This window comes from Niallia taxi (assembly GCF_032818155.1).
GTDB lineage: Bacteria > Bacillota > Bacilli > Bacillales > Cytobacillaceae > Niallia > Niallia taxi_A.
Window position 1 is genome coordinate 1,573,427 of the sequence record NZ_CP102589.1, and the last position, 115,343, is coordinate 1,688,769.

117 protein-coding genes and 2 other annotated features (2 of these 119 running past the window's edge) are annotated in these 115,343 nt (G+C 39.1%); of the genes, 106 read left to right on the forward strand and 11 right to left on the reverse strand.

What is annotated here, in order from left to right:
* From NQZ71_RS07660 to yajC, 9 genes are all read left to right on the forward strand, one after another.
* Window positions 1-328 carry the 3' end of an aminoglycoside phosphotransferase family protein gene (locus tag NQZ71_RS07660; RefSeq protein WP_260053773.1) on the forward strand. Its footprint begins 644 nt before the window's first position, so only the last 328 of its 972 coding nucleotides appear in the window; the start codon falls outside the window, past its left edge; its stop codon occupies window positions 326-328.
* A 111-nt stretch (window positions 329-439) separates the two neighbouring features.
* The gene (locus NQZ71_RS07665) at window positions 440-1,072 is read left to right on the forward strand and encodes a YhcN/YlaJ family sporulation lipoprotein (RefSeq protein ID WP_144456362.1); all 633 of its coding nucleotides are present in this window, start codon (window positions 440-442) and stop codon (window positions 1,070-1,072) included.
* 420 nt (window positions 1,073-1,492) lie between these two features.
* On the forward strand, window positions 1,493-2,401 hold the full coding sequence (locus tag NQZ71_RS07670; protein WP_317011612.1) for an NAD-dependent epimerase/dehydratase family protein: 909 nt from the start codon (window positions 1,493-1,495) through the stop codon (window positions 2,399-2,401).
* Between the two features lie 105 nt (window positions 2,402-2,506).
* Complete coding sequence (locus NQZ71_RS07675; protein ID WP_144456358.1) at window positions 2,507-3,013, forward strand: intercompartmental signaling factor BofC; 507 nt, start codon at window positions 2,507-2,509, stop codon at window positions 3,011-3,013.
* A 221-nt stretch (window positions 3,014-3,234) separates the two neighbouring features.
* Window positions 3,235-3,846 (forward strand): Holliday junction branch migration protein RuvA, encoded by a 612-nt coding sequence (ruvA, locus tag NQZ71_RS07680; protein WP_144456356.1) that lies wholly within the window; start codon window positions 3,235-3,237, stop codon window positions 3,844-3,846.
* A gap of 33 nt (window positions 3,847-3,879) precedes the next feature.
* Window positions 3,880-4,878, forward strand: coding sequence for a Holliday junction branch migration DNA helicase RuvB (ruvB, locus tag NQZ71_RS07685; RefSeq protein ID WP_144456642.1), 999 nt, complete (start codon window positions 3,880-3,882; stop codon window positions 4,876-4,878).
* A gap of 82 nt (window positions 4,879-4,960) precedes the next feature.
* Complete coding sequence (gene queA, locus NQZ71_RS07690) at window positions 4,961-5,989, forward strand: tRNA preQ1(34) S-adenosylmethionine ribosyltransferase-isomerase QueA (protein WP_317011613.1); 1,029 nt, start codon at window positions 4,961-4,963, stop codon at window positions 5,987-5,989.
* Window positions 5,990-6,036: 47 nt separating this feature from the next.
* A complete protein-coding gene (tgt, locus tag NQZ71_RS07695; RefSeq protein WP_144456352.1) occupies window positions 6,037-7,176 on the forward strand; it encodes a tRNA guanosine(34) transglycosylase Tgt in 1,140 nt (379 codons plus the stop codon).
* Between the two features lie 29 nt (window positions 7,177-7,205).
* Entirely contained in the window at window positions 7,206-7,493 is a 288-nt protein-coding gene (gene yajC, locus NQZ71_RS07700) for a preprotein translocase subunit YajC (protein WP_144456350.1), read from the forward strand.
* A 50-nt stretch (window positions 7,494-7,543) separates the two neighbouring features.
* On the opposite strand, the gene NQZ71_RS07705 is transcribed toward yajC, so the two are convergent.
* Entirely contained in the window at window positions 7,544-7,921 is a 378-nt protein-coding gene (locus NQZ71_RS07705) for a TIGR04086 family membrane protein (RefSeq protein ID WP_144456348.1), read from the reverse strand.
* Between the two features lie 187 nt (window positions 7,922-8,108).
* On the opposite strand from NQZ71_RS07705, the gene NQZ71_RS07710 reads away from it, so the two are divergent.
* The gene (locus NQZ71_RS07710) at window positions 8,109-8,753 is read left to right on the forward strand and encodes a DUF421 domain-containing protein (RefSeq protein ID WP_144456346.1); all 645 of its coding nucleotides are present in this window, start codon (window positions 8,109-8,111) and stop codon (window positions 8,751-8,753) included.
* 20 nt (window positions 8,754-8,773) lie between these two features.
* Here NQZ71_RS07710 and spoVB read toward each other — a convergent pair whose 3' ends face one another.
* Window positions 8,774-10,324 (reverse strand): stage V sporulation protein B, encoded by a 1,551-nt coding sequence (gene spoVB, locus NQZ71_RS07715; RefSeq protein WP_144456344.1) that lies wholly within the window; start codon window positions 10,322-10,324, stop codon window positions 8,774-8,776.
* Between the two features lie 207 nt (window positions 10,325-10,531).
* Between spoVB and NQZ71_RS07720 the strand changes: the two genes are divergently transcribed.
* The 7 genes from NQZ71_RS07720 to dtd all read left to right on the forward strand — a co-directional run bounded on the left by NQZ71_RS07720 (window position 10,532) and on the right by dtd (window position 19,750).
* Window positions 10,532-10,831, forward strand: a complete 300-nt coding sequence (locus NQZ71_RS07720; protein WP_127737326.1) for a post-transcriptional regulator — start codon at window positions 10,532-10,534, stop codon at window positions 10,829-10,831.
* Between the two features lie 260 nt (window positions 10,832-11,091).
* Window positions 11,092-13,344, forward strand: a complete 2,253-nt coding sequence (gene secDF / locus NQZ71_RS07725; RefSeq protein ID WP_260053775.1) for a protein translocase subunit SecDF — start codon at window positions 11,092-11,094, stop codon at window positions 13,342-13,344.
* Window positions 13,345-13,472: 128 nt separating this feature from the next.
* On the forward strand, window positions 13,473-13,796 hold the full coding sequence (locus NQZ71_RS07730; RefSeq protein WP_144456340.1) for a LapA family protein: 324 nt from the start codon (window positions 13,473-13,475) through the stop codon (window positions 13,794-13,796).
* Between the two features lie 139 nt (window positions 13,797-13,935).
* Window positions 13,936-16,299 (forward strand): single-stranded-DNA-specific exonuclease RecJ, encoded by a 2,364-nt coding sequence (recJ, locus tag NQZ71_RS07735; RefSeq protein WP_144456640.1) that lies wholly within the window; start codon window positions 13,936-13,938, stop codon window positions 16,297-16,299.
* Window positions 16,290-16,802, forward strand: coding sequence for an adenine phosphoribosyltransferase (locus NQZ71_RS07740; protein ID WP_127737330.1), 513 nt, complete (start codon window positions 16,290-16,292; stop codon window positions 16,800-16,802). The genes recJ and NQZ71_RS07740 overlap by 10 nt, the downstream gene beginning before the upstream one ends.
* Window positions 16,803-17,102: 300 nt before the next feature.
* Complete coding sequence (locus NQZ71_RS07745; RefSeq protein ID WP_144456338.1) at window positions 17,103-19,298, forward strand: RelA/SpoT family protein; 2,196 nt, start codon at window positions 17,103-17,105, stop codon at window positions 19,296-19,298.
* A gap of 11 nt (window positions 19,299-19,309) precedes the next feature.
* Window positions 19,310-19,750: a D-aminoacyl-tRNA deacylase gene (gene dtd / locus NQZ71_RS07750; RefSeq protein WP_317011614.1), complete on the forward strand. Its 441-nt coding sequence runs from the start codon at window positions 19,310-19,312 to the stop codon at window positions 19,748-19,750.
* Between the two features lie 33 nt (window positions 19,751-19,783).
* Here dtd and NQZ71_RS07755 read toward each other — a convergent pair whose 3' ends face one another.
* Window positions 19,784-21,319 carry an N-acetylmuramoyl-L-alanine amidase family protein gene (locus NQZ71_RS07755; protein ID WP_317011615.1) on the reverse strand — a complete coding sequence of 512 codons (1,536 nt, stop codon included), beginning with the start codon at window positions 21,317-21,319 and terminating at the stop codon, window positions 19,784-19,786.
* Window positions 21,320-21,517: 198 nt separating this feature from the next.
* Between NQZ71_RS07755 and NQZ71_RS07760 the strand changes: the two genes are divergently transcribed.
* The 32 genes from NQZ71_RS07760 (at window position 21,518) to NQZ71_RS07915 (ending at window position 55,609) form a co-directional block, all read left to right on the forward strand.
* Window positions 21,518-21,694 carry a hypothetical protein gene (locus tag NQZ71_RS07760; protein ID WP_185765795.1) on the forward strand — a complete coding sequence of 59 codons (177 nt, stop codon included), beginning with the start codon at window positions 21,518-21,520 and terminating at the stop codon, window positions 21,692-21,694.
* 76 nt (window positions 21,695-21,770) lie between these two features.
* Window positions 21,771-22,023, forward strand: a binding site (T-box leader).
* A 100-nt stretch (window positions 22,024-22,123) separates the two neighbouring features.
* Window positions 22,124-23,398, forward strand: a complete 1,275-nt coding sequence (gene hisS / locus NQZ71_RS07765; protein ID WP_260053778.1) for a histidine--tRNA ligase — start codon at window positions 22,124-22,126, stop codon at window positions 23,396-23,398.
* A 30-nt stretch (window positions 23,399-23,428) separates the two neighbouring features.
* Entirely contained in the window at window positions 23,429-25,207 is a 1,779-nt protein-coding gene (gene aspS, locus NQZ71_RS07770) for an aspartate--tRNA ligase (RefSeq protein ID WP_144456330.1), read from the forward strand.
* A gap of 519 nt (window positions 25,208-25,726) precedes the next feature.
* A complete protein-coding gene (locus tag NQZ71_RS07775; RefSeq protein WP_317011617.1) occupies window positions 25,727-26,488 on the forward strand; it encodes a tRNA threonylcarbamoyladenosine dehydratase in 762 nt (253 codons plus the stop codon).
* A 145-nt stretch (window positions 26,489-26,633) separates the two neighbouring features.
* Window positions 26,634-27,398, forward strand: coding sequence for a hypothetical protein (locus NQZ71_RS07780; RefSeq protein ID WP_317011618.1), 765 nt, complete (start codon window positions 26,634-26,636; stop codon window positions 27,396-27,398).
* Between the two features lie 5 nt (window positions 27,399-27,403).
* Window positions 27,404-27,784 (forward strand): GntR family transcriptional regulator, encoded by a 381-nt coding sequence (locus NQZ71_RS07785; protein WP_144452551.1) that lies wholly within the window; start codon window positions 27,404-27,406, stop codon window positions 27,782-27,784.
* Window positions 27,781-28,476 (forward strand): ABC transporter ATP-binding protein, encoded by a 696-nt coding sequence (locus tag NQZ71_RS07790; RefSeq protein WP_317011620.1) that lies wholly within the window; start codon window positions 27,781-27,783, stop codon window positions 28,474-28,476. Before NQZ71_RS07785 ends, NQZ71_RS07790 begins: the two co-directional genes overlap by 4 nt.
* Before the next feature lie 14 nt (window positions 28,477-28,490).
* Window positions 28,491-29,408 carry an ABC transporter ATP-binding protein gene (locus NQZ71_RS07795; protein ID WP_317011621.1) on the forward strand — a complete coding sequence of 306 codons (918 nt, stop codon included), beginning with the start codon at window positions 28,491-28,493 and terminating at the stop codon, window positions 29,406-29,408.
* Window positions 29,408-30,361 (forward strand): ABC transporter permease, encoded by a 954-nt coding sequence (locus NQZ71_RS07800; RefSeq protein WP_317011622.1) that lies wholly within the window; start codon window positions 29,408-29,410, stop codon window positions 30,359-30,361. The genes NQZ71_RS07795 and NQZ71_RS07800 overlap by 1 nt, the downstream gene beginning before the upstream one ends.
* 122 nt (window positions 30,362-30,483) lie before the next feature.
* Window positions 30,484-31,779, forward strand: a complete 1,296-nt coding sequence (locus NQZ71_RS07805) for a replication-associated recombination protein A (RefSeq protein WP_260053780.1) — start codon at window positions 30,484-30,486, stop codon at window positions 31,777-31,779.
* A 16-nt stretch (window positions 31,780-31,795) separates the two neighbouring features.
* Entirely contained in the window at window positions 31,796-32,914 is a 1,119-nt protein-coding gene (gene menC / locus NQZ71_RS07810) for an o-succinylbenzoate synthase (RefSeq protein WP_317011623.1), read from the forward strand.
* Window positions 32,915-33,027: 113 nt separating this feature from the next.
* Window positions 33,028-34,170 carry a M20 peptidase aminoacylase family protein gene (locus NQZ71_RS07815; RefSeq protein WP_317011624.1) on the forward strand — a complete coding sequence of 381 codons (1,143 nt, stop codon included), beginning with the start codon at window positions 33,028-33,030 and terminating at the stop codon, window positions 34,168-34,170.
* A 258-nt stretch (window positions 34,171-34,428) separates the two neighbouring features.
* On the forward strand, window positions 34,429-35,115 hold the full coding sequence (locus tag NQZ71_RS07820; RefSeq protein WP_144452557.1) for a YczE/YyaS/YitT family protein: 687 nt from the start codon (window positions 34,429-34,431) through the stop codon (window positions 35,113-35,115).
* Window positions 35,112-35,531 carry a cysteine metabolism transcriptional regulator CymR gene (gene cymR, locus NQZ71_RS07825; protein WP_127737346.1) on the forward strand — a complete coding sequence of 140 codons (420 nt, stop codon included), beginning with the start codon at window positions 35,112-35,114 and terminating at the stop codon, window positions 35,529-35,531. The genes NQZ71_RS07820 and cymR overlap by 4 nt, the downstream gene beginning before the upstream one ends.
* 97 nt (window positions 35,532-35,628) lie before the next feature.
* Window positions 35,629-36,774 carry a cysteine desulfurase family protein gene (locus tag NQZ71_RS07830; RefSeq protein WP_144453355.1) on the forward strand — a complete coding sequence of 382 codons (1,146 nt, stop codon included), beginning with the start codon at window positions 35,629-35,631 and terminating at the stop codon, window positions 36,772-36,774.
* 63 nt (window positions 36,775-36,837) lie between these two features.
* On the forward strand, window positions 36,838-37,953 hold the full coding sequence (gene mnmA, locus NQZ71_RS07835; RefSeq protein WP_144452558.1) for a tRNA 2-thiouridine(34) synthase MnmA: 1,116 nt from the start codon (window positions 36,838-36,840) through the stop codon (window positions 37,951-37,953).
* 157 nt (window positions 37,954-38,110) lie between these two features.
* Window positions 38,111-38,758 (forward strand): tetratricopeptide repeat protein, encoded by a 648-nt coding sequence (locus tag NQZ71_RS07840; RefSeq protein WP_144452559.1) that lies wholly within the window; start codon window positions 38,111-38,113, stop codon window positions 38,756-38,758.
* Between the two features lie 37 nt (window positions 38,759-38,795).
* Window positions 38,796-41,213: an SF1B family DNA helicase RecD2 gene (gene recD2, locus NQZ71_RS07845; RefSeq protein ID WP_317011625.1), complete on the forward strand. Its 2,418-nt coding sequence runs from the start codon at window positions 38,796-38,798 to the stop codon at window positions 41,211-41,213.
* A gap of 231 nt (window positions 41,214-41,444) precedes the next feature.
* On the forward strand, window positions 41,445-41,633 hold the full coding sequence (locus tag NQZ71_RS07850; protein ID WP_127737350.1) for a hypothetical protein: 189 nt from the start codon (window positions 41,445-41,447) through the stop codon (window positions 41,631-41,633).
* A 98-nt stretch (window positions 41,634-41,731) separates the two neighbouring features.
* Window positions 41,732-42,811, forward strand: coding sequence for an AI-2E family transporter (locus tag NQZ71_RS07855; protein WP_144452561.1), 1,080 nt, complete (start codon window positions 41,732-41,734; stop codon window positions 42,809-42,811).
* A 360-nt stretch (window positions 42,812-43,171) separates the two neighbouring features.
* The gene (alaS, locus tag NQZ71_RS07860; RefSeq protein ID WP_317011626.1) at window positions 43,172-45,805 is read left to right on the forward strand and encodes an alanine--tRNA ligase; all 2,634 of its coding nucleotides are present in this window, start codon (window positions 43,172-43,174) and stop codon (window positions 45,803-45,805) included.
* A gap of 70 nt (window positions 45,806-45,875) precedes the next feature.
* Complete coding sequence (locus NQZ71_RS07865) at window positions 45,876-46,142, forward strand: IreB family regulatory phosphoprotein (RefSeq protein ID WP_127737353.1); 267 nt, start codon at window positions 45,876-45,878, stop codon at window positions 46,140-46,142.
* 5 nt (window positions 46,143-46,147) lie between these two features.
* On the forward strand, window positions 46,148-46,564 hold the full coding sequence (gene ruvX / locus NQZ71_RS07870; protein ID WP_127737354.1) for a Holliday junction resolvase RuvX: 417 nt from the start codon (window positions 46,148-46,150) through the stop codon (window positions 46,562-46,564).
* A gap of 13 nt (window positions 46,565-46,577) precedes the next feature.
* Window positions 46,578-46,871 carry a DUF1292 domain-containing protein gene (locus tag NQZ71_RS07875; RefSeq protein ID WP_127737355.1) on the forward strand — a complete coding sequence of 98 codons (294 nt, stop codon included), beginning with the start codon at window positions 46,578-46,580 and terminating at the stop codon, window positions 46,869-46,871.
* A 510-nt stretch (window positions 46,872-47,381) separates the two neighbouring features.
* Window positions 47,382-48,482 (forward strand): endolytic transglycosylase MltG, encoded by a 1,101-nt coding sequence (gene mltG, locus NQZ71_RS07880; RefSeq protein ID WP_317011734.1) that lies wholly within the window; start codon window positions 47,382-47,384, stop codon window positions 48,480-48,482.
* Window positions 48,483-48,718: 236 nt separating this feature from the next.
* Window positions 48,719-49,363, forward strand: a complete 645-nt coding sequence (locus tag NQZ71_RS07885; RefSeq protein WP_375545197.1) for an O-methyltransferase — start codon at window positions 48,719-48,721, stop codon at window positions 49,361-49,363.
* A 3-nt stretch (window positions 49,364-49,366) separates the two neighbouring features.
* Window positions 49,367-50,296: a peptidase U32 family protein gene (locus tag NQZ71_RS07890; RefSeq protein ID WP_317011627.1), complete on the forward strand. Its 930-nt coding sequence runs from the start codon at window positions 49,367-49,369 to the stop codon at window positions 50,294-50,296.
* Window positions 50,297-50,317: 21 nt separating this feature from the next.
* Entirely contained in the window at window positions 50,318-51,586 is a 1,269-nt protein-coding gene (locus NQZ71_RS07895) for a peptidase U32 family protein (RefSeq protein WP_144452565.1), read from the forward strand.
* A gap of 3 nt (window positions 51,587-51,589) precedes the next feature.
* Window positions 51,590-52,225: a uridine kinase gene (udk, locus tag NQZ71_RS07900; RefSeq protein ID WP_144452566.1), complete on the forward strand. Its 636-nt coding sequence runs from the start codon at window positions 51,590-51,592 to the stop codon at window positions 52,223-52,225.
* 302 nt (window positions 52,226-52,527) lie between these two features.
* Window positions 52,528-53,004, forward strand: a complete 477-nt coding sequence (gene greA, locus NQZ71_RS07905) for a transcription elongation factor GreA (protein WP_127737360.1) — start codon at window positions 52,528-52,530, stop codon at window positions 53,002-53,004.
* Between the two features lie 64 nt (window positions 53,005-53,068).
* Window positions 53,069-54,838, forward strand: a complete 1,770-nt coding sequence (locus tag NQZ71_RS07910; RefSeq protein ID WP_144452567.1) for a peptidoglycan D,D-transpeptidase FtsI family protein — start codon at window positions 53,069-53,071, stop codon at window positions 54,836-54,838.
* Between the two features lie 129 nt (window positions 54,839-54,967).
* Window positions 54,968-55,609: a YrrS family protein gene (locus tag NQZ71_RS07915; protein ID WP_144452568.1), complete on the forward strand. Its 642-nt coding sequence runs from the start codon at window positions 54,968-54,970 to the stop codon at window positions 55,607-55,609.
* A 48-nt stretch (window positions 55,610-55,657) separates the two neighbouring features.
* Here the strand turns inward: NQZ71_RS07915 and NQZ71_RS07920 are convergent, their stop codons facing one another.
* Window positions 55,658-55,864 carry a DUF2536 family protein gene (locus NQZ71_RS07920; protein ID WP_127737363.1) on the reverse strand — a complete coding sequence of 69 codons (207 nt, stop codon included), beginning with the start codon at window positions 55,862-55,864 and terminating at the stop codon, window positions 55,658-55,660.
* Between the two features lie 183 nt (window positions 55,865-56,047).
* Between NQZ71_RS07920 and NQZ71_RS07925 the strand changes: the two genes are divergently transcribed.
* The 7 genes from NQZ71_RS07925 (at window position 56,048) to NQZ71_RS07955 (ending at window position 60,967) form a co-directional block, all read left to right on the forward strand.
* The gene (locus NQZ71_RS07925; RefSeq protein ID WP_317011629.1) at window positions 56,048-56,686 is read left to right on the forward strand and encodes a class I SAM-dependent DNA methyltransferase; all 639 of its coding nucleotides are present in this window, start codon (window positions 56,048-56,050) and stop codon (window positions 56,684-56,686) included.
* A 16-nt stretch (window positions 56,687-56,702) separates the two neighbouring features.
* Entirely contained in the window at window positions 56,703-57,398 is a 696-nt protein-coding gene (gene mtnN, locus NQZ71_RS07930) for a 5'-methylthioadenosine/S-adenosylhomocysteine nucleosidase (RefSeq protein ID WP_317011630.1), read from the forward strand.
* A gap of 156 nt (window positions 57,399-57,554) precedes the next feature.
* The gene (locus NQZ71_RS07935) at window positions 57,555-58,478 is read left to right on the forward strand and encodes a PLP-dependent cysteine synthase family protein (RefSeq protein ID WP_144453359.1); all 924 of its coding nucleotides are present in this window, start codon (window positions 57,555-57,557) and stop codon (window positions 58,476-58,478) included.
* Window positions 58,479-59,612, forward strand: a complete 1,134-nt coding sequence (locus NQZ71_RS07940) for a bifunctional cystathionine gamma-lyase/homocysteine desulfhydrase (protein WP_317011631.1) — start codon at window positions 58,479-58,481, stop codon at window positions 59,610-59,612.
* A gap of 321 nt (window positions 59,613-59,933) precedes the next feature.
* Entirely contained in the window at window positions 59,934-60,179 is a 246-nt protein-coding gene (locus tag NQZ71_RS07945; RefSeq protein ID WP_127737367.1) for a YrhC family protein, read from the forward strand.
* Window positions 60,180-60,637: 458 nt separating this feature from the next.
* A complete protein-coding gene (locus tag NQZ71_RS07950) occupies window positions 60,638-60,790 on the forward strand; it encodes a YrzI family small protein (RefSeq protein WP_317011632.1) in 153 nt (50 codons plus the stop codon).
* A 36-nt stretch (window positions 60,791-60,826) separates the two neighbouring features.
* Window positions 60,827-60,967, forward strand: coding sequence for a YrzI family small protein (locus tag NQZ71_RS07955; protein WP_144452573.1), 141 nt, complete (start codon window positions 60,827-60,829; stop codon window positions 60,965-60,967).
* 242 nt (window positions 60,968-61,209) lie between these two features.
* Here the strand turns inward: NQZ71_RS07955 and NQZ71_RS07960 are convergent, their stop codons facing one another.
* Window positions 61,210-63,147: a fructose-1,6-bisphosphatase gene (locus tag NQZ71_RS07960; protein ID WP_317011633.1), complete on the reverse strand. Its 1,938-nt coding sequence runs from the start codon at window positions 63,145-63,147 to the stop codon at window positions 61,210-61,212.
* Between the two features lie 296 nt (window positions 63,148-63,443).
* Here NQZ71_RS07960 and sigK point away from each other — a divergent pair, with 296 nt between their 5' ends.
* Entirely contained in the window at window positions 63,444-64,166 is a 723-nt protein-coding gene (gene sigK / locus NQZ71_RS07965; RefSeq protein ID WP_127737370.1) for an RNA polymerase sporulation sigma factor SigK, read from the forward strand.
* A 58-nt stretch (window positions 64,167-64,224) separates the two neighbouring features.
* Here the strand turns inward: sigK and NQZ71_RS07970 are convergent, their stop codons facing one another.
* Entirely contained in the window at window positions 64,225-64,536 is a 312-nt protein-coding gene (locus NQZ71_RS07970; protein ID WP_144452575.1) for a hypothetical protein, read from the reverse strand.
* Between the two features lie 277 nt (window positions 64,537-64,813).
* Here NQZ71_RS07970 and NQZ71_RS07975 point away from each other — a divergent pair, with 277 nt between their 5' ends.
* From NQZ71_RS07975 to NQZ71_RS07990, 4 genes are all read left to right on the forward strand, one after another.
* On the forward strand, window positions 64,814-65,272 hold the full coding sequence (locus NQZ71_RS07975; protein ID WP_317011634.1) for a hypothetical protein: 459 nt from the start codon (window positions 64,814-64,816) through the stop codon (window positions 65,270-65,272).
* Between the two features lie 75 nt (window positions 65,273-65,347).
* Window positions 65,348-66,124 (forward strand): N-acetylmuramoyl-L-alanine amidase, encoded by a 777-nt coding sequence (locus NQZ71_RS07980; protein WP_317011635.1) that lies wholly within the window; start codon window positions 65,348-65,350, stop codon window positions 66,122-66,124.
* Between the two features lie 169 nt (window positions 66,125-66,293).
* Window positions 66,294-66,482 (forward strand): sporulation protein YjcZ, encoded by a 189-nt coding sequence (locus tag NQZ71_RS07985; RefSeq protein ID WP_260053789.1) that lies wholly within the window; start codon window positions 66,294-66,296, stop codon window positions 66,480-66,482.
* A gap of 157 nt (window positions 66,483-66,639) precedes the next feature.
* Window positions 66,640-68,433, forward strand: coding sequence for a M3 family oligoendopeptidase (locus NQZ71_RS07990; RefSeq protein WP_317011636.1), 1,794 nt, complete (start codon window positions 66,640-66,642; stop codon window positions 68,431-68,433).
* Between the two features lie 39 nt (window positions 68,434-68,472).
* Here the strand turns inward: NQZ71_RS07990 and pssA are convergent, their stop codons facing one another.
* The gene (gene pssA, locus NQZ71_RS07995; protein WP_144452580.1) at window positions 68,473-69,012 is read right to left on the reverse strand and encodes a CDP-diacylglycerol--serine O-phosphatidyltransferase; all 540 of its coding nucleotides are present in this window, start codon (window positions 69,010-69,012) and stop codon (window positions 68,473-68,475) included.
* Window positions 69,013-69,135: 123 nt separating this feature from the next.
* On the opposite strand from pssA, the gene NQZ71_RS08000 reads away from it, so the two are divergent.
* Window positions 69,136-69,921 carry a phosphatidylserine decarboxylase gene (locus tag NQZ71_RS08000; RefSeq protein ID WP_317011637.1) on the forward strand — a complete coding sequence of 262 codons (786 nt, stop codon included), beginning with the start codon at window positions 69,136-69,138 and terminating at the stop codon, window positions 69,919-69,921.
* A gap of 40 nt (window positions 69,922-69,961) precedes the next feature.
* On the opposite strand, the gene NQZ71_RS08005 is transcribed toward NQZ71_RS08000, so the two are convergent.
* Window positions 69,962-70,102, reverse strand: coding sequence for a sporulation histidine kinase inhibitor Sda (locus NQZ71_RS08005; RefSeq protein WP_127737378.1), 141 nt, complete (start codon window positions 70,100-70,102; stop codon window positions 69,962-69,964).
* A gap of 423 nt (window positions 70,103-70,525) precedes the next feature.
* On the opposite strand from NQZ71_RS08005, the gene NQZ71_RS08010 reads away from it, so the two are divergent.
* From NQZ71_RS08010 to NQZ71_RS08045, 8 genes are read left to right on the forward strand one after another with little or no spacing between them, the layout of a single operon-like run.
* On the forward strand, window positions 70,526-71,041 hold the full coding sequence (locus NQZ71_RS08010) for a YqeG family HAD IIIA-type phosphatase (RefSeq protein WP_144452582.1): 516 nt from the start codon (window positions 70,526-70,528) through the stop codon (window positions 71,039-71,041).
* 3 nt (window positions 71,042-71,044) lie between these two features.
* A complete protein-coding gene (gene yqeH / locus NQZ71_RS08015; protein ID WP_144452583.1) occupies window positions 71,045-72,148 on the forward strand; it encodes a ribosome biogenesis GTPase YqeH in 1,104 nt (367 codons plus the stop codon).
* Window positions 72,149-72,176: 28 nt separating this feature from the next.
* A complete protein-coding gene (gene aroE / locus NQZ71_RS08020) occupies window positions 72,177-73,007 on the forward strand; it encodes a shikimate dehydrogenase (protein WP_144452584.1) in 831 nt (276 codons plus the stop codon).
* The gene (yhbY, locus tag NQZ71_RS08025) at window positions 73,008-73,301 is read left to right on the forward strand and encodes a ribosome assembly RNA-binding protein YhbY (RefSeq protein ID WP_127737382.1); all 294 of its coding nucleotides are present in this window, start codon (window positions 73,008-73,010) and stop codon (window positions 73,299-73,301) included.
* A gap of 27 nt (window positions 73,302-73,328) precedes the next feature.
* A complete protein-coding gene (locus tag NQZ71_RS08030) occupies window positions 73,329-73,901 on the forward strand; it encodes a nicotinate-nucleotide adenylyltransferase (RefSeq protein WP_317011638.1) in 573 nt (190 codons plus the stop codon).
* Window positions 73,891-74,460 (forward strand): bis(5'-nucleosyl)-tetraphosphatase (symmetrical) YqeK, encoded by a 570-nt coding sequence (yqeK, locus tag NQZ71_RS08035; RefSeq protein WP_317011639.1) that lies wholly within the window; start codon window positions 73,891-73,893, stop codon window positions 74,458-74,460. Before NQZ71_RS08030 ends, yqeK begins: the two co-directional genes overlap by 11 nt.
* Window positions 74,461-74,817 (forward strand): ribosome silencing factor, encoded by a 357-nt coding sequence (gene rsfS, locus NQZ71_RS08040; RefSeq protein ID WP_144452587.1) that lies wholly within the window; start codon window positions 74,461-74,463, stop codon window positions 74,815-74,817.
* On the forward strand, window positions 74,814-75,557 hold the full coding sequence (locus tag NQZ71_RS08045; RefSeq protein ID WP_144452588.1) for a class I SAM-dependent DNA methyltransferase: 744 nt from the start codon (window positions 74,814-74,816) through the stop codon (window positions 75,555-75,557). The genes rsfS and NQZ71_RS08045 overlap by 4 nt, the downstream gene beginning before the upstream one ends.
* 131 nt (window positions 75,558-75,688) lie before the next feature.
* Here NQZ71_RS08045 and comER read toward each other — a convergent pair whose 3' ends face one another.
* Window positions 75,689-76,522, reverse strand: a complete 834-nt coding sequence (gene comER, locus NQZ71_RS08050; protein ID WP_260053793.1) for a late competence protein ComER — start codon at window positions 76,520-76,522, stop codon at window positions 75,689-75,691.
* Between the two features lie 88 nt (window positions 76,523-76,610).
* Here comER and NQZ71_RS08055 point away from each other — a divergent pair, with 88 nt between their 5' ends.
* The 4 genes from NQZ71_RS08055 (at window position 76,611) to holA (ending at window position 81,701) form a co-directional block, all read left to right on the forward strand.
* Window positions 76,611-77,207, forward strand: coding sequence for a helix-hairpin-helix domain-containing protein (locus NQZ71_RS08055; protein WP_260053794.1), 597 nt, complete (start codon window positions 76,611-76,613; stop codon window positions 77,205-77,207).
* 85 nt (window positions 77,208-77,292) lie between these two features.
* Complete coding sequence (locus NQZ71_RS08060; RefSeq protein WP_144452591.1) at window positions 77,293-77,880, forward strand: ComE operon protein 2; 588 nt, start codon at window positions 77,293-77,295, stop codon at window positions 77,878-77,880.
* Between the two features lie 24 nt (window positions 77,881-77,904).
* Window positions 77,905-80,238, forward strand: coding sequence for a DNA internalization-related competence protein ComEC/Rec2 (locus NQZ71_RS08065; protein ID WP_317011640.1), 2,334 nt, complete (start codon window positions 77,905-77,907; stop codon window positions 80,236-80,238).
* A 431-nt stretch (window positions 80,239-80,669) separates the two neighbouring features.
* Window positions 80,670-81,701: a DNA polymerase III subunit delta gene (holA, locus tag NQZ71_RS08070; protein ID WP_144452593.1), complete on the forward strand. Its 1,032-nt coding sequence runs from the start codon at window positions 80,670-80,672 to the stop codon at window positions 81,699-81,701.
* A gap of 83 nt (window positions 81,702-81,784) precedes the next feature.
* On the opposite strand, the gene rpsT is transcribed toward holA, so the two are convergent.
* Window positions 81,785-82,051, reverse strand: a complete 267-nt coding sequence (gene rpsT / locus NQZ71_RS08075; protein WP_127737393.1) for a 30S ribosomal protein S20 — start codon at window positions 82,049-82,051, stop codon at window positions 81,785-81,787.
* A gap of 262 nt (window positions 82,052-82,313) precedes the next feature.
* Here rpsT and gpr point away from each other — a divergent pair, with 262 nt between their 5' ends.
* The 13 genes from gpr to deoC all read left to right on the forward strand — a co-directional run bounded on the left by gpr (window position 82,314) and on the right by deoC (window position 97,427).
* Complete coding sequence (gpr, locus tag NQZ71_RS08080; protein ID WP_144452594.1) at window positions 82,314-83,435, forward strand: GPR endopeptidase; 1,122 nt, start codon at window positions 82,314-82,316, stop codon at window positions 83,433-83,435.
* Window positions 83,436-83,539: 104 nt separating this feature from the next.
* Complete coding sequence (gene spoIIP, locus NQZ71_RS08085; RefSeq protein WP_317011642.1) at window positions 83,540-84,721, forward strand: stage II sporulation protein P; 1,182 nt, start codon at window positions 83,540-83,542, stop codon at window positions 84,719-84,721.
* Between the two features lie 31 nt (window positions 84,722-84,752).
* Entirely contained in the window at window positions 84,753-85,115 is a 363-nt protein-coding gene (locus NQZ71_RS08090) for a DUF3679 domain-containing protein (protein WP_127737396.1), read from the forward strand.
* A 131-nt stretch (window positions 85,116-85,246) separates the two neighbouring features.
* On the forward strand, window positions 85,247-87,085 hold the full coding sequence (gene lepA, locus NQZ71_RS08095) for a translation elongation factor 4 (RefSeq protein WP_144452596.1): 1,839 nt from the start codon (window positions 85,247-85,249) through the stop codon (window positions 87,083-87,085).
* Between the two features lie 88 nt (window positions 87,086-87,173).
* Window positions 87,174-88,310: a radical SAM family heme chaperone HemW gene (hemW, locus tag NQZ71_RS08100; RefSeq protein WP_260053798.1), complete on the forward strand. Its 1,137-nt coding sequence runs from the start codon at window positions 87,174-87,176 to the stop codon at window positions 88,308-88,310.
* Window positions 88,311-88,454: 144 nt separating this feature from the next.
* Window positions 88,455-89,483, forward strand: coding sequence for a heat-inducible transcriptional repressor HrcA (gene hrcA, locus NQZ71_RS08105; protein ID WP_144452598.1), 1,029 nt, complete (start codon window positions 88,455-88,457; stop codon window positions 89,481-89,483).
* A gap of 179 nt (window positions 89,484-89,662) precedes the next feature.
* A complete protein-coding gene (gene grpE, locus NQZ71_RS08110) occupies window positions 89,663-90,271 on the forward strand; it encodes a nucleotide exchange factor GrpE (RefSeq protein WP_317011644.1) in 609 nt (202 codons plus the stop codon).
* 35 nt (window positions 90,272-90,306) lie between these two features.
* On the forward strand, window positions 90,307-92,136 hold the full coding sequence (gene dnaK, locus NQZ71_RS08115; protein ID WP_144452600.1) for a molecular chaperone DnaK: 1,830 nt from the start codon (window positions 90,307-90,309) through the stop codon (window positions 92,134-92,136).
* A gap of 197 nt (window positions 92,137-92,333) precedes the next feature.
* A complete protein-coding gene (gene dnaJ, locus NQZ71_RS08120) occupies window positions 92,334-93,461 on the forward strand; it encodes a molecular chaperone DnaJ (RefSeq protein WP_275006407.1) in 1,128 nt (375 codons plus the stop codon).
* Between the two features lie 23 nt (window positions 93,462-93,484).
* A complete protein-coding gene (gene prmA / locus NQZ71_RS08125) occupies window positions 93,485-94,426 on the forward strand; it encodes a 50S ribosomal protein L11 methyltransferase (RefSeq protein WP_144452602.1) in 942 nt (313 codons plus the stop codon).
* A gap of 110 nt (window positions 94,427-94,536) precedes the next feature.
* A complete protein-coding gene (locus NQZ71_RS08130; RefSeq protein WP_317011646.1) occupies window positions 94,537-95,283 on the forward strand; it encodes a 16S rRNA (uracil(1498)-N(3))-methyltransferase in 747 nt (248 codons plus the stop codon).
* 10 nt (window positions 95,284-95,293) lie between these two features.
* Complete coding sequence (mtaB, locus tag NQZ71_RS08135) at window positions 95,294-96,646, forward strand: tRNA (N(6)-L-threonylcarbamoyladenosine(37)-C(2))-methylthiotransferase MtaB (protein ID WP_317011647.1); 1,353 nt, start codon at window positions 95,294-95,296, stop codon at window positions 96,644-96,646.
* Between the two features lie 109 nt (window positions 96,647-96,755).
* Window positions 96,756-97,427, forward strand: coding sequence for a deoxyribose-phosphate aldolase (deoC, locus tag NQZ71_RS08140; RefSeq protein WP_127737406.1), 672 nt, complete (start codon window positions 96,756-96,758; stop codon window positions 97,425-97,427).
* A gap of 41 nt (window positions 97,428-97,468) precedes the next feature.
* On the opposite strand, the gene NQZ71_RS08145 is transcribed toward deoC, so the two are convergent.
* Window positions 97,469-98,386: a Na/Pi symporter gene (locus tag NQZ71_RS08145; protein ID WP_127737407.1), complete on the reverse strand. Its 918-nt coding sequence runs from the start codon at window positions 98,384-98,386 to the stop codon at window positions 97,469-97,471.
* 284 nt (window positions 98,387-98,670) lie between these two features.
* On the opposite strand from NQZ71_RS08145, the gene rpsU reads away from it, so the two are divergent.
* The 19 genes from rpsU to NQZ71_RS08240 form a co-directional block, all read left to right on the forward strand.
* Entirely contained in the window at window positions 98,671-98,844 is a 174-nt protein-coding gene (gene rpsU / locus NQZ71_RS08150) for a 30S ribosomal protein S21 (RefSeq protein ID WP_003152957.1), read from the forward strand.
* 15 nt (window positions 98,845-98,859) lie between these two features.
* Complete coding sequence (locus NQZ71_RS08155; RefSeq protein ID WP_127737408.1) at window positions 98,860-99,303, forward strand: GatB/YqeY domain-containing protein; 444 nt, start codon at window positions 98,860-98,862, stop codon at window positions 99,301-99,303.
* Window positions 99,304-99,456: 153 nt separating this feature from the next.
* Entirely contained in the window at window positions 99,457-100,797 is a 1,341-nt protein-coding gene (locus NQZ71_RS08160) for an NfeD family protein (protein WP_317011649.1), read from the forward strand.
* Window positions 100,797-101,801, forward strand: coding sequence for a flotillin-like protein FloA (gene floA / locus NQZ71_RS08165; protein ID WP_144452606.1), 1,005 nt, complete (start codon window positions 100,797-100,799; stop codon window positions 101,799-101,801). The genes NQZ71_RS08160 and floA overlap by 1 nt, the downstream gene beginning before the upstream one ends.
* 24 nt (window positions 101,802-101,825) lie before the next feature.
* Window positions 101,826-102,272, forward strand: coding sequence for a hypothetical protein (locus NQZ71_RS08170; RefSeq protein WP_144452607.1), 447 nt, complete (start codon window positions 101,826-101,828; stop codon window positions 102,270-102,272).
* Window positions 102,273-102,369: 97 nt separating this feature from the next.
* Window positions 102,370-102,654 (forward strand): sporulation protein YqfC, encoded by a 285-nt coding sequence (yqfC, locus tag NQZ71_RS08175; protein WP_127737412.1) that lies wholly within the window; start codon window positions 102,370-102,372, stop codon window positions 102,652-102,654.
* Between the two features lie 14 nt (window positions 102,655-102,668).
* Window positions 102,669-103,862, forward strand: a complete 1,194-nt coding sequence (yqfD, locus tag NQZ71_RS08180; RefSeq protein WP_275005964.1) for a sporulation protein YqfD — start codon at window positions 102,669-102,671, stop codon at window positions 103,860-103,862.
* Window positions 103,859-104,824, forward strand: a complete 966-nt coding sequence (locus NQZ71_RS08185) for a PhoH family protein (protein ID WP_127737414.1) — start codon at window positions 103,859-103,861, stop codon at window positions 104,822-104,824. The genes yqfD and NQZ71_RS08185 overlap by 4 nt, the downstream gene beginning before the upstream one ends.
* A 284-nt stretch (window positions 104,825-105,108) precedes the next feature.
* Entirely contained in the window at window positions 105,109-107,259 is a 2,151-nt protein-coding gene (locus NQZ71_RS08190; RefSeq protein ID WP_275005961.1) for an HD family phosphohydrolase, read from the forward strand.
* Window positions 107,260-107,272: 13 nt separating this feature from the next.
* Window positions 107,273-107,743: an rRNA maturation RNase YbeY gene (gene ybeY / locus NQZ71_RS08195; protein WP_144452609.1), complete on the forward strand. Its 471-nt coding sequence runs from the start codon at window positions 107,273-107,275 to the stop codon at window positions 107,741-107,743.
* Window positions 107,721-108,116 carry a diacylglycerol kinase family protein gene (locus tag NQZ71_RS08200; RefSeq protein ID WP_144452610.1) on the forward strand — a complete coding sequence of 132 codons (396 nt, stop codon included), beginning with the start codon at window positions 107,721-107,723 and terminating at the stop codon, window positions 108,114-108,116. Before ybeY ends, NQZ71_RS08200 begins: the two co-directional genes overlap by 23 nt.
* Before the next feature lie 187 nt (window positions 108,117-108,303).
* Window positions 108,304-108,777: a cytidine deaminase gene (locus tag NQZ71_RS08205; protein ID WP_144453363.1), complete on the forward strand. Its 474-nt coding sequence runs from the start codon at window positions 108,304-108,306 to the stop codon at window positions 108,775-108,777.
* Window positions 108,764-109,684: a GTPase Era gene (era, locus tag NQZ71_RS08210; protein WP_127737417.1), complete on the forward strand. Its 921-nt coding sequence runs from the start codon at window positions 108,764-108,766 to the stop codon at window positions 109,682-109,684. Before NQZ71_RS08205 ends, era begins: the two co-directional genes overlap by 14 nt.
* 142 nt (window positions 109,685-109,826) lie before the next feature.
* Complete coding sequence (locus tag NQZ71_RS08215) at window positions 109,827-109,970, forward strand: YqzL family protein (RefSeq protein WP_144452611.1); 144 nt, start codon at window positions 109,827-109,829, stop codon at window positions 109,968-109,970.
* A gap of 31 nt (window positions 109,971-110,001) precedes the next feature.
* Window positions 110,002-110,796, forward strand: a complete 795-nt coding sequence (gene recO, locus NQZ71_RS08220; RefSeq protein WP_275006774.1) for a DNA repair protein RecO — start codon at window positions 110,002-110,004, stop codon at window positions 110,794-110,796.
* A gap of 38 nt (window positions 110,797-110,834) precedes the next feature.
* Window positions 110,835-111,013, forward strand: a binding site (T-box leader).
* Window positions 111,014-111,132: 119 nt separating this feature from the next.
* Complete coding sequence (gene glyQ / locus NQZ71_RS08225) at window positions 111,133-112,011, forward strand: glycine--tRNA ligase subunit alpha (RefSeq protein WP_317011651.1); 879 nt, start codon at window positions 111,133-111,135, stop codon at window positions 112,009-112,011.
* Between the two features lie 5 nt (window positions 112,012-112,016).
* Window positions 112,017-114,083 (forward strand): glycine--tRNA ligase subunit beta, encoded by a 2,067-nt coding sequence (glyS, locus tag NQZ71_RS08230; protein WP_317011652.1) that lies wholly within the window; start codon window positions 112,017-112,019, stop codon window positions 114,081-114,083.
* 101 nt (window positions 114,084-114,184) lie between these two features.
* A complete protein-coding gene (locus NQZ71_RS08235) occupies window positions 114,185-114,799 on the forward strand; it encodes a transcriptional regulator CcpN (RefSeq protein ID WP_144452613.1) in 615 nt (204 codons plus the stop codon).
* 21 nt (window positions 114,800-114,820) lie between these two features.
* Window positions 114,821-115,343, forward strand: the 5' portion of a protein-coding gene (locus tag NQZ71_RS08240) for a pyruvate, water dikinase regulatory protein (protein WP_127737422.1). The gene runs 305 nt beyond the window's last position; the window shows 523 of its 828 coding nt (coding positions 1-523); the start codon lies at window positions 114,821-114,823; the stop codon falls past the right edge of the window.

The window sequence follows — 115,343 nt, forward strand, 5'->3', positions numbered from 1 at the left end:
TGGACATTTATATTTAATTGATTTTGACCTTATTAGTATTGGCCCAAGAAGTATGGATTATTTACAATTTGCCAATCGGATTTTACCGGTTATTGGTTGGTCCCATTCTCAGCTTCAAAAAATGAATTTGCTACAGCCATTCCTACACGAAAGATCTTTTTTAATTGGATTAGCCTTTCCAACAGATATACTGCGTGAATGGAATCGGCTTATTAGGCAGAATAAGATGGAAAATGACTTAGCTAGAGAGCATGTTGTGGAGCTAACAGAGCAACAATTTTCTAAAAGGAGAAAATTTGTCAATAAAATGATGAAATTAACCGATTAGAGATTGTTAACATGTATGCCTATACTTTCTTAGCATGAAAGGCTTCCCTTTTGAAAAAAATAATGTAGAGCATATTTGCTCAAAACGAAAGATAAAGGGGAGTTTGCATTGATGAAGTGGAATAAGGCAGCAGCTCCATTAACGCTAACTTTCATGCTGTTGGCAGGCTGCGGCAATACAGATCAAGACCTGGACAATGACGGTAAAGAAGAATCTATGCCACTCGGTTATTATTCAAATGAGCGCCATGAACAAGAAAGTACAGGAAATGCAAGGGTATTAGGAAATCAAGATAATGATGGACCGCTAACAGAGGCGCTCGACCATACATTCGGAAGTGAAGGCAAACAAAACCGTGCTAATACAAGCAATAATCTAAATGCCCGTACTGAAAATATCGGAAATCGAGTAGATGTTTATGATACAGAGCTGGCAGATAAGATTAATAAGGCCGTTTTAAAAGTAAATAACGTAAAAGATGTGCGTACATTAGTATATGAAGACAATGTGTTAGTTGCATTGGAAGTGGATAACAGAGCAACAAGCAAAAACACAAGATCTGCTGTACGGAAGGAAATAGATAGCTATATAAATGGGAAAGAAGCATCTATTGTAACAGATAAAGGGATTTTCCTTAATATAGACAGTATTAATAAAGGAATCCGAAAACGTCTTCCAGAAAAAACAATTGATATAAATAAGCGGGACATTATCAATAAGGCTAACAGGTCCAATAATTTATAAAAAAAATATTCAATCAAAGTATCGAAGTATAAGCAAGACCCAAATTATTATGCAGAATTTTAGTCGGAAATTCGCGTAATAGTTTGGGTTCTTTTTTTGTTGATTTTGGATCTATTTATGATTACAAACCTTAGTGGAAATGGAAATAGGCATGAGCAAAAGGAAATGAACTTTGATAGACAAAATAAACAAATTTATCTGATTAAAATGGATTGTTTTATCCATGTATAATGATAGTTAACTCTTTGGAATGTTCTTAATTAAAAACAAAACAACCGATATAAACATTATCTAACGATAATTTGTTCGATATAATGAAAAAAATACAAAGATTTTCCTTTCCATAATGATGATATTGCTTTATAATGAAGTAAATATTCGTTATAAAGAACGTGTGAAGCATACATAGTGGAGGGGAAAATGGTGAAGGTACTTGTGACTGGGGGAGCCAGTAATAGCATGGCAGTTAAGGTAATGGAAAAGCTTACAGCGAGTGGAATGAAGGTAGTGCTGGCAGATAATCGTGAATGGGATTTGGATACAAATCTAAATGGAATGGCTAGCTATTATAAAACGGATCTAGACAAGAGAGAGCTAACTTCCATTTTCAAAAAGGAAAACATAGATATTGTATTGCATCTGAAACATGAGCTTATTACTTCTAATGCTATGAAAGATTCATTTGATCAGTCAGAAGTAAATATTGCAACAACGATAAATGTGCTCGAGGCTTGTGTAGAAGCTAAAGTGAAAAAGGTGATTTTTCCAAGTGCCATTTCTGTTTACGGGAATCAAACCGAAGAGGCTGTTGAAGACAACTTTTTAGCTCCAGCTCTTTTCGAAGGCTTATCGAAAAAGATGGAAGAGAAGTATGTTATGCACTATCATAAGCTATATTCTTTACCTTTTACCATTTTGAGATTTGCAGATATATATGGCATTCAAACAAAAGGTTTCATTGCAGACAATTTGGAAAAGGCGATAGATGGACAGGCTCCTGTTATTTATGGTGATGGAAAACAGCTTCGAAACTTTGTTTATATTGATGATGCCGTGGATGCTATTTTTGCTTCCTTGACAAAGGGGGATAATGAAATAATTAATATTGCCACACAAAGTATGTACAGTTTACAAAAAGCAGCAGAAATGATTGGGGAAGCAGCTGGAAATCTGCATCCGATTTTTGAGAATTCACAAGACGAACTTGCTTCCTCTTGTTCAGTATCTGTTGCAAAGGCAAAGGAAATATTGGGTTGGAAAGCAGATATATCATTGCGTGAGGGGCTTGAAAAGGCAATGCAGCAATTTAGATTAAAAAAGCATTCTTAATAGTTAGTTTTTCTATTTTGGAATTTTATGAGCATGATTTTAGAGATTCTGGTGAGACTAATAGGGAATTTAAGTTTTTCTAGTAAGCTGAAGAGGTGATTCATAATGAAAACCAGATTCCTTTTATTGTTCTCTATTCTTCTTATCATTCTATTATCTGCGTTTCCGGCTTGGGAGAATGTAGCTAATGCACAATCTCCGAAGAAGTTCGCTGTTTTGCTGCAAAGAGTATATTTAGATGGAGAAGTAAGTGAAGAGTGTATAGAGGAAACGATATGGTCGATGGAAGATTTCTGGTCCAAATATGAGAACTGGCAACTGGTGAATATGGATAGTCACCAATTTGTCTTTAAGCAGGAAATGGATGATATTTCACCATTACTTAAAGCAAATGGCTATTTCGGAGTCTCAGATGAAGGCGTTCTAGGTGTTTACAACGGTAAACCGAATAAGTCGAACATTATCCAATCCTTTTTCCAAATAGACTTAGAGAAGCTGGAATCCACGCAGCAAAAAAGTTTGCAAAACGGTATTCCAATCAAAAATAAGAATCGTTATGTCGAAGTTCTCGAGACATTTAAAAGTCTTGATACCAATAATCTAGCGAACTGATACCTCTAGTCACTTTTTTAGGCAATTGAAAAGAAAAGCGAATTTTCGATTGCCTAAGCAAAAATATTCTTATTAAAAAACCATTTGTAGCAGTAAATGGTTTTTTATTATGTTTATTTATTTCTTTCTTTCTTAATTTTTAGAAAATATCTTATATGGTAGTTTTTCTTTAATATATGCTAAAATAGTCTTTATAGCTTTTATAAGGGAGCGAACAGGATTTGTACGAATATATTAAAGGGAAAATTGAATATATCGGACCTGAATACATAGTGGTCGAAAATAATGATATCGGTTATCAGATAAAAACACCGAATCCTTTCTCTTTTTCGTCTATGGCAAAGCAGAATATTATTGTTTATACGTATCATTATGTAAGAGAAGATATGATAAGCTTATACGGTTTCCGCTCACAGGATGAAAAGACATTATTTACAAAGCTGCTTAATGTATCGGGAATAGGGCCGAAGGGAGCACTTGCTATTTTGGCTTCAGGTGAGCCGAATCAAGTGATTTCTGCAATAGAAAATGAGGATGAAGCATTTTTAGTGAAGTTCCCTGGCGTCGGCAAAAAGACAGCAAGGCAAATGATTCTCGACTTGAAAGGAAAACTGTCAGACATTATGCCAGATTTCTTTCCTGATTTATTCAATGTGGATGAAGTGGAGCAGAAAAAAGCTGGTGCCACACAATTGGATGAAGCACTTCTAGCATTAACTGCACTCGGTTACTCGGATAGAGAGGTTAAAAAGGTCGTTCCACAGCTGAAGAAGGAACAGCTTACGACAGACGAGTATATTAAGCTTGCGTTAAAGCTGCTTCTCAAAATTTAACTAGGTATCTTTTAAGGAGAGGAGTGGATTATGTTGGATGACCGCATCGTATCTGGAGAAGCCGACTCATTGGAAGTTTCCTTCGAGCAGAGTTTGCGCCCCCTTCGATTAAAAGAGTATATCGGCCAGGATAAAGTGAAAGATAATCTGGAAGTGTTCATAGAAGCGGCAAAATTTAGGGAAGAAGCCCTTGACCATGTCCTGTTGTATGGACCTCCAGGATTAGGTAAAACAACCTTGGCGACGATTATTGCAAATGAAATGGGCGTAAATATCAGGACGACTGCCGGGCCGGCAATTGAAAGGCCAGGTGATTTGGCCGCCATCCTCACTGCATTGGAGCCTGGAGATGTTCTTTTCATTGATGAGATTCACAGACTTCCCCGTTCCATTGAGGAAGTACTTTATCCTGCAATGGAAGACTATTGCTTAGATATTGTTATTGGCAAAGGCCCAAGTGCTAGGTCTGTCCGTCTTGACTTGCCGCCATTTACATTAGTTGGAGCGACAACAAGAGCAGGATCTGTGTCTGCACCACTTAGAGATCGATTCGGAGTCTTGAGCAGGCTGGAGTATTATAATGAGAATCAGTTAACAAGTATTGTGGTCCGCACAGCCCAAGTTTTAAACGTCGATATTGAGGACGGCGCAGCTTTGGAAATTGCCAGAAGATCAAGAGGGACACCAAGGATTGCAAACCGTTTGCTGAGAAGGGTAAGGGATTTTGCCCAGGTTAAAGGGAATGGTAGCATCACGGATAAACTTGCACATGATTCTTTGGAACTTTTGCAAGTTGACCGTTTAGGTTTAGACCATATTGACCATAAATTATTAATAGGCATGATTCATAAATTTAGAGGCGGGCCTGTTGGATTAGAGACAATTGCTGCAACAATTGGTGAGGAGGCTCATACGATTGAAGATGTTTATGAGCCATATTTACTGCAGATTGGATTTTTGCAGAGAACACCGCGTGGAAGGATTGTCACTGATTTAGGCTACGAGCATTTAAATATAGAAAAAGAGATTTAAGAATGCATAGGAGGGCAAATTGCCCTGTTATGCTTCCAACTAGAGTATATGAGTTCTTAAAAGAGAGATAAGGTGAATTAAAGTGAAAGTAGATTTATTTGATTTTCATCTGCCTGAAGAGTTGATTGCCCAAGTTCCTTTAAAGGACAGAACAAGCAGCAGGCTTATGGTAGTGGATAAGGAAACAGGCAGCTTGGAGCACCGTACATTCAAGGATATTATTGAATACATAAATCCAAGCGACTGCCTTGTTCTCAATGATACGAGAGTTCTTCCTGCAAGATTGCATGGTGAAAAAGAAGATACTGGTGCACATATTGAGGTGCTCCTGCTTAAGCAGCAGGAAGGCGAGCAATGGGAAACATTAGTAAAGCCTGCAAAGCGTGTGAAGAAGGGAACAATTATTTCCTTTGGAGCTGGTAAACTGAAGGCAGTTTGTAAAGAAGAGCTAGAGCATGGGGGAAGAATTCTGGAATTTTTGTATGACGGAATCTTTTATGAAATCCTCGATGAGCTTGGTGAAATGCCTCTGCCGCCATACATAAAGGAAACATTGGATGATCAAGACAGATATCAAACTGTTTATGCAAAGGAAAGAGGCTCTGCCGCTGCTCCGACTGCTGGTCTTCATTTTACAGAGGAGCTGCTTGAGGAATTAAAAGCAAAAGGTGTTCATATTGCCTTTATCACATTACATGTTGGCCTTGGCACTTTCCGCCCAGTAAATGTGGAGGATATTGATAAGCATGAGATGCATGCTGAATTTTATCAGCTTACTGCTGGCACTGCCAAGTTATTGAATAAGGTAAGAGAAGAAGGCGGCCGTATTTTGTCTGTCGGCACTACATCGACTCGCACATTAGAGACAATTGCAAGTGCGAATGACGGCAAGTTTGTGGAAAGTAACGGCTGGACCAGTATATTTATTTATCCTGGTTATGAATTCAAAGGGATTGATGGAATGATAACGAATTTCCATTTGCCGAAATCAACACTTATTATGCTTGTAAGTGCCCTTTCAAGCAGAGAGAACATTCTTCATGCCTATGAAACTGCTGTGAAAGAACGTTACCGTTTCTTTAGCTTTGGAGATGCTATGTTCATCAGATAATACCTTTTAGAAGGCGATTGCATTTTTTAAATAAAGGAGATTTTACATTGACTGCAATACGTTATGAATTAATTAAGACATGTAAACAAACAGGAGCAAGGCTGGGTATCGTACATACTCCACATGGTTCCTTTGAAACACCTGCGTTCATGCCTGTTGGAACATTAGCGACAGTAAAAACGATGGCTCCAGAGGATTTAAAAACAATGGGTGCCAATATCATTTTGAGCAACACGTATCATTTATGGCTTCGTCCAGGACATGAAATTGTGAAAGAAGCAGGCGGCCTGCATAAGTTCATGAACTGGGATAAGGCTATTTTAACAGATTCAGGCGGCTTCCAAGTCTTCTCATTAAGCGATTTCCGCAAAATTGAAGAAGAGGGTGTCCATTTTAGAAATCACTTGAATGGGGATAAACTGTTCCTTTCTCCTGAGAAAGCAATGGAAATTCAAAATGCACTTGGTTCAGACATCATGATGGCATTTGATGAATGTCCGCCGTATCCTGCAGAATATGACTATATGAAAGCATCTGTTGAGCGTACGTCCAGATGGGCTGAGCGTTGTCTGAAAGCACATGGCAGACCAGAGGATCAAGGTTTGTTTGGTATTATTCAAGGTGGAGAGTACGAAGAGCTTCGTAAGCAAAGTGCAAGAGATCTTGTTTCATTGGATTTCCCAGGCTACGCAGTCGGTGGTCTTTCTGTTGGAGAACCGAAGGATGTTATGAACAGAGTGCTTGAGTTTACAACACCATTAATGCCTGATAATAAGCCTCGTTATTTAATGGGAGTAGGTTCACCGGATTCCTTAATAGATGGTGCTATTAGAGGGATTGATATGTTTGACTGTGTGCTTCCAACACGTATTGCCCGCAATGGTACATGCATGACGAGCGAAGGCAGACTTGTTGTGAAAAACGCGAAATATGCAAGAGATTTCGGACCGCTTGATCCGGAGTGTGATTGCTATACATGTAAAAACTACAGCCGTGCATACATCCGTCATTTAATTAAATGTGATGAAACGTTCGGAATTAGACTTACATCTTACCATAATCTCTATTTTCTGTTAAACTTAATGGAGAACGTCAGACAAGCGATTCGCGAAGATCGATTGGGGGACTTCAAAGAAGAGTTTTTCGAGCGCTACGGTTTTAATAAGCCAAATGCTAAAAACTTTTAAATAGAGGATTTTGAAAGGAGGGGAAATTTATGCAAAACATTATGGGGTTATTACCATTTATTTTAATGTTTGTTCTGTTTTACTTTTTGCTTATCCGTCCGCAGCAAAAGCGTCAAAAAGCGGTTAGGCAAATGCAGAGTGATCTAAAAAAAGGGGACAAGATTGTCACGATTGGCGGACTTCACGCTACTGTCGATGCAATCGACGAAGGCACTATCGTTCTTAAGTCGCCAGACGGCAGCCGTCTGACTTTCGACCGCAATGCTGTTCGTGAAGTTGTTGAATCTTCTTCCAGCACTATTCTGGATAAAGCATAATTAAAATAAGCTGGCAGCAAAATTTGCTGCCAGCTTTTTTGTTTGCAAAATTAAGATTTTGATAAGTTAACTCCTAAAATACCGCCCATCATGGCAATCAGAGTATAGCATACGTGATAAATGAATTGCTCGAAAGTGAATAGCTGATCCAATCCTAAAAAGCTGAACAAGAACACAATTAAGAAGTAAATCAGACCAGTTAATCCACCAAGAAACCAGCCCTTCTGCTTACCTTTTCCACCAGAGATGAACCCTCCTGCAAACAGTGCGATAAAGGAAACAGCGGTAATTATGTACTGCAAGGATCCTTCCTGGAGGGAGGTGAATCTTAGCAACATGGAAAAGACGATACTGCTTGTAATAAATAGGGTAAAGATCGCAATCAGGCCGTATAATACGGCACTGCCGACGTTTTTGCTCTCTTCGATCTTAAACCTCTCCTTTCAACCATTTTCTTTAGTAGATTCATGAATAGTTTCATACTAGTACAAGCATATTCACCAACCTGCCTAATTAGAATCAAGAATTTGTGAATATCCGAATAAAAACGTTTTTGCTGAGGAAACTAAAATAGTTGTATTATCGTAAAAAAATGCTGTTTGGGAGGGAAGATTAATGGAGGAATATATCATCATTTTGCTGAGGACCTTATTGCTTTACGCTATCATTGTCCTCGTTTTTCGGGTGATGGGCAAACGGGAGATTGGGGAATTAAGCATTCTTGATCTTGTCGTATATATAATGATTGCAGAAATTGCCGTTGCAGCGATTGAAGATATTAAAACAGAGCTTGTTCCGACCATTTTGCCGATATTTATCCTGCTGCTAATTCAAATAGGTCTGGCAGCCCTGTCCCTAAAAAGTAAAAGCGTCCGTGATTTAATTGATGGAAAGCCTACCATCATTATTAACAAAGGAAAAATCGACGAAAAGGCCATGAAAAGCCAGCGATACAATATGGATGATTTACTGCTGCAGCTTCGAGAAAAGGATGTGCGCAATGTTGCCGATGTTGAATTTGCGATATTAGAAACATCAGGAAAACTGTCTGTGTTTGAAAAGGAACCAAGTAAATCAGGAATTACAATTCCGTTAATTATTGATGGCATCATCCAGAAGACAAGCCTTGAGGAAGTGGAAAAATCGGAAGCATGGTTGAGACAGGAGTTAAGAAAACAAGGGCATACGAAGGTTGAGAGCATCTCCTTTTGCAGCTTTCAAGATGGTAAGTTTTATATTGATTATATAGACGGAAAATGAGGTAGAGCATCACTCTAACCTCATTTTCCTGTTAATATTGGCCCTATCCAGGGAATTCGTCTAATATCTTCTTTTTTGAGGAGCTTAAATACAAAAAGCAAAATCAAATACAACAGGCTGATAATGATCGTATCAGTGGATACCATTAATACTAGGCTGTCTGTCCATGCCCATTTTGCTAAAACAGTTCCCGTGTAGCCGACAACAAATATGACGGCAATCATTTTGACATAGTCCTTAACATAGATAGAAAAGCCGATTGATTTGGCGATTGTTGCGAAATGTAGCATTGTTACAAGCACAAACCCAACAATTAAAGCAATTGCCACACCATAAATTCCAAACTCTGGTCTGCTCGCAAGGAGCAGGATTACTCCTGTTTTTACAGCTGCACCAATAAAGCTGTTAATCATAGCAGCTCTTGCTAAATTTAATGCTTGCAGGGCTGCTTGAAGAGGGCCTTGGTAGTAATTTAAGATAAAAAAAGGTGCCATTAACAATATGAAGGTTGTACCTTTCGTGCTGCCATACATTACTGTCATTAACGGTTCAGCTAATACATAAATCACAATGACAGCTAGTCCCCCTGTCATAAAAGTAAATCTTAATGCCTGTTGCAGTAAATAGTCGATTTTATGCTTCTGTCCGCTCGCGTTTGCTTCACTTATAGCAGGTACTAGTGAGGTGGAAAGGGATTGTGTAAAAAAAGAAGGAAGCATAAGCAATGGCAAGGCAAATCCTGTTAATACCCCATACTGCTTTGTTGCATTAACTGCAGTCAGACCGGCTAAAGCCAGACTTTGCGCTACAACGATAGGCTCTAGAAACCATGCCACACTTCCAATCATCCTGCTGCCTGTTGTCGGCAAGGCAATTTGCATAAGCTCTTGAAAGGTGTTTTTTCCCTTCACCATATACTGCAAAAACTTGTTCCGTAGAGAAAAGCCTTTTTTCCATTTGAAGGAAGTTAGCAAATAGAGCAGGGAAGCCAATTCTCCAATAACACCTGCAAGCATCGCTCCTGCTGCTGCATATTCAATTCCCATCGGCAAAAATGCCTTTGTAAGGACTGCAATAAGAGTAATGCGGATGACTTGTTCAATCACCTGCGAAACAGCTGCAGGCTTCATTGTTTGCTTACCTTGAAAATAGCCCCTTAATACAGATGAGACAGCAATGATAGGAATAATTGGGGCAATTGCCATCATCGGTATTAATGTTCTGCTGTCATTAAATAATGTTTCTGCCAAAAATGGAGCAAGCAAATATAAAAGCGGTGTAAAAACCAATGCTAGTCCAAGTGTTGTCGACAAAGCCACGACAAGAATTGATTTGACTTTGCGATGGTTTCCTTCCGCATATGCTTCTGCTACATTTTTTGAAATGGCTACAGGCAGTCCAAGCTGTGTGATGGTCACGACTAAAATTAATGTGGGATATACCATCATATAAAGCCCGACTCCATCCTCCCCGATAAACCGGGCAATGACGATGCGATTGATGAAACCTAATACTCTTGTGATGAGCCCTGCTGCTAGCAGTATAATGGTGCCTTGTAAAAACTTAGACATTCTATTTCCCTGCCTTCTCAAATAACGAATAATGCTATACAATTAACTATATGCATCCATGTGGACAAAGCATGACAAGTATATAAATGAATTTCAGAAAAGAGCAGGCTTATAAATAAGGGGGAACGCTGCCATTAAGTTAATGGTATAAAAGGTGTTTATGATACGAGATAAAGGACCATCATGTTAAAGGAGCTGTTATAAAAGATGCCATCAGAGCATTTATATGATCATTTTCGCCATCAAGTAAAGCCAGCGCTAAAGAGCAAGCTGGAGGAGTTCCATCTGTTAGGCTATGACACGATAGATGAGGGTGAATTATGGTTCTTCTTAACAAAGAAGAAGTGGAAGAAGCCGTCAAGCGATTACAGAATTGCAGAGATTGTTCAGGATGTGATGAATGTTAAGGTCGTAGACTTTATGAATTTTGCGACATTGGAAGCTTATAAGGCAGATGACTATTTTGCAACGCTAACAGAAGAGGAAAAAAAGGAGCTGCTTAAGTAGATTCTTTCCTGCTAATTGTGAAGTTTTTGTGAAGACAAAGGATAATTTTTAGTACAAATTGACAGCAATCATAAACTGTTTCATAATGTTTTATTATAGAAGAAGAATATCTCACTATCTCTATCTATTTGTATGCAAAAAGGAATTTTAGAATATTGTTTGCCGTCCTGCTAGAGCTGTAAGGATGGCTTAAGCTTGTCAAGGGTGTGTCTTTAATGCTTTAACATACACCTTTAAGAACCAAGGAGGAAAAATACATAATGGTAAAGCGGAGCAGAATAGTTGCCTTCCTATTAATTGTAGTTGTTTTTGCAGGGTTAATGGGAGGAACAACAAATAATATTTTAAAGGATATTAAACTTGGTCTCGATCTCCAAGGGGGGTTTGAGGTTCTTTATGAAGTGACACCAATTGACAAAAGCCAGAAAATCAATGAGGACATTCTCAACAGTACGGCTAAAGCACTCGATAAAAGGATTAACGTTCTTGGTGTAAGTGAACCAATTATCCAAATCGAAGGGAAGGACCGCGTCCGCGTCCAGCTTGCAGGTGTAACGGACCAAAATAAGGCAAGGGAGCTTTTGTCAACAGAAGCAAACCTGTCATTCCGGGATATTAATGATAAAGAGCTGATGGACGGTTCTGATTTAGTCGAAGGCGGAGCTGACCAGGCTTTTGATCAAAACGGCAAGCCAAGTGTTACTCTTAAGCTTAAAAGTGCAGAAAAGTTTAAAGATGTAACAACAGAAGTGCTTGGAAATCCGCTCGTCATTTGGCTTGATTATGAAGATGGCGATTCCTATGCGGATGAAGCTGCAAAAGCTGATCCAAAATTCTTATCGAACCCGATGGTTAGCAATGTATTAAATACAGATACAGTCTCGATTACAGGAAACTTCACAGTCCAGGAAGCTAAAACATTAGCTGACTTGCTGAACGCAGGTGCACTTCCAGTTAAATTGACGGAAGTATATTCTACAAGTGTTGGAGCACAGTTTGGTGATGAAGCACTGAAAGATACAGTATTTGCAGGTATTGTCGGTGTTGGACTTGTCTTCTTGTTCATGCTGTTCTACTATCGTTTGCCAGGTTTAATTGCGATTATTACTCTTTCTGTTTTTGTGTATTTGAACCTGCTCGTTCTTGACTTGATGAACGGGGTGCTGACACTGCCTGGAATCGCTGCGATTATACTCGGCGTAGGTATGGCGGTAGATGCCAACATCATCACATATGAACGGATTAAGGATGAGCTTAAAGTTGGAAAAACCCTGAAATCGGCATACCAAGCAGGTAACAAAAACTCGATTTCAACTATTATTGACGCCAACCTTACAACCATTCTTGCATCTATCATTTTATTTGCATATGGTACAAGCTCTGTCAGAGGATTTGCGACATTGTTGATTGTGAGCATCCTTGTGAGCTTTATCACGGCTGTTTATGGAACAAGATTGTTGCTTGGACTTATCGTTAACAGCAAAGCGTTCAATAAAAAGCTGTCATGGTTTGGTGTAAATAAAAAGGATATTAAGCATATTGGCGAAAACTATGACACACTTACATTGCCGACAAAGTTTGATCGTATTGACTTTGTAAAATACAAAAACATTTTCTTTACTGTTTCAAGTGTGCTCGTGGTTGCTGGTATCATTGTAATTGCTGTATTCAGACTTAATCTTGGTATCGACTTCTCAGCAGGTTCAAGGATTGAAATTTCCTCAGATAAGGCATTAACGACAGCAGAGGTGCAAGCTGATTTGGATGCACTAAATATACAGGCTGAGGATATTACCCTTTCAGGAGATAACAATGAAAAAGCGGCAATTCGCATAAAAGGTGATGATTTGAGCCAAAAGAAAGTGGCTGAATTAAAAACGGCTATGCATGATAAATACGGTACCGATCCGAATATCAGCACTGTTTCGCCTACAGTCGGAAAAGAATTAGCCAAAAATGCTTTCTATGCCATCATTTTGGCATCATTAGGTATCATCCTTTATGTAACGATACGTTTTGAAATATATATGGCATTGGCTTCCATCATTGCATTGCTTCATGATGCGTTCTTTATTATTGTAATCTTCAGCTTCACACGTCTTGAAGTGGACATTACCTTTATCGCTGCAGTGCTGACAATTGTCGGTTATTCTATCAATGACACGATTGTTACGTTTGACCGTATCCGAGAAAACCTTGTGAAGAAGAAAAGAATCAAAACAGCACAGGAAATCAAGGATATTATTAACACAAGTATTCGCCAAACGTTCACACGCTCACTCAATACGGTTCTTACAGTTGTTATCTGTGTGATTGCCCTGTTGATTTTCGGAAGCGAGTCTATCAGAAACTTCTCATTAGCATTATTGATTGGTTTAATTGGCGGAGCATATTCTTCTATCTTCATTGCCTCTCAATTATGGTATGTATGGAAGAAGAAAGAGCTTAAGAAAAAAGGCGTTCTGATTACAGTGAAAGAAAAACGAAAAAACTCAGATGAGCCACAAGTATAATGAATAAACAGGACCTTTTTAAGGGGTCCTGTTTTTTTGTGGTTATTGCTCTTTTAAAAAAACATGTTTTGAAGAATTGTTATTAAGGGAAAGTTATCTAGAAGAACTATATTTTTTGGAGGGTATTTATGAAAATACAGTGGAATTTATTATTTGGAATTATTTTTGCCGTTATTGTGGCAGTATTTGCCGTTATTAATGTCGATTCCGTTACGGTCAACTATTTATTCGGAACAGGACAATGGCCGCTTATCCTTGTTATCCTGATTTCTGTTTTGCTGGGCGGCTTAATGATCGGCTCTGCCGGCTTAATTAAAATTTATTCACTGCAAAGAAAGTGGAAGGCTGCTGTTAAGGAAAAAGAAGCCTTGCAATTACGAGTGCAGGAGCTTGAATCATTTGAGTCTGGCAGCACAGAAATTGTTGATCCAATTTCTATAAAATCCAAATAATCATTATGTCAAAAAGCTTATGCCTTTTATGCGTAAGCTTTTTTCTGTGTCATTTAGTAATGGGAGCGCCTCCTTCTTCCACTATCAAACATTGAAAGGAACACCTCTAACTTGTATAATGATAGATTGAGGTGATATGATGCTGCATTCAAAAACTAGATGGATTGTAGAAGACAAAGATAAGAAAGATGCTGCAATACTTGCAGACCAGTTGAAAATCACACCTCTTGTAGCAAGTTTACTAGTAAACAGAGGATATGATAACCGCGAAAAAGCGGAGAATTTTTTATACAGCATAGACAATTTTCATGACCCATTCCTAATGAAGGGGATGGATATAGCAGTCAAACGAATAAAGGAAGCAATAGAAAAAAGGGAACCAATCCTCATCTTTGGTGATTACGATGCGGATGGTGTAACAAGCACTACGGTCATGATGAAAACGTTGCAGGATATGGGAGCAGATGTGCAATTTTATATCCCCAACCGTTTCACAGAAGGCTATGGTCCTAATGAAGGGGCATTCCGGTATGCCTCAAGTATTGGTATTAAGCTGATTATAACAGTGGATACTGGCATAGCAGCAGTAAAGGAAGCAGATGTTGCTAAAGAGCTAGGAATTGATTATATCGTAACAGATCACCATGAACCAGGTCCTGTGCTGCCTGATGCAATGGCCATTATTCATCCAAGACTTGAAGGAAGTGACTATCCGTTTCATGAGCTTGCAGGTGTTGGTGTTGCTTTAAAGGTTGCTCATGCACTGTACGGAGAGCTTCCTGAACAGCTTCTGCAATTTGCTGCTATTGGAACGATTGCCGATCTTGTTTCTCTGACAGGGGAAAACAGAGCTATTGCAAAGCTTGGAATTAAAAAGTTGAAGCAAACAACTAATACTGGCTTGAAGGCACTACTGAAGCAGATGAATACAGAAGCAAGTGGGATAGATGAAGAAACAATCGGCTTTATGATTGCGCCGCGCATTAATGCAGTCGGCAGATTAGACAGTGCAGATCCTGCAGTTGAGCTGCTGTTAACAGATGACCCTGACATTGCTGCATCTCTTGCTGAAGAGATGGAAGCGACAAATAAGGAAAGACAAGCAATTGTTAACCAAATTACCGAAGAAGCGATGGAACAGGTAGAATCCTTATATCCGCTCAAAGATAACAGGGTGCTTATCGTTGGGAAAGAGGGCTGGAATCCTGGCGTAGTTGGTATTGTTGCTTCAAGACTTGTAGAGAAGTACTACAGGCCGACAATCGTGCTTGGTTTTGACCAGGAAAAAGGAATTGCAAAAGGATCTGCACGCAGTATTGCCGGTTTTGATTTGTATCAGAATCTGTCAACGTGCAGGGAGCTTCTGCCTCACTTCGGAGGACATCCAATGGCTGCGGGTATGACATTAGCGAGTGAGGATGTGGAGGAGCTCAGAGAACGTCTCAATAGTCTTGCATTTGAACAGCTTAAGCCGGAAGATTTAATTCCACTCACAGCGGTTGATATGAAAATTGACTTAAAGGAGGCCCATTTAAGTGCAATTGAAGAAATGCAGCTGCTTGCGCCATTTGGGGTTGATAATGCCAAGCCGCGTATTTTGATTGAGCATGTTGAAATTGGCACAATAAGAAAAATAGGGGCAAACCAAAATCATCTTAAGCTGCAATTTGTCAAGGAAGAAAGCAACCTGGATGGCATTGGCTTTGGAATCGGTGAACTATATGACCATATATCACCAAGTGCAAAGCTTTCTGTATTAGGACAGCTTTCCATTAACGAATGGAATAATATTAAAAAACCGCAAATATTCATCCAGGATATTGCTGTAAATCATTGGCAGCTTTTTGATTATCGGGGAATTCGTAATATGGAGAAGCTTGAAGCGGCCATTCCGGCAGATAGTGCGACATGGATTTTCTTTAATAAAGAGTCTGTAACAGAGGAATTGGTAAAGCTAATCAAGGATTATAAAATAATCGAAAATCTTGATGACGCAGCATCCTTTCAAACAGATAATCGCATACTAGTATTGGCAGACTTTCCGAGCAATAAAGAGATTGTACAGCAATTATTATCAAGCTCTGCTCCAGAGCGGATTTATGCAAGCTTTTATAAGCAGGATAGCGACTTTTTCAGCACAATGCCGACAAGGGATCATTTCAAATGGTTTTATTCCTTTCTTGCCAAACAAAATGGTTTTGACCTTAAAAGATATGGTGGAGAGCTGGCAAAACGGCAAGGTTGGAGTAAAGAAACAATTGTTTTTATGTCAAAGGTGTTTTTTGAGCTGAATTTTGTTACAATGAAGGATGGGTTTATTTCGCTGAATAAGAATAGCAATAGAAGGGATTTAACAGAGTCTCCTTCTTTTCAACAGAAACAAGCACAATTTTCGCTCGAAAATGAATTAATATACTCGTCTTATGAGCAATTAAAGAATTGGTTTGATCTTATTCTTCAGAAATCCGTTAAGAATGAGGAGGAAGTGCAAGAATGGATTTAAAACAGTACGTAACAATTGTGGAAGATTGGCCAAAACCAGGCATTCGTTTCAAAGATATCACTACACTTATGGATAATGGTGAAGCATATAGATACGCAACAAACCAGATTGTAGAGTATGCGAAAGAAAAGGAAATCGATATTGTTGTCGGACCAGAAGCACGCGGCTTTATTATCGGCTGTCCTGTCGCTTATTCTTTAGGTGTGGGCTTTGCACCAGTTCGTAAGGAAGGAAAGCTGCCAAGAGAAACAATCAAGGTTTCTTACGGTCTAGAATACGGCAAGGATGTTTTGACAATCCATAAGGATGCAATTAAACCAGGTCAAAGAGTGCTTATTACAGATGATTTGCTAGCAACAGGCGGAACAATTGATGCTACAATTAAGCTTGTAGAAGAACTTGGCGGTGTTGTAGCGGGAATTGCCTTCTTGATTGAATTGTCTTACCTTGAAGGACGCAAGAACCTTGACGGCTACGATATTTTAACTTTAATGGAATATTGATTAATGATAAAGAGCGCTGAAAATGCGCTCTTTTTTTGTTTCTGTTTGTGTTGGGAAAAGAGTACATAGCATGATTCGACTGCTTTCGACAAAATTTCTCTCTTTTTGCAAAAAAATTACATGGATTCTCTTTACATTCTTGCGCTTTTTTTTAATAATAGAAATAATCATTCTAAAATTGTTTTAATTCTATATATAAATTGCATGATGCAATATAAGGAAAAACATATAGCGGGATAGATAAATAGTCGGAATTATGATAAATTCTAAGAATACACTCGGAATATGAAAGGTGATTACATGGCGAATGATCAAGTGTTAACCGCCGAACAAGTCATCGATAAGACAAGAGGATATTTAAACGAAGAGCATACGGAGTTCATACAAAAAGCCTATGAATTTGCCCAAAACGCTCATCGTGAACAATATAGAAAATCTGGTGAGCCATATATCATCCACCCTATTCAAGTGGCTGGAATTCTTGCTGATTTGCAAATGGATCCGGCTACAGTAGCTGCAGGTTTTCTCCATGATGTTGTTGAAGATACGGATATCACATTAGATGATATTAGTGATAGCTTTAGCAATGAAGTGGCCATGCTCGTTGACGGCGTTACAAAACTAGGGAAGATCAAATACAAATCCCACGAAGAACAGCAAGCAGAAAATCATCGCAAAATGTTTGTAGCAATGGCGCAGGATATTAGGGTAATCCTAATCAAGCTTGCGGACAGGCTTCATAACATGCGCACATTAAAGCATCTACCTGCTGAAAAGCAGCGCCGCATTTCAAATGAAACGCTTGAAATTTTCGCACCTTTAGCCCACAGACTAGGGATATCTACAATTAAATGGGAGCTGGAAGATACAGCTCTGCGATACATGAATCCACAGCAATATTATCGAATTGTTAACTTAATGAAAAAGAAGCGCGCAGAGCGTGAACAATATTTGGAAGAAGTTGTTTCCGAAATACGCGAAGGCACTGGTGAAGTGAAGATCCAGTCAGATATCTCGGGCAGACCAAAGCATATTTACAGCATCTATCGAAAAATGGTGCTGCAGAATAAGCAATTTAATGAGATATATGATTTGCTGGCAGTACGTATTGTCGTTAACAGCATTAAGGACTGTTACGCAGTACTTGGAATCATTCATACACGCTGGAAGCCTATGCCAGGCCGTTTCAAAGACTATATAGCTATGCCTAAGGCGAATATGTACCAATCCTTGCATACAACTGTTATCGGTCCGAAAGGGGACCCGCTTGAAGTTCAAATACGCACAACAGAGATGCACCGCATTGCAGAGTTCGGGATTGCGGCTCACTGGGCGTATAAAGAAGGAAAAACAGTCGATGAAGGCTCCTCCTTTGAAGAAAAGCTGTCATGGTTCAGGGAAATTCTTGATTTCCAAGAAGACAGTATTAATGCAGAGGAATTTATGGAAAGTCTGAAAATCGATTTGTTCTCTGACATGGTATTTGTGTTCACACCTAAAGGCGATGTATTTGAACTGCCTTCAGGCTCTGTTCCAATTGATTTCGCATACCGGATTCACTCCGAAATCGGCAATAAAACAATTGGTGCAAAGGTTAATGGAAAGATGGTTACGCTTGATTACAAGTTGAAGACTGGCGATATAGTCGAAATCCATACGAGCAAGCATTCCTATGGACCTAGCCAAGACTGGATTAAAATCGCTCAGACATCACAAGCAAAAAATAAAATCAGACAGTTCTTCAAAAAGCAGCGTAAAGAAGAAAATGTGGAAAAGGGCAAGGAGCTTGTCGAGAAAGAAATCCGCAATATGGAATTCGATCTGAAGGAAATCCTTACACCTGAAAATATTAAAACAGTGCTTGAAAAGTTCAATTTTGTTGGTGAAGAGGATATGTATGCCGCTGTTGGCTACAACGGTATTACCGCACTTCAAGTAGCGAACCGCCTAACGGAAAAATGGCGCAGGAAACGGGATGCAGAGCAATCGGCAACTATTTCGAACGCTGTTGCTGAGCTTAAATCATTCCCAAGCACGAAAAAACGTGCTTCAGGTGTTCGTGTTACTGGAATTGACAACCTGTTAATTAGGCTGTCTCGTTGCTGTAATCCTGTCCCAGGTGATGAAATCGTCGGATTTATCACAAAAGGGCGAGGTGTTTCTGTTCACCGCTCTGACTGTACGAATATTGATACAGAGGATGCTAAGGCGAGATTAATTCCTGTTGAGTGGGAAACAGCTTTAAATGACCGTAAGGAATATAATGTGGAAATTGAGATAAGCGGATATGACAGAAGAGGACTTCTAAATGAAGTGCTTCAAGCTGTCAATGAATCGCAAACAAATATCTCTGCTGTATCAGGCAAGTCGGACCGCAATAAGATGGCTACCATCACGATGTCAATTCTAATTCTTAACGTGAACCACCTGCATAAAGTGGTGGAAAGAATTAAACAAATACCTGATGTCTATTCTGTCCGAAGAATTATGAACTAAGGAGAAAAACCGTGCGTATTGTTTTGCAAAGAGTGAAAGAAGCAAAAGTGGAAGTGGAAGGGAAAACGGTAGGACAAATCGAGAAGGGCTATATGCTGCTAGTCGGTATCACTCATGATGACACACAGGAGGATGCTGCCAAGCTTGCAGATAAGATTGCCCATCTGCGCATTTTTGAGGATGCAGACGGAAAAATGAATCATAGTATTCAAGATGTCGAAGGCTCCATCCTGTCCGTTTCCCAGTTTACCCTGTATGGAGATACCCGGAAAGGGAGACGGCCAAACTTTATGAATGCTGCCAAACCGGATTATGCAAAAGATTTATACGATCAATTTAATGTATTGCTCAGTCAGAAGGGATTGCACGTCGAAACAGGCGTTTTTGGGGCAATGATGGATGTTTCCTTGATTAATGATGGTCCTGTAACCCTTATCCTTGAGAATCAATAAAAAAACCCGTTCCAATGAGGAACGGATTTTTTTTTATTGGAAATAGTTTTCAAGACCTTCATAAATGGCTGCAGAAACAGTTTCCTGATATTTTTGGGAGGATACAAGCTGCTCCTCTTGTTTGTTGCTTAAATAGCCAAGCTCAAGAAGTGTTGCTGGTTGATTATTTTCCCTTAAAACAAAGTAATTGTTTTGCCTTACACCACGGTCTTTTAATTCTGATGATTCGATAATACTTTCATGCAGCACATTAGCAAGTTCCTTTTGGGAAGAGCTGTAATAATAGCTGGTCATCCCTCTGACACTGCTGTCTTTAATGCTATCATAATGGATGCTGATGAATGCATCTGCTCTGTTAAGATTGCTGATATTAACTCTGTCCTGAAGTGTAATGAAAATATCGTTTTGTCTTGTGATAATCACATTACTACCAGCAGCCCGTAACTTGTCTGCAAGAAGATTGGCAGTGCGGATTGTCAATGTTTTTTCCAGTGTGCCAATAGTGCCGATTGTTCCGCTGTCTTTACCGCCATGACCTGGATCAATGACAATTGTTTTCCCTTTTAAGTCACCAGTTTCATCACTATCACTTTTTTGTTTGGTGGTGGATGCTTGTCCACTGCCGGATTCCTGCACAATCCAGTTTGCTACATAGCCTGTGTCGCCGCTATCTAGCTCGATCTTATACCAATCTCCTACCTCTTCTGTTGCCTGATAAGATTCCCCTTTTGCTGCAACAAACAGCACAGAGGCATTAACAGATGCATCACTGCGAATGTTTGTCCCATCGTGAAGAATGGTGACAGACGTATCAATTGTTTGTTTCGAGGTCGAGGTGCTTTCAACCTTGCTTTCATCCTGAAGCAAACTTTTATAAACCCAGCCAGTATTTCCTGAAAATTGGATTTTAACCCAATCTCCATCCTCTGCAACTATATGTATGACAGTACCTTCTGCCAGTTTGCCAATGACTTCTCCATTCAAAGAAGCAGTGTCCCGAACATTAATATTGTTCTCACTAACAACAGCTGTTGTGTCATCTTGTGAGTCCTCAGCTGGGGCTTGAGTTGTTGCTGAGGATATATATTCACTGTTTACCCAGCCTGTTCCTGATTGTGACTGTATTTTTGTCCAATTCCCTTCATTTGAAAGGATTGTAACAGTCATATTCTTACTAAGTGTCGTAATAACCTGATAGTCAGTGCCTGGTCCCTTACGAAGCCTAATTCCACCCTCTGTTATCGTTCCGCTACTACCTTCACTCACATTGGATACAGCATGCTCGTCCATATCATTAGAACCATCAGATTTAGTGACTAAATAAGCTGCCACCCAACCCACTTGCCCATTTCCCATATCAATCTTTAACCAATCTCCATTGTCTGTTACGACCTTGTAGTTTGTGCCTATTTCCATTTTTCCTTTAATCGCGTCTTCAAGACTTGGGCCTTCTCTTATATTAAGGACTGTCGCCGATTGAACGGTTTGACTGCTTTCTGCATGAGCTTCTAATGCAGGCAGGAGCATAAGCAGCATAATGGGAATAATCCACTGTCGTTTTTTTATCATCTGGAAGCTTATTCCTCCTTTCCAATTGAAAGAGCTATTTCATTTGCATTTTAATACATTTCTCTGTAAGGAGACAATCTCCTTTGATAACTTTTCTCTTTTTCTTTTCAATTTTAGACAATAAATATAACATATAATGAAAATTTTTTTTACTCATGGGGATAATAATAGAAATTACGAAGAAAAAGGGTGAAAACGATGAGATTTGGTGAAAAAAGCATAAAAACACATGATGTTAACTCGAAATTACTCGGTATTGATTTTCATGATTTTATTGAAAAGGAAGCATATTCTACTGCTGTTGAGCTTGCTTCTGAATTTGGCTTATCTGTGGGAGATGCAAAAAAACTGAAGAAGCAGGTTGGCAGATATTAAGAAAATGCACAGTAATTGACTATTGACAATCAATTGAACTCTTATTATTATTAATTAAATAATAAGGGATAAATTAAAAAAGCCAATGAGGGAGAAAAGTAGTTAGGATTCACATGGAAAGAGAGGAAATGCCACAGGCTGGGAGCATTTCTGCATGATGACTTAATGAATGAACACTCCGTAGGTTTTCTTCTGAACATGTTTTTAATAGACATTATTAGGTATGAAACGTTAGCAGGCGTTAACTGCAAAGTGGAAGATGCATTTCTTTATTGCAATGTATTTCTTCAATTAGGGTGGCACCACGGGATACAAATCTCGTCCCTTGTATATGTTTTGATATACAAGGGGCGGGATTTTTTTGTTTGTTTTTTTCCAAGAGTGTGCCCCGATAATCCTATACATAGGCTATAACAGGAGGGTAAAACCATGCAAATAAATATTCCAAGAGGTACGCAAGATATTTTGCCAGGCACAGTAGAAAAATGGCAATATATCGAAAATCGTATTAAAGATCTATGCGATCGATTTCAGTATAACGAAATAAGAACACCAATCTTTGAACATACTGAGCTGTTTTTGCGCAGTGTTGGAGATACAACAGATATCGTGACAAAGGAAATGTATACATTTGAGGACAGAGGCGAAAGAAGCCTGACTTTAAGACCAGAAGGAACAGCTTCTGTAGTCCGCTCATTTGTAGAAAATAAAATGTTTGGTTTGCCATCACAGCCAGTTAAGCTTTTCTATTTAGGGCAAATGTTCCGTTATGAACGCCCACAGGCAGGCAGATTCCGCCAATTCGTTCAGTTTGGAGTAGAAGCAATCGGAAGTAAAGATCCAGCGATCGATGCGGAAGTAATGGCACTAGCCTATTCCGTTTATGAATCACTTGGGCTTTCAAAATTGAAGCTTGTTGTTAACAGCCTTGGAGACAAGGAAAGCAGGCTTGCACACAGAGAAGCGCTGATGGGCCACTTTAGCCCAAGCATCGGTGAATTCTGTAAGGATTGCCAAAGCCGTCTTGAAAAGAACCCGATGAGAATCCTTGATTGTAAAAAGGACCATGATCATCCGTTAATGAAGTCGGCTCCATCCATTCTTGAATATTTAAATGAGGATTCCAAGCAATACTTTGATAAAGTACAAGCTTATTTAACTGCATTGAATATTCCTTATGAAGTGGATTCTAATCTTGTCAGAGGACTGGATTACTATAACCACACTGCGTTTGAAATAATGAGTGAAGCAGAAGGATTTGGAGCGATTACGACATTATGCGGAGGCGGTCGCTACAATGGGCTAACAGAAGAGCTAGGCGGTCCGGAAGCACCTGGTATCGGCTTTGCGATGAGCTTAGAAAGATTACTTGCAGCATTACAGGCAGAAGGAATTGAATTGCCAATCGAAAAGAAAATTGATTGCTATCTTGTTGCATTAGGCGAGGAAGCGAAGGATTATACAGTCGGGCTTCTAAATGAATTGCGCAAAGCTGGATTTTCTGCAGAAAGAGATTACTTGGACAGAAAAGTAAAAGGGCAATTTAAAGCAGCAGATCGCTTACAAGCTAAGTTTGTCGCAATATTAGGGGAAGATGAGCTGAAAGAAAACAAAATCAATGTGAAGAGCCAGGAAACTGGTGAACAAAAACAAGTAAATCTTGATCATTTAGCGGCGGCTTTAAAGGATTTTCAGAGCTATTAATAGATAAGGGAAACTTAAAGGAGGATAAATATGTTTGGTAGAACGTATTATTGTGGTGAAGTACCAGAAAAGGCTATTGGCGAAAAAGTTAATTTAAAGGGCTGGGTTCAAAAAAGACGTGATTTAGGTGGATTGATTTTCATTGATTTACGTGACCGTACGGGCGTCGTGCAAATTGTGTTTAACCCTGAAATAAATAAAGAAGCGCTTGAGGTTGCAGAAAAAGTAAGAAACGAGTTTGTTTTAGATATTAAAGGAACTGTTGTTGCAAGGCAGGAAGGAACTATTAATGAAAACCTGTCAACAGGAAAAGTTGAAATCGTAGTTGATGAGATTTCGATCCTTAATGAAGCAAAAACACCGCCATTCACTATTTCTGACAAAACAGATGTAGCAGAGGAAGTTCGCTTAAAGTATCGCTACTTGGATTTCAGAAGACCAGTTATGTTTGAAACATTAAAAATGCGTCATCAAGTAACAAAAATCATGAGAGACTTTTTAGATAGCGAAGGATTCTTGGACATTGAAACACCAATTCTGACGAAGAGTACTCCAGAGGGAGCAAGAGATTATCTTGTGCCAAGCCGTGTGCATCCAAATGAATTCTACGCATTACCGCAATCGCCGCAGCTCTTCAAGCAGCTGTTGATGGTTGGCGGAGTTGAACGCTACTATCAAATTGCTCGCTGCTTCCGTGATGAGGATTTACGTGCAGATCGTCAGCCTGAATTCACACAGCTGGACATTGAAACTAGCTTTGTAAGTCAGGAAGACATCATGAATATGATGGAAAATATGATGGTAACAATTATGCGTGAAGTAAAAGGAATCGATGTTCCTGCACCATTCCCAAGAATGCCTTACGATGAAGCAATGGCAAGATACGGTTCTGATAAGCCTGACACAAGATTTGACATGGAGCTAACAGACCTTTCTGAAATCGTGAAAGACTCCAGCTTTAAAGTTTTTGCAGCAGCTGTTGAATCAGGCGGCCAAGTGAAAGCAATCAATGTAAAACAAGCGAGTGATAAATACTCTCGTAAGGACATCGATGCTTTAACAGAATTCGTGAAGGTTTATGGTGCAAAAGGATTAGCTTGGTTGAAGGCAGAGGAAGACGGTTTGAAAGGACCTATCTCTAAATTTATTTCTGAGGAAGAGCAAAAAGCATTTGAAGCAGCACTTTCCATTGAAAGTGGAGATTTATTGCTGTTTGTAGCAGATAAGGCAAATGTTGTCGCAGATTCATTAGGTGCACTTCGTCAAAAATTGGCGAAAGAACTGAACCTGATTGACCCAGACAAGTTCAATTTCCTATGGGTGACAGATTGGCCGTTGTTCGAATATGATGAAGAAGAAAATCGCTTCTATGCGGCACACCATCCATTTACAATGCCAAAAAGAGAGGATATCGAACTGCTTGATTCTAATCCTAAGGCTGTCAAAGCACAAGCATATGATATCGTATTGAATGGTTATGAGCTTGGTGGTGGATCACTTCGTATTTTCGAAAAGGATATTCAAGAAAAAATGTTCAGTATGCTAGGCTTCTCAAAAGAAGAGGCTTATGAGCAATTTGGTTTCTTGTTAGAAGCATTTGAATACGGGACACCACCACATGGCGGAATCGCAATTGGCTTAGACAGACTTATCATGCTGCTGTCTGGCAGAACGAATCTTCGTGACACAATCGCATTCCCGAAAACAGCAAGCGCAAGCTGCTTACTTACAGATGCACCTGGCGAAGTTTCTCAAAGCCAGCTTGATGATTTGCATCTTGCCCTTAAAACACCGAAACAAAACGACTGATAGAAAGAGGCTGGGGCATAAGTATGTGAACCAGCGTAAAGACCGAACTACTTAATCAACTATTGGTTAAATAGTTCGGTTTTTTGTTTTTAGTTTAAAATATAAAAAATTAGAAATGTTAGTGGAATGGAGCGGAGGTCACTCGACTACTAAGGGAAATAGAGGAAAGGATGAGACCCCGCAGGCGAAGACGAGGAGGCTCCATACCTCCCCGCGGAAAGCGCGAGGACGAGCGCGCAATGAAACGAACTAATTTTATAGTTAAAAGCTTCAAATTTAGATGTAATTTTATTATTCGTGTTTAGAAATGTTATTTTTTGTTTTGTCCCAGCCTTTTTCCTTTGTGCTTAAAAAAGGCAAGGGCTAGAACCTGTCTACATTTTATGTTATAGTACAAAAGGGTTTAAGAGTAGATAATACTAGAATTAAGAGTAGATAATACTAGAAATCATAAATGGATATAAAGGAATGGCCAATTCCTGTTTGACGGTAAATCTAATAATGGAGTTGAAGAAATAGATGTTGCACCAATTTTCAAGAAATGAATTAGCAATTGGTACTGAGGGATTAGAAAAGTTAAAAAACAGCACGGTTGCAGTACTAGGCATAGGGGGAGTAGGCTCCTTTTCTGCGGAGGCTTTAGCTCGTTCTGGTGTCGGCAAATTGATTTTGATTGATAAGGATGATGTTGATATCACGAATGTCAATCGCCAAGTAATCGCACTATTATCAACTGTAGGACGCCCGAAAGTAGATATAATGAAGGAACGTATTGCTGATATTAATCCAGAGTGCGAAGTGATTGCATTGAAAATGTTTTATACGGAAGAAACGTATGAAGAAATTTTTGCATACGGTTTAGACTATGTTGTTGATGCGTCTGATACGATTTCTTATAAAATTCATTTGATGAAGGAATGCTTAACAAGAAATATTCCCATCATTTCCAGCATGGGTGCAGCAAATAAAATGGACCCAACTCGTTTCCAGATTGCTGACATCAGCAAGACGCATACTGATCCAATTGCTAAAGTAGTTCGTCTTCGATTGCGAAAAGAAGGCATACGTAAAGGAATTAAAGTGGTTTTCTCTGATGAGAGCCCGATTGTTATTAGGGAGGATGTTCGTAAAGTGGTCGGCAAAGATAATGCACCAATTCGCAAGGCAAAAATGCCTCCATCTTCGAATGCATTTGTTCCTTCTGTTGCTGGCTTGGTTATGGCAAGTCATGTTGTAAAAGAATTGTTAGGCGATATTAAAATAGTGCGTGTTAACGACTAATAAGTGAAAAGCCCAGGCTGGGAGCAGCCTGGGCTTTTGTATTTTTAATCAGCTGGTTTAAATTGACAAATTACCTATTGATTATGGAAATGTATTAGTGTACTATTTTGATAGTACACTAATACATTTTTTCAGGGAGAGATATATGAACGCTTTTAAGGGCTTATTGAGAAAGGATATAAAGATTTCCATCGGCTATTTTTACACGATTTTAATTTTTATGGTCATAGCTTTTGCTGCAGGTTGGATATTTTCCAACTATTACGATACCCGCATGCTTGTTGGAGTGATTTCGTTTGCTTTAATCATTGCACATGTTATTTATTTACCTGGATCACTGTTGACATCTCTTAATATGGAAGGGAAAACACAATTATGGCTTCATAATCCGCAAAGCAGTGCGAAATTATTGCTGTCAAAGCTGACAGCCTGTTCCTTGCTGTCTATGTGCTCGACTATCCTTATCACGATTATTACGATTATCAGTATTAGTTCATTAGCAGAGTTCAACGAGATGTTTTCTACTGGTGATATTGTCATGATTGCTGTTGCAATTTGGGTGATATCGTTTTATATCAGCATTTGGGTCATATTTTATTGGACTGTTTATCACAGTATCGCAAGAATTCAAGCTTTAAAAAAACTCCGCTGGCTTGTTCTTATTGTAATCTGGTATTTATGGAAAATGTTAACTGGGTTAGTCGGGAAAATTAGTTTTGTTCAAGCTTTAAAAGAAAAATGGATGTTGAATATTGGAAACGTATTTCATATGGAAACAGGGGCAAATTCCTTCCAAGCAAGCTTTGAAATGATGGATATATCCGTATTTGTTCTAGCTGGCTATTGTTTGACAGCTATTCTGCTCTTCTGGCTTTCTTCTTGGGCTTTAGACAAGAAAGTGGAGGTGTAAGGTGAATGTCTGATGACTTTAAAGCATCAAGGCCAATATATATGCAAATTGTTGATAAAATCATGCAGCAAATTGCAAGACAGGAGTTGAAAGAGGGGCAAAAGCTTCCTTCTGTTAGAGAAATGGCCATTGAGTCAGGAGTAAATCCAAATACAATCCAAAGAACCTACAGTGAGTTGGAGAGGATGCATATTGTGGAAACGAAAAGAGGACAGGGGACATTCATCACTGATAAGAGGGAAGTGCTGGAGGAAGTGAAGAAAAAACTGCAGTTTGATATCGTCGATCGGTTTATTGCGAATATGAAAGAGCTTGGCATGTCTGAGGAAGAACTGATAACAGAACTGACCCAGCATTTGAACAAAAGAAAGGAGGAAAAGTCTTGATTTCATTTCAGAAAGTCACAAAAAAATACGGGAAAGAAACAGCCTTACAAGACATTGATTTCACCTTCGAACAAGGCAAGATATACGGACTGGTCGGAGCTAATGGGAGTGGGAAATCAACTACCTTGAAAATGATCGCAGGACTTGTCCAGCCAACCTCAGGAAGTGTAAGTGTCAACGGCAAAAAAGCGAATCGGAGAATCGCAGCTGATGTTTCTTATTTAACCGAATTAGATATGTTTTACGAAGGTTTTACTGTATTAGACATGCTTCATTTCTCCGCCTCGCAATTTCATGATTTAAATATGGAAACAGCTTATGAACTTATAAGCTACATGGCACTCGATAAAGATAAAAAGATCAAAGAGCTGTCTAAGGGAAACAGAGGAAGATTAAAGCTTGTTATCAGCTTAAGCAGGAAGGTGCCTGTGTTATTGCTTGATGAACCATTTTCTGGATTAGACCCGATGGTTAGAGAGTCAATTGTAAAGGGCTTGCTTCACTATATTGATTTTGACAGACAAACTGTCATCATTGCCACACATGAAATAGCCGAAATCGAACCGCTTTTGGATGATGTGGTTGTCATAAATCAAGGGCATTTCGCAGCTCATTTTCATGTGGAAACACTTAGAGAACAATATGGACTTTCTGTTGTTGAGTGGATGAGAGAAAATATTAACCAGTTATAGAGAGGGGAGCTAGTATGGCAAGTGTTGTAGAACTGAAAGATGTTTCAAAAATCATTAAAGGCAGGAAAATCATCGACCGTTTAAGCTTCAATGTCGAAGAGGGAGAAGTATTTGGCTTTCTTGGCCCAAATGGTGCAGGGAAAACGACAACAATCCGTATGATTGTAGGACTTATCAGCATGTCTGACGGAGATATTTTTATCTGTGGCAATAGTGTCAAAAAAGATTTTGAAAAGGCAGTCCAGCATGTCGGTGCAATCGTGGAGAATCCGGAAATGTATAAATTTCTTTCTGGCTATGATAATTTGGTGCATTATGGGCGGATGATAAAAGGAGTTAGTAAAGCAAAGATAGCAGAGGTTGTCGAGCTTGTTGGCCTAACCGACAGAATCAATGACAAGGTCAAAACGTATTCACTTGGCATGAGACAAAGGCTGGGGCTTGCCCAAAGCTTATTGCATAATCCTAAAGTCCTGATCCTTGATGAGCCGACGAACGGTCTTGATCCTGCAGGGATAAGAGAGATTCGTGATCATTTAAGAATGCTTGCTAGAGACAGAGGAATGGCTGTTATTGTTTCCAGTCATCTGTTATCGGAAATGGAAATGATGTGTGACAGAATCGGTATTATCCAGCAAGGCAAGCTTGTAGATGTTCAGCTTGTGAAGGATTTTGTCAGCAATGCAGAAAAGCTGTATGAGCTAGAAATGGACCGTTTGGATGATGCGATGAACTTAATCGCAAAGCATTTGCCAGGTTTAAAGCTTACAAAAAATGAATCTTGCCTGGAGGTACCGGTTAAAAAAGAGCAGGTTCCTGAACTGGTCAAACTACTTGCGGGCCATGATATTTCTATTTTTGGAATAAGAGAGATATCGAAAACACTCGAAGATAGATTCTTAGAAGTGACCAATGATAAGGGGGAATTATAATGCTGCAGCTGCTTCAGAATGAATGGGTGAAAATATGGAAGCGCACTGCCACACATGTGATGGTCGTATTATTGCTGCTGAGTTCAATAGCGATCGGTGCTATAACTAAATATCAGGAGTATGGCTTGTCAGTCCCCGATAATGAAAATTGGAAGCAGGGCCTCGAGCTTGAAATCAAGGAATATCAAAAACAGCTTGATGACGGTACAGTTGACCCAACTTCCATTGACTATACTAGACAACAGATTGCTATTAATAAATACAGGATAGAGCATAATATCTCAACGAATGTAGATTATTCGGCATGGGACTTTGTGTCAGATACTACAGAGCTTATTTCCTTTGCAGGCTTGTTTACCATTATCATTGCTGCAGGAATTGTCGCAAATGAGTTTACATGGGGCACGGTGAAGCTGCTGCTTATCCGCCCGATTAGCAGAGCAAAAATATTAATGTCTAAATATTTGACTGTATTGCTGTTTGGGATTTGCCTGCTTTTAATTCTGTTTGTCTTTTCAATAATACTCGGAGGAATATTATTCGGTTTCCCTGACACCAGTACTCCTTATTTGAATTATCATGATGGAACTGTTACAGAACAAAACATGATTGTGCATTTATTAATATCATACGGACTCAACTCCATTAGTTTATTAATGATAACAACAATGGCATTCATGATTTCAAGTGTATTCCGAAACAGCTCCCTTGCTGTTGGAATTTCCATTTTCCTTATGTTTATGGGCAGTACGGTCACATTTTTGCTTGCAACAAAGTTTGAATGGGCAAAGTACATCTTATTTGCCAATACAGATTTAAGCCAATATTTTGAAGGTGCACCAATAGTTCAAGGGATGACGATGACATTCTCCATTGTAATGCTTTGCGTGTATTTTTTGATATTCCATCTTCTTGCATTTATAGTGTTCAAGAAAAGAGATGTAGCTGCATAAGTATTTTAGGAGCGGATGGCTGATGCCATTCCGCTTTTTTGTTTTAAGTCTAAACTTTTCGTTTCCGCATGAAATTGCGATATAATAGTTAACAAAGAAGTGCGACAAAAGGTGTGAGTACAGTGAATGGAGAACCATTAGCATATCGAATGAGACCTACGACAATTGATGAGGTTGTCGGGCAACAAGATATAATCGGTAAACAAACAAGTTTATATAAAATGATTAAAAATGGCTATGTACCATCGATGCTTTTATATGGTGAGCCTGGTATAGGAAAGACCTCCATTGCCTTTGCGATTGCCGGTACAACAAGCTTGCCCTTTATTGCTTTAAATGCAACGACAGCAGGCAAAAAAGATGTGGAAGCAGTTGTGGATGAAGCAAGGCTAACAGGCAAGGTGCTGCTTTTTCTTGATGAGATTCATCGTTTTAATAAAGCCCAGCAGGATTATTTGCTTCCACATGTGGAGAGAGGAGATATCGTTTTGATTGGGGCAACAACAGAAAACCCTTATCACGATGTGAATCCCGCTATCAGAAGCCGCTGCGGCCAGATCAAGCAGCTAAAAAGATTGACAGATACAGATATTGAGGAGCTTCTCACACGAGCAATCAAGGAAGAACGCGGCCTTGGCAGTTTTGCTATTGAGATTACAAATGAACAAATTAAAAAAATTGCGCAAGGCACAAATGGTGACGCAAGAAAATCTCTCACCCTTTTAGAATCAATCGTCTACTCTTCAGACAAGGAAGATGGCAAATTTATTATAAAAGACGAGATGGTTGAAGCGATGATTGAAAAAGTCGGTGTGTATGGAGATAAGAAGGGCTCCCATTTCTACAATTTGCTGTCAAGCCTGCAAAAAAGCATCCGTGGCAGCGATGTTGATGCTGCTCTTTACTATTTGGCTCATTTGCTCGAAACCGGTGATCTTGTGGCAGTCAACAGAAGACTGCTTGTTATCGCCTACGAGGATATTGGACTAGCCAAAACGTCTGTCGGAAACAATGTCCTTGCTGCTGTCACAGCCAGCGAAAGGCTCGGCCTTCCTGAAGCAAGAATTCCATTATCTGTTGCGGTTGTGGAAATGTGCTTATCCTCTAAATCAAATGCCGCATACAAAGCACTTGATGCAGCAATAGCTGATGTAAGAAGCGGCAATGTTGGGGATATCCCGATGCATCTTCGTGACGGTCACTATGCTGGGAGTAAGGTGTTAGGACATGTAGGATATGTATATCCCCATGATTATCCAATTGGTACTTTCGGGGGCTGGGTTAATCAGGACTATTTACCAGATAAGCTAAAGGGCACTAAGTATTATGTGCCGACAGAGGCAGGAGAAGAGAAAAAGCTCAAGGCTATTTATGAACGGTTAGCAGGATTCCGGACAGATAGCGGGAAAAAACAATAAGGGAAGTGCAGCAGTATTGAAGATTGACAGAATAGAGCTTCTTCACTTAAAGATGCCTTTGCTTCATCCGTTTGAGACAAGCTTCGGCAGACTGACAGAAAAGGATTTCTATCTTATTAAAATGTTCAGTGGCGAGCATATTGGCTATGGAGAGTCTGTTGCTATGCCAAATCCAGGGTATACAGAAGAAACTACAGGGACTTCCGCCTATATGATGGAGGAATTTTTAATTCCGCTCCTGTTTAACAGTAAGATAAATCACCCTGACGATGTTTCTGCCATTTTTTCGCCTATAAGAAGAAATAATATGGCAAAAGCTGCATTAGAAGGTGCAGTTTGGGACCTTTATAGCAAAAAAAGAAAAATATCCCTTGCACATGCTCTTGGGGGAACAAGGGAGAGTATTGATGTTGGTGTGAGCATCGGTATCCAAAAGTCATGCGATGATCTTCTTCTCAAAATAGAAGGGTATTTATCGGAGGGCTATAAAAAAATCAAAGTTAAGATTAAGCCAGGCTATGATTTGGAGCCATTGACTAAAATCAGAGAAAGATTCGGCTTTAATATTCCGCTAATGGCGGATGCGAACTCGGCTTATTCTCTTGAGGATTTGGACCATTTAAAGAAATTGGATCCCTTAAAGCTATTGATGATCGAACAGCCCTTGGCATTTGATGATATGATTGACCACGCAGTCTTGCAAAAACAGCTGGACACACCCATCTGTTTGGATGAAAGCATCTGTTCAGCAGAAGATGCTCGTAAAGCGATTGAGCTTGATAGCTGCAGAATCATCAATTTAAAGATTGGTCGTGTCGGTGGTTTGACAGAAGCAAAAAAAATTCATGATTTATGCCAAAAAAACAATATCCCTGTCTGGTGCGGTGGGATGCTTGAAGCAGGTGTTGGCAGAGCGCATAATATTGCCATAACCGCTCTTTCAAACTTTACGATTGCCGGCGATACATCGGCATCTGACCGTTATTGGCAGGAGGATATTATCCAGCCTGAGGTAGAAATGTCTGCTCCAGGAAAAATAGCTGTTCCGACAAGTGCCGGAATCGGTTATAAATTAAACGAGCAAGTAATTAAAAAGTACATGATTGGAAAAAAGATATATACTAATGACATATAATACTTTTATGTTAGCAGGAAGTACACAATCTCTTCTTTTAGAAGATTGTGCACGTTTAAAATACAGAATATTCGGTACATGCAGCATCGAACAAGGAGACGGAGGATAAATAGTTGAAAGAGAAAGTACAAGAATGGGTTGACAAAAAAGCAGCAGAAATGAAAGAAATGTACCATTATTTGCATGAGCATGCAGAAATCAGCTGGGAGGAGAAAGAAACAACTAAATTTATTTGTAAGCAGCTTGATGCACTTGACATACCGTATAAGACATTTTCTGACCAGACAGGAGCAGTCGGGTTATGGGGAAATGGCAAAGGTCCGACAATTGGTGTGCGTACAGATATGGATGCATTATGGCAAAATGTGAACGGTACATGGAAAGCGAACCATTCCTGCGGACATGATGCACATATGACAATCGTGCTTTTTACCCTTAAGTGCTTAAAGGAATTAGGCGTTGAGCCAAAGGGAATGATTAAAAGCTTCTTCCAGCCGGCAGAGGAAAAAGGAGCTGGAGCACTTTCATTCGTACATAAAAACCTTTTGGATGATGTTGATTATTTACTGGGACTTCATCTGCGACCAATTCAAGAAATGAGGTTTAATGAAGCATCACCTGCCATTTATCATGGAGCAGCTGCTTCATTTAAAGGGCGGATTTACGGGTTGCAGGCACATGCTGCACGTTATCATTTGGGGATAAATGTTATTGACAGTCTTACTGCCATCAATATGGCAATACGTTCTATTCCACTAAATCCAATCATACCTGCATCTGCGAAAATGACGTTTGTTCAAGGTGGAGGGAAAAGCTTTAATATTATCCCTGATTATGCAGAGTTTGGTATTGATGTGCGTGCGCAAACGAATGAAGCAATGGATCAGCTTATCGATCAATTAAAGAGAAGTATTTATCATGCAGGAGAAGCGAATGGTGCAAAGGTAGAGCTTGAGCTTCTGTCAGAAATGCCTGCTGCAAGTAATAATGCGATGATGGAAGATGTAGTTTCAGCAAGCATAAAAGAAGTGCTTGGAGAAAAAGGGTTAGTTTCTCCGCCTGTCACACCAGGTGGAGAGGATTTTCATTTTTACCCGAAAAGCATGGAGCATCTTCAAGCGACAATGATTGGACTAGGAACAGACCTTAAGCCAGGGCTGCATCACCCTAATATGTCATTTGAGCTGGACAGCTTGGTGAATGGGGTAAAAATAATGACATTAAGCGTTTTGAGGCTGAATGGAGATATAAAATAATACAGTTGGCAGCTTACAATTGGAGGCTGCCTATTTGCTATACTGGACAAATAATTTTAAAAGAAATTCACATAAAGGCATGTATTATCAAAAAAAAATGCAGAAATATGATATCCTATTGAATAGATAGGATATAACATTATTATAATGGAAAGTATCTAACTTGTGATGCAAGCGGCATACAGACAAAAATATGTTATAATGCATAATGTTCGAATTGCTGCGGATTAACGTAAATATGTAAAGGTGGATAATAATATGGGTGCCTTATTGAATGCAAGACAGCTCACATGGCGAACGGTAATATTTATTGTCGGCCTGCTTATCATGTCATTTGGCATTGTCCTTTTAATTAAAGCAGATTTAGGATCTGCACCATGGGATGTACTAAACATCGGCTTATTTTACCAACTTGGGTTAACGATCGGAAGCTGGACGATAATAGTCGGCTTTTTTGTCCTTTTTGTCAGTGCTGTTCTGTCTAGAACTATCCCGAAAGCCGGCGCATTTCTTAATATGCTGCTAGTGGGGCTATTTATTGATTTGTTTTTGCTTATGCCGTTTATGAAGACACCAGAAGCATTACTTGGTAGAAGTGTGATGTTTTTACTAGGCTTAGTCATTATGGCGTATGGCATGGGCTTATATATTTCCGCTAAACTCGGAGCTGGTCCAAGGGACAGTCTTATGCTTGTTTTATCACAAAGGCTTGGGATGAGTATTTCCACGACAAGATTTATTATGGAGGCAATTGTACTTTTTTCAGGCTGGCTGATGGGCGGACCTGTTTTTTGGGGCACAGTGGTTTATGCCGTTATCATTGGAAAAATAGCTGGAGTTAGTATCCCGCAATGCCAAAGCTGGACAGATATGCTGTTGGCGAAAGTTCAAAAATCACATCAATTAAATAAAAAAATTGTGAATAATAGGAGTGCAGATATATGAAAATCTCAACAAAAGGCCGTTACGGCTTAACAATTATGATGGAATTAGCAAAAAAGCATGGAGAAGGCCCAATTTCTTTGAAGTCAATTGCCCAGACAAATGATTTGTCTGAACATTATTTGGAGCAGCTTGTCGCGCCGCTTCGCAACGCAGGCTATGTTCGCAGCATTAGAGGAGCTTACGGAGGGTATGTGCTTGGCGATGACCCCAAAAACATCACTGCTGGGGATATCATTCGTACATTAGAAGGCCCGATTAGCCCTGTTGAAGGAATCGAGGATGAGGAGCCTGCCAAAAAAGCTCTTTGGATGAAAATCCGTGATGCGGTCAAGGACGTGCTTGATTCTACTACAATTGAGGATTTGGCGAACCATAAAGAAGAAGGCGATTCTGAATCCTACATGTTCTATATTTAAGTTGTTGCTAAAAGCAAATAGTTGGCAAGTATTTGACTATCCTATTACTATAAGATAGTTGGATTTTTAGAATAATAAATTTCAGTAGGTGAAGATGTTGGAACATATATATGTGGATCATGCGGCAACATCGCCGATGCATCCAAAAGTTATTGAAAAAATGCATGAAGTAATGCAGCAAGCTTATGGTAACCCTTCAAGTATCCATACTTTCGGACGACAAGCCCGAAAAATTATTGATAATGCGAGAAACAGTCTTGCTGCGAGCATCGGGGCACAAGAAACGGAAATTATTATTACAAGCGGTGGGACTGAAGCAGACAATCATGCCATATTCGGTGTAGCAGACAGCTACCAGCATAAGGGCAAGCATATTATTACAACTGAAATTGAGCATCATGCCGTACTAATTGCCTGTCAGGAGCTGGAGAAGAAAGGCTTTGATGTCACATATCTACCAGTTAATGAATTTGGTGTTATTGATCTTGATGTGTTGAAAAGGGAATTAAGAGACGATACTATTCTTGTAACAATCATGTATGGAAACAATGAGGTCGGAGCAGTTCAGCCTATCACAGAAATAGGGCAGTTGCTATTAGATCATCAAGCGCTTTTCCATACAGATGCTGTCCAAGCATACGGTGTAGAGGATATTGATGTGAAGAAGCAGCATATTAATCTGTTGTCCGTCTCCTCTCACAAAATCAATGGGCCAAAAGGGATTGGCTTTCTCTATTTAGAGAACGGCATTCAGCTTTCACCTCGTTTATTTGGCGGTGAACAGGAAAGAAAACGTAGAGCTGGAACGGAAAATGTTCCAGCATTAGCAGCCTTCCAGCTCGCAGCAGAGATTGCTATTTCTGAGAGACTGGAAAAAAGGCAAAAGTACGAAGCATATAAAAATATACTCGTTCAAACCTTGAAAGAACACAAAATTGAGTTCCAGCAAAACGGATTAGTTGAAAATACACTGCCACATGTTTTAAACTTAAGCTTTCCTGGAACAAATGTAGAGGCCTTGCTCGTCAATCTTGACTTGGCTGGTATTGCCGCATCAAGCGGTTCTGCTTGTACAGCAGGCTCCATCGATCCTTCTCATGTGCTTGTAAGCATGTATGGGGAGAATTCGGAAAGGACGAAAAACTCTATTCGATTTAGCTTCGGGTTATACAATACAGAAGAACAGATCAAGCATGTCGGAAGCGAGCTGTCAAAAATCGTGCAAAGGTTGACAGCCAAATAAATCCGTTTATTTGAACTGTACTCTTCTTAGATAGATGGACTTAGAAATACTGGGGGGAATGAAATGGAAAAAGCACCAAAAGATACACGCGTAGTTGTCGGCATGTCAGGGGGAGTTGATTCCTCTGTTGCTGCATTGCTTCTTAAAGAGCAAGGCTATGACGTTATCGGAATATTTATGAAGAACTGGGACGATACGGACGAATTCGGTGTTTGTACAGCGACAGAGGATTATGAAGATGTTATTCGTGTCTGCAATCAGTTGGGCATTCCTTATTATGCCGTTAACTTCGAAAAGCAGTATTGGGATAAAGTTTTCACTTATTTCCTTGATGAATATAAGGCTGGCAGAACACCAAATCCTGATGTAATGTGCAATAAAGAAATTAAGTTTAAGGCATTTTTAGAGCATGCCATGAATCTTGGCGCAGACTATTTGGCTACAGGTCATTATGCACAAGTTGTGCGCGAGGATGGTAAAGTTCGCATGTTAAGAGGTAAGGACGATAATAAGGATCAAACTTATTTTCTTAACCAATTAACAGAAGAACAGTTAAGTAAGGTCATGTTCCCAATTGGCGGTATGGAAAAGTCAAAGGTACGTGAGCTTGCTGCTGCAGCGAACCTGGCAACTGCAACGAAAAAGGACAGTACAGGTATTTGCTTTATCGGCGAACGTAACTTCAAAGAATTTTTAAGTGGATATTTGCCTGCACAAAAAGGCAATATGGAAACATTCGATGGCAAGGTTGTCGGCAAACATGATGGTTTAATGTACTATACAATCGGGCAAAGACATGGATTAGGTATCGGTGGAAGCGGTGACCCATGGTTTGTTATTGGCAAGGACTTAGCAAGAAATGTATTATATGTTGGCCAAGGCTTCCATCACGAAATGCTTTATTCAGACAGCATTATCGCTGACAATGTAAGCTGGGTTTCAACAGATGAAACTTCAAAAACATTTGAATGTACAGCTAAATTCCGTTATCGCCAACCAGATAATAAAGTGACAGTCGAAATATTAGAAGGTTCAAAAGTGAAAGTAACCTTCCACGAGCCAATTCGTGCGGTTACTCCAGGACAAGCTGTTGTCTTCTACCAAGGAGAAGAATGCCTTGGCGGTGGAACAATTGACAAAGTGTTCCGTAACAACGAACAGTTGACATATGTAGGCTAAAGAAACAGAGAAACTAAATAACGCCCCACTTCCGTTAAGAGGTGGTGCGTTGAGTTAGTTTCTCTTTTTTTTAGAAAGAGTGAGGCTGGTGAATTGGAAGATTTCCATAGGGCCAAAATATGCTATACTTTTAGTGAAGAAACGGAGTGTGTTAATTGTGGAGACAAATCAATTAGGTATTAAATATATGCAAGAGGGTAAATGGGAAGAAGCAGCAAAAATCTTCATGGAAGAAATCGAGAAAGATCCGGGCAATGCTGTATCCTATGTGAATTTTGGCAATGTGCTGTCTGCATTAGGCGATTTAGATAGAGCGATAACATTTTACAAAAAAGCAATGGAAATAGATCCTGAAATGGCTGCTGCTTACTATAGTGCAGGAACTGTTTATTTTGAACAAGACGAACTTGAGTCAGCTAAAGCAATGTTTGAGGAAGCATTAGCGAAAGGACTTGAATCAAGCGATAATTATTTCATGCTTGGCATGGTTCATATCGGGATGGAAAAACCGGTGCTTGCCATCCCATTTTTGCAGCGTGCTGTTGAATTGAACGGTGAAGATGCAGAGGCTTTGTTCCAGCTTGGCTTATGTCTTGCGCAAGGTCAATATTTAGACGAAGCGACAGAAAAGTTTTTAAGCTGTATTGAGCTTGATCCAGAGCATGCTGATGCCTATTACAATCTCGGTGTTGCATACGGGTTTAAGGAACAGGAAGAAAAGGCCTTGGAGATGTTTAATAAAGCATTAGAAATCCAGCCTGATCACCAGCTTGCACTAATGGGTAAGCAAATCATCGGAGGGTAAAAAAATAAGGAAGATTCAAGGAAAGGGGGGAGATTAATTGGAAGAGCAAAATTCACTGGATCTGTTCGCAGAACAAGGCAAATACTTGAAAGGACGCCATCTTGTTACTATTTTTCATAATGAAGAAAACCTTTATACTGTGCTGAGAATAAGGGTGGATGAAACAAATGATAATTATGAAGATAAGGAAGCGGTTGTCACTGGGTATTTGCCAAAGATGCATGAGAATGATACATACACATTCTTTGGTGAATTTAAAGACCATCCTCGATTTGGACTGCAGTTCCAGGTTTCCTCTTTCCGTAAAGAGATGCCACAGACTAAACAAGGCGTTATTACTTATTTGTCGAGTGAGCTGTTTAAAGGAATCGGCCAAAAAACAGCAGAAAATATTGTAGAGTCTTTAGGAGAAAATGCCATCGCAAAAATCTTAAATGAACCATCCCTGTTAGACTCTGTTCCAAAACTTCCTCCGGACAAGGCAAAAGCACTTTATGATACGCTTATGCAAAACCAAGGGCTGGAGCAAGCGATGATTTCATTAAACCAATATGGTTTTGGGCCACAGCTTTCCATGAAGATTTATCAGACATATAAGGACAATACGCTGGAAATTATCCAGTCTAATCCATATAAATTGGTCGAGGATGTGGAAGGGATTGGTTTTGGCAGAGCAGATGATTTAGGGTCACAAATCGGGCTTGTCGGGGGCCATCCTGACAGAATCAAAGCAGGCTGTTTATATGTATTGGAGCTTGGTAGCAGCCAGGAAGGTCATGTTTATCTGGAAGCAGAATATGTGCTAAACAGGGTTAAGGATCTTTTAGAGGAAAATAAGCAAGAGCAGATTGAGTTTTCCGCCATTGCCAATCAGATTGTTCTGCTGGAGGAAGAAAAGAAAATCATTGTCGAGGACAAGAAAATTTTCCTGCCATCACTCTATTATTCGGAAAAAGGCGTTGTTCGCCATATCAAAAGAATTATGGAGCAAAAGGAATATGAAGACCAATTTCCGGAATCTGAATTTTTGCTTGCTTTAGGAAATTTAGAGGACAGGCTTGGCGTTCAATATGCTCCCTCGCAAAGAGAAGCAATTCAGACTGCTCTCATGTCGCCGATGCTTATGCTGACTGGCGGACCAGGGACTGGGAAAACAACCGTTATTAAAGGGATTGTAGAGCTTTACGGTGAGCTGCATGGCTACAGTCTTGATCCGAAAGAGTATAAAAAGGAGGAGCCTTTTCCATTTATCCTAGCAGCACCGACAGGAAGAGCTGCTAAACGGATGGCAGAATCGACAGGTCTTCCTGCTGTCACGATTCACCGTCTTTTAGGCTGGAATGGCAGTGGAGGCTTTGATAAGGATGAGGAAAATCCTCTTGATGGCAAGATAATCATTGTTGATGAAACCTCAATGGTAGACATTTGGCTCGCCTTTCAGCTGTTTAAAGCATTGCCCTCTAATATACAATTAATCCTTGTTGGAGATGAGGACCAGCTTCCGTCAGTAGGGCCGGGACAAGTTCTAAAGGACTTGCTTGCATCTGCCTGCATTCCGACAGTTCGCCTTTCAGATATATACAGACAAAGTGAGGGCTCCTCTATCATTGAACTTGCTCATGAGATAAAAGGCGGCAGGCTTCCTGCTAATTTAATGCAGCAGCAAAAAGACAGATCTTTTATTAAGTGTTCTTCAGGACAAATAGCTCAAGCAATTGAAAAGGTCGTCCTTAATGCAAAGAATAAGGGTTATGCGCCAATGGATATTCAAGTTCTTGCTCCCATGTACAGAGGACCAGCTGGAATTGACCGTCTAAATGTGATCCTCCAGGAAATATTGAATCCCAATCCAGACGGAACAAGGAAGGAACTAAAGTTCGGAGACGTTAAATACCGGATTGGTGATAAAGTGCTTCAGCTAGTCAATCAGCCTGAAAACAATGTTTATAATGGGGACATGGGAGAAATCGTCTCGATTTTTTATGCGAAGGAAAACACCGAAAAACAAGACATGGTTATCGTCTCCTTTGATGGAATTGAAGCAACGTACACAAGGCAGGATTTGAACCAAATAACCCATGCTTACTGCTGTTCTGTTCATAAGTCACAAGGAAGTGAATTTCCGATTGTAATAATGCCGATTGTTAAAAGCTACTATAGAATGCTGCGCAGAAACCTAATCTATACAGGTATTACAAGAAGTAAACAATTTTTGATTTTGCTTGGCGAAGTGGACGCTATGGAAATTGGCGTTGGCCGCAATGATGAGTTAAACAGGCAGACCTCCTTGCAGGAAAAACTGAAAGAGATTTTTTCAACGGATATAGCAACAGGTGAGGAAGATGCAGAGGTTTCTCTTTTCTACAGTGAGCGAATTACAGAAATTGACCCGCTTATCGGCATGGAAAATATATCACCTTATGATTTTATGGAGCAAACAGACACGAAACAATAGAGGAAAAGTTTGTTATACATTGTTCTGTTTTTGTAGCATAACCTATAGATGTCATCCTTAATGGCCAAGGATGACATCTGTTTTTTTGTAAAAAATTAGCCGACTCCTATAAATCTTAATAAAATGATGTTTATTTATTGTGTAAGTTGGACAGAATGGAAACACCAGTGACATTATCTTCCGTTCGTATAGAGATGATGTCGTAAACTTAAATTTTTGAGGTGTTTTCAGATGTTAATCTGTCCTAATTGCCAAAGCAAAGATATCGGAAAAATTGGAATCAGCCAGTATTATTGCTGGAGCTGTTTTATTGAGCTTTCATTAGTTAAAGGTATCATTCATACACATCAAGTGGAAGAGGATGGAAGCCTTAGCTCCTTAGATGATTTGTTTGAGGAAGATAATCGCAGATATAGCTGATAAATAATAATGTATGAACAGAGGGGGCGTAATTTCGCCTCCTCTGTTTCGTATAAATAATCACCTTTTCACACAAATTATGGGTGGAGGGGTTTTGTATGGAAATAAGGGTCAAATGGTATTATCGGTTAGCTTTTACACTATTACTATTTATCGTATTGTTTATATTCTTTAAATTATCTCCTATTTGGACTCCGATTGTGCAGCTCGTAATGAAGGTGATTTTCCCCTTTATTCTTGGTGCGTTTATTACGTATTTGCTACATCCAGTTGTTGAAAAAATCCATGAAAAAGGCCTGCACCGCGGTCTTGCGGTAGCGTTAATATACATCCTCTTTTTTGGAGGTGTCGGGTACGGTCTTTACAAGTGTATTCCGATTTTCATTGTTCAAATGAGAGAGTTGACAGAAAGTGCTCCAGAGCTTGCCAACCAGTATAGAAGCTGGGTTGATTTCATTCAAGAAAGAACAAAAGCATGGCCAGATAACATGCAGACTAAAGTTGATAATGGAATAGAATCGTTTGAAGTGAAAATGGATGGGTTACTGACAAAGCTTTTAAAGGGTGCAATGAACTTTGTAAATTCCTTTGTTATTTTCATGCTGATTCCATTCATTACTTTTTATATGCTGAAGGATTTTGAAGCAGTAAAAAAGGCTGCATGGCAATTGACTCCAAGCAAATGGCGGGAAAGCAGTGTTCTGTTTTTGAAGGATGTGAACCTTTCATTAGGAAGCTACATAAGGGGACAGCTGCTCGTTTGCTTAATCATTGGCGGTTTATCGTCTATCTCCTTTTATTTCTTTGGCATGAAATATCCACTTGTGTTAGGAATCGTCATTGGTATTACAAATGTTATCCCGTACTTTGGACCAATCATTGGAGCCGTTCCTGCAGTGATTATTGCCAGTACAATGTCTGTGAAAATGCTCCTTATTGTCATTATTATCATTGTTGTGCTCCAGTTTTTAGAAGGAAATGTTCTATCGCCCTTCATTGTTGGGAAAAGCCTGCATATGCATCCTCTTTTTATTATGTTTGCTTTATTGCTTGGCGGAGAGGTTGGAGGAATAGTCGGAATGGTCATAGCTGTTCCCCTTTTGTCTATTTTGAAAGTAGCAATCATTCACTTGCGTGTTCATTTTGGCAAAAGCAATAAACTAGACGCTTTGAAGTGAATGCATGTTGACAATAGCAACGAAAAATCAGTATAATTCGAGAGAAGAACATATTGGTAAAATGACGATAGAATCAAGTAGATTATAGCCCACTTTAGGCAAATGCTGCAGAGAGGAATTCCCATGGCTGAGAGGAATCCAAGTGAAGGATAATTGAAAGCTAGTTCTTGAATGCAGCTAATACCTGCCGTTCATCCGCGTTAAGGATATTGAGAAATGGCGGCATTATGCTGCCATAAATCAGGGTGGTACCACGAGCATACTTTCGTCCCTGTCCAGGGATGGGAGTTTTTTTTATGCTGAAAAACTTACTTCTCCCATATTTGAGAGGTCATACATAGAAGGAGGCAAAACCTAATCATGAAAGTATTAACAGGAGCAGAAATCAGAAGAAAGTTTCTCGATTTTTTCCAGGAAAAAGGCCATAATGTTGAGCCAAGTGCATCATTAGTTCCCCATGAGGATCCATCTTTGCTTTGGATTAACAGCGGTGTTGCAACATTGAAGAAATATTTTGACGGTCGTGTTATTCCGGAAAATCCAAGAATTACAAATGCACAAAAATCAATTCGTACAAACGATATTGAAAATGTCGGAAAAACAGCAAGACACCAAACATTCTTTGAAATGCTAGGTAACTTCTCCATTGGAGATTATTTCAAAGAGGAAGCTATTGACTGGGCTTGGGAGTTTTTGACGGACGAAAAATGGATTGGTTTTGATAAAGAGAAACTATCTGTTACCGTTCACCCAGAGGATGAAGAGGCTTACGTATTATGGCGTGACAAAATTGGAATTCCAGAAAGCCGCATTATTCGTCTTGAAGGGAACTTCTGGGATATCGGTGAAGGACCAAGTGGACCAAACACAGAGATTTTCTATGATCGCGGACCAGAATACGGCAATGATTTAAACGATCCTGAATTATACCCAGGCGGCGAAAATGACCGTTACTTAGAAGTATGGAACCTTGTATTCTCTGAATTCAACCATAATCCAGACGGCACATACACTCCGCTTCCGAAGAAAAACATTGATACAGGAATGGGACTTGAGCGTATGGCTTCTGTTGTGCAAAATGTTCCTACTAATTTTGACACAGACCTGTTCACGCCAATTATTGCAGCAACAGAACAAATTGCTGACGTGAAATATGGTGCAGCTAAGGATACAGATGAAGCGTTCAAAGTAATCGCTGACCATATTCGTACAGTAGCATTTGCGGTAGGTGACGGGGCATTACCATCCAATGAAGGAAGAGGATATGTTCTAAGACGTTTGCTGCGCAGAGCTGTTCGTTATGCAAAAAAAATCAATATTAACCGTCCGTTTATGTTTGAGCTTGTTCCTGTTGTGGGAGAAATCATGTTTGATTATTACCCAACAGTTAAAGAAAAATCAGAATTTATTCAAAAAGTCATGAAGAGTGAGGAAGAACGTTTCCATGAAACGCTAAACGAAGGCTTGTCAATTCTTGGTGAGGTAATGGAAAAGGAAAAAGCGTCAGGAAATCTAATTATTTCAGGTGAAGACGTATTCCGCCTATATGACACTTATGGCTTCCCAGTTGAATTAACGGAGGAATATGCAGACGAGCAAGGGATGAAAATTGACCATGAAGGCTTTGAGAAGGAAATGGAAAGCCAGCGTGAAAGAGCTCGCAAAGCACGCCAAGATGTTGGAAGCATGCAAGTTCAATCAAGTGTTCTTGGTGAAATAAAAGTGGAAAGTGAATTTGTCGGCTACCAATCATTGTCTACAACAGCAACTGTTGCTGCGCTTTTAGTTGACGGTGAAATCGTAGAGAAAGCAGAAGAAGGTCAGGAAATCCAGTTTATTTTGGACAAGACACCTTTTTATGCAGAAAGCGGCGGTCAAATCGCAGATGCAGGAACAGTTTCATCTGATTCAGTTTTAATCTTAGTTCAAGATGTACAAAAAGCGCCAAACGGGCAAAACCTACATCGAGGTGTTGTTCAATCAGGTGTGGTAACAGTTAATGATCAAGTGGAAGCTGCTGTTGACAGAAGCAACCGTTCGAAAATAATTAAAAACCATACGGCAACACATTTGCTTCACCAAGCACTGAAGGATGTACTTGGAACGCATGTTAACCAAGCTGGTTCTCTTGTTCAGACAGATCGTTTACGTTTTGACTTCTCACATTTCGGTCAAATTACAGCAGAAGAGCTGGAGAAAATTGAAAAAATCGTCAATGAAAAAATTTGGGACAGCATTCCTGTTCAAATCGACTATAAAGGTATCGAAGAAGCGAAAGCAATGGGTGCGATGGCATTGTTTGGCGAAAAGTATGGGAAAATTGTTCGTGTTGTTCAAGTGGGCGATTACAGCCTTGAGCTTTGCGGTGGTATCCATGTTGATAATACTTCTACAATCGGCCTATTTAAGATTGTTACAGAAGCTGGTATTGGTGCAGGCACAAGAAGGATTGAAGCAGTTACAGGACAAGCAGCATATCAGCAGCTGACTGAGCAGCTTAATATTCTTAAAGATGCAGCAGGCAAGCTTAAAACGAATCCAAAAGATGTGGGAACAAGAATTGATACGATTCAAGCAGAATTAAAACAGTTGCAGCGTGAAAACGAATCTCTTGCTGCGAAACTAAGCAATATTGAAGCAGGCAATTTAGTTGATCAAGTAAAGGATGTTGATGGCATCAACGTACTTACAGCAAATATTAAAGGTGTTGACATGAACAACCTGCGCACAATGGCAGATGACTTAAAGCAAAAGCTAGAGTCTGGCATCATTGTTCTTGGTAGTGCAAATGATGATAAAGTCAACTTAATAGCAGCAGTTACAAAAGACTTGATGGATAAAGGCTATCATGCTGGTAAAATCATCAAAGAAGTGGCAACTCGCTGTGGTGGAGGCGGTGGAGGCCGTCCAGATATGGCTCAAGCTGGCGGTAAAGACCCATCCAAATTGCAAGAAGCATTAAATCATGTCGAAGAATATATCAAATCCATTTGATAATGTGGGCAAGTAGTGTAAAATGTAGGTATCAATTAACAGAATCTGTCTGAAAATAGAGGTGTTGTATATGAGCTCATTTGACAAAACAATGAGATTCAATTTTCCTGAAGAACCATATGAACATGACGTAAAAGAAGTATTAAACCAAGTGTATGATGCTCTTCAAGAAAAAGGCTATAACCCAATTAACCAAATTGTCGGCTATCTACTTTCAGGAGACCCTGCATATATACCGCGCCATATGGATGCACGAAATATTATGCGCAAACTAGAGCGAGATGAGATCATAGAAGAGCTTGTCAAGTTCTATTTAAAACAGCAACGAGAGGATTAACAAAAATGCGGACAATGGGCTTGGATGTAGGCTCAAAAACGGTAGGCGTTGCCATTAGTGATGCCTTGGGCTGGACAGCCCAAGGCATTGAAACGGTAAAAATCGACGAAGAGAAAGAAGAATTCGGATTAGACCGTTTAGGAGTATTGATTGTTGAGCATGATGTAAGTAAAATAGTGGTTGGCCTCCCAAAAAACATGAATGGCAGTATTGGCTTTCGCGGAGAAGCGAGCCAGCATTACGGTAAGCTCCTTGAGGAAAGATTCGGTCTTCCAGTTGTGTTTTGGGATGAGCGGCTGACAACGATGGCTGCTGAAAGAGTGCTGCTTGAAGCAGATGTAAGCAGAAAAAAAAGGAAAAAAGTAATTGATAAGATGGCAGCATCTATGATATTACAAGGCTATATGGATAGCCAGAAATGATGAGGTGGAAATAATGGAACACGGAGAAACAAATACAATTACAGTAGTAGACGAGCAAGGAAACGAACAATTATGCGAAATTTTGTTCACATTTGAATCAGATGAATTCGGTAAATCATATGTCCTTTATTACCCAATTGGTGAAGATGACAGTGAAGATGACGAAATCGATATTCATGCATCATCTTTCATTCCAAACGAAGAAACTGGCGATGGTGAGCTTTCACCAATCGAAACAGATGAAGAGTGGGATTTAGTAGAGGAAATGCTTAACACTTTCCTTGCTAAAGAAGAGGAAGAAGAATAAGAAAAACGTTAGGGGACAGCTATTCGCTGTCCCCTTTGTTTTATCCTTTAAAAATAGAGTAATTGGTGATAACTGAACTATTAATCCGTTTTTGTGGCTAAAAAACAATAATTCTAAAACTTAGAGGAAGGGAGCGGAGGCACCCGATTTTTAGGGGGATAGAGATGATTTATACCCTGCAGGATCCATACCTCCCTAAAAAAAGTGTGAGGACGAGCATGTATCGGAACAAACAACATTTTAAGTCATATTCTGCTTGCACAGCTAAGCTAAGCTCCGTTGTTACAAATTTATCCTTCCTGTTTAGAATTTAATGAGCGGAGTGTTATTGCCATACACTATTCTTGAATAACAAAAATGCCGCGTTTCGCTATTTTTTGCACTTTCTTTGTTAGAATATAGTATAATTAGTCGAGAAATGGTGTAGATAGATAATACATACCCGGATTTTAGGAGGGAAAAAAATTGTCAACAACAGAGGGGAATAATGATAGAAAAGATAAGAAGAATATGTTTTTTGAAAAAATCGCTGAAAGGCGAAATGAAGCAAAAACAATAAGAAAAATTGTCGGCATGACCATCCTTGTACTGGCGGTTTTAATAGTTGCAGTATCACTTACAAGCTATTTTTACATTAAGTCGAGTTTGAAGCCTGTCGATGCGGACAGCAAAAAAGAAATAGTTGTCGATATACCTATTGGCTCCAGTGTAACGTATATCGCTCAGACATTACAGGACAACGGGCTTGTCAAAAATGCCAGGGTGTTTAAATATTATGTGAAGTTTAAAAATGAGTCCGAATTTATGGCAGGAGAATATCATATGAATCCTTCCATGACAATACAAGAAATCATTGACAGCCTAAAGACAGGTAAAATTATGCAAGAGCCAATTTTCTCGATGACGATACCTGAAGGCAGACAGCTTGATGAAATTGCTGCCGTCATAGCGGACAAAACAAAACAACCGAAAGATAAAGTGTTTAAAAGTCTTAATGATGAAAAATTTATTCAGTCATTGATGGACAAGTACCCAACGATTCTTACGACAGAGGTATGGGCGAAGGATATTAAATATCCATTAGAAGGGTATCTTTTCCCTGCGACATATGCCTTTTATAAAAAATCTCCAAGCCTTGAAGAAATTGTATCTGTGATGCTTGACAAAACCCAAAGTGTTGTCGATAAGTACAGACAGGATATCGAACGGGAAGATTTAACCGTACACCAATTTCTGACGATGTCCTCACTTATTGAGGAAGAAGCAACAGAAAAGGCTGATCGAGATAAGATTGCAAGTGTATTTTATAACCGCATCAAGGAAGATATGCCACTGCAAACAGATCCGACTGTGCTCTACTCACAAGGAAAGCATAAGGAAAGAGTCACATATAAGGATTTAGAAGTGGATTCACCGTACAATACGTACAAGAATAAGGGACTTACACCAGGTCCGATTTCTAATGCTGGAACTATGTCAATGGAGGCTGCTCTTCACCCTGCAAAAACAGATTATCTGTATTTCTTGGCAGCTGGCGATGGCACTGTTTATTTTTCTAGTACTTTAGAAGAACATAATTCATTAAAGGCTAAATATATTACCAATAAATAAAGCGGTGGGGGAAGCAGTATTAATTAGCTTTCCCCCGCGTTTTATGTTAAAATAGTACAAGTGTTTTTGAACAGGTACTTATTATGGCAATAACTAATTTGGCATATATACAAAAGTTAGGTTCTTTATAAAAGAAGCTAACATTTTTCAGGTGGAGGGGGAACTTTCCCCCGAATAACAGGTAAACAAAAAATCATTAATTATCGTCTGGCAAATGTAAATAGAGGTGAATTCTGTTGCAGAATGAAGAGCAAGTGCTGAAATATATCGAGAATTTAATTCCAGATAGAAGTGAAGCCTTTAAAGAGATTGAACAGTATGCAGTTGAGCATGATGTGCCGATTATGGAGCTAGTGGGAATAGAAACATTGCTTCAGCTGCTAAGGATGCACCAACCGAAAAAAATCCTTGAAATTGGGACAGCAATTGGCTACTCTGCACTGCGGATGGCTGAAGCTTTGCCTGAATGCAAGGTAGTGTCGGTTGAGCGGGATGAGCAACGTCACAATAAGGCATTAGCAAATGTAGAAACAATGAACATGAGCTCACAAGTTTTCTTAATAAAAGGTGATGCATTAGAAGTAGAGCATCTAGTGAGAGAGCATGGCCCTTTTGATGTATTATTTATTGACGCTGCCAAAAGCCAATATCGGAAGTTCTTTGATATATATTCGAAAATGCTTTCTCCTAACGGTGTAATATTTACGGATAATATATTATTCCATGGGCTTGTTGCCGAAGAGAAAATTGAGAGTCGGAATTTAAGACAGCTTATCCGAAAGATAAAAGAATTTAATATTTGGCTAATGGAACATCCAGATTACCATACAGCAATAATGCCTGTTGGTGACGGATTAGCGATTAGTAAAAAGAGGGGATAAAAGATGAAAAAACCTGAATTGCTTGTTACACCAATTACAGTTGAAGACATTATCCCACTGATCAATTGCGGAGCAGATGCCTTTGTGGTCGGTGAACAGAAATTTGGATTGCGTTTAGCAGGAGAATTTAAGCGCGATGATGTAAAAAAAGCGGTTGAGCTTGCACACTCAAAGGATAAAAAGGTTTATGTGGCAATCAACGGCGTTTTTCACAATGACAAGATTGATGGGCTTTATGACTATATTACATTCTTAAAGGATGTAAAGGCAGACGCTATTATATTTGGCGACCCGGCTGTGCTTATGGTGGCTCGTGAAGTTGCTCCTGACATGAAATTGCATTGGAATACGGAAACTACTGGAACTAACTGGTATACATGTAATTACTGGGGCAGAAAAGGCGCTAAGCGTGCAGTGCTAGCAAGGGAATTAAGCATGGATGCTATCATTGAAATGAAGGAAAATGCAGAAGTTGAAATAGAAGTGCAGGTGCATGGAATGACAACGATGTTCCAATCAAAAAGAACTTTGTTAGGACATTACTTCCAACATCAAGGCAAAGACGAAGAAATGGCTGATAGACAGCGCGATAAAGATTATTTCCTTCATGATAAAGAAAGAGAAAACAAATATCCTATTTTTGAAGACGAAAATGGAACACATATTATGAGTCCTAATGATATTTGTATCGTGGATGAGCTTCAGGAATTAATGGATGCAGGAATCGACTCCTTCAAGATTGATGGAATTTTAAAAGATTCTGCTTATATTCAAAAGGTGACAAGCATTTATCATCGTGCAATCATGATGTATATAAATGCCCCGGACCAATATGAGGAAGAGAAGGACAGCCTTTTAGCGGAAATTGAACAAATACAGCCGGCAAACAGACAATTGGACACAGGATTTTTCTTTAAGGAAACAGTGTATTAACTATTAGGAGGAGTTTAGACGATGACAGCAGTGAAAACACCTATCTCTGAAATACGAGACGGTAAAAGAATCATTGTCAAAAAACCGGAGCTTTTAGCGCCTGCAGGTAATCTTGAAAAGCTGAAGATAGCTGTTGCTTATGGTGCTGATGCGGTTTTTATCGGGGGACAGGAATACGGACTCCGCTCAAACGCTGGAAATTTCACTTTTGAAGAAATGAAAGAGGGAGTGGAATTTGCAAAGGGCTATAATGCAAAAATTTATGTAACAACAAATATTTTTGCTCATAATGAAAATATCGATGGACTTGAAGATTACCTGCTTGGTCTAAAGGAAGCAGGAATTCATGGCATTATCGTGGCTGATCCATTGATTATTGAAACATGCCGCAGAGTTGCACCTGAAATAGAGGTACACTTAAGCACACAGCAATCTCTTTCTAACTGGAAAGCAGTACAGTATTGGAAAGAGGAAGGTTTAGAACGAGTTGTGCTTGCCCGTGAAACTAGTGCTGAAGAAATTCAAGAAATGAAAGAAAAAGTTGATATTGAAATTGAGACATTTATACATGGCGCAATGTGTATCGCTTATTCTGGAAGATGTACATTAAGCAACCATATGACTGCAAGGGATTCTAACAGAGGTGGTTGCTGCCAATCATGCCGCTGGGATTATGATTTATACAGACTTGAGGGCGAACAAGAAAACCCGCTTTTCTCTGAAGAAGACTCACCATTTGCTATGAGTCCGAAAGATTTAAAGCTGATTGAATCGATTCCTCGTATGATTGAAATAGGCATTGACAGCTTGAAGGTTGAAGGACGTATGAAATCCATTCATTACGTGGCAACTGTTGTCAGCGTGTACCGTAAAGTAATTGATGCATACTGTGCAGACCCAGATAATTTCGTGATTGACCCAGAATGGCTGAAGGAACTTGATAAATGTGCAAACAGAGAGACAGCTCCAGCCTTCTTTGAAGGACAGCCAGGGTATAAAGAGCAAATGTTTGGTAATCATAGCAAAAAGACAAGCTTTGATTTCGCCGGTCTTGTCCTTGACTATGATAAGGAAGAACAGATAGTGACGCTTCAGCAGCGTAACTTCTTTAAACCAGGACAGGAAGTGGAGTTCTTCGGTCCAGAAATATCTAATTTTACGACAGTTGTTGAGACAATATGGGATGAAAAAGGCAATGTGCTTGAAGCAGCTCGCCATCCGCTGCAAATTGTTAAATTTAAAGTGGATCACCCTGTATTTCCAAATAACATGATGAGAAAGGAGCTCTAAAGCATGCAGCGCAAACCAGTTGTAATTGGTGTCGCAGGTGGCTCCGGATCAGGAAAAACAAGCGTGACCAAGGCTATATTTGAGCATTTTCAAGGACATTCCATCCTGATGATAGAACAGGATTATTATTATAAGGATCAATCACATCTTCCATTCGAAGAAAGACTAGAAACAAACTATGACCACCCGCTTGCATTTGATACAGACTTATTGATTGAACATATTCAAACATTGCTTCAATATGAAAAAATCGAAAAGCCTGTCTATAATTATGCAATGCATACCAGATCAGATGAGACGATTCTTGTCGAACCAAGAGATGTTATTATTGTCGAAGGTATTTTGATCCTAGAGGATGAAAGACTACGTAATTTAATGGATATGAAGCTGTACGTTGATACAGATGCTGATTTACGTATTATTAGAAGACTAGTAAGAGATATTCAAGACAGAGGCAGAACAATGGACTCTGTTATTGACCAATATGTTAATGTTGTCAGACCAATGCATAATCAATTCATTGAACCGACAAAACGCTATGCAGATATCATCATCCCTGAAGGCGGGCAAAATCATGTTGCTATTGATTTAATGGTAACGAAAATACAGACAATCCTTGAACAGAAGTCTTTGTTATAAATTCAAAGAATAAACTGGAAAAAAAGGAATAAAAAGCAGCTTGTATTCAAAAACTTGGATATAACCTTTTAAACCCTTTTGTAATAGGATTTTCAAAAGAATTATTTCCCTAAAATAATTCATTTTAGGGAATAATTATTCTTTTTCTGAAAGAAAATGCTTTCTTTTTTTCGGATTACGTATTAAACTCATCCTATTAGTAATTAAGCTTGAGTTTACCATCTGCAATATTTAATACATATCATAAAAACCAACAATCAACTTATATAGATTGTGCTGGATACTTTAAGGAGTGAACATTTTTGGCTATCGAAAAAGAATTTCCAATGACATTGGCTGGTAAAGAGAAGTTAGAACAAGAACTTGAACAATTAAAGACGGTAAAACGTAAAGAAGTAGTTGAACGTATAAAAATAGCTCGTAGCTTTGGAGACTTATCAGAGAATTCAGAGTATGATTCAGCGAAGGAAGAACAAGCTTTTGTCGAAGGGCGCATCACAACGCTTGAAAACATGATTCGCAATGCAAAAATCATTTCTGAGGATGAGCTTGACCGTGACACTGTTTCACTAGGCAGCTCTGTTACTTTCATCGAGCTTCCAGATGGCGACGAAGAAACTTACACTATCGTTGGTAGTGCTGAAGCAGACCCGTTTGAAGGCAAAATCTCCAATGATTCACCGATTGCAAAGAGCCTTATTGGCAAAAAGGTCGGCGATAAAGTGGTTGTACAAACACCAGGCGGAGAAATGAACGTAGAAATCGTTACAATTAAATAACAAATTCAAACATTTTGTTTGAAATTCTAACACCTCGTCAACACTTTTGATGAGGTGTTTATTTATGTGGAGAAACAGGGCAATTTTTATCGGAGTGTTTTTTATATGCATGCTTGCCGTACTGCTGGCAAGGCTAGTTCAAATCCAGCTTATCGAAACAGAACATTTTACAAAGCATAATATTAACCTAGTTGAAGCAAGTGTCAAGCAACGATCACAAGAAATGGTGTTGGATAACGGCAGAGGCGGTTTTTTAGACAGAGATGGGGAGTCGCTTACACAACAAACAAAAACAGTTCTGATTCTATTTCCGTTCTTAAAAAACATGGAATGGGATAGCAAAAAAATTGCGGATATTATTGGCACAACAGAATATACTTTAACGAAAACAATTGCAGATGCAAAAGAGCCGGTTGTCCTTGGGGGAAGCAAGCCTGTTGAATTGTCTTCAGAACAAATGACGAATATTAATAGTCTTAAAATTCCTGGTGTGTTTGCCGTAAATAAAAAATACAGGGTCCAAAATGATTTAGCAGAGCAGCTCTTAGGGATAACAGGACAAAATGAAGAACAGCTTGCCGCCCGATATCCTGATAAAAAGCTGTCCTACGATACATTAATGGGTCTGACTGGATTAGAAAAAAGCTTTGATGAATTTCTCCTTCCAGATGGAGAATCTAAGCTTGTCTATCATGTTGATGCAACAGGCGGTCCTTTATTCGGCGTAAATGTAAAATATGTGGAGCCGGGAAATCCTTTTTATCCAGTGAATATTAAAACAACCATAGATAAAGAGCTGCAAGAAAATGCAGAGCAATTGGCGGACAAGCATGGAATTAAAAAGGGCGGACTCGTGCTTTTAGATATGGAGACAAATACTGTCGCTGCCATGGTATCACGTCCAAATATAAACTCAAGCAGTCCTTATGAAACAGAAGGAATTAATAACTTTATGCTAAAACAGCAAATAGTCGGCTCTGTATTTAAGACTGTTGTTGCTGCAGCGGCAATTGATAATAAATTGGATAATAAGGATGCTGTTTACAACTGCAGTCAAAAGATAAATGGAGATCCTGATCCAGTTTATCAGCATGGCATGCTTAACTTTACAGATAGCTTTGCTGTCAGCTGTAATAATACATTTGCGACGATTGCAAAGGATCTGCAAAACATCGATGAGCATATGCTAGAGGATTATGCCAACAAGCTATCTTTAACGGCTTCCGTTGGCTGGCAAGGATCTATTTTTCATTCGAGCGATTTCAAGCAATTACAGGATGAGGAAAAGGGCCGAGTGTTTTTGTCAGAGGAAGCAAGAAAGGATAAAAATTATGTTGCATTGACAGGCATCGGTCAAAACGAAGTGAGAGTTACCCCTCTCGCTGTTGCGAACATGATGGCGACAATTGCCAGAGGCGGGGAAAAGCAGGCAGTTAGAGTTGCATCTGAAATAGAATATAAAAATGGCAGCACATTGCTTACATTTGATCAAAAAAAACTGCTTGGGGACACGATTAAACCATATACAGCAGAGCGGCTTCAAAAGCTTTTAAGAGAAGTTGTCGAGAATAAAGAAGGCACTGGCAGATGGTTTCAGGACTTGCCTTATGAAGTGGCTGGGAAATCCGGAACCGCAGAAACTGGCATATACAAAGGAAAAGAGCAGCTTCACAATAAATGGTTTGCAGGTTATTTTCCGTATGACAATCCCAAGTATGCCCTTGTTGCCGTTAATCTTGAAGTATTTGCTGACGAAGGAGGAGTCAATCCGCTGTTTGCAGATATGGTTAAAATGGTATATGAGCATGATCATAATGAGAACAAGCAGGAGTAGTAAAATACCCATTTTCCTTTTCACTCAGCAAAAGTCATGATAGAATATGTACAGCCTTAATTGGCTAAAAAAATGGTGATAATAAAGAAACATAATACAAATGTTTGGATATAGGGAGGAGAAACAGTTTTGAGCACAGACACTAACAATAATGTTCGAAGCAGATCGGAAAATCGATCAAAGAGGAAAAAGACGAATATTATTCTTAATGGCTTGATCATTCTTGTCATAGCATTAATTGTTTTTGTCTCATATTCTATTTTCAAGACAAAAGATGACAACAATGCAGAAAAGCAAAGTAACACAAACGCAGCTAAAACGGAAGAGACTGCTGCGAGTGGGGATGCTGCTGCCCAAACAGACGATGACAAAGCTTCCAATACGGACGACGCAGATGAAGATTCTACAGAGCAAAAAGACGGAGATGAAGTCATCACAGATGGAGGCAGTGATTCGAACGTTATTAAAACAATCGAAAATTCTTCATGGGAGTCTGTTGGCACAGCACAAACTGGTGAACATACTGCTACCTACTCAGAAGGCGTTGATTGGAATGAGCAGGTTAAAGCATTGGCATATGGAACAGGAATTGATGAAAGTAATATGACTGTCTGGTTTTTAGGTAACAACAATCACGACCCTAATAAATCGATTGGCACTGTATCCACAAAAGATAAAAGCCAAAAATATCGAGTATATATTGAATGGGTAGACGGCAGCGGCTGGAAGCCAACAAAGGTAGAAGAAATTAAAGATTTAAATATCCGTTAATCAATAGAAGCGGCATATGAATATTCATATGCCGCCATCATTTTGTTCTTATTTTTTTATTTTAAAATGCACCATAACTGTGTGGTACGGTCTGCCGTTTTCTTGAAGTGTTGTTTGATGATTTACAGAATGCACGGAAAGCAAAATACCTTTGTTTATTTCAATTTGCTCAGAAATTCTTTTTTCAATCGTTTTTAGGCTTTCTCCTTCAAAAAATTCTACTTTGTCTTGGATAATATCAAGCTGAAAATTCATAGGTTACTTCCTTTCTAGGGATATCTGTATGTATTTTAGCATAAATAGTATAAAACAAGGAGACTGGTGATAAAAGCAATTTACCAGAAAAGTGAGTGGAGTCTTTAGTAAATGATGAACATGACTCTCGTCCAATTCATAGTATGTTTATGGGAATTGTTTGCTATGAAAGGGGAATGCGAAATGGGAAAGGAATTCATTGAAATCTTTGAAAAATGGGCGGACACTTACGATAGTAGCTTAACAAAAGATATCGAGTACAAAGAAGTGTTTCACGGCTATGACCAAATATTAGAAAGTGTTGCAAATAAAGCCTTCGGCGAAGTTGTTGAATTTGGACCAGGAACAGGTAATCTTACTGTAAAGCTGTTAGAGCTAGGCTTGTCTGTCACAGGAATAGAACCTTCCCCGGCTATGCGAAAATTAGCGGACGAAAAGCTAAAAGGGAAAGCAGTTGTGAAGGACGGTGACTTTCTTTCCTTTACTATAGAGAAAAAACCAGATGTTTTTGTCAGTACGTATGCTTTTCATCATTTAACAGATAAAGAAAAAGCAGAAGCCATTACTCTTTATAGTAATTTACTGTCGTCATCTGGTAAAATAGTTTTTGCGGATACAATGTTTCGTTCCGAAGAAGAATATGAAAAAGCAAAAGCAGCCGCTTCACAAAGCGGATTTAATAACCTTGCAGCAGACTTAGCACGTGAATACTATTCCACCATCCCGAAGCTTAAGGGGATGTTAGAGGAAAATGGCTTCACTGCCACATTTACTCGCTTAAATGAGTTTGTCTGGATCATGGAAGGAATAAAAGTGCAGTAAGAAAGAGGGAAATACATTGAAAATAGCAATCATCGGAGCAATGGAAGAAGAAGTTTCTATACTAAGAGAACAGATGGAAAATAAAAAGGAGCAGACAATCGCTGGTTTTCAGTTTATTGAAGGAAATTTGGCTGGCAAGGAAGTAGTCCTGCTTCGTTCAGGCATCGGCAAGGTTAATGCTGCAATGAGCACAACAATCCTAATGCAGGCCTATAAACCGGATTATCTTATTAATACAGGTTCAGCAGGTGGATTAAATCCTGACTTGAATGTTGGAGATGTTGTAATCTCTAGTGAAGTTAGACATCATGATGTAGATGCAACTATATTCGGCTATGAATATGGTCAAGTGCCACAAATGCCTGCAAGCTTTGCAGCATACAATAGTTTAATTCAAATAGCCGAGGAAAGTGCCAAGGAAGTTGGCGAATATGCAGTTGTGAGAGGCCTTATCACAACAGGAGATTCCTTTATTAACGATCCTGAGAGGGCTGACTTTATTAAATCAAAATTTACTGGGCTTCAAGCAGTTGAAATGGAAGCAGCTGCAATAGCACAGGTTGCATATAAGCATGAAATACCATTTGTGATTATCCGTTCCCTGTCTGATATTGCCGGTAAAGAGTCGCATCTGTCCTTTGATCAATACTTGGAGAAGGCAGCAGTGCATTCAGCAAACTTAGTAGTTGGAATTGTAAAGAAAATGAAGTAAACAGGAGCGGGAAGACTTGTTAAAGACTTCCCCCCTTTTTTACCGATTAATTCTGACTATTCAAATGGGGATATAAGTAATAGAGCAATCGGTATATTTTGCAAACGAAATTAAGTGCAAAACAGGCAATGATATATAGAAGGAGGGAAATGATTGATGAGAGTTCACAACAATGTACATCAACTTATTGGCAATACGCCAATGGTTGAGATAACCCATTTTCCTTTGCCGAATCATGTTCGTATATTTGCGAAGCTAGAGTTTTATAACCCAGGCGGAAGCATTAAAGACAGACTTGGGCTTGAATTAGTCAAGGATGCCATTGAGAGTGGAAAGCTGACAAAAGGTGGAACAATCATTGAACCAACTGCAGGAAACACAGGAATAGGTTTAGCTCTTGCTGCATTAAATCAAGATATAAACGTAATTGTGTGTGTGCCGGAAAAGTTCAGCATCGAGAAACAGCAAATTATGAAGGCTTTAGGTGCGGAAATTATCCATACGCCAACACATATGGGCATGGCTGGGGCGATTGCAAAGGCAAAAGAGCTGCAAAAAAGCATTCCAGGCTCGTTCCTGCCAGGTCAATTTGAAAATCCAGCAAATCCAGATACTTATTATAAAACACTAGGACCGGAAATTTGGGAGCAGCTTGATGGAGATATAGATATCTTTGTTGCTGGTGCTGGTACTGGTGGTACCTTTATGGGAACAGCCAGATACTTAAAAGACCAAAAAAGCACAATAAAAACAGTTATCGTAGAGCCAGAAGGATCTATCCTGAATGGCGGAATTGCTGGGTCACATAAAACAGAAGGCATTGGAATGGAATTTCTGCCCACCTATATGGACACTTCTTATTTTGATGCAATTCATACAGTAAGTGATGCTGATGCCTTTCAAAAGGTAAAGGATGCGGCTAAAAAAGAAGGGTTGCTAGTTGGCAGTTCCTCAGGGGCAGCCTTGCATGCTGCCTTATTGGAGGCAGAGGCTGCTACGCCAGGAACAAATATTGTCGTTGTGTTTCCAGACAGCAGCGACAGGTATATTAGCAAGAAGATCTTTGAAGGAGGAATATAAATGAAACGTAAAACAAGACTTATCCATGGAGGAATACCAGGAGACCCACATACAGGTGCTGTCAATGTCCCAATATATCAGGTTAGTACTTATAAACAGGATGGAATTGGAAATCATCAAGGCTTTGAATATTCTCGAACAGGAAACCCTACTCGTCACGCGCTAGAAGAGCTTATAAAGGATTTAGAGCATGGCACGAGAGGATTTGCCTTTAGCTCTGGAATGGCAGCCATTACAGCTGTTATCATGCTGTTTAAACAAGGTGATCACCTTTTAATAACAGATGATGTATACGGAGGAACATTCCGTGTTATAACAAAGGTGTTAAATAAATTTGGAATCGAAGCAACCTTTATAGACACAAGCAATATTGACAATATTAAAGAAGCAGTTCAAGAAAATACAGTTGCTCTTTATATTGAAACGCCGACAAACCCTCTGTTAAAAATCACAGATATTACAGCAGCTTCCTTTGCAGCGAAGGAACTAGGCCTATTAACGATTGTGGACAATACATTCTCAACACCATATTGGCAGACTCCATTAACACTTGGTGCTGATGTTGTTCTGCATAGTGCCACAAAATATTTAGGCGGACATAGTGATGTAGTATCAGGGCTTGTAGCCGTAAAAAATGAAAAATTAGGCGAAGATCTGCATTTTATCCAAAACTCAACAGGAGGAGTGCTTGGACCACAAGATTCTTGGTTGTTGATTCGCGGCATTAAGACATTAGGAATCAGAATGGAGGAGCACGAAAAAAGCGCAAAAGAGATTGTTGCTTTTTTAGAAAAGCACCCAGCTGTATCAATGGTTTATTATCCAGGGCTTAAATCACATCCAAATCATGAAATCAGCAAAAAACAAGCACTTGGCTTCGGCGGCATGATCAGCTTTGACGTCGGCAGTGAAGCAAATGCTGATAAGCTTCTCAAGCAAGTGAAGTATTTTACTTTAGCAGAAAGCCTTGGCGCAGTCGAAAGCTTAATATCTGTTCCAGCAAAAATGACACATGCATCCATACCGAAGGAAAGAAGAGCAGAGCTCGGTATTACCGATGGACTTGTCCGCATTTCCGTTGGACTTGAGGATATAGAGGATTTGCTGGAGGATTTGGAACAGGCTTTAAGATAAACTAGCTAACCTCCGTGACGAAGTCATGGGGGTTTTATTTAATGGGTTAAGAGTCTATGCTGTGAAACAAAGGGAAGAGCCCCAGCATCAAAGTATGAGAAGGCGATAGCTTCCTGGCTACAAAAAGCGAGAGTAGCAGCAGCTTTATGTGATTGCTCAACAATTATTTAAGTAACAAAGTTATCTAAATGGATTTTCCACGTTGGATTTTTCGTCCGAAAAAAATCCTATAATTTTCCTGACATGCTATCAATTGCTAAAGAAAAGTTAGCTAAGCTTATGTTAAAGTAGAGTTATAGAAAAGTAGAAAGCAGGGATAGCTTGGAAAAGACGTTGAAGGATTTGTCGGGGAAATTGGCGGATTACAAACGATTTGCGATTGTTTTGTTGGCTGTTGGGGTCTTTTTTTATTTAGGAGTCATTATTCCAGCTGTGCATCAAGTTAAATGGCATGATGAAGCAATGACAATAACATCAGCACTTACTTTATCAGCATCCATTTTCTTCTTTGCAAAAGTGAAGAAGTTCAGAAAAATGATCAGCGACATGACAGATGACGATATGTAAATGAATAGATTGATAAGCAAAGAGGATGAGAAATTCATCTTCTTTTTTTATGCCCTTTTTTTACTAGGCATAAACCACTTTTTCGAAAAAATAAGTAAAATCTCTATTTTTAGAAAAAGTGGTTTACAAAAATGGAAATAGAGGATATAATTGCCAGTGTAAAAACTAATTCTAAAGGAGGTTGAATGTTATGAAAAACGTATTAATGCAATCAGTGAGCAATATGACAACATTATATGGATTATGCACGAATTCAACCGCTGAGGAATGGAAATTCTAGTTTTTTCTAAAATTACCTATTCAACCGCAGGTGAGTCGTGTCCTGCGGTTTTTATATGCCTTCATTTAGAAGCGATATGCCGCAGGAGCTTTCGACCTGTGGTTTTTTTGTGTCTTTTTAATTAAAATATTACATTTTAGTTAATAACTGGTAATTATTTTTGAAAGGAGGTGATATTATGACACTTCATATTCTTTTTATGACCATAACGATTAAGAGGAAACAACAAACTTATGAGCAATTTATGCATGATGAGCTTATGAAACAAATAATTGAAGAAAGCAAACAAAAGCAAGTAAGCTTAGGAGACTTTACAAGAAATACGTTTTAAGAGGAGAGCATTTTGAAGATAAAGGGGGTGAAAAATATGACACTGAATCTACTGTTCTTTACAGTTATTATCCGTAAACGAGAAATCAGCACAAAAGAATATTTACATCAGCAAAGAATTGAAAAATTAATGGATGAACATAAAAACAGGCAAATTACCCATCAGCGTTTACTGTAAGCTGCCAGAAAAAAATAACAAGAAAGGTGTGAAGAATCATGATAATCATTTTGCAAAGACGTCAATCAATCCTGTGGGTGGAGAAGGATACCACCTAACGAAATGAAAGGCTTGTGGAGAATGCTATGCATATGTATATATTACTGAATCAGTTGAATGCAAATGGTGGGTAGAGAGAATTAGGAAGACCATGTCTCGGTGATAAAAAAAGCTCATGCATCTTTTGATGCATGAGCTCCTAATTATCTCACTTTATATTTGTATTCAAGAAGATGCTGTAAATCATCTCTTTGCTCTAGCAATTTTTCGCCTATGTTTGTTTCCATTACTCTTTTTCGTTGCAGTTCACGATCAACAACTCTTTTGACAGATAAGACATCTGTTCCTGTTTGAAGAACATCCTCTTTGCTTATAAAGCGTTTATGTGCAACGAGCTGCATCCCGTATGAGTTATAGAGAAGCGTATAGCCTGCAATGCCAGTTTTTGACTGATAAGCCTTTGAGAAGCCACCGTCAATAACAATCATCTTGCCGTTCGCCTTAATGGGATTTTCCCCATTAATTTCTTCTACAGGCGTGTGTCCGTTGATAATATGACCATGATCAGGATTCATATCAAATTCCTGTAGTATTGACCTACAAGTTTCTTCTTCTTCCCGTAATTTATAATACGGATTTTTTTGCTCCTTATGTACTGCTTTGTCTTTAATAAAATAACGTTCAAATGTAGTCATGTCCTTTTTGCCAAATAGGGAAGAGTTCTCCCCAGTCCATAAATACCAAATCATATCTGTTGCAAGGTCATCTGTTATTTCTGGATGAGAAAAACTCTCGCGTAAATATTGCTCAAATACGTCAAGCAGCTTCTTACCGCTGTAGCTCTTGCCGTGCAGCTCCATTGTTTTCATGCTGCCATCCTGATTTAATGGAATACAACCATGGATAAGTAAATTGCCATTGTATTTTAAATAAAGATTGCCTTTTTTCATTAAGAAGGTCATATGTCTTGCCAGCTTCTCTGAATGCTGAATAGAGAACAGCAGCTTTTCCAATACTTGCTCCTCCTCAGGCAAAAGCTTTGCTGGATCATTTCGATCAAGCGTCGCGAAACAGGTATTTTCAAGCTGATAGGTGTTTCCATGCAAAAGAATAGTATTAGAATCAAAATCAATTTTATCGAGAATCAGGCGATGCTCCATCTTAAAATCAGGTCTTCTTTTAATAATAGGCTGTTCAAGCTTAAATTGAATCATGCTGATTGCCTGATGGATTTTAGTGATTTGCAGGATATTCTCCTCACCAATTTCCTCTCTTTTAGCATTTAGCTTCGGGCGAAAAGCAGTATTATCATCATAATATTTCTCTGCTAGATTCAGCAATGGCCGTAAATTAATGCCATATGCATCCTCAATGATATCCAGATTATCATAACGGGCGCAAATACGGATGATATTTGCAAGGCATACCTTAGAGCCAGCGTATGCACCAATCCACAATACATCATGATTTCCCCATTGAATGTCGACGGAATGGTAGTCCATCAATGTTTCCATGATTTTATCAGGATGTGGACCCCTGTCATAAATATCGCCGACTACATGCAAATGATCAACGACAAGTCTTTGAATCGTATAAGCCAACCCTGTTATAAGCTTACTCGCTTGACCAAGGGAAATGATTCTTTGAAGGATTTTTGAATAGTAATCTTTTTTGTTGTCTAGCTCGTCCTTTTTATACAGCAACTCTTCAATAATGTAGACAAATTGTTTAGGCAGTTCCTTACGTACTTTAGAGCGAGTATATTTGGAGGAAGCGTAAGAAACTAACCGAATCATTTTCTCGATTGTATTTGCATACCATTTATACAATAATTGGTCATTCTCGAACGTGTTGATCACAAGCTGCAGCTTTTCTTCTGGATAATAAACAAGTGTTGCAAACTCGTCCATCTCTTTTTTTGAAAGCTCCTCATGAAACAGCTCTTTGATTTTTTCCTTAACATTCCCAGATCCATTTCTTAGAACGTGCTGAAAGGCATGGAATTCCCCGTGTAAATCACTAACAAAATGCTCCGTTCCTTTCGGCAGGTTTAAAATGGCATCCAAGTTTATTATCTCGGTTACAACCTTTTCTTCACTAGTGTATTTTTCTGTTAGCAGGTCTAAATATTTTGTGTCCATCTGTACCTCTCCTATCGAAAAATTGTCCAATTATTGCTAATGATGTGGCATAAGCCCATTTTATTCCTATTTTACACACAAGGGAAGGGGAAACCTTTCTTAATATGTCTTTTTTCGTAAAAGAGAATACTGTTATTCCTGTTTCCACCTTTTAACCGCGTGTCCCCTATACCCAATGTATTTTAACTGTAAACGTAATTAAACAATATTTTCCTATTATTATTCGAGAAAGGACATGCAAGACATCCTACACCTTCACATAGTAATAAAGTATAGGCTAAAGTGGAGGTGGAACAATGTCTGGGATTTTTTATTCACTCGGGCTTTTAGTAAAAGAACTGTTGTTTCTTGTTTCTTATGTAAAAAATAATGCGTTTCCCCAGCCGTTATCTGCATCAGACGAAAAAAAGTATTTACGGCTGATGGCAGAAGGAGATTCGCATGCGCGAAATATGCTGATAGAACATAACTTACGGCTTGTTGCACATATTGTGAAGAAGTTTGAAAACACTGGTGAGGACTCGGAGGATTTAATATCTATCGGAACAATTGGTTTGATTAAGGGAATAGAAAGCTTCTCAGAAGGTAAAGGAACGAAGCTTGCCACATATGCAGCAAGATGTATTGAGAATGAAATACTTATGCATTTAAGAGCATTGAAAAAAACGAAAAAAGATGTCTCCCTTCATGACCCAATCGGTCAGGATAAAGAGGGCAATGAAATAAGCCTAATTGATGTGCTGAAGTCAGAATCAGAGGATGTAGTCAATACGATTCAGTTAAATATGGAGCTGGAAAAGGTGAAGGAATATATCGATGTCTTAGATGAACGGGAAAAGGAAGTTATTGTCGGCAGGTTTGGACTTGATTTGAAAAAAGAAAAGACCCAAAGAGAAATCGCAAAGGAACTTGGCATTTCAAGAAGCTATGTTTCTCGTATTGAAAAAAGAGCGCTGATGAAAATGTTTCATGAATTTTACAGAGCAGAAAAGGAAAAGCGGAAAAAGGGGCAGGATTAGCTTCAAAAAGGAAAAGGGCTGTGCTGTGCAGCCCTCTTTGTCATAACAGCAATTTTTATTATTGTTTGTATCGTAAATATTCCCGATTAGAGGTAGGAACATTTTTGACAACTTCGCCTGCGCGATTTTTGTATATTTCATACTCTCTGTAAGTTTCCAATACGAATCCATCCTCAACCGTCGTAGCTTCTAATTTATATTCTAATTCTGGCGCTCCGTACACTTCCTCAGATGTGCTTGCCGGCTCGCTTTCCGTTGTTTCACCATAATAATAAACATAGTCTTCATTAATTTTCGCAGTTGGTGTCTCCACATAGGCAATGAATGCAAGCAAAATAATTACGAATAGTAAAGCAAGGCGTTTCTTCATGCTCTCTCCTCCTTCCATACATAATATGCATGTCCAGCCTACATATTCGGCAATCTTAAAGGAATAGTAGGATAGAATGATAAAAAGGAAAATATTATCATTTTATGCTTAGAAGGAACATATTCATAAAAAAGTACATGCCCTTCATTGCGATTCCGCTCATAATAAAAAAAGTTCTTGGTTTGTAAATGAATTATAATATTAGTAATGTGATTGTAATATATATAACGATATAGAGTGAATATGCATGATAAGCAGGTAGGAGGATGAAAGTCAAATGCTATTGAAACAGCTGCTTTTTTTATCCGTTTTCGTTACTGCTCTTGTTTGGCCTTCACATCAGGAATATGACAGAGCAGGAGCAAATGATGACAAAACATGTGAACAAAGTGATTCAGAATGGAAGTCGGCAATAAAAAGCCTAAAGGATAAAGAAGAAGTGGATGCAGTGCTTGGAACGATGCATAAGGAAATGACTGACGCGATGAGCGGCACTGAAGTGTGGCGCTTTGACATATGTACGGCTGCCAATTACAGCTTTTCAGATCAATCTGACGCTGTTGATATAAGCAGCATTAGCGATGATATAGTGGAGAAAATCATCTTTATCAATTTTTCGGAAGATGGCAGCATCATACAGAGGAAATCCTTGTATTATAAAGGTAGTGATGGAAATATAATGGAAGTAGTCTATTTTTCGGATGGACAAGAAAAAGAACAAATATTAGAACGTTAAATATCTTCAAATTGAGATATTCGTACAAGCGATTATCAACCATCTTACTATAATAGTAGCAAGGTGGTGAAAATAATGGCAAAAATATTTATTGATCCAGGCCATGGCGGCTCTGATCCAGGAGCAGTCGGGAATGGAATTCGAGAAAAGGATATTACATTACGCATTGGGACAATGGTCAGGGATATGCTTGTCAGTGAATATGAAGGTGTAACAGTTAGGATGAGCAGAACCTCTGATGAAACAGTAAGCCTTTCACAAAGGTCAAATGCTGCAAACAGCTGGGGAGCAGACTATTTTGTATCAATCCACGTTAATGCAGGTGGTGGTACAGGGTTTGAAAGCTATGTCTACACTGGAACAGGCGCACCAACAACAACCTATCAAACAGCAGTTCATAATCGAGTAGTCAATCTTACTAACTGGGGCGATCGTGGTAAAAAACAGGCAAACTTCCATGTTGTAAGAGAAACGAATATGCCAGCTATTTTGACTGAAAACGGGTTTATTGATAATGCATCTGATGCAAATAAACTAAAAAACGCATCTTTCCTTTCCACATTAGCTAGGGGACATGCAGAAGGCATAGCAGATGCTTTCAATTTGAAAAAAAAAGAAACAACTGAAAATGATACACTTTATAAAGTGCAAATAGGTGCTTTCAGAAATAAAACAAATGCAGACAGCCTTGCAGCACAAGCAAAACGTGATGGTCTTGATGCAGCAGTGTTGTTAAGAGATAACCTTTATAAAGTCCAAATCGGTGCATTTGCAAACCGTGCAAATGCAGAAGCAATGGAAGACAGGGCTAAAGAAAAAGGTTACTCTACAATCGTAATGTCAGAATCCTAACATTCAAGAGAATAAAGGGTGGTCTAAGTTAAACCCGAACTATTTTGCGAAATAGTTCGGGTTCTTTGTTAGTAAAATGGCATAAAAAGAAAACTGCCTATAAGCAGGACCCCTGCCTAACCAACTTCGGCATTTGCAGAATAGGTTAATAGGGAGGGGAGGTTTTGTTATGACGGCATTTGGTTATCCATACCAATCGGTTCCAGGTAATCCTTATTTAGCAGGAGGGTATCCGCAAGGCTATGGCTATGGGCAACAGCAAGGCTATGGGGCGTGGTATGCTTTATTAATTGTTCTTTTCATCATTATCATCCTGTTTTGGGGTATTTGGGCATTTAGCAACTGTTTTTATTATTAACATTTATCGTAATCATTTGCCTGTTATTATGGCAAATGATTTTTTTTAGGAGAAATAGGCAGATTATCTTTCTTTCATCCTTTTATTTTGATAAATAGAAATTTTTACATAATAAAACTATAATGATATAAGAAACAAAAAAAGGAGGGGTATCATTTTGACAAACAAAATGTATGCAGATGTTTGGGATTTAGAGGTTTTTTTCCCTGGAGGAAGCAGTTCACCCGAATTCACAAAGCATCTAGAGGAGACAGGAACAAAAATCGAAGAGTTTACGAAAACAGTAAAGGAGTATGCTCCTTCAGACGGCATCACTGATCGGAAAACAGTGCGGCATTTAATCGATATGTTTGAAGGCACTGTGCAAAAAATTCGCCAGGCAGGTGCATTTGTCAGCTGTCTACAGGCACAAAACATGCATGATAAGGATGCAGATGCTCTAAGAGGGAAAGTAACAGAATTGAGTGCAAGCTTTCAGAACGGGCTGACGATCTTTGATGGGAAATTATCTCAATATGAAAATGAGCAATGGAGGCTGCTTCTTGAGGATGAAAAGCTTCATGAATTATCCTTTGTTTTGACAGAAAGAAGAACTAATGCAGTTCAAAGGCTGTCTGAAAAAGAGGAAATGCTAATCAACAAGCTGAGTGTTGACGGGTATCATGGCTGGGGCCAAATGTACGATACAGTTGTCGGCAGCATACAAATTCCGTTTGAGGAGAATGGTCATGTGAGCTATTTGTCTGTTGGGCAAGCAGCCAATAAGTTCTCACATCCAAATCGTGAAGTTCGTCAAAAGGTTTTTGTGGAATGGGAAAAGGCATGGAATGAAAAGGGTGCATTATTATCTAAGACGTTAAACCATCTTGCTGGTTTTCGTTTAAATACATATGAGATGAGAAATTGGGATAATGTGCTGAAAGAGCCGCTCGAATACAATAGAATGGACGAAAAGACACTTACAGCAATGTGGAGGGTAATCAGCAATAATAAAAAACCGCTTGTTGAGTTCTTGAACAGAAAAGCAAAATTGCTTGGGTTAGAAAAGCTGAGCTGGTTTGATGTTGATGCGCCAATTGGCAAAACAGAAACAAAAATGACTTACCAGGAGGGAGCAGAATTCATTCTCGATCATTTTGCGAAATTTGGGGAGGAAATGACGTCCTTTGCTAAAACGGCATTTGAAAACAAATGGATTGAGGCAGAAGATAGACAAGGAAAAAGACCAGGCGGCTTCCACACTTATTTTCCTGAAAGTGCTCAATCAAGAATTTTTATGACATATTCAGGAACGCCGTCCAATGTATCGACATTGGCACATGAGCTTGGTCACGGCTTCCATACGTATGCAATGAAAGACATGCATACACTTAACCGCAATTATGCGATGAATGTCGCTGAAACAGCTTCTACACTTGCAGAGATGATTGTTTCAGACGCTGCAGTGAAATACGCTTCCTCTGAGGAAGAAAAACTCGTTTTGTTAGAGGATAAAATTCAGCGTTCAGTTGCTCTGTTAATGAATATCCATGCTCGTTTTATTTTTGAAACAAGCTTCTATGAGGAAAGACGCAAAGGTCTTGTTAGTAAAGAGAGATTAAATGAGCTGATGGTTGCGGCACAAAAAGAGGCTTTTGGAGATGCATTAGAAGAATATCATCCGTCCTTCTGGGGATCAAAGCTGCATTTTTATATAACTGGTGTGCCTTTTTATAATTTTCCATATACCTTTGGATACTTATTTTCTCTTGGCATTTATGCAAAGGCCATTCAAGAAGGCAAAGGCTATGAAGACAAATATATTGCCCTCTTAAAAGACACTGCCAGCATGACTGTTGAAGAGCTGGCGAAAAAGCATCTTGATGTGGATTTGACAGATGACGCCTTCTGGGAAAGTGCCATTAAGGTATGTATAGAGGATATAGAAGAGTTTTTAGCTTTAATAAAGTAATGAAACGAAGAAATGGATGCCTTTTGGGCATCCATTTTCTTATATCTTTTTCCACTTGAAATTGCCTATCATCAAGACAGATAGGATTAAAAGAAGAAACAAGTACATGTGTGGCGCAATAAAGCTGGCTCCAAGACTGCAGAAAGTAATAATACACCCTGCTGCAGTAATAGGAAGGCCTGTGAAAAAGCCGCTGTTTTCTGTAATGTTAAATCTCGCCAGACGAAATGCCCCGCAGCAAATATATAAGACGGTAAAGAAGGAACCTACTGTACTGAATTCAAATAAAACTGCCTGGTAAAGCAACAGGGCCGGAGCCACCCCGAAGGATATAATGTCGCTCATAGAGTCCAGTTGTTTGCCTAACTCTGATTCAATGTTAAACTTGCGTGCTGCCATCCCGTCCAACCTATCAGCAAGTGCAGCAATAAAAATTAATAAAAGGCTGAGCTGAATATGGCCCTTAAGGCTATAAATGATGGAAAATCCGCCAAGGCCTAAATTGGTCAGTGTAAGGAAGTTGGCAATTTGAGCTTTTAGCTTTTTAGCGGTTTGTTCTAGCACTTCATGTAGAAACATCCCATTCACTCCCCGTATGAAATTTCTTCATACAAACTTTTTTGTTATATAATAATATATAATTTTAATGTAATATATGATTGTTCGTAAAGAAAAATTTACAATTTACTGGAGGATTATTAGTTGAAACAATTTTTTTACCGTTTTTTGATAGAACTGACTAACAGCAAGTGGAGTTCTTTACTAATAAAAAAATTCGCTAACTCAAATTTCAGTACTAAGATTATCCCCTCCTTTTCCAAGGTGTATGAAATTAATTTAGAGGAAGCAGAAAAAAAGGCGGACAATTTTGCAAGCCTTCATGATTTTTTTATCAGAAAGCTAAAATCTGGAGCAAGAGAAATACAGCATATAAGCAATGGTGTTATCAGTCCTGTTGATGCTGTTATAGAAGATATCGGCAAAATAGAAAAAGACAAAACAATAATAGTGAAAGGGAAAACGTACTCTATTGAGGAGATGCTTGGAACTCAGGATACGATAGGGCAATATGAGGGTGGTACATACTTGATTTTCTATTTAAGTCCAAAGGATTACCATCGTATTCATAGTCCAATTGCCGGAGAAATAATGAAGCAGTGGACACTTGGTGGAAAATCCTATCCAGTAAATAAATATGGCTTAAAGTACGGGAAAAGCCCGCTTTCCAAAAACTACCGGACGATTTCTGAGGTTAGAACAGCAAGTGGGCAGCATGTTGCGGTTGTTAAGGTAGGTGCCATGTTCATCAATTCTATTATTTTAAGCCACGGTCATGAAACAGTGAGTGCTGGAGAGGAAATTGCTTATTTTTCCTTCGGATCAACTGTAGTTCTTCTTTTTGAAAAGGATGCTTTAAAAATGAAAGAAGACATCACTGCACCTTATCATGTTAAAATGGGAGAGTTAATTGGAGAATTCATGGACTAATAATTAAATGGATGAAAAAAACCCGCTCATTCAGCGGGTTTTAAGAGGATACTTTCATTTTAATACTTAAGGAACGTCGGTGAATTTCTGTTTCAATGAGACGTATAAATTCGGGGCTTAAATCCAGCTCCCTAGCTTTATGATATGACTCAATCAACAATTCATCTGACAGTTTGCGCATGTCAGAACCCACCTCCAATCCATTTTTTGTAAACTTTGTTAACCGTTAGTGAATATATTATCTAGTAACCTAACTTTAACAAAAATAAACATTTAGAACAACTGTTCTCTTATCCACAATCTCCCGTGGATAACCTGTGGTTAAGTTGTTTGTAAGTATAAAGATGTTTATTATAACAAAGGGTATAATGTGTATAAGGTTATCCACATATGTTGAATTTTGCGTTTTTTGTCGAAAAATATTTTTAGAATATAAAAAAAAGTAGTCATTAACTTCTTTTCGTGGGTAGAAAAAGGTATAATATTACTTTCATTAAATTTGTTTTGCGGATATAAATTAATATAGTGTGACGTACATACAACTGGAATGAACATATAATTGAAATTCTTCTGATCAACTAGTAGATAAAAGAGGTGTCCATCATTGTTAAATAATTTTTTGCCTGATCAGTTTGTTAAAAATATATTCGAAATTACGCCAGAGCTTCTGAAAGAAAAAGGAGTAAAGGGCATTATAACGGATCTTGACAATACACTTGTTGAATGGGACCGTCCGTTGGCAACGCCACAGATATTGGAATGGTTCGAAGATATGAAGAAAAACAATATAAAAGTTACAATCGTTTCAAATAATAAGGAAGGAAGAGTAAAGTCCTTTTCTGATCCTTTAAACATCCCATTTATCTTTGCAGCAAGAAAACCAATGGGCAGAGCCTTTCGCAGAGCGCTTAAGGAAATGGAGCTCTCAAAAACGGAAGCAGTCGTCATTGGAGATCAGCTGCTTACAGATGTTCTCGGCGGAAACCGCAGCGGATTTCACACAATCCTCGTTGTGCCTGTAGCTCAAACAGATGGATTTGCGACAAGGTTGAACAGAAAAATTGAAAGAAGAATTTTAAATTGGTTCCGGAAAAAAGGAAAATTGACTTGGGAGGATTAATAAGTGACAGAAAGAATACATTGCTTTGGATGCGGAGTTGCCATTCAGACTGAAAATAAAGAGGAGCTTGGTTATGCACCTGCTTCTTCTTTAGAGAAGGAAACGATAATTTGCCAGCGCTGCTTCCGCTTGAAGCATTATAATGAAGTACAGGATGTATCATTGACAGATGATGATTTCTTAAAGATACTGAATGAAATCGGCAGAAGTGACAGTCTCATTGTAAAGATTGTTGATATATTTGATTTTAATGGCAGCTGGCTTCCTGGGCTGCATCGCTTTACAGGCAAGAACAAAGTGTTGCTGATAGGAAATAAAGTTGACCTGCTTCCAAAGTCAGTTAACAAGCAAAAAGTAATCAATTGGATGAAAAAAGAAGCGAAGGATCTTGGCTTAAGACCTGCTGATGTCTTTTTAGTAAGCGCCCAAAAGGGTCAAAGCATTAAAGAAGTGCTTGAGGCTATTGAGTATCACCGCGAAGGAAAAGACGTTTATGTAGTTGGTTGTACGAATGTAGGTAAATCGACATTCATCAACTCTGTCCTTAAAGAGGTTTCTGGAGAGGAAAATATCATTACAACATCTCATTTCCCAGGAACTACGCTTGATATAATAGAAATCCCATTATCAGACGGTAAGGCGTTAGTAGATACACCAGGAATTATTAACCACCATCAAATGGCTCACTTTGTTGATAAAAGAGATTTAAAGGTTATTACTCCGAAAAAAGAAATAAAATCGAAAGTGTTCCAGCTGAATGAAGGACAAACATTGTTCTTTGGAGGTTTAGCGCGCTTTGATTTTACTAGCGGTGACCGCCATTCATTCGTTTGCTATTTCTCTAATGAACTGGATATCCACCGCACTAAAACAGAAAATGCTGATGCACTTTATGAAAAGCATGCCGGGGAAATGCTGACACCTCCAAAACGAGATGAAATGGAGCATTTTCCAAAGCTAATTAAGCATGAATTCACGATAAAAGAACCGAAAACAGATATTGTTTTTTCAGGACTTGGCTGGATTACTGTGAATGAGCCAAATATTAAAGTTTCTGTGTATGTTCCACAAGGTGTTCATGCAATGATCAGAAAGTCGCTAATCTAAAGAGAGAGAATAAACAGGGAGAGTGGATATGAAAAGGTTTGCGGTTATAGGGGATCCAATTAAACATTCTATGTCACCATATATGCATAATGATTTGTTTCAGCACTATCAAATCGACGCTCGATATGATAGGGTTCATATTGAAAAGGGAATGCTAGAAACGGGACTGGAACTATTGAAAAAAGACGGTTTGGCCGGATTTAACGTAACCGTTCCTCATAAAACGGACATCCTCCCTTTTTTGGATGAACTTGATCCTCTTTGCAAAGAGATTGGTGCTGTTAACACTGTTGTGAATGAAAATGGAAAATGGATTGGCTATAATACAGATGGGGCTGGTTATCTGGCAGGCATCCTTAAGGTGATGCCTGAATTAAAGGATAAAAAAACGTTAATGATTGGTGCTGGCGGTGCTGCTAGAGCCATTTATTTCACTTTAGCTCATCATGGTGTCGAAATCATTGATATAGTCAACCGCACAAAAGTGACAGCAGAGCAATTAAAGGCAGCCTGTCCTTACCCGGTTCAAACGGAAATACTGTCTGCTGTAGCAGCAGAACAGCAGCTCGGAGAATATGACTTAATCATCCAGACAACATCTATAGGAATGTCACCTGAAATAGATGACTCTCCGTTAGATGTAACGAATATAAAAGAAAATGCTCTTATAAGCGATATTATATATAATCCGCTCGAGCCAAAAATCCTGCAAGAAGGTAAAAGCCGTGGAGCAATTGTTCAAAATGGAATTGAGATGTTCGTATATCAAGGGGCATTAGCGTTTGAAAAGTGGCTAGGCCTGATGCCGGACACAGATAGAATGAGAAAAAATGTAAGGAAACAACTAGGAGGCAACTAAATGCTAAAGGGTAAACAAAAAAGATACTTGCGTGCAATGGCACACCATTTGAATCCGATTTTCCAAGTTGGAAAAGGCGGAGTGAATGAAAACATGATTAAGCAAATTGGCGAGGCACTTGAAGTAAGAGAGCTTCTAAAAGTAAGTGTGCTTCAAAACTGTGAAGAAGACAAAAGTGTTGTGGCAAGAGAGCTTGCTGAAGGAACTAAAGCAGAGCTTGTACAGTTAATTGGTTCAACAATTGTTCTTTACAAGGAATCAAAAGAGAACAAAAGCATTAACTTGCCATCATAATCATAATCGTTAGAAGAGGCGATATCTTTGAGAAAAAAGATTGGAATATTGGGAGGAACATTTGACCCTCCTCATATCGGTCATCTAATTATTGCGAATGAGGTCATGCATCATGAAAATTTGGATGAGATTTGGTTTATGCCAAATCAGGAGCCTCCGCATAAAATAAAATCAGGGAGCGCATCCAACGAAGACCGTTTAGCGATGCTGCGTCTAGCAATTAAGGATAAGGAAGGGTTTCATGTCCAGACGATTGAACTGGACAGGGAAGGCAAATCCTATACTTTTGATACGATGACTATCTTAAAAGAAATGCATCCTGAATTTGAATTTCATTTCATCATTGGTGCCGATATGGTCGAGTACTTACCAAAATGGTACATGATTGATGAATTGCTTCAACTGGTCCATTTTATAAGCGTTAATAGGCCAAACTATAGCAGTGATACAAGCTATCCCGTACAATTTGTCGAAGTACCGGATATTAACATATCCTCAAAGCTGATAAGAGGCAGGCTTATAAAGGGAGAAACTATATCGTTTCTTGTTAAAGAAGAAGTGGAACGATATATTAAGGAGAAGAGATTATATGAATCGTGAACAAGCGCTTCTCATCGTAAAAAAACAATTGACAGAACAGCGGTATGTTCACACAATTGGTGTCATGGGAACAGCCATTGAACTGGCGAAGCGATATGATGAAGATACGGAAAAAGCGGAATTGGCAGCCATTTTTCATGACTATGCAAAATTTCGTCCGAAAGAAGAAATGAAACAAATCATTATTGATGAAAAAATGGATAAAACATTGTTAGCCTTTCATTCTGAACTTTGGCATGCTCCTGTTGGGGCTTACTTAGTCGAAAAGGAAGCAGGCATAAATGATCAAGCAGTGCTTAATGCCATTAAGTATCATACTTCTGGAAGACCTGGAATGAGCAAACTGGAAAAAATCATTTACTTAGCAGATTATATCGAGCCAGGAAGATCCTTCCCTGGAGTCGATGAGGTTAGAGAATTAGCGATGATCAGTTTGGATGATGCTTTTATAAAATCAGTTAAAAATACAATTTCATTTTTAATGAGCCGCAACCAATCGGTCTTTCCTGCGACATTTGAAATGTATAACAGCTTTGTAACAAAAACGGAGGTAGAATAAATGGAAGAACGTAATTTGCTTTTGACTGCTGTTAAAGCAGCAGATGATAAACGAGCAGAAAATATAGTAGCATTAAACATGAAAGGAATCTCTTTAGTCTCAGATTATTTCGTGATTTGTCACGGTAATTCTGATAAACAGGTGCAGGCAATTGCGAATGAGATTAAAGATAAATGTGGAGAAATTGGTGTAACAGTCAAGCGTTTGGAAGGATTCCAAGAAGCGAAATGGATTCTTGTTGACCTTGGAGACATCGTTGTGCACGTCTTTCACCGTGATGAAAGAACGTATTACAATTTGGAAAGACTTTGGGGAGATGCACCAGTTGAAAATATCCAAAGTGTGATTGAGCAATGAGTTATCAGCAATTCGCTTATCTATATGACAGGTTGATGGATGATGTTCCATATGATAAGTGGGTGGAGCTCCTATTAGCAGCGAGACAGGAGTACAACATAAAGGGCAGTAATCTCCTTGATTTAGCCTGTGGTACTGGTGAGCTGTCCGTTAGGCTGGCTCAAAAGGGGTTTGCTGTAACAGGTGCAGATATTTCTTCAGATATGCTAAGTGTTGCTCAAAACAAAGCGGCAGAACATAATCTTTCTGTGTTTTTTATGGAGAAGGACATGTCAGAGCTTGAGGATTTACCATTGTTTGATTTCATCGGTATCTTTTGTGATTCATTAAATTACCTGCAGACAGAAGAACAGGTTGTGAACACATTTAAGGGTGTATATGAGCACTTAGATGATGGCGGATTATTTATGTTTGACGTTCATTCCTTGTATAAAATGAACCATCTTTTCCAAAATCAAACGTATGCACTGAATGATGAAGATGTCAGTCTTATTTGGCTCTGCTATGAAGGAGAACATCCTAACAGTGTCGAGCATGATTTATCGTTTTTCCATTTGGACGAGTCCACACAGCAATATAATCGTTATGATGAATTGCATTTTCAACGGACTTTTTCAATAGAGCAATACAGCAGTTGGCTTAAATCCGCCGGTTTTTCGATTCAGAAAGTGACCGCGGATTTTCAGAATGGCGAAATAAAAGAGGACGCAGAGAGAATCTTTTTTTACTGCATGAAATAACTAAAGAAACACACCTTTTTTGAGGTGTGTTTTTTATGTACACTTTTTGTGTAAAAGCTAGTTACAAGAAAAAACAAACTAATAAGCAGGAATTTTCTTTTACGTCTCGAATGGTATAATAGCAGAAATTCCTAAATATTTTTATGGATAACTAAGGAATTTTTGACTGACTGTAAATCCTCTTCAAATTTATGCTGTGTTGCTTGAAACAGTTGATTGAATGTATCACCAATGTTCTTTTCCAATACGTTAATGCCTTCTCCTGTGACCCCGCCTTTTACACTAACCTTTTCTTGCAGTGTCGGTAATGTGTAATACCCCTTTTCTAACAGCTGTCCTAGCCCTATCAGCATCTCACTTGCCAGCTTTGTGGCCGTGTCGGCGTCAATGTCCGTTTCCTCAACAGCCCCATCAATAAAGCGCTGTGTCAAATAGCTGAAAAATGCAGGTCCGCAGCTGACGATATCTGACGCAACTCTTGTAATGTTATCAGCAATCTCAGTAGGTGTAGAGAAATTGTTAAACAGTGTACTTAAAGCATGCTTCCATTCTTGTGTACAGTTGCTTCCATAAGAAAATAATGCTACCCCACATAGTGCTCTATTTGTAATGCTCGGGATAATTCGAGCGACAGAGCATGACACTGCATCCTCTAGCTGCTCTGTATTAATGGGGCTTGTAATGGACACAACACATTTGTCTGCCGAAAGATATGGAGCGATGTCAGAAGCTACACTAAAGACATCATGCGGCTTTACACACAAAAAAATAAGATCAGCATTTTGCGCAACCTTCTTGGCTGTTTTTAAAACAGTAACTGCCGGATATATCTCCTTAATTTGAATTGCTTTTGCCAGCGTACGATTTTGTATTAGTAAGTCAGCAGGAGAAATAGCCTTACTTTCAAGCAATGCCTCTATAAGAATTTTCCCCATATTGCCTGTTCCAATCATTCCTATTTTCACGGTTTATTTCCCCCCTATAATGAGCGGTTTCTCATATAACGATATGAGTGTTTAACATGGATTATACCTAGAAAGGAAGAATACTGACATGAAATGGCTTTCAGAAAAAAGACTTATTATATTGCTTTGCGCGGCACTTGCTGTGTTTATTGGGTATCACTTTGTTTCTAAAGCAAATGAGACTGCAGCAGGAATAGAGCTGGGAGAGCTGGCTGATGCTGGCATGGAGGAAGCACAAGTAAAACAGGAGCCAGAGCCAGATATCTATGTCGATGTGAAAGGAGCTGTTAAGGCTCCCGGCTTGTATGAAGCAAAACAAGGAGAACGGGTCATGGATATAATTGAAAGGGCGAATGGATTCACAAACGAAGCTGACGAAAATGCGATCAATCTCGCAGAAAGAGTGGAAGATGAGATGATTGTTTATATTCCAAAGCTTGGTGAGGAGCTAAAAAGTGTTAATGGTGATGCAGGACAGAATGGGGATACAGCCCTTGTAAACATTAATGAAGCAAACAGCAGTCAATTGCTTACATTGCCTGGAATAGGAGAAGCTAAAGCATCTGCAATTATGGATTACAGAGAACAAAATGGCGGGTTTAAGGATGCGGCTGAATTAAAGGAAATAAGCGGGATTGGTGAGAAAACTTTTGAAAAGTTAAAGGAGCTTATCACAGTAAAGTAGCGTTTCTGATGTCAAATTGACGTAGAGATGTCTTGCATATAAACTAAGGATAGTTTTTAAGATCTTTTTTAGGAGTGGCTGAAAAATGGAAAGATTATCTTGGAATGAATATTTTATGGCACAAAGTGAATTACTTGCATTGAGGAGTACATGTACTAGGCTTGCTGTCGGTGCAACAATTGTCAGGGATAAAAGAATCATAGCAGGAGGCTACAATGGCAGTATTGCTGGTGGGGTGCACTGTATGGATGAAGGCTGTTACGTAATTGATCATCATTGTGTCCGCACGATTCATGCAGAAATGAATGCCATCCTGCAATGTGCTAAGTTTGGTGTGGCAACAGCCTCAGCAGACATTTATGTTACTCATTTTCCTTGCCTGCAATGCTGTAAGGCGATTGTACAGGCCGGTATTAAGACAGTATATTATGAACATGATTATAAAAACCACCCATATGCGATTGAGCTTTTTAAACAGGCAAAGGTACATGTTGAAAAGGTAGAAAAACAACAGGTTATTTTTGATAATAATAAAATGGAAAAGAAGCTATTTGTTGAGACGTTGTTAAATCAGCTGAAAGATAGCAGGGAGGACATGGAAGGGATTGAGGAATTAGAAAAGCAAGCAGAAGAGCTGTTTTCCATTATCCCTACAGAAACTTCTTCAGTATAAGGAAGAAGTTTCTCTTTAAATTTTATGAGCAGACAATATAATAACCTCCTTTTTTATGCAATAGCTTCGCTTCTGGCAACCCTCTCTGCCTTAACATTTTTCCTCCCTTTTGCGGCAATTTTTATCATGCTGGCCAGTTGGCTCATTACTGTAAAAAAATGGTCATATCCAGCTGTTTTATTGCTGTTATTCCTTTTTGTAGTCTTTTTTTATAGAGTCCAAATTGATCAAAAAACCAATGTTACCGGCTTAAATGAAACTCAATCAACGTTTTCGTTGACCATACAGGAAGTACCAAAAATAGATGGAGACAAGTGGACAGTTACTGCCGAAGACACTGGAACAGGTGAAAAACTTCTGCTCCATTATAAATTGCGTACACCTTCAGAAAAACAGCATATTTCCAAACAGCCCTTTCTTGGACAAACATGTACAATTACAGGGAAGCTGATAAAGCCTGCAGCAGCTGCCAATGAAGGTATGTTTGACTATAAAAGCTATTTGGCAGGGAAGTCCATCCATTGGCTGCTGGAAGTAGATAGACAAGGCTTTTCCTCGTGCGAACAATCAAATTTTCATCCACTATACTTTATTCTAATGCTAAGAGAGAAAGGCATCAGCTGGATTAACACTGTATTTACCGAACAAACTGCTCCAGTTGCGATTGCGTTATTGTTTGGAGACAGAGATTATATGGCTGGTGATATTCAGTCAGCATACCAAAAAATAGGGATAGTCCATTTGTTAGCCATTTCTGGGTCACATGTTATCCTTTTAATAGGGATGTCCTATTACGGCTTACTGCGAATAGGTGTCACGAGACAAAGGAGCATTACGATATTATTGATTTTTTTGCCTGCTTACACCATCCTGACAGGATTAAGTCCCTCTGTCATCAGAGCTGTTTCGACAGCCATGCTAGTGCTTATGCAAAAAAGGTGGCGGCGAACAGATTACTCCTCAATTGATTTATTAAGCATCGCTTTTGTTATTTATTTGTTTTTGAATCCGAGAATTGTCTATGACATTGGCTTTCAGCTGTCCTTTGTTGTCAGTCTGTTTTTATTGCTTAGCACCACTATCCTTAATCAAACAGAAAAAAAACCATGGAAAATGTATGTACTGACTGCCTATTTTTGTGAATTGTCTGTACTGCCTTTCCTGTTAAGTTATTTCCACGAGTTGCCTGTATTGTCCCTTCTCGCAAACCTTGTATATATCCCCTTTTATTCTGTGCTTCTTCCATACTGTATAATAGTGTTTCTTCTATCGATGCTTTTTGTAAATATGACCCCACTGCTTCTTTATCCACTCGATAAACTTTGCTTGTTGTCTGACTGGCTTGCTTTAACAGCTGCAAAACTTCCGCATGTTACAATGATTTTTGGAAAGCCAGACAAGCTGGAGCTGCTTCTGTATATCCTGCTTATCCCGCTATTTTTCTACCTGTATGAGGCATTTCCTGATAAGAGAAAAAGCATATTTCTTATCCCGTTAAGCCTCCTTCTGTTTCAGCATGCGGGAAACATATGGAGCTCGTACGGAGAAGTTGTTTTTATTAATGTCGGGCAAGGTGACAGTGTGTTGATTCACGAGCCCTTTAACCAAGGAACATATCTTATTGATACAGGAGGCACAGTTACCTTTAAACAAGAGGAATGGACGAAAAGAGACGATCGCTACGAGGTTGGTGAAGACACGCTAGTTCCTTACTTAAAAAGCAAAGGAATTTCAAAAATTGACAAACTAATTCTTACACATGGGGATTTGGATCATGTAGGCGGCAGTGTGGCAGTTATCAAGAATCTTCAAGTGAAGCAAATTCTTATGGCTAAAACTAATTTGAAACTAACTGAAGAGGAAGTGGAAATATGTGAGCTTGCAAAAAAGAAAAATATTCCTGTCCTGTTTGTAGAAGCAGGAAATCACTGGACGAGTCGAGATGCAGGTTTTCAGATTCTTGCCCCAATAGCAGATGCTGATTATAGCAGTGGTGAAAATGATGGATCCCTCGTCATTTCAGCCAGAATTGGAGGCTTGACTTGGCTGTTTCCTGGTGATATTGAAGAGATTGGGGAAGAAATGCTGCTTAATAAAAAAACAGATTTAAAGGCTGATATACTGAAGATTGCTCATCATGGAAGCAAAACCTCCACAACAGAAGACTTTCTTCACGCAGTAGATCCATCCGTTGCCATCATTTCAGCAGGCAAAAACAACAGCTACGGGCATCCGAATAAAGGGGTGCTTGAAAGATTGCATGCAAAAAACATAACGGTGTGGAGAACAGATGTGAATGGAACCATTTCTTTTAAATATTCACAAAAAAAAGGCACCTTTTTTTTGCAAATGCCATAAACTATATCAAAACCACAGGGAAAGTTCATCCGCATAATAGAGAATTCCTTTTTGAAATATCATACTTAAATTCCATGAATAATCTGCGGGTATCCTGGTTTGGTTTTTTTGTTTCACGAGTGTTTGTGCGAAAACGCTAATAACAGTGTACCGTAGCATATTAAGTATCCTAGGCCTTAATATGCTACGTTCATTATAGATTGAAAGCGGGTTACCTAATAAAGAAATGTAAATGCCTTCTTTGAAAAGCCACCACCAACGTTTTTCAAAGAGGGCTGGAGCTTTTCTATAAAATGGTTGCCCGCTTTCTAGTTTTTATCACTTGTCAAAATGGAAATGCTTCTTTACGATATAAGATAGACGAAAAATAGATGCTTGGCTTGCTGCCTTGCTCCCCTTGCCAGAGGGATATGAACGGAGAGAATAATGTTATGATGCAAGAAATTTGGAAAAAAATAAAAAGACAGGAATTTGCGCCCGTTTATTTGATGTATGGACAAGAGTCTTTTTTAATAAATGAAACAAAGCAGCTTTTAATTCAAACCGCATTAAATCCAGAAGAAGAGGACTTTAACTTATCGACGTATGATTTGGAGGAGGTCAGTATAGAGCTGGCAATTGAGGATGCTGAAACGATTCCGTTTTTTGGTGATAGAAAGGTTATCGTCCTGCAAAATCCATTTTTCCTGACAAGTGAGAAAACAAAATCAAAGGTGGAACATGATGTAAAGAGGCTAGAAGCATACTTAAACGAGCCTTCTCCCTATACGATAATCGTTTTTACAGGAAGCTATGAAAAGCTGGATGAACGGAAAAAAATCACAAAAGAAATGAAAAAGACTGCTGAAATTCTCGAAGCAAAGAAGTTAAATGAACAAGAATTAAAAAATTGGATGAAGCAAAGAGCTTCCTACAATAAAGTAGAATTAGACAACGATGCACTCGATTCCCTTCTTAGTATTGCTGGAACAAATTTGTTTCTTCTGACAAGTGAAGTGGACAAAATGGCGCTTTATGTGCAGGATTCCAAACTCATTACGAAGGAAATTGTCGAGGAGCTGGCCGCTAAGTCGCTGGAACAGAACATTTTCGCTCTTGTTGAGAAAATAATTAACAAAAGAATTGATGAGGCATTAAGGATTTATTACGATCTATTAAAGCAAAATGAAGAGCCATTAAAAATGCTCGCAATCATCACAAATCAGTTTCGCCTTATTTATCAAGTGAAGGCACTTGCGAAAACAGGCTATGGACAGCAGCAAATCGCGTCTGTTTTAAAGGTCCATCCGTTTCGGGTGAAGCTTGCAGCAGGTCAGGCTAATCGGTTTACAGATGAGGAGCTGACACGGTGTATCAGCATGTTCGCTGAGGCTGATTACCAGATGAAAACAAGCGGAATGAACAAGACAATGATCATTGAAATGATTCTTTTTAAATTAGGACAAGCTAATAGAAACGCATAGAAAAAAACGCTGCCCTTTGGCAGCGTTTTTTTTATGTACCAATTAAAAAGGCCACCAAATGAATGATAGCCTATTTTAATTAATTATGCATTGATCGCGTTTTTTCTCTTAGCTAGACGAGATTTCTTACGAGCAGCAGCATTTTTATGGATAAGACCTTTTGAAGCAGCCTTGTCTAAGTTGCTAGCAGCTACTACAAAGCTTTCGTTCGCAGCATTAGTATCTTCAGAAGCGATAGCAGCTTCTGCTTTTTTAACAGCAGTACGCATTGCTGATTTAACTGTAGTGTTTTGAGCGTTACGAGCGTTGCTAGTTTTTACGCGTTTAATAGCAGATTTAATGTTTGGCATTTACGTTCACCTCCTAAAAAGAAGCATCGAGAATCATATATAAACTCGATTTTTACATTCCTAAAAAACTTAAAGAACAAATGATATTTTATCAAACGGTTTGTAATAATGCAATACTCTCCTCTTAATTTGCCCCGTTAACAGGCATTTTTTTATTTAAACATAAGAAAAAGCTGATTAAACTCTTTCTATGTGGTGAATTTTTTTGTCTCAGCAAGGAAAAGATAGAATATATCAATTATTCGTGGGAGGGGAATGTAGGATGAGTGAACAGCTGGATTTAAGCATGTATGCCGTCAGAACTGATTTGGCAATTGAAGCAAATGAATTGGCACTTAGCCAAAGAGCGCATATTCAAACAGAACCGAACCAATCTCAACTTGATGGGGTAATCATAAAGGAAAAAGAAGAGAATGGTATAAAAGTATCTTATGTCGAAGTAACAGATAAAGGTGAAGAACTTATTGGCAAGAAAAAAGGCAAGTATTTAACACTGGAAGTCATGGGCATACGCCAGCAGGACAGTAAGCTGCAGGCGGAGGTTGAAAAATTATTTGCCAAGGAATTCTCTCAATTTCTAGCATCGAATAATATTTCTGCAGATGCCTCCTGCCTAGTAGTAGGTTTAGGTAACTGGAATGTAACTCCAGATGCGCTTGGCCCGCAAGTTTGTGAAAACATTCTTGTGACAAGACATTTGTTTGAATTGCAGCCCCAAAATGTGGATAAAGGCTACAGACCAGTCAGTGCGTTATCACCAGGAGTTATGGGACTGACAGGAATTGAGACAAGTGACATTATTAAAGGCGTTGTGGAAAAAACAAACCCGGATTTTGTCATTGTAATTGATGCACTAGCATCAAGAAGCATTGATAGAGTTAATTCTACCATCCAAATTTCTGATACGGGTATTCATCCAGGTTCTGGTGTTGGCAATAAACGAAAAGAGTTAAGTAAGGAAACATTAGGTAGACCTGTAATTGCAATAGGTGTTCCAACAGTTGTTGATGCTGTTTCGATTACAAGCGATACGATCGATTATATTTTGAAGCATTTTGGAAAAGAATTGAAGGAAGGGGACAGGCCTTCTAGGGCTCTAGCTCCCGCCGGTTTAAGCTTTGGAGAAAAAAGAGTGCTGACAGAAGAGGATTTACCAGAAGAGCATCATCGAAAAACATTTTTAGGCATTATCGGCACACTGCCAGAGGAAGAAAAGCGCAAGCTTATTTTTGAAGTGCTTTCTCCAATTGGTCACAACTTAATGGTCACTCCAAAGGAAGTGGATGTTTTCATAGAGGATATGTCCAACCTGCTAGCTAATGGTCTGAATGCATCACTGCATGCTGCTATTAATCAGGATAATGTCGGATTTAATACACATTAATTTATACACCGTCAGAAAAAGAATCTAGCATTTTGAAAAAAACAATAGTTCTATCTCTCCTAGCATTTACATAGTAATTAATAGACTTGCTAGGAGAGGTGAACATGAAACCATTACGAAAAAAAACAGACGTTTACATATTGAATGCCAATATCATGAATATCCTGCCCGTATTTTTTATGCTGTTTATTGTTATTTTTATTTTAGTGATAGCTGTTTCGGCCGTAAAGCAGGAAATAGACATGGGTGCAACCATCATGAAAGAATCACCTAGCGAGATAGAAGGGAGCTTCTTTTATTCTCTGCTCGGTTCTGAAAATCATTATTTTTTGTCTGCTCTATCAGAAGAACAGAAAGATTTAGTTATAAGTCAATTGTTTATAAAGCTAGCAACAAATATTAATTTAGACGATCCAAGAAGCCTGCTTGGAAGAGAGCTTCCTGCCTTTTCTTTATATGACAGTGAAATACTCGTAGCAGGTGATGGAACAAACTATACGAATTTGCCTCTAGAATCAGCACCTCCACAGCCTTTTATCGAGGCTGGAAAAGAAGCGGCACTGCAGCGTACGGATGAAATAAAAAGACTGGAAGAAAAAGAGAAGACACAAACCGCAGCCGCTCCCACAACAGGCGATAAAAAAATTGTCTATTTGTATTTTTCCCATAATCGAGAATCCTTCCTGCCTTACCTTAAAGGTGTAAAGGACCCAAATCTTGCTCAACACTCGAAAATAAACATCACAAACCTAGGAGATGTCATGAAAGAGGAGCTGGAAATGAAGGGGATCGGCACAACCGTAGAAAAGAAAGATATTCAAAATCTGCTCAATAAAAAAGGGTGGAGCTACACCCAATCCTATCAAGGTTCAAGAGAAGTGGTAGCAGCAGCAATGTCTGACAATAGAGATTTAAGTTATTTTATTGATATCCATCGTGATTCTCAAAGACGAAAAAACACAACGACTACGATTGATGGCAAGGACTATGCAAAAATTGCCTTTGTGATTGGCGGAAATAACAAAAATTTCGAAAAGAACCAGCAGCTTGCCGAAGAATTGCATGGCATCCTAAAGAAGAAATACAAGTCCTTATCAAGAGGCGTTATCTTGAAAAAAGGGGCGTATACCAATGGGAAATTTAATCAGGACTTGTCAGAAAACAGTATATTGGTTGAAATTGGCGGTGTTGACAATACGTTTGCAGAGCTGAACAGAACGTCAAAAGCTTTGGCAGATGCTTTTAGTGAGTATTATTGGAAAGCAGAGAGTGTGAACGGTAACTAAAAAAATGGACAAGTAAGGAGGTGCTTAACAGATGAAGATGTTTACCTTGAAGGCACTAGGTATTGCCTTCTTGATGTTTGCTTGTGTGTTATTCGGAATGCAGCAGGCAAATGGAGGTATTTTAAAGATGAAGGGCTATGAAGATGAAAACTTCAGCAGTGCTTTAGCAATTAATAATGAGCAAGGCGGGTTGGAAGCCTCCATATTAGGCAGTGATGTTACAAGCCATGATTTGCAAAAAAAGAAAGAGCAAATGGAGGAAATGAAAACCTTTAATCTTCTTTCTGGTATAGGGAAGGGTGTCGCTGATGGCGTCTCCTCTCTTGCCCAAAAGGGTGTCGATTTGGTCAGCGGTGTCATAAATAAGGATAAAGATACAGGTAACCAGCCATGATTTAGGTTTACCTCTCTTTGGATAAAAGGAAAGCGGTGCTTATTCTTTCCGATAATTTCATTGAATCTTATCCATCACACTGCTATAATCAGAAATAGTGTATATGTGCGATTATTGTAGGAGTGAACTAGATGAACAGAGAAGAAATGCTTAATAGACAATCAAAAATCCGTAATTTTTCCATCATCGCTCATATTGATCATGGAAAATCTACATTAGCAGATAGAATATTAGAAAAGACAAATGCGTTGACAGCGCGGGAAATGAAAGACCAGCTTTTAGACTCAATGGATCTTGAAAGAGAACGTGGGATTACAATCAAGCTGAATTCCGTTCAGCTTAAATATAAAGCAAAAGACGGCGAAATTTATACACTGCACTTGATTGATACACCGGGACATGTCGACTTTACATACGAAGTTTCCCGAAGTCTAGCCGCTTGTGAAGGGGCAGTGCTTGTTGTGGATGCGGCTCAGGGTATTGAAGCGCAAACACTTGCGAATGTGTATTTGGCAATTGATAATGACTTGGAAATAGTTCCGGTTATTAATAAAATTGACTTACCGAGTGCTGATCCTGAGCGTGTTCGTAACGAAATTGAAGAGGTTATTGGTTTGGATGCTTCTGAGGCAGTTCTTGCTTCTGCAAAGGCTGGCATTGGAATTGAAGATATTTTAGAACAAGTGGTAGAAAAGGTTCCTGCTCCACAAGGAGATCCGGAAGCGCCGTTGAAAGCACTTATTTTTGACAGCCTTTATGATGCATACAGAGGTGTTGTCACATATATTCGTGTTGTCGAAGGTACAGTTAAAGCAGGCGATAAAATCAAAATGATGGCAACAGGCAAAGAATTTGAAGTAATTGAGGTCGGTGTATTTACGCCAAAGGCTACCAGTAAAAATCAACTGTCTGTTGGTGATGTTGGTTACCTTACAGCTGCAATCAAAAATGTCGGCGATACAAGAGTCGGGGACACGATAACTAGCGCGAAAAACGGCGCAGTTGAAGCACTGCCAGGGTATCGTAAGTTAAACCCAATGGTATATTGCGGCTTATATCCAATTGATAGCTCGAAATTCAATGACCTTCGTGAAGCATTGGAAAAGCTTGAGCTTAATGACTCTGCACTTCAGTTTGAGCCGGAAACTTCTCAAGCATTAGGCTTTGGTTTCCGTTGTGGTTTCTTAGGACTGCTTCACATGGAAATCATCCAGGAAAGAATTGAACGAGAGTTTAAAATTGACTTAATTACAACAGCTCCGAGTGTTATTTATGATGTAATTATGACAGATGGAACAGAATTAAAGGTGGACAATCCATCAGCAATGCCTGACCCGCAAAAAATTGATCGTATTGAAGAGCCTTATGTGAAGGCGACAATGATGGCTCCGAATGAATATGTTGGGGCAATCATGGAGCTTTGCCAGTTGAAACGCGGCGTGTTTATTGATATGCAATATATGGATGAAACTCGTGTTAAAATTGTTTATGAAATTCCGCTGTCTGAAATTGTTTATGACTTCTTCGATCAGCTGAAATCTAATACAAGAGGGTACGCATCGTTTGACTATGAGCTTATTGGTTACAAAACGTCTACACTCGTGAAAATGGATATCCTTCTAAACGCAGAAAAGGTCGATGCGTTAAGCTTTATCGTCCATAAGGATTTTGCTTATGAAAGAGGAAAACTCATCGTTGAAAAGCTGAAGGAACTAATTCCGCGTCAACAGTTTGAAGTGCCTATTCAAGCTGCTGTCGGTCAGAAAATCGTCGCACGTTCAACAATCAAGGCGATGCGTAAAAACGTATTGGCGAAGTGTTATGGCGGTGACATATCCCGTAAGCGTAAATTGCTAGAGAAGCAAAAAGAAGGTAAAAAACGAATGAAGCAAGTCGGATCTGTAGAAGTGCCGCAAGAGGCATTTATGGCCGTATTGCGCATGGATGATAACAATACGAAAAATTCATGATTTTAACAAAACGGGGTTAGGCTGCTGAAATAAAAGCAGCGCTAACCTCTTTTCTTATTTATTTGCAAAAAGAAAGGACCGTGACATATTGATTAAAGCAGCATATATCCATATCCCATTTTGTGAACATATATGTCATTACTGTGATTTTAATAAAGTATTTCTTAAGGGTCAGCCTGTGGACGAATATTTGGACGCCTTAGAAAAGGAAATCAAGCTGACAGCAGCTAAAAACCAACATACACTTTCTACCGTTTTTGTCGGAGGAGGAACGCCGACAAGCTTAAATGCCAAGCAGTTGGAGCGATTATGTGCAATTATTAGTGAAAATCTTGTTTTAGATAAAAATGCCGAATATACATTTGAAGCAAACCCTGGAGATTTGGCTCCAGATAAACTGAAGGCTCTATATGATGGTGGAGTCAATCGTTTAAGCTTTGGTGTGCAATCCTTTAATGATGAATTGCTGCAACGAATCGGAAGAACGCACCGGGCAAAGGATGTTTTCTCTTCTGTTGAAGCTGCGAACAGAATCGGATTTGACAACATTAGCATCGACTTAATGTACAGTCTGCCAGGACAAACAGTGGAAGATTTTGCGGCAACATTAAAGCAGGCCTTCACATTAGATATTCAGCATTTTTCTGGATACTCGCTGATTATCGAGCCAAAAACGGTATTTTATAATCTTCTTCGTAAGGGCAAGCTTTTAACACCAGGTGAAGATGCTGAAGCAACGATGTACCGCCTCCTTATGGAGGAAATGGAGAAACATGGCTACAAACAGTATGAAATAAGCAATTTTGCCAAGGATGGTTATGAAAGCATTCATAATATTACCTATTGGAACAACGCAGAATACTATGGCTTCGGCGCAGGAGCCCATGGTTATGTTAACGGATATCGCCGTTCTAATTTTGGCCCATTAAAGAAATACATGGAGCCTCTTGCTGAAGGGAATCTGCCGTTACTTGACAATCATAAGGTTACTCGAACAGAACAAATGGAGGAAGAGCTGTTTTTAGGTTTAAGAAAAAACAGTGGTGTTAGCTTAAATTCCTTTAAAGATAAATATAATCAAGACATCGAGATACTATTTGCAGATGAACTGAAGGGGCTGTTGGAAAGAGGGTTGATTTCCATGGATGATGGAAATTTAAAGCTTACTTACGACGGACGTTTCCTAGGAAACGAAGTGTTCCAGTCATTCATTGGGATTCTTTAATACCTTCCTTGCAGACAAACAGAATAAGATAAAGAATTTCTTTATGAAATAAGAACCAAATTATTGACATAGTCCCCTTGTATTTGATAATTTATAAATAGAATTAGCACTCGGTGCTAATGAGTGCTAACAGAGGTGATGAATGTGTTAACAGATCGTCAATTATTGATACTGCAAGTGATTATTGATGATTTTATAGCATCTGCTCAGCCGGTTGGTTCTAGAAGCTTGTCGAAAAAGCCGGAAATATCCTTCAGCTCTGCCACTATCAGAAATGAAATGGCTGATTTGGAAGAATCTGGTTATTTAGAAAAGACTCATTCTTCATCTGGACGAATTCCGAGTGAAAAGGGCTATCGTTTTTATGTAGATCACTTATTATTTCCGCAAAAGCTTCGGAAAGAAGATGTGTTGACACTGAATTCCGTGTTTGCTGAAAAGATTTACGAATTGGAAAATATGGTCCAAAGGTCAGCGAAAATACTCTCAGAGTTAACAAACTATACGACAATTGTGTTGGGTCCTGCTGTTAAGGAAAACAAGCTGAAAAAAATTCAAATCGTCCCATTAAATGCTCAAACAGCGATAGCCATTATCGTGACAGATACAGGACATGTCGAAAATAAAATGTTCCATTTGCCGGAATCTACAGATGCAAATGACATTGAAAAGCTTGTGAATATCCTTAATGAAAGGCTTGCAGGAGTCTCAATCGAGAAGCTGCACAACAAAATATATAAGGAAGTTGCTTCCTTATTAAAACTTCATATTAATCATTATGATTTATTTTTGAATTCTATCTATGATGCTGTTAAAATCGATACACATGAGAAGCTTTTCTTTGGCGGCAAAACAAATATGCTAAGCCAGCCTGAATTCCATGATGTCAATAAGATTAGAGATTTGCTGACCATGATTGAAAAAGAAGAAGGCATCCATGATTTGATTCGTAATAATTCAACAGATATCAGCATTAAAATCGGTACGGAAAACAATGTTTCGGCGATGGAAAACTGCAGCGTCATTTCTGCTTCCTATTCATTAGGAAAAAAACAGCTTGGCTCCATTGCAATATTGGGACCTACGAGGATGGAATACTCCAGGGTTGTCAGTCTGCTAAACTTGATGACACATGATTTGACAAAAGTGCTGACAAGGCTGTATCAAAATTAACATCAAAGGATATAGTTAATAAATAGTTGTCCCTTAAAACAAAGATAGTTTTGAATGTTGGCAGGGACAAGATTTTTTAAAAAAATGATAGTTTCTGGAAGCATTATATAGGCTGATTATGTATAATAGTTCACTGTGAAGACTATTAATGACAAATAATTCATTTAAGGGAGGTGAATATGTTGGCAGAAGATAAAACAACGATGAATGAAGAGCTACAAGAGGAAGTCGCAGCTGAAGAAAAGACAGAAGCGGTCTTTGAAGAAGTGAAGCAAGAGGAAACGACTGCTGAAGCTGAAGAAGGAGCGGACTCACTTGATAAGGATCTTCAGGCAGCAAATGCTAAAATTGCTGAACTTGAGGCAAAAATTGAAAGTGAATCAAATCGCTATTTGCGTCTTCAAGCAGATTTTGACAATTCCCGCCGCAGGGCAAAGCTTGATTTAGAAGCGGCGCAAACATATAGAGCACAAATCATCGTTATGGATTTGCTACCAGCAATCGATAACTTTGAAAGAGCTATGAAGGTCGAAGCGACAGAAGAACAAGCAAAAAGCTTATACACTGGTATGGAAATGGTATACAGAGGATTGTTGGATGCACTTGAAAAAGAGGGTGTTCAAGTAATCGAGTCTGTCGGAACTGAATTTGATCCACATCTACATCAAGCAGTAATGCAGGTAGAAGTGGAAGGTACAGAACCTAATATTGTAGTAGAAGAGTTCCAAAAAGGCTACAAATTAAAAGACAGAGTTATCAGACCAGCCATGGTAAAGGTTAGTCAGTAAGGTCTACATATTTAAAAATTGGAGGGGATTTTTCCATGAGTAAAATTATTGGAATTGATTTAGGTACAACAAACTCATGTGTTGCTGTATTGGAAGGTGGAGAACCAAAAGTTATTCCAAATCCAGAAGGTAACCGCACAGCTCCATCTGTAGTTGCATTTAAAAATGGAGAGCGTCAAGTTGGGGAAGTGGCAAAACGCCAATCTATTACAAACCCAAACACAATCATGTCTATCAAACGTCATATGGGTACAGACTACAAAGTTGAGGTTGAAGGCAAAAACTACTCTCCTCAAGAGGTTTCTGCTATTATCCTTCAATATTTGAAAGGTTATGCAGAAGAATATCTTGGCGAAACAGTAACAAAAGCTGTTATTACAGTTCCTGCTTATTTCAATGATGCAGAACGCCAAGCTACTAAGGATGCAGGTAAAATTGCTGGTCTAGAAGTAGAGCGTATCATCAATGAGCCAACTGCAGCAGCTCTTGCATATGGACTTGATAAAACAGAAGAAGATCAAACAATTTTAGTATATGACCTTGGAGGCGGTACTTTCGACGTTTCCATCCTTGAATTAGGTGATGGTGTATTTGAAGTTAAGTCAACTGCTGGTGACAACCGTCTAGGTGGAGACGACTTCGACCAAGTAATCATTGATTACTTAGTAGATCAATTCAAAAAAGAAAACGGTATTGACTTAAGCAAGGATAAAATGGCTCTTCAACGTCTTAAAGATGCTGCTGAAAAAGCGAAAAAAGACTTGTCTGGTGTAGCTTCTACACAAATTTCGCTTCCATTTATCACTGCAGGCGAAGCTGGTCCGCTTCACTTAGAAGTAACGCTATCTCGTGCTAAATTTGAAGAAATTTCTGCTGATTTAGTTGAACGTACAATGGGACCTACTCGCCAAGCATTAAAAGATGCTGGTTTAAGCGCTTCTGAAATTGATAAAGTAATTCTTGTTGGTGGTTCTACTCGTATACCTGCTGTCCAAGAAGCAATCAAAAAAGAAACAGGTAAAGAGCCTCATAAAGGTGTTAACCCTGACGAAGTAGTAGCAATGGGTGCAGCTATCCAAGGTGGAGTTATCACTGGTGACGTTAAAGACGTTGTTCTTCTTGACGTAACACCATTATCATTGGGAATTGAAACAATGGGCGGAGTGTTCACTAAGCTTATTGACCGTAACACAACAATCCCAACATCTAAGTCTCAGGTGTTCTCAACTGCTGCTGACAGCCAAACGGCTGTTGACATTCATGTACTTCAAGGGGAGCGCCAAATGGCTGCTGACAATAAAACTTTAGGCAGATTCCAATTGGCAGATATTCCGCCAGCACCACGTGGAATTCCACAAATCGAAGTAAGCTTTGATATCGATAAAAACGGTATTGTGAATGTACGTGCAAAAGATTTGGGTACAAACAAAGAGCAAACAATCACAATTAAATCTTCAACAGGTTTATCTGACGAAGAGATCGACAAAATGGTTAGAGAAGCAGAAGAAAACGCGGAAGCTGATAAAAAGCGCAAAGAGGAAGTTGAATTGCGCAATGAAGCAGATCAATTAGTGTTCACTACAGAAAAAACACTAAAAGATTTGGAAGGCAAAGTAGATGAAGGCGAAGTAGCAAAAGCTAATGAAGCAAAAGATGCGCTTAAAGAAGCGATCGAGAAAAACGAATTAGAAGAAATTCGTGCGAAAAAAGATGCGCTACAAGAAATCGTTCAAAATCTTTCTGCAAAGCTTTATGAAGAAGCAGCTAAACAAGCTCAAGCAGCACAAGGTGCTGAAGGGCAATCAGCTGGCAAAGATGATGATGCAGTAGATGCAGAGTTTGAAGAAGTAAAAGACGACAAATAAGCACATGCAAAACAAAAAAGTCAAAGTCAGGTAATCCTTGGCTTTGGCTTTTCTTTATAATGGCTAAAAAAACGTTCGTATTTTATAAAAAAAGAGCAGGCTTTTTCTAAGTCGTTAAGAATAAACTATTGTACATTAGAAATGCAAAATGTTACAATATCATCTATGTGAAAAGAATCGGGGAGTGGCAATTATAAATGGATAAGCGAGATTACTATGAAGTCCTTGGCGTTGCGAAAACAGCTTCCAAGGATGAAATAAAAAAGGCATATCGTAAACTGTCAAAAATGTATCATCCTGATATCAATAAAGAAGCTGATGCAGACGAAAAGTTCAAAGAAGTAAAAGAAGCATACGAAGTGCTCAGTGATGAGCAAAAACGTGCCCAATATGACCAATTTGGCCACACAGATCCTAACCAAGGCTTTGGTGGTGGAGCTGGTGATTTCGGTGGCTTTGGATTTGAAGATATATTCAGCAGTTTCTTTGGCGGCGGCGGCGGTGGACGCAGACGTGATCCAAATGCGCCAAGACAAGGAGCAGATCTGCAATATACAATGACACTTTCCTTTGAGGAAGCGGCATTTGGAAAAGAAACAGAGATTGAAATTCCTCGTGAGGAAACTTGTGAAACATGCAGCGGCTCAGGTGCAAAGCCTGGAACGAAACCTGTTACGTGTAAGCATTGTAGCGGAACAGGCCAATTAAATGTAGAGCAAAACACGCCATTTGGGAAAATTGTCAACAGAAGAACGTGTCAGCACTGTAATGGTACTGGGAAAGAAATTAAACATAAATGTGGCACTTGCGGCGGCACAGGTAAAGTGAAGAAACGCCGTAAAATTAAAGTGAAAATTCCTGCTGGTATTGATGATGGGCAACAATTGCGCGTCAGCGGCCAAGGGGAGCCTGGTGTTAATGGCGGTCCTGCTGGGGATTTATATGTCGTATTCCATGTAAGAACACATGAATTCTTCGAGCGTGACGGTGAGGATGTTTACTGTGAAATGCCTATTACCTTTGTGCAGGCTGCACTAGGTGATGAAGTGGAAGTGCCGACATTGCATGGCAAGGTTAAACTTAAGGTGCCTGCAGGAACACAGACAGGAACGAAATTCCGTCTGAAAGGAAAAGGTATCTCCAATGTACGTGGCTACGGTATCGGTGACCAGCATGTCATTGTACGCTTAATTACACCGACTAAGCTGTCAGATAAACAAAAGCAATTGCTGCAGGAATTTGCAGAGCTAACTGGAAATGCCCCTCAAGGGGAAGAGGAAGAAAGCTTTTTCTCAAAAGTAAAAAGAGCCTTTAAGGGTGAATAAAGATTGATTGGAGTTGGTAGAAAATGAAATGGTCTGAAATCACAATTCATACAACAAATGAAGCGATTGAACCTATTTCGAACATTTTGCACGAAGCAGGTGCTAGCGGGGTGGTAATTGAGGATCCCTTCGAATTGATAAAAGAAAGAGAAGACCGTTTTGGCGAAATCTACCAACTCAATCCTGACGATTACCCACAAGAGGGAGTTTTGGTTAAAGCATATCTGCCTATCAATAGCTTTTTAGGTGAAACGGTTGAGGAAATTAAAGAAGCCATCAATAATTTAATTTTATTTAATATCGATATTGGGTTAAATAAAGTGACAATTATGGAAGTGAATGAAGAAGAGTGGGCTACGGCATGGAAGAAATATTATCATCCTGTCAAGATTTCAGAGAAGTTCACCATTGTACCGACTTGGGAAGAATATACACCAGTGAACAGTGATGAATTAATTATTGAACTGGATCCTGGGATGGCGTTTGGGACAGGAACACATCCAACAACAGTATTATGTATCCAAGCTTTGGAAAGAATAGTGAAAAAAGGGGATACAGTTATTGATGTTGGTACAGGTTCTGGAGTGCTAAGCATTGCAGCCTCCATGCTCCAAGCAAAATCAGTGCATGCCCTTGATTTGGATGAGGTTGCTGTTCAATCAGCTAAGTTAAATCTGAAGCTAAACAAGGTGCATGAAACAGCTACAGTTCAGCAAAATAATTTACTTGATGGAATAACGCAAGAGTCAGATGTGATTGTTGCTAACATTCTTGCAGAGGTAATTGTCCGCTTCACAGATGATGTTTACCGTTTGTTAAAAGAGGATGGCTATTTTATTGCTTCAGGTATCATTCTTCAGAAAAAAGAAGAAGTAAAGGCTGCCATCATTGCTTCAGGACTTGAAATTGTTGAGACAGTCCAAATGGAAGATTGGATTAGCATCACAGCGAAAAAAGGAAAGTAAACCTAAAAAGAAGTTTGTTCGTAATACTGCAAACTTCTTTTATATGCTTATAAGGCTTTTTCTTCCAAAGTGGGAATTCCTTGATTTTATGTAAAGGCAGGTTTTAAGCAGTGCAACGTTATTTCGCGGAAAATATAGAGGACACATTCCTTATAAAAGAAGATGACTTTCATCATATTACAAGAGTTATGCGCATGAAGCTTGGCGATGAAATATATTGTGTCAATTCTAATCAGCAAACTGCTCGCTGTTCTATTGAAAATATTACCGAAAACGAAATCGAAGCAAAAGTGGTACAATGGGTAGACGGAGACATGGAGCTACCTGTCACTGTAACAATAGTAAGCGGCCTGCCAAAAGGGGATAAGCTGGAATGGATTATCCAAAAAGGCACAGAACTAGGTGCGCATGAGTTTATCCCTTTTATTGCATCTCGCTCGATTGTAAAATGGGACGCAAAAAAGTCCGATAAAAAGATCAGCCGCTGGAATAAAATTGCTAAGGAAGCGGCAGAGCAGTCGCATCGCGCTGTTTTACCGAATGTTTCCACACCAGTTTCAGTGAAGGAGCTTATAAAAAAAGCTGCAGAATATGACGTCAAAATCGTCGCGTACGAAGAAGAGGCTAAGCTAGGGGAAACCGCTAATCTTGCAAAGGCGCTTTCTTCCTTGAACAAGGGACAAACGCTGCTTGCAGTATTCGGACCTGAAGGCGGCCTAACTGATTCAGAGGTTGAGCTCCTGATGGAAAACGGCTTTATAGCATGTGGACTCGGACCAAGAATTTTAAGAACGGAAACAGCACCATTATACTTACTTTCGGCTGTTTCCTATCATTTTGAACTATTGAATAGATGAGGTGAACAATATGCCAACAGTTGCTTTTCACACATTAGGTTGTAAAGTAAATCATTATGAAACAGAGGCTATATGGCAATTATTTAAAGAACAAGGATACGATAGAGTAGAGTATGAAAACATGTCAGATGTTTATGTCATCAATACATGTACAGTTACAAATACAGGGGATAAAAAAAGCCGTCAGGTTATAAGAAGAGCAGTTCGAAAAAATCCTGATGCTGTTATTTGTGTTACTGGGTGTTATGCACAAACATCACCAGCTGAGATTATGGCAATACCTGGTGTCGACATTGTAGTAGGAACACAGGATCGTGTGAAAATGCTTGATTATATCACACAATTTAAAGTAGAACGTCAGCCGATTAACGCAGTTGGTAATATCATGAAAAACAGAGTGTACGAGGAATTAGACGTTCCCGCATTTACTGACAGAACGAGAGCTTCCTTGAAAATCCAAGAAGGCTGTAACAACTTCTGCACATTCTGTATTATTCCATGGGCTCGAGGTTTAATGCGGTCAAGAGATCCGAAAGAAGTAATCAGACAAGCGCAACAGCTAGTTCATGCAGGCTATAAGGAGATCGTTCTTACAGGTATCCATACAGGCGGATACGGGGAAGATATGAAAGATTATAATCTTGCCAGACTACTTCGCGATTTGGAATCTCAAGTAAAAGGACTGAAAAGACTTCGTATTTCTTCCATTGAAGCGAGCCAAATTACAGACGAAGTAATTGAAGTATTAAATGATTCGAAAATAATTGTTAACCATCTTCATATCCCGATTCAATCAGGTTCAGATACTGTATTGAAAAGGATGAGAAGAAAGTATACGATGGAATTCTTTGCTGAGAGAATTACCCGCTTAAAAGAGGCACTTCCAGGACTTGCTGTTACTTCTGACGTCATTGTCGGCTTCCCAGGTGAGACAGAGGAAGAGTTTATGGAAACATACAACTTCATAAAAGAGCATAAATTCTCTGAACTTCATGTTTTCCCATATTCAAAGAGAACAGGAACGCCAGCTGCAAGAATGGATGACCAGATTGACGAAGAGGTGAAGAACGAGCGTGTACATCGCCTTATCGCTTTGTCTGACCAGCTTGCAAAAGAATATGCCTCTAATTATGAAGGAGAGGTTGTCGAAGTGATTCCGGAAGAGAAGTATAAGGAATCTGACGGTGACGATTTGTATGTTGGCTATACAGATAACTATCTAAAAGTCGTATTCCCAGCAACAGAAAGCATGGTTGGCCAAATTGTAAAAGTGAAAATTACAAAAGCAGGATATCCTGTTAACGAAGGTCAATTTGTACGTGCTTTGGAAGAATATACAGAAACCGAAAAAGCTATTGTATAATAGAATAGCAGGCAGTTTTTAATGGAAAAGCATCAGAATTGATGCTTTTCCATATCCCTTTGTAAGACAAAGATCTATACATACTATTGTTAAAAGGAGCCATTAAAATATGAGCAGCCAAATTGCAAAAATGATTGATCACACATTATTGAAAGCAGATGCAACAAAAGAACAGGTTAAAACATTATGTGAGGAAGCAAAAGAATATAGCTTTGCTTCTGTATGTGTAAACCCAACATGGGTTCAATATGCAAGTGAACTTTTAGCAGGTACAGAAGTGAAAGTTTGCACGGTTATTGGATTCCCATTAGGTGCGACTACTTCTGCTACGAAGGCTTTTGAAACAGCTAACGCGATCGAAAATGGTGCGACAGAAGTCGATATGGTTATCAACATCGGTGCATTAAAAGACAAGAACTTTGATCTTGTGAAGGAAGATATTAAAGCAGTAGTTGATGCAGCAAAAGGCAAAGCACTTACAAAGGTAATTATTGAAACTAGTTTGCTTACAGATGAAGAGAAAGAAAAAGCATGTGTCTTGGCAGTTGAAGCAGGTACAGACTTCGTGAAAACGTCTACTGGCTTTTCAACAGGAGGCGCAACGGTAGAAGATATTGCGCTTATGAGAAAGACAGTCGGGCCAGAAATTGGCGTTAAAGCATCTGGCGGCGTTAGAAGCAGTGAAGATACAGAAAAGATGATTGAAGCAGGAGCTACTCGTATTGGTGCAAGCTCAGGCGTTGCAATTGTTAACGGACTTACAAGCAATAGTGACTATTAAACAAAATAGGATGGCTACCTAAGACAGGTAGCCATCTTTTTTTATTTATGAAGCCTCATAATCCACCTGCCAAACTGTTCTGCAAATGGAAGGACAATAATGGAGGAAAGAACATTAAATAAAAGGCTCGCATGTGCAAGCTGTACGTCTTTGGCGCTTGTCATAAATTCTACAGCATCCTTCAATTGGCCGATAAATGGGTAGAACAGCACCGCACCGCCAATATTGAGCCATATATGGGCGTAGGCACATAGCTTGGCCTCTTTGTCTGCACCAATTGAAGCCAGATAGGATGTAATGCATGTGCCGATATTAGAGCCAAGCATAATGGCAATACCAGCCTCGATGGACAGCATATCTGCAGTCAAAAAACCCATGATAATGCCAATTGTGGCGGTGCTTGATTGGATTAACGCTGTAATCAGGATGCCGAGTGATAAAGCCCAAAAAATATGATTAGACAAATGGGCGAGGAAGGTCTGCATAAGAGGGTTTTCCTGAATAATCCCGGCAAAGTATTTAAATCCTTTCATTGCTGTAAAAACAATCGATATACCAAGTAATACAAAGCCAATACTTCTTAGCTTATATTTGTTGATGAGGATGCCAAGTGCGCCAGCAGCTGCTAACGGAAGTAAATAGTCACTTATATCATAGGTGATGAACTCTGTTGTAAAGGTTGTCCCGATATTTGTTCCAAGAATAATTCCGATTGACTGGGGAAATGTCAGTACTCGTGCTGCGATTAAGCCGATTGTCAGCACCATAACAGCAGAGCTGCTTTGCAGGACTGCTGTAATGACAATGGCAGCAATCATCCCCTTCCAAGGCTTGTTCGTTAGTTTTTCTAGCAAGGCTTTAAACGAATGGGAAGACAGATTGAAAAGTCCAGTTCGAAGCATTGTCATACCGTAAATAAACAGCAGGATTAACAAAATAAAAAGTCCAATATACAGCATATATGTTCACTCCTTCAAAAAAATATATGAAAAAAGAGGATAGGACATGCTAAAAATGAAAAATGATAGAGATATACAAGATTTAAAGTTGTATTTTGTGGTAATATATAAGTGTGAGAATGGACAATGAGGGATACTTGTTTAGAAATCACAAAAAAAAATCAAAACAATTTTCGGTACAGGGCTAAATACAGTTGACCTTGCTTCCTTGATATATTATAATGTCAAGGTACATGGTATCCATGAGATGTTAGTGTGTTGTGTTTCGGAGGGAGGGAAAGAGAATGTCTAAAACCGTCGTTCGTAAAAACGAATCGCTTGAAGATGCTCTTCGTCGCTTCAAACGTTCAGTATCAAAAACTGGTACTTTGCAGGAAGCTAGAAAGCGCGAATTCTATGAAAAGCCTAGTGTTAAACGTAAGAAGAAATCAGAAGCAGCAAGAAAACGTAAGTTCTAAGAGAGGGTGTATTAATTGAGTCTTCTCGAACGCTTAAACAATGATATGAAGCAAGCGATGAAAAACAAAGATAAAGATAAACTCACTAATATCAGAATGTTAAAAGCTGCCATTCAAAATGAAAGCATTAAGATTGGCGGAGATCTTTCTGAAGAGGATGAGTTAACTGTCCTTTCTCGCGAAGTGAAACAACGCAAGGACTCCCTCCATGAGTTTGAAAAAGCAGGTCGCCAAGATCTTGTTGACAAAGTACGTGCGGAGTTAAAGCATGTTGAAATATATATGCCTGACCAGCTTTCAGAAGAGGAGTTATCAGCTATCGTTACTTCGGTAATTGCAGAAACTGGTGCTTCTTCAAAGAAAGATATGGGAAAAGTGATGGCTGCTTTAATGCCAAAGGTTAAAGGTAAAGCAGATGGTTCACTAGTAAATAAACTTGTACAACAACACCTTTCATAAATTGATTAAGTTTTAAAGGCTGCAGTCCTAGACTGCAGCCTTTTAACATTTTATTTTTAAAAAAAGATGTCAATAATATTAAAATAAATGAAACCTTTTCAAACTTGATTCGTATATGTACTATAACCAAACGAACAGGAAAGGAGGAGAACCTTGATTAGGAAAAAAATATTGTTATTGCCTTTTCTTTTCAGTATTTTATTATCCTTTTTTCCTGCAGTCAGTTATGCTAACGACCAGCAATTAGTCTATATCGTGCCAATAAAGGATACAGTGGAAATGGGCTTGAGTGAATTTATAAACAGAGCCGTAGAAACCGCCGAAGAGAAACAGGCAGATGTTATCGTTTTTGAAATGGACACACCTGGTGGATCAGTAGATGCGGCAGTTTCAATTGGGAAAATAATTTCTGGCACAAGCTTGAAAACAGTCACTTACATTAATCAGGATGCAATCTCGGCAGGTTCCTTCATTGCTTTGAACACAGATGAAATCTATATGGATGGAAGAGGCAGGTTTGGTGCAGCGGGTGTCATAGATAGTCAGGGCAATACTGCTGGCGAAAAAGCCCAGTCATATTGGCTGTCTGCGATGAGAGGGGCGGCTGAAAAAAGCGGGAAAAATCCCCTTTATGCCATGGCGATGGCAGATAAATCAATTGCCATACCAGAGCTTGGCGATGATGAGGATAAGTTTCTTACGTTGACCGCCGCTGAAAGTATTGAGGTTGAATATTCAAACGGCACGGTCAGTAGTTTAGATGATTTGCTCAAGACTATCGGTATGGAGGATGCATCAGTAGAAAGAATGGATGAAAGCTTCGCTGATAAGATGGCTCGATTTGTGACAAATCCAATTATCATTCCTATTCTTTTAACAATAGGAGCTCTTGGATTAATCTTCGAACTGTTTTCGCCAGGCTTTGGGATTGCGGGCTTTGTTGGAATTTCCTCTCTGCTTTTGTTCTTTTATGGTCATCTTGTTTCAGGGCTGGCAGGGTATGAATCCATTATCCTATTTGTAGCAGGAATAGTCCTTGTTTTCCTTGAATTTTTTATAGTCGGCGGGATAGCCGGGATTTTGGGCATAGCTGCAATTATCGGCAGCGTCTTTCTCGCTGGTGGCAATGTTTATCATATTGCCCTAAGTGTTCTTATTGCGGTAGCCGTATCGATTATCGCCACTATTCTTTTAGTAAAGGTGTTTGGTAGAAAAATGAAATTCTTCAAAAAAATTGTGCTGAGAGACTCTACTAGTACGGAAGAAGGATATGTTTCCAATAAAACAAGAAATGACCTTGTTGGAAAGACCGGGGTTACGATGACGGCATTACGCCCTTCGGGAACGGTCCTAATTGGAGACGAACGGATTGATGTGGTCAGTGAAGGTAATTTTGTTGGCAAGGATGTTAAAGTCAGTATTGTAAAAGCAGAAGGTTCAAGAATTGTTGTAAGAGAATTGACAGACATTGATCTGCATAAGGAGGATAAATAATGGAAGTATTGAGCGCAACGGCAATCTTTTGGATTGCAGTCATAATTATAGGGGTTATTCTACTTGGAATCCTCCTGACATTCGTACCTGTTATGCTGTGGATTTCTGCATTAGCAGCAGGCGTAAGAATCAGCATTTTCACATTGGTTGGTATGAGATTGAGAAGGGTTATCCCAAGTCGTGTTGTCAACCCACTGATCAAGGCACATAAAGCTGGTATAAATGCAACAATTAATCAGCTGGAAAGTCACTACCTTGCTGGGGGTAATGTCGACAGAGTTGTTAATGCATTAATTGCAGCACACAGGGCGAATATTGAATTGTCCTTTGAACGCTGTGCTGCCATTGACTTGGCTGGCCGTGATGTTCTTGAAGCGGTACAAATGAGCGTTAACCCGAAAGTAATTGAAACACCGTTTATTGCTGGTGTGGCAATGGATGGTATTGAAGTAAAAGCAAAAGCAAGAATAACAGTTCGTGCTAATATTGAACGCCTTGTTGGGGGAGCCGGAGAAGAGACGGTTGTAGCCCGTGTTGGTGAAGGGATTGTCTCAACTATTGGTTCGTCAACCAACCATAAAAAAGTTCTCGAAAATCCAGATATGATCTCCCAGACTGTTCTGTCAAAGGGATTGGATGCAGGTACTGCATTTGAAATCTTGTCCATCGATATTGCGGACGTTGATATAGGTAAAAACATTGGTGCAGAACTACAGACAGAACAGGCAGAGGCAGACAAGAAGATTGCTCAGGCAAAAGCAGAGGAACGCCGAGCAATGGCTGTGGCTCAAGAACAAGAGATGAAAGCAAAAGTCCAAGAAATGCGTGCGAAAGTTGTTGAAGCAGAGGCTGAAGTACCTATGGCGATGTCTGATGCACTTCGTTCTGGAAATATTGGTGTAATGGATTATATGAATTTGCAGAACATTACAGCTGATACGGAAATGAGAGGATCCATCGGCAAGCTTAATAGCGACAATAAAGATGAGGATAGTAAAAAGTAAGGCAAGTGAAGGGAGCAGTCTCTCTTGGAATATATTTCAATCATTGTTATAGTAGTAGGCTTCCTGTTTTCCTTGTTCCAAAAAAAAGCGCAGGAGGAAAACAACAAAAAAGGTCAGAAGAAGCCACCGCCTGTTAAACCGGATTTCACCAAGCAGGTATTAAGAAAAATGGAGCAGGCCTTTGAAGCGCCTGTGAAAAAAGAAACAGTGTCCACAAGGGTTAATGAGCTTAATGAACTAGAGGCACTGAAAAAAGAACGGGATGCCCTCAAGCAGAAGCTAAAGCGGATGGAGGCAGCTTCTGTAAGGCGTGTAAAGGCCGAACAGAAGGCGGAGCCTAAATTAGGCGATAAAGGTCTGCTTGAAGGTCACTCCTTGGCTGAGGCGGTTATATTTGCAGAGATAATCGGTGCCCCGAGAGCAAAGCGTCCCCATCCAGCTACACGTAAAAAGCAAGGTATTAAACAGTAAGGGGAAATTCAGCATCATAGGTGAATTTTTCCTGAAAAATAGGTGCTAGAACCCCCTTTTGTCTCATACATATGAGATGAAAGGGGGTTCTTTTTTTATGGCTAAAAAATGGGGAAATACGTTACGGAGCTGGATGATCAAAAACTTAGAGCTTCCTCAAGATGTCATGATGGACTTACCCAGGATCACAATGATTGGCCAAATCCATATATATATTGAGAACCACCGTGGGCTGCTGACTTTCTCAGACAAGGAACTAAGGCTGCTCTTGAAACAGGGCCAGCTTTTAATAAAAGGTAAGGGATTTGTCATCAAGACGATACTGCCAGAAGAAATATTGCTGGAGGGGAAAATTGATCAGGTGATGTACATAAACGAATAATATGGGAGGAAGCTATGAAAAATCATTGGATAGAATTTTTTACTGGGATTGTTACAGTTAAAGCGACGGGAAAAGGCTTAGAGCGTTTCTTGAATAATCTACTAAGAAAAAAGGTAGCTGTGTGGAGTGTTAAAAAGCATGGACCACATTCTATTACCTTCCAAATGGGGCTTAAAAGCATAAGTAAGTTTAGAGAGGTCGTAAGAGGAAGCGGAATAAAAATAGAGTTTCAGCGTGGTGCTGGAGCTCCCTTTCTTTATAAAAGAATCTTGAAAAACAGCGGCTTTGCATTAGGCGTATTTTTGTTTTTTGGACTAATTCTAACCCTTTCCAACATGGTATGGGGGATTGAAATAAAGGGCGCTAATCCGGCAACAGAGTATCAGATACGCAAGCAGCTAGATAAGATGGATATAAAAATTGGCGAGTTTCAATTTTTTTCAAAAGAATTGGACGAGATACAAGCAGGACTTACCAATAATATTGACGCGATTACGTGGATTGGTGTGGAATTAAAAGGGACAACTTATCATTTTCAAGTAGTGGAGAAAAATGAGCCGGAAAAAATGGAAGAGGAAAAGCCGCAAAATTTAATTGCAGCTAAAAAAGCGACAATCGTGGACTATTTCATCGAGGAAGGCGATCAAGTCTTTACTATCCATGATGTGGTAAAAAAAGGTCAGCTATTAGTAACAGGCATATATGGGAAAGATAAAAACACAAAAACTGTTTCAGCCAGAGGAGAAATCTGGGGAGAAACATGGTATAACTCCAAAGTTACAATTCCTTTAGATAGCACGTTTCAAGTGTTTAATGGCAATGAAAAGCAAAAGCATTATTTGAAGCTTTTCGGCTACGAAATTCCTGTTTGGGGATTTGGAAAGGTAGAGTATAAAGAATACGAAAAAGAGGAAAACGAAAAAAATGTAAAGTTTCTTAAATGGGAATTACCACTAAAGGTTACAAACAAGACATACAGGGAAAAAGAAGAAGTGACCAGAAGCTATACAGAGGAGGAAGCCATTAAAGCTGGTAAGGAAAAAGCGCGGAAGGATATTCAACAAAAAATCGGGGAAGATGGCAAAATTAAAAAAGAAAAAATTTTGCGACAATCGGTAAAGAATGGTAAAGTAATACTAAATATAGATTTTACAACAATTGAAAATATTGCAGAAGTACAACCTATAACTCAAGGAGACTTGGAATGACAGAAGATTTGAAGACAATGAATGTAAAATTAAATGGCCCAGAAGAGGCAGTAGCTTTGCTTGGAAACGGAGACCGCAATCTTGAAATTTTAGAAAAAGAGCTTGATTGCCAAATCGTAACAAGAGGCGAAACTTTGCATGTTTCCTCCACAAATCCAGACAGTATTGAACTGGTAGGGGAAATTGTTGAAAAAATTTTGCAGGTGATAAGGAAAGGGATTTCTGTAAGCCAGCGTGATGTCAGCTATGCGATTGAAATGGCCAGAAAAGGAACCTTAGAGTATTTTGGGGCACTTTATGATGAAGAGATTGCCAAGACAATCAAAGGAAAGTCCATTAGGGTCAAGACAATCGGCCAAAGCGAATATATCCGATCCATTAAAAAAAATGATTTGATTTTTGGAATTGGACCAGCAGGTACTGGTAAAACGTATTTAGCTGTTGTAATGGCAGTTAGTGCATTGAAAAGTGGAAAGGTAAACAGGATTATCTTGACAAGGCCGGCTGTTGAAGCTGGAGAAAGCCTCGGCTTTTTGCCTGGTGATCTAAAGGAAAAGGTAGACCCTTATCTGCGCCCGCTATATGATGCCCTTCACGATGTTCTTGGGATGGAGCATACGCAGCGTTTGATTGAAAGAAATACGATTGAAATCGCACCACTTGCTTATATGCGCGGACGTACCTTGGATGATGCTTTTGTTATCCTAGACGAAGCGCAAAACACAACACAAGCACAAATGAAAATGTTTTTAACAAGGCTTGGATACGGCTCTAAAATGGTGATTACAGGTGACAGAACACAAATAGACCTTCCAAAGGGTGTAAAGTCTGGGCTGGTTGCAGCAGAGCATATCCTTAAAAATGTTTCCGGTATTTCCTTCAGCTACTTATCGGAAACGGATGTTGTAAGGCACCCGCTAGTAGGAAAAATTATAAAAGCATATGACGTGATTGAAAGCTGATAAAAAGGGGCAAACCATCTTAAGTTGATAAGCATGGTTTGTCTTTTTCTTTTTTTGTGTGAAGTTTGTTTCCGCTAAATTGAGGTCAGAATGGTAATAAAGCTCAATTTTTGTAGAAAAAAGCCCTTATTTGCCTGGTGAACTTGAATAGTAGAGCTCATATCGAGAAAAAAGGTGAAAACATCACAAAAAACTGATATTATTTTACATAAATATCAAACTTTTGAGTTTTGGAAAATTCATACATAAAAGATAGTGCTCTTGTTTATAGATAGGAGGTTACAATGGGATTTCTTCAAAATATCATCCAAAACAAGAACCGATATTTAAATAAAACAGCGGTTCGAATTTTGCTGTTTCTGTTTATTGGGGCGATATTGTTTTTCTCTATGTACAGCAATGTTAAACCAGAAAAGCTTAATGTCGATGTATTTACCGTTGCAAATGAAACAATCCGGTCACCTTTAACAGTTGAAGATACAGAAAGCACGGAAAAGAAAAAAGAAGAAAACAAAAATCAAGTGCAAGATGTGTACGTAGTTAATAAAGAAATAGCTCAAAATCGTGTTGATTTAATCACTTCTATTTTCGATTCTGTGACAGAGGTTAACAATGAAGCGGAGAAACCGGCAGATGATGGAGCAGACAGTAAACCATCTGCTGCAACTGAAATTACGCCTGATAAAAAGCTTTCTCTTCTTAAAGAAAGACTAACAGCCAATGTCACAAATGAAATTATGGATAGCACATTAAAGGAATTGCTTGCATCCTCAGAAGCGGAGCTTGAAATTGCTGAAGATATAACGGTAACCGCTATTAATTCTGTAATGAGCAGCAAAATCCCGGCAGATGAAGTAGAAAATGCGAAGAAACGGGTCGAGGATGAATTAAGAAACAGCAGTGGCATTAACAGTGATATTAAAAGCTCTATCATCGACTTAGGGCGATTTGCTATCATCCAAAATGAATTTTATGATCCGACCGGCACAGAGGAGCTCAGGCAGCAAGCTGTCGACAGTGTGGAGCCTGTAAAAATCCTTCAAGGTCAAATTATTGTGGAGGAAGGTCAGCTTATCAGCAGGGAAGTGTACCGCCAGCTTGGATTAGTTGGGCTGCTGGACACAGATCATACGAGTAAGCCGTTTATCGGTCTTGGGTTAATTGTCTTGTCTATTGTTTGCTTATTTTATTTTTATATTACAGCATTCGAACGTGGAAACAAGCGAGAAAAAGGCACTGCCATGATGTTTTCCATTATTTTTATTATTTCTATTCTAATTATGAAAGCCCTCAGCCTGTTTCAGCAGGAGGATATAATTGAAGTTGGATACTTTTTTCCTGCAGCAATGGCTGCGATGCTAATAAAAATTCTTATTGAAGAAAAGCTGGCGATTTTTGTCACTATCGCCCTTTCTGTTAGTGGAATGATTATGTTCAATGAAGGCACTGCAGGAGCATTTCATGTAGGGATGGGAATATATATATTAGCAGGGGGAATTGCTGGCGTTCTTTTCTTGAAAAAGCATAACCAGCGCTCAAGTATTTTGCAAGCCGGCCTGCTTGTTTCGTTAATAAATATAATTACTATTTTGGGTATGCTTTATATGCAAAATGGTCAATTGGAAGCAACGGAATATGGATTTTATCTTTTAAGTGCGATTCTGTCGGGAATTGTGTCAGCTGTTTTGACAATTGGAATATTGCCTTTCTTTGAAACCGGCTTTAATATATTGTCAACGATGAAGCTAATCGAGCTATCTAACCCAAATCATCCATTATTGCGAAAAATATTGACTGAAGCTCCGGGCACTTATCATCATAGTGTTATGGTTGCAAACCTTGCCGAAGCGGCATGTGAAGCTATTGGTGCAAATGGTTTACTTGCTAGGGTCGGATGTTATTATCATGATATTGGAAAAACGAAAAGGCCGCAGTTCTTTATTGAAAACCAGTTGAATATGGGCAATCCTCATGATCGTCTCCCCCCGCAGGCAAGTAAGAATATCATTATTGCACATGCAACAGATGGGGCACAGCTGCTAAAAAGCAGTAAAATGCCAAAAGAGCTTATTGACATTGCTGAGCAGCACCATGGCACAACCTTGCTGAAGTTTTTCTATTATAAGGCAAAGGAAAAAAATCCAGATGTAGCGGAAAATGATTTCCGGTACCCAGGTCCGAAAGCACAATCTCGTGAGGCTGCTATTATTGGAATCGCGGATAGTGTGGAAGCAGCAGTTAGGAGTCTTAGTTCTCCAACACCAGACCAGATTGAAGGACTTATAAAAAACATTATTGCCGATCGCCTTCAGGACGGACAGCTTGATGATTGCGACCTTACATTAAAGGAATTGGATCAAGTAAGAAATACACTTTGTGAAACACTAAAAGGGATATTTCATTCAAGAATTGAGTACCCTGATATGAAGAAGTAAAGGATGAATGAAAATGAATTTAGAAATAGATTTTATTGATGAAACAGAAAAAGTGGCGGAGGCTGATCAGGCTAAAGTAGAGGAATTACTAATATTAGCCGCCCAGAATCAAAAATTGTCTGGCGATATTGAGCTTTCGGTTACGTTTGTTGATAATGCCCGCATACAGGAAATCAATAAAGAGTACCGCAATAAAGATCAAGCAACAGATGTTATTTCCTTTGCAATGGAAGAGCTTGGAGAAGGAGAAACAGAGCTTATTGGGGCAGATATGCCTCGTGTGCTTGGAGATATCATTATTTCCATTGATAGAGCAAAAGAGCAGGCAGAGGAATATGGTCACAGTTATATGCGCGAGCTTGGCTTTTTAGCAGTCCATGGTTTTCTGCACTTGCTAGGTTACGACCATCTAACAAAAGAGGAAGAGGAAGTTATGTTTACTCTACAAAAGGAAATTCTTGATGAATTCGGATTACAAAGATAAGCGAATTCAAAAGAATAGTCAGCTGTCGTCCTTTCGCCTTGCCTTTTTAGGTATCTGTTCTGCTGTTATGAAAGAAAGGAACTTGCGAATCCATTTTTGTTTGATGGCCATTGTTGTAATATTAGGCTTTGTTTGCCACATTTCCTTACATGAATGGATGTTTATTTTTATCGCTATCGGCCTTGTTATCAGTATGGAATTAATGAATACGGCACTTGAGCGGGTTGTGGATCTCGTAACAGAGGAGTATCATCCATTGGCAAAACAAGCAAAGGACATCGCAGCAGGGGCTGTGTTGTTCGCTGCTATCATTGCCCTATTAATCGGTATTATTATTATTTTGCCAAAATTTTTGGATCTATATATTTATTAGAGCAGGCGGATAAATATCCGCCTGCTGTTTTTGTTTTTACAAATAGAAGCGAGTATAGCTAATTAACTTTCATCAGGAAAGAAGTTAGTATATAATTTTTATAGATGCAGTTGTGGCTATTCATAGTGCATCGGCAGAAAAAAGTGAAACTGCTGATTTGAAAACGTTCTATTCTTTTTATAAAATAATGAACAACACGCCTTGCCTAAAAGGACAGCATACACGAAGTGTAATAAATCGAAACGGAGACGAATTTATGAAAACAGAAGCGCTGATACAGGAAGCAAAAGCAGCAAGAGAAAAGGCTTATGTTCCGTATTCTAAATTTCAGGTAGGAGCAGCCTTGCTTTCTGAAACAGGAAAGGTTTATCATGGATGCAATATAGAAAATGCTGCGTACAGTGTGACAAATTGTGCAGAGAGAACAGCATTATTTAAAGCAGTTTCAGAGGGAGATACAAAATTTGTTGGTCTAGCAGTAGTTGCAGACACAAATGGACCTGTTTCACCATGTGGAGCATGCAGGCAAGTTATTTCCGAGCTATGTCCAAGTGACATGGAAGTTATATTAACAAACCTGAACGGTGACGTTCAAAAAACAACTGTGGCAGAATTACTGCCAGGAGCATTTTCATCGGAGGCATTAAATGAACATAAATAATACTAGTAATAATGAGCATAAATCAGGATTCATTTCGATCATCGGTAGACCAAACGTTGGAAAATCGACATTTTTAAACCGTGTTATCGGACAAAAGATTGCAATCATGAGCGATAAACCGCAAACAACTAGAAATAAAGTGCAAGGTGTACTAACAACAGATGATTCACAGCTGATTTTTATTGATACACCAGGTATTCATAAGCCTAAGCACAGACTTGGCGATTTCATGATGAAAGTGGCGCAAAACACTTTGAAGGAAGTCGATCTCATTTTATTTATGGTAAATGCGGAAGAAGGATTCGGTAAAGGGGAAGAGTTTATTCTTGAGAAGTTTGAGAATATTAAAACGCCTATTTTCTTAGTCGTAAATAAAATTGATACGATTCATCCCGATAAGCTGTTTTCCGTGATTGATTCTTATAAGGAGAAGTATCCTTTCAAAGAAATAATTCCAATCTCTGCTTTAGAAGGCAACAATGTGGAAACATTGCTGACGCAAATTAAAAAATATATGCCAGAAGGTCCACAATTTTACCCGGCAGATCAAGTAACAGACCACCCAGAAAGATTCATCGTTTCAGAACTAATCAGGGAAAAGGCTCTGCATTTGACAAGGGAGGAAATTCCGCATTCTTTAGCCGTTGTTATTGAAAAAATGGAAAAGAAACAAAATGATGTTGTCCACGTAATGGCAACGATTGTTGTCGAAAGAGATTCCCAAAAGGGCATTATCATTGGTAAACAGGGCGGAATGCTTAAAGAAGTCGGCAAAAGAGCAAGAACAGATATCGAGAACCTTCTTGGCAATAAAGTATTTTTAGAGCTTTGGGTTAAGGTCCAAAAAGACTGGAGAAATAAGATGACTCAGCTGAGAGACTTTGGTTTTAGGGAAGACGAGTATTGATACTCATTTAACCTGGTTCTAAAATTATGCGGGAATAAAATTAGCAATATTTTCGTCTCATGTTTTTACCAAAGACAGGCTATGATAAGGTCAAGGTATTAATTAAGCTAGTATTAAAATCAAAAAAAGGTGGGGGTTTATCATGTTAGACTATACCTGGAAGGTTTTCTCGCAGACAGGTAACATAGACACTTATCTACTTTTTAAGGAAATAGAAAAGGCTAACCATGAAATGCCGAATACTCAGAATGAAGAGCTAGCAGATATTGATTATCCCATCTCATAGTCCTGTCCCATAGATAGGGATGGTGAGGGTGATGCTAGAAAAATGTGAAGGCATCGTCATTAGAACGACAGATTATGGAGAGACAAACAAGATTACAACATTATATACCCGCGAATGGGGCAAGGTTGGTGTAATGGCAAGGGGAGCAAAGAAGACAAACAGCAGGCTTTCTGCTGTTACCCAGCCTTTTACATATGCTTATTATTTAGTACAGCGCTCAAGCGGACTTGGTCTAATGCAGCAAGGTGAGATGATAACAAGCTTCCGAGCAATTAAAGAGGATATTATGCTGACAGCGTATGCGAGTTATGTTGCTGAACTGACAGATCGCTGTACAGAGGATAAAAAGCCAAACCCTTTTCATTTTGAGTTGTTGCACCAAACAATGAATTACATGAATGAAGGTTATGATGCACAAATATTGACAAATATTTATGAAATGAAAATGCTTAACGTCATTGGCATGTATCCGGTTTTGGATAAATGTACAATTTGCGGTGCTACTGACGGGCAGTTTTCCTTTTCCATTCGAGAGGGTGGCCTTATCTGTCATCGCTGCTTAGAGCATGATCCGTACCATTATAAAATATCCCAGGCAGCTGTTAAGCTGCTGCGGGTTTTTTATTATTTTGATTTGGGCAGACTAGGTAACATCTCTGTCAAGGAAGCTACAAAGGAAGAGCTGAATACCATTATTTCAGCTTATTATGATGAATATTCAGGCTTATACTTGAAATCAAAAAAATTCCTTCAGTCCATGAAAAGCTTTGGCAGTGACTTTATGAAAAACAGCCCAAATATTAATAAGAACAAAGACGAAGGTTGACAATTGGAATTATTTTCGTTAATATTTTTTGTAAATAAACAGTTGCGTTGAAAAGAAAGTAGTACTTAAATAACTCTTGATCCAGCGAGCCTAGGATAGTGAAAGCTAGGTGCATGAGCTTTAAGGAAGGCGTTCGTGGAGCAACACTCACATGAAAGTGGCTGCAATATGTTTGCAGCAAATAGGGTGGAACCGCGGGTTAACTCTCGTCCCTATGTCAATCATTGGCATAGGGGCGGGAGTTTTTGCTGTGTAAAAACAGCAAAATAAATGTTATACATAAATCCTTTCGCTTCTATCTATTGAGAAAAAAACTATTTGGAGGCTAGAGCTGACATGAATATTCAAAACATGATTTTAACACTGCAAAAGCATTGGTCAGATTATGGTTGTATTTTAATGCAGGCATATGACGTAGAAAAAGGGGCTGGAACAATGAGCCCTTATACCTTCTTAAGAGCAATCGGCCCTGAGCCTTGGAATGTGGCTTATGTTGAGCCATCCAGAAGACCTGTTGATGGACGTTACGGGGAGAATCCTAACCGTTTGTATCAGCATCACCAATTCCAAGTTATCATGAAGCCATCACCAGATAATATTCAAGAATTGTATTTGGACTCTCTTAAAGCACTTGGTATTAACCCGCTTGAGCATGATATCCGTTTTGTTGAGGATAACTGGGAAAATCCATCATTAGGATGTGCTGGTTTAGGCTGGGAAGTTTGGCTTGACGGGATGGAAATCACTCAATTCACATACTTCCAACAGGTTGGCGGTTTAGAATGTAAGCCTGTTTCAGTTGAAATCACATATGGTATTGAAAGACTTGCTTCTTATATTCAAGATAAAGAAAATGTATTTGATTTAGAGTGGACAGACGGCTTTACAATCAGAGACATCTTCTATCAGCCAGAATTTGAACACAGTAAATATACATTTGAAACGTCAGATGTGGATATGCTTTTCCACTTGTTTAGCGTATACGAAAAAGAAGCGCATCGCCAAATGGATGAAGGACTTGTGCATCCGGCATATGACTATGTATTAAAATGCTCTCACGTCTTCAACCTTCTTGACGCAAGAGGTGCCATTTCTGTTACAGAGCGCACAGGCTATATTGGAAGATGCCGGACGCTTGCACGTAAAGTTGCTAAAACATTTTATGAAGAGCGTGAGAAATTAGGATTCCCTATTTTAAAAGGCAAGGAGGTTTGATTAGCATGAGTAAAAAAGATTTATTGCTAGAGATCGGCTTAGAAGAAATGCCTGCCCGTTTTGTCACAAGCAGCATGAACAGCTTAAAAGAAAAGGTGGAAGCATGGCTGAATGAAAAGCAATTGCAATTTGATGCAATTGAAGCATTCTCTACACCAAGACGCCTTGCGATTCTCGTTTCTCAAGCGGATGAAGCGCAAAAGGATATTGAGGAAGAAGCAAAAGGCCCTGCTAAAAAGATTGCTCTTGATGAAAAAGGGGAATGGTCTAAGGCAGCTGCAGGCTTTACTAGAGGTCAAGGTGCGACGGTTGAAGATATTTATTTCAAGGAAATCAATGGTGTGGAATATGCACATGTTAAAAAATTCATTAAAGGCCAAGCAACAATTGATTTGCTGCCTGCATTAAAAGACATCATTTTAAGCTTGACGTTCCCAAAAAATATGCGTTGGGCAAATAATGACCTTCGTTATATTCGTCCAATTAAATGGATTGCCGCATTATTTGGAGATACAGTCGTTCCGTTTTCGATTACAGGTGTGGAAACAGACCGTAAATCGCTTGGTCACCGTTTCCTTGGAGAAGAAATCAGCTTTGCTCAGCCTAGCAATTATAAAGAAGCATTGCTAAGTCAGTTTGTCATTGCAAACCCTGAAGACCGTAAAGAAGCTATTCTCTCGCAAATTAAAAAGATTGGCGAAGAAAACGATTGGATTATCCCAATTGATGCAGATTTGCTGGAAGAAGTTAATAATCTAGTTGAATATCCGACAGCTCTCTTCGGTAAGTTTGAAGAATCCTTTTTAGAGCTTCCAACCGAAGTGCTGATTACAAGCATGAAGGAGCATCAGCGCTATTTCCCTGTTAAATCAAAGGATAATACATTGCTTCCTTACTTTATTACAGTGCGCAATGGTGACCATAACCATTTAGAAAAGGTTGCAAAAGGGAATGAAAAAGTATTAAGAGCTCGTCTTGCAGATGCTGCGTTCTTCTATAAAGAAGATCAAAAGCAGGATATTGACAAGCTTTTGGCGAAGTTAAAATCCATCGTATATCATGAAGAAATAGGCACACTTTCAGAAAAAGTTGCCAGAGTACAAGGGTTAACAAATAACATTGCTGATACGCTTAACTTCTCAGCAGATGAAAAGAAAAATGCAGATCGTGCTGCCCAAATTTCGAAATTTGACCTTGTTACAAACATGGTTTATGAGTTTCCAGAGCTACAAGGGCTTATGGGTGAAAAATATGCTTTGCAAAAAGGGGAAGCGCCTGCTGTTGCTAAGGCAATTAACGAACACTATATGCCGAGACACGCAGACGATAACACTGCCGCAAGCAATGGAGGTGCAGCACTTGCTCTTGCAGAAAAATTGGATACAATCGTTTCTTTCTTTGCTATCGGCTTGATTCCAACTGGTTCACAAGACCCTTATGCGCTGCGCAGACAGGCTACTGGTGTTGTACAGACATTGATGGATAAAGAGTGGGATTTATCTTTGGAAGAGCTTGTATCACTTGCTATGCATAATGTAAAAGGCTTTGCAAAAACTTCTGAAGAAGAACTGCATAAAAATATTATCGATTTCTTTAAGGCCCGTATTAAGCATATTCTTCAAGCAGAAGGTATTCGTTACGATTTAATTGATGCAGTTCTTGGCGATACACTTGGCAGTCCTGCAAGCCTGCTTAAAAAGGCTAAGGTGCTTGATAGCCATAAAGATGATGCTAACTTCAAAAATGGTATTGAAGCATTGGCACGTGTCATTAATATTGCCAAAAAGGCAGAAGTTAAAGGCTCTGTTAATTCATCCTTGTTTGAGAATGACGAGGAAGGCAGCTTGTTCCAAGCAGTGCAATCAGTGAAAGAGAAACTGACAAAGGATACAGAGGAAGACGTATACTTCACTTTGCTGCTATCTCTTGAATCATCCATTGCCTCGTATTTCGACAACACAATGGTAATGTCAGATAACCCGTCCTTGAAAGAAAATAGATTAAATCAAATGACAGAGCTGGCAGACATAATAAAAGGCTTTGCTAATGTTTCTGAAATAATGGTGAAATAAAAAAAGTGTGGTGGAGATTTCTCCACCTACTTTATTTTTAAATGTCTTCCCATATGAGCCGTCAGAAAGACGCTTTACTTTGCGAAGGTGGTGAATGAACGATCAAACTGAATAAACGCCAACAGCAAATCGTGGAAATCGTAAAAGCGAATGGTCCAATAACGGGAGAGCATATTGCTGAAAACTTACATTTAACTAGAGCGACATTACGTCCTGATCTTGCCATCTTGACAATGGCTGGATTTCTCGATGCAAGGCCTCGTGTCGGCTATTTTTATACTGGCAAAACGTCAGAGCAATCAGAAAGAATTGGTAACTTGTATGTGAAGGATTATTATTCCTGTCCTGTTGTAGCAAGTGATACAACATCTGTATACGATGCAATTGTTACGATGTTTACAGAAGATGTCGGAACAATTTTTATCGTTGATGCTAATAATGCTCTTGCAGGTGTTGTTTCAAGAAAAGACATGCTAAGGGCAAGTATTGGCAAGCAGGAATTGTCGTCATTGCCTGTTACCATTATCATGACAAGAATGCCGAACATCACGTATTGTTACTTGGACGACAAGTTAGTTGATGTCGGTAAAAAGCTGATAGAGAGAGAAATAGATTCTCTGCCTGTTGTAAAAGAGGAACAAGATGGTCTTAAAGTAATCGGACGAGTGACAAAGACAAATATAACGAAAGCACTTGTGAACTTATCCAATGAATAGATAGAAGAGGAGGAAGTTTTCATGACTGAAAGGCAAATCATATATGTAGTATCCGATTCTGTCGGAGAGACAGCCGAACTCGTAACAAAAGCCGCAATAAGTCAGTTTTCCGGTCATAATGTGAATGTATCCATAAAAAGGTTTCCTTTTGTGGAAGATAAGTCAAATATCCGTGATGTGATTCGTCAAGCTAAACAAGAGCACGGAATGATTGCATATACACTCGTAAAGCCGGAAATGCGGAAATACATGCAGGAGCTTGCTGTTGAAGAAGGAGTTTATGCTGCAGATATCATTGGTCCAATCATCGACCAGTTTCAAATGCTATGGGGCAAAACTCCGCTTTTTGAACCAGGTCTAGTCAGAAAGCTGGATGAAGACTATTTCAAGAAAGTGGAAGCAATTGAGTTTGCTGTCAAATATGATGATGGAAGAGACCCAAGAGGCTTGGAAAAGGCAGACATTATTTTGCTTGGTGTTTCCAGAACTTCTAAAACACCTCTATCACAATTTCTTGCCCATAAGCGGGTGAAGGTTGCCAATG

Bases quoted from the DNA above. Each gene is read 5' to 3' on its own strand.
- NQZ71_RS07665 (WP_144456362.1), top strand. From the start codon at position 440: ATGAAGTGGAATAAGGCAGCAGCTCCATTAACGCTAACTTTCATGCTG.
- NQZ71_RS07670 (WP_317011612.1), top strand. From the start codon at position 1,493: ATGGTGAAGGTACTTGTGACTGGGGGAGCCAGTAATAGCATGGCAGTT.
- NQZ71_RS07675 (WP_144456358.1), top strand. From the start codon at position 2,507: ATGAAAACCAGATTCCTTTTATTGTTCTCTATTCTTCTTATCATTCTA.
- yajC (WP_144456350.1), top strand. From the start codon at position 7,206: ATGCAAAACATTATGGGGTTATTACCATTTATTTTAATGTTTGTTCTG.
- NQZ71_RS07710 (WP_144456346.1), top strand. From the start codon at position 8,109: ATGGAGGAATATATCATCATTTTGCTGAGGACCTTATTGCTTTACGCT.
- spoVB (WP_144456344.1), bottom strand. From the start codon at position 10,324: ATGTCTAAGTTTTTACAAGGCACCATTATACTGCTAGCAGCAGGGCTC.
- NQZ71_RS07720 (WP_127737326.1), top strand. From the start codon at position 10,532: ATGCCATCAGAGCATTTATATGATCATTTTCGCCATCAAGTAAAGCCA.
- secDF (WP_260053775.1), top strand. From the start codon at position 11,092: ATGGTAAAGCGGAGCAGAATAGTTGCCTTCCTATTAATTGTAGTTGTT.
- NQZ71_RS07730 (WP_144456340.1), top strand. From the start codon at position 13,473: ATGAAAATACAGTGGAATTTATTATTTGGAATTATTTTTGCCGTTATT.
- recJ (WP_144456640.1), top strand. From the start codon at position 13,936: ATGCTGCATTCAAAAACTAGATGGATTGTAGAAGACAAAGATAAGAAA.
- NQZ71_RS07740 (WP_127737330.1), top strand. From the start codon at position 16,290: ATGGATTTAAAACAGTACGTAACAATTGTGGAAGATTGGCCAAAACCA.
- NQZ71_RS07745 (WP_144456338.1), top strand. From the start codon at position 17,103: ATGGCGAATGATCAAGTGTTAACCGCCGAACAAGTCATCGATAAGACA.
- NQZ71_RS07755 (WP_317011615.1), bottom strand. From the start codon at position 21,319: ATGATAAAAAAACGACAGTGGATTATTCCCATTATGCTGCTTATGCTC.
- NQZ71_RS07760 (WP_185765795.1), top strand. From the start codon at position 21,518: ATGAGATTTGGTGAAAAAAGCATAAAAACACATGATGTTAACTCGAAA.
- hisS (WP_260053778.1), top strand. From the start codon at position 22,124: ATGCAAATAAATATTCCAAGAGGTACGCAAGATATTTTGCCAGGCACA.
- aspS (WP_144456330.1), top strand. From the start codon at position 23,429: ATGTTTGGTAGAACGTATTATTGTGGTGAAGTACCAGAAAAGGCTATT.
- NQZ71_RS07775 (WP_317011617.1), top strand. From the start codon at position 25,727: ATGTTGCACCAATTTTCAAGAAATGAATTAGCAATTGGTACTGAGGGA.
- NQZ71_RS07780 (WP_317011618.1), top strand. From the start codon at position 26,634: ATGAACGCTTTTAAGGGCTTATTGAGAAAGGATATAAAGATTTCCATC.
- NQZ71_RS07785 (WP_144452551.1), top strand. From the start codon at position 27,404: ATGTCTGATGACTTTAAAGCATCAAGGCCAATATATATGCAAATTGTT.
- NQZ71_RS07795 (WP_317011621.1), top strand. From the start codon at position 28,491: ATGGCAAGTGTTGTAGAACTGAAAGATGTTTCAAAAATCATTAAAGGC.
- NQZ71_RS07800 (WP_317011622.1), top strand. From the start codon at position 29,408: ATGCTGCAGCTGCTTCAGAATGAATGGGTGAAAATATGGAAGCGCACT.
- NQZ71_RS07820 (WP_144452557.1), top strand. From the start codon at position 34,429: ATGGGTGCCTTATTGAATGCAAGACAGCTCACATGGCGAACGGTAATA.
- cymR (WP_127737346.1), top strand. From the start codon at position 35,112: ATGAAAATCTCAACAAAAGGCCGTTACGGCTTAACAATTATGATGGAA.
- mnmA (WP_144452558.1), top strand. From the start codon at position 36,838: ATGGAAAAAGCACCAAAAGATACACGCGTAGTTGTCGGCATGTCAGGG.
- NQZ71_RS07850 (WP_127737350.1), top strand. From the start codon at position 41,445: ATGTTAATCTGTCCTAATTGCCAAAGCAAAGATATCGGAAAAATTGGA.
- NQZ71_RS07855 (WP_144452561.1), top strand. From the start codon at position 41,732: ATGGAAATAAGGGTCAAATGGTATTATCGGTTAGCTTTTACACTATTA.
- alaS (WP_317011626.1), top strand. From the start codon at position 43,172: ATGAAAGTATTAACAGGAGCAGAAATCAGAAGAAAGTTTCTCGATTTT.
- NQZ71_RS07865 (WP_127737353.1), top strand. From the start codon at position 45,876: ATGAGCTCATTTGACAAAACAATGAGATTCAATTTTCCTGAAGAACCA.
- ruvX (WP_127737354.1), top strand. From the start codon at position 46,148: ATGCGGACAATGGGCTTGGATGTAGGCTCAAAAACGGTAGGCGTTGCC.
- NQZ71_RS07875 (WP_127737355.1), top strand. From the start codon at position 46,578: ATGGAACACGGAGAAACAAATACAATTACAGTAGTAGACGAGCAAGGA.
- mltG (WP_317011734.1), top strand. From the start codon at position 47,382: ATGTTTTTTGAAAAAATCGCTGAAAGGCGAAATGAAGCAAAAACAATA.
- NQZ71_RS07890 (WP_317011627.1), top strand. From the start codon at position 49,367: ATGAAAAAACCTGAATTGCTTGTTACACCAATTACAGTTGAAGACATT.
- NQZ71_RS07895 (WP_144452565.1), top strand. From the start codon at position 50,318: ATGACAGCAGTGAAAACACCTATCTCTGAAATACGAGACGGTAAAAGA.
- udk (WP_144452566.1), top strand. From the start codon at position 51,590: ATGCAGCGCAAACCAGTTGTAATTGGTGTCGCAGGTGGCTCCGGATCA.
- NQZ71_RS07910 (WP_144452567.1), top strand. From the start codon at position 53,069: ATGTGGAGAAACAGGGCAATTTTTATCGGAGTGTTTTTTATATGCATG.
- NQZ71_RS07920 (WP_127737363.1), bottom strand. From the start codon at position 55,864: ATGAATTTTCAGCTTGATATTATCCAAGACAAAGTAGAATTTTTTGAA.
- NQZ71_RS07925 (WP_317011629.1), top strand. From the start codon at position 56,048: ATGGGAAAGGAATTCATTGAAATCTTTGAAAAATGGGCGGACACTTAC.
- NQZ71_RS07935 (WP_144453359.1), top strand. From the start codon at position 57,555: ATGAGAGTTCACAACAATGTACATCAACTTATTGGCAATACGCCAATG.
- NQZ71_RS07940 (WP_317011631.1), top strand. From the start codon at position 58,479: ATGAAACGTAAAACAAGACTTATCCATGGAGGAATACCAGGAGACCCA.
- NQZ71_RS07950 (WP_317011632.1), top strand. From the start codon at position 60,638: ATGACACTTCATATTCTTTTTATGACCATAACGATTAAGAGGAAACAA.
- NQZ71_RS07955 (WP_144452573.1), top strand. From the start codon at position 60,827: ATGACACTGAATCTACTGTTCTTTACAGTTATTATCCGTAAACGAGAA.
- NQZ71_RS07960 (WP_317011633.1), bottom strand. From the start codon at position 63,147: ATGGACACAAAATATTTAGACCTGCTAACAGAAAAATACACTAGTGAA.
- sigK (WP_127737370.1), top strand. From the start codon at position 63,444: ATGTCTGGGATTTTTTATTCACTCGGGCTTTTAGTAAAAGAACTGTTG.
- NQZ71_RS07970 (WP_144452575.1), bottom strand. From the start codon at position 64,536: ATGAAGAAACGCCTTGCTTTACTATTCGTAATTATTTTGCTTGCATTC.
- NQZ71_RS07975 (WP_317011634.1), top strand. From the start codon at position 64,814: ATGCTATTGAAACAGCTGCTTTTTTTATCCGTTTTCGTTACTGCTCTT.
- NQZ71_RS07980 (WP_317011635.1), top strand. From the start codon at position 65,348: ATGGCAAAAATATTTATTGATCCAGGCCATGGCGGCTCTGATCCAGGA.
- NQZ71_RS07985 (WP_260053789.1), top strand. From the start codon at position 66,294: ATGACGGCATTTGGTTATCCATACCAATCGGTTCCAGGTAATCCTTAT.
- pssA (WP_144452580.1), bottom strand. From the start codon at position 69,012: ATGTTTCTACATGAAGTGCTAGAACAAACCGCTAAAAAGCTAAAAGCT.
- NQZ71_RS08005 (WP_127737378.1), bottom strand. From the start codon at position 70,102: ATGCGCAAACTGTCAGATGAATTGTTGATTGAGTCATATCATAAAGCT.
- aroE (WP_144452584.1), top strand. From the start codon at position 72,177: ATGAAAAGGTTTGCGGTTATAGGGGATCCAATTAAACATTCTATGTCA.
- yhbY (WP_127737382.1), top strand. From the start codon at position 73,008: ATGCTAAAGGGTAAACAAAAAAGATACTTGCGTGCAATGGCACACCAT.
- yqeK (WP_317011639.1), top strand. From the start codon at position 73,891: ATGAATCGTGAACAAGCGCTTCTCATCGTAAAAAAACAATTGACAGAA.
- rsfS (WP_144452587.1), top strand. From the start codon at position 74,461: ATGGAAGAACGTAATTTGCTTTTGACTGCTGTTAAAGCAGCAGATGAT.
- NQZ71_RS08045 (WP_144452588.1), top strand. From the start codon at position 74,814: ATGAGTTATCAGCAATTCGCTTATCTATATGACAGGTTGATGGATGAT.
- NQZ71_RS08055 (WP_260053794.1), top strand. From the start codon at position 76,611: ATGAAATGGCTTTCAGAAAAAAGACTTATTATATTGCTTTGCGCGGCA.
- NQZ71_RS08060 (WP_144452591.1), top strand. From the start codon at position 77,293: ATGGAAAGATTATCTTGGAATGAATATTTTATGGCACAAAGTGAATTA.
- NQZ71_RS08065 (WP_317011640.1), top strand. From the start codon at position 77,905: ATGAGCAGACAATATAATAACCTCCTTTTTTATGCAATAGCTTCGCTT.
- holA (WP_144452593.1), top strand. From the start codon at position 80,670: ATGATGCAAGAAATTTGGAAAAAAATAAAAAGACAGGAATTTGCGCCC.
- rpsT (WP_127737393.1), bottom strand. From the start codon at position 82,051: ATGCCAAACATTAAATCTGCTATTAAACGCGTAAAAACTAGCAACGCT.
- gpr (WP_144452594.1), top strand. From the start codon at position 82,314: ATGAGTGAACAGCTGGATTTAAGCATGTATGCCGTCAGAACTGATTTG.
- spoIIP (WP_317011642.1), top strand. From the start codon at position 83,540: ATGAAACCATTACGAAAAAAAACAGACGTTTACATATTGAATGCCAAT.
- NQZ71_RS08090 (WP_127737396.1), top strand. From the start codon at position 84,753: ATGAAGATGTTTACCTTGAAGGCACTAGGTATTGCCTTCTTGATGTTT.
- lepA (WP_144452596.1), top strand. From the start codon at position 85,247: ATGAACAGAGAAGAAATGCTTAATAGACAATCAAAAATCCGTAATTTT.
- grpE (WP_317011644.1), top strand. From the start codon at position 89,663: ATGTTGGCAGAAGATAAAACAACGATGAATGAAGAGCTACAAGAGGAA.
- dnaK (WP_144452600.1), top strand. From the start codon at position 90,307: ATGAGTAAAATTATTGGAATTGATTTAGGTACAACAAACTCATGTGTT.
- dnaJ (WP_275006407.1), top strand. From the start codon at position 92,334: ATGGATAAGCGAGATTACTATGAAGTCCTTGGCGTTGCGAAAACAGCT.
- prmA (WP_144452602.1), top strand. From the start codon at position 93,485: ATGAAATGGTCTGAAATCACAATTCATACAACAAATGAAGCGATTGAA.
- mtaB (WP_317011647.1), top strand. From the start codon at position 95,294: ATGCCAACAGTTGCTTTTCACACATTAGGTTGTAAAGTAAATCATTAT.
- deoC (WP_127737406.1), top strand. From the start codon at position 96,756: ATGAGCAGCCAAATTGCAAAAATGATTGATCACACATTATTGAAAGCA.
- NQZ71_RS08145 (WP_127737407.1), bottom strand. From the start codon at position 98,386: ATGCTGTATATTGGACTTTTTATTTTGTTAATCCTGCTGTTTATTTAC.
- rpsU (WP_003152957.1), top strand. From the start codon at position 98,671: ATGTCTAAAACCGTCGTTCGTAAAAACGAATCGCTTGAAGATGCTCTT.
- floA (WP_144452606.1), top strand. From the start codon at position 100,797: ATGGAAGTATTGAGCGCAACGGCAATCTTTTGGATTGCAGTCATAATT.
- yqfC (WP_127737412.1), top strand. From the start codon at position 102,370: ATGGCTAAAAAATGGGGAAATACGTTACGGAGCTGGATGATCAAAAAC.
- yqfD (WP_275005964.1), top strand. From the start codon at position 102,669: ATGAAAAATCATTGGATAGAATTTTTTACTGGGATTGTTACAGTTAAA.
- NQZ71_RS08185 (WP_127737414.1), top strand. From the start codon at position 103,859: ATGACAGAAGATTTGAAGACAATGAATGTAAAATTAAATGGCCCAGAA.
- NQZ71_RS08190 (WP_275005961.1), top strand. From the start codon at position 105,109: ATGGGATTTCTTCAAAATATCATCCAAAACAAGAACCGATATTTAAAT.
- ybeY (WP_144452609.1), top strand. From the start codon at position 107,273: ATGAATTTAGAAATAGATTTTATTGATGAAACAGAAAAAGTGGCGGAG.
- NQZ71_RS08200 (WP_144452610.1), top strand. From the start codon at position 107,721: ATGAATTCGGATTACAAAGATAAGCGAATTCAAAAGAATAGTCAGCTG.
- NQZ71_RS08205 (WP_144453363.1), top strand. From the start codon at position 108,304: ATGAACAACACGCCTTGCCTAAAAGGACAGCATACACGAAGTGTAATA.
- era (WP_127737417.1), top strand. From the start codon at position 108,764: ATGAACATAAATAATACTAGTAATAATGAGCATAAATCAGGATTCATT.
- NQZ71_RS08215 (WP_144452611.1), top strand. From the start codon at position 109,827: ATGTTAGACTATACCTGGAAGGTTTTCTCGCAGACAGGTAACATAGAC.
- recO (WP_275006774.1), top strand. From the start codon at position 110,002: ATGCTAGAAAAATGTGAAGGCATCGTCATTAGAACGACAGATTATGGA.
- glyQ (WP_317011651.1), top strand. From the start codon at position 111,133: ATGAATATTCAAAACATGATTTTAACACTGCAAAAGCATTGGTCAGAT.
- glyS (WP_317011652.1), top strand. From the start codon at position 112,017: ATGAGTAAAAAAGATTTATTGCTAGAGATCGGCTTAGAAGAAATGCCT.